Annotated in this window: 98 protein-coding genes and 2 tRNA genes (2 of these 100 only partly in view); 32 read left to right on the forward strand and 68 right to left on the reverse strand. The window is 37.6% G+C overall.

The window, feature by feature from the left end; translation table 11 throughout:
- The 4 genes from ASF92_RS09965 to ASF92_RS09980 all read right to left on the reverse strand — a co-directional run.
- Positions 1-129, reverse strand: partial view of a YCF48-related protein gene (locus tag ASF92_RS09965; RefSeq protein WP_056091784.1) — the 5' portion only. It extends 888 nt beyond the left edge of the window; the window shows 129 of its 1,017 coding nt (coding positions 1-129); it begins with the start codon at positions 127-129; the stop codon falls past the left edge of the window.
- Between the two features lie 7 nt (positions 130-136).
- Positions 137-568, reverse strand: a complete 432-nt coding sequence (locus ASF92_RS09970) for a DUF2147 domain-containing protein (RefSeq protein ID WP_056091787.1) — start codon at positions 566-568, stop codon at positions 137-139.
- An 86-nt stretch (positions 569-654) separates the two neighbouring features.
- Positions 655-1,032 (reverse strand): DoxX family membrane protein, encoded by a 378-nt coding sequence (locus ASF92_RS09975; protein ID WP_056091792.1) that lies wholly within the window; start codon positions 1,030-1,032, stop codon positions 655-657.
- Positions 1,033-1,184: 152 nt separating this feature from the next.
- Complete coding sequence (locus ASF92_RS09980; protein ID WP_056091797.1) at positions 1,185-1,607, reverse strand: VOC family protein; 423 nt, start codon at positions 1,605-1,607, stop codon at positions 1,185-1,187.
- 273 nt (positions 1,608-1,880) lie between these two features.
- Here ASF92_RS09980 and ASF92_RS09985 point away from each other — a divergent pair, with 273 nt between their 5' ends.
- Entirely contained in the window at positions 1,881-2,843 is a 963-nt protein-coding gene (locus ASF92_RS09985; RefSeq protein WP_056091800.1) for a GlxA family transcriptional regulator, read from the forward strand.
- Positions 2,844-3,320: 477 nt separating this feature from the next.
- Here the strand turns inward: ASF92_RS09985 and ASF92_RS09990 are convergent, their stop codons facing one another.
- The 6 genes from ASF92_RS09990 to ASF92_RS10015 all read right to left on the reverse strand — a co-directional run bounded on the left by ASF92_RS09990 (position 3,321) and on the right by ASF92_RS10015 (position 10,934).
- Positions 3,321-4,094, reverse strand: coding sequence for an SDR family oxidoreductase (locus ASF92_RS09990; protein ID WP_056091802.1), 774 nt, complete (start codon positions 4,092-4,094; stop codon positions 3,321-3,323).
- A 248-nt stretch (positions 4,095-4,342) separates the two neighbouring features.
- Entirely contained in the window at positions 4,343-7,396 is a 3,054-nt protein-coding gene (locus ASF92_RS09995; protein WP_056091804.1) for an efflux RND transporter permease subunit, read from the reverse strand.
- An 87-nt stretch (positions 7,397-7,483) separates the two neighbouring features.
- A complete protein-coding gene (locus tag ASF92_RS10000; RefSeq protein WP_056091806.1) occupies positions 7,484-8,530 on the reverse strand; it encodes an efflux RND transporter periplasmic adaptor subunit in 1,047 nt (348 codons plus the stop codon).
- A 5-nt stretch (positions 8,531-8,535) separates the two neighbouring features.
- Complete coding sequence (locus ASF92_RS10005; protein WP_197413274.1) at positions 8,536-9,810, reverse strand: TolC family protein; 1,275 nt, start codon at positions 9,808-9,810, stop codon at positions 8,536-8,538.
- A 141-nt stretch (positions 9,811-9,951) separates the two neighbouring features.
- Entirely contained in the window at positions 9,952-10,560 is a 609-nt protein-coding gene (locus ASF92_RS10010; RefSeq protein ID WP_056091809.1) for a TetR/AcrR family transcriptional regulator, read from the reverse strand.
- Between the two features lie 173 nt (positions 10,561-10,733).
- Positions 10,734-10,934 (reverse strand): hypothetical protein, encoded by a 201-nt coding sequence (locus ASF92_RS10015; RefSeq protein WP_056091813.1) that lies wholly within the window; start codon positions 10,932-10,934, stop codon positions 10,734-10,736.
- Between the two features lie 570 nt (positions 10,935-11,504).
- Here ASF92_RS10015 and ASF92_RS10020 point away from each other — a divergent pair.
- The 5 genes from ASF92_RS10020 (at position 11,505) to ASF92_RS10040 (ending at position 15,382) form a co-directional block, all read left to right on the forward strand.
- Positions 11,505-12,491, forward strand: coding sequence for a DUF6119 family protein (locus tag ASF92_RS10020; protein WP_056091816.1), 987 nt, complete (start codon positions 11,505-11,507; stop codon positions 12,489-12,491).
- Positions 12,482-13,285, forward strand: a complete 804-nt coding sequence (locus tag ASF92_RS10025) for a DUF6119 family protein (protein ID WP_056091820.1) — start codon at positions 12,482-12,484, stop codon at positions 13,283-13,285. Before ASF92_RS10020 ends, ASF92_RS10025 begins: the two co-directional genes overlap by 10 nt.
- A 297-nt stretch (positions 13,286-13,582) precedes the next feature.
- Positions 13,583-14,242: a hypothetical protein gene (locus ASF92_RS10030; RefSeq protein ID WP_056091825.1), complete on the forward strand. Its 660-nt coding sequence runs from the start codon at positions 13,583-13,585 to the stop codon at positions 14,240-14,242.
- A gap of 7 nt (positions 14,243-14,249) precedes the next feature.
- Positions 14,250-14,939 carry a hypothetical protein gene (locus ASF92_RS10035; protein ID WP_157263818.1) on the forward strand — a complete coding sequence of 230 codons (690 nt, stop codon included), beginning with the start codon at positions 14,250-14,252 and terminating at the stop codon, positions 14,937-14,939.
- Positions 14,939-15,382 carry a hypothetical protein gene (locus tag ASF92_RS10040; RefSeq protein ID WP_056091830.1) on the forward strand — a complete coding sequence of 148 codons (444 nt, stop codon included), beginning with the start codon at positions 14,939-14,941 and terminating at the stop codon, positions 15,380-15,382. Before ASF92_RS10035 ends, ASF92_RS10040 begins: the two co-directional genes overlap by 1 nt.
- A 688-nt stretch (positions 15,383-16,070) precedes the next feature.
- Here ASF92_RS10040 and ASF92_RS21005 read toward each other — a convergent pair.
- Both ASF92_RS21005 and ASF92_RS10045 read right to left on the reverse strand, forming a co-directional pair.
- A complete protein-coding gene (locus ASF92_RS21005) occupies positions 16,071-16,289 on the reverse strand; it encodes a hypothetical protein (RefSeq protein WP_157263820.1) in 219 nt (72 codons plus the stop codon).
- A 531-nt stretch (positions 16,290-16,820) separates the two neighbouring features.
- Positions 16,821-16,904 (reverse strand) — tRNA-Leu (locus ASF92_RS10045).
- Between the two features lie 321 nt (positions 16,905-17,225).
- On the opposite strand from ASF92_RS10045, the gene ASF92_RS10050 reads away from it, so the two are divergent.
- Positions 17,226-17,864, forward strand: a complete 639-nt coding sequence (locus ASF92_RS10050) for a DUF6266 family protein (RefSeq protein WP_056091834.1) — start codon at positions 17,226-17,228, stop codon at positions 17,862-17,864.
- A 34-nt stretch (positions 17,865-17,898) separates the two neighbouring features.
- Here the strand turns inward: ASF92_RS10050 and ASF92_RS10055 are convergent, their stop codons facing one another.
- The 4 genes from ASF92_RS10055 to ASF92_RS10075 form a co-directional block, all read right to left on the reverse strand.
- Complete coding sequence (locus tag ASF92_RS10055) at positions 17,899-18,663, reverse strand: MBL fold metallo-hydrolase (RefSeq protein WP_056091837.1); 765 nt, start codon at positions 18,661-18,663, stop codon at positions 17,899-17,901.
- A 31-nt stretch (positions 18,664-18,694) separates the two neighbouring features.
- Complete coding sequence (locus ASF92_RS10060; protein WP_056091840.1) at positions 18,695-18,967, reverse strand: hypothetical protein; 273 nt, start codon at positions 18,965-18,967, stop codon at positions 18,695-18,697.
- A gap of 735 nt (positions 18,968-19,702) precedes the next feature.
- The gene (locus ASF92_RS10065; protein ID WP_056091843.1) at positions 19,703-21,136 is read right to left on the reverse strand and encodes an ATP-dependent RecD-like DNA helicase; all 1,434 of its coding nucleotides are present in this window, start codon (positions 21,134-21,136) and stop codon (positions 19,703-19,705) included.
- A 683-nt stretch (positions 21,137-21,819) separates the two neighbouring features.
- Positions 21,820-22,959, reverse strand: a complete 1,140-nt coding sequence (locus tag ASF92_RS10075) for a putative sensor domain DACNV-containing protein (protein ID WP_056091849.1) — start codon at positions 22,957-22,959, stop codon at positions 21,820-21,822.
- A 254-nt stretch (positions 22,960-23,213) separates the two neighbouring features.
- Here ASF92_RS10075 and ASF92_RS10080 point away from each other — a divergent pair, with 254 nt between their 5' ends.
- The 5 genes from ASF92_RS10080 to ASF92_RS10100 all read left to right on the forward strand — a co-directional run bounded on the left by ASF92_RS10080 (position 23,214) and on the right by ASF92_RS10100 (position 26,715).
- Positions 23,214-24,020, forward strand: coding sequence for a DUF3822 family protein (locus ASF92_RS10080; RefSeq protein WP_056091851.1), 807 nt, complete (start codon positions 23,214-23,216; stop codon positions 24,018-24,020).
- On the forward strand, positions 24,011-24,547 hold the full coding sequence (locus ASF92_RS10085) for an RsmD family RNA methyltransferase (protein WP_056091854.1): 537 nt from the start codon (positions 24,011-24,013) through the stop codon (positions 24,545-24,547). The genes ASF92_RS10080 and ASF92_RS10085 overlap by 10 nt, the downstream gene beginning before the upstream one ends.
- Before the next feature lie 433 nt (positions 24,548-24,980).
- The gene (gene coaD, locus ASF92_RS10090; protein WP_056091857.1) at positions 24,981-25,451 is read left to right on the forward strand and encodes a pantetheine-phosphate adenylyltransferase; all 471 of its coding nucleotides are present in this window, start codon (positions 24,981-24,983) and stop codon (positions 25,449-25,451) included.
- A 162-nt stretch (positions 25,452-25,613) separates the two neighbouring features.
- The gene (locus tag ASF92_RS10095) at positions 25,614-26,117 is read left to right on the forward strand and encodes an RNA polymerase sigma factor (protein WP_056091860.1); all 504 of its coding nucleotides are present in this window, start codon (positions 25,614-25,616) and stop codon (positions 26,115-26,117) included.
- Positions 26,107-26,715 carry a hypothetical protein gene (locus ASF92_RS10100; RefSeq protein ID WP_056091863.1) on the forward strand — a complete coding sequence of 203 codons (609 nt, stop codon included), beginning with the start codon at positions 26,107-26,109 and terminating at the stop codon, positions 26,713-26,715. The genes ASF92_RS10095 and ASF92_RS10100 overlap by 11 nt, the downstream gene beginning before the upstream one ends.
- Before the next feature lie 206 nt (positions 26,716-26,921).
- Here the strand turns inward: ASF92_RS10100 and dprA are convergent, their stop codons facing one another.
- The 6 genes from dprA to ASF92_RS10130 form a co-directional block, all read right to left on the reverse strand.
- Positions 26,922-28,016, reverse strand: a complete 1,095-nt coding sequence (gene dprA, locus ASF92_RS10105) for a DNA-processing protein DprA (RefSeq protein WP_056091866.1) — start codon at positions 28,014-28,016, stop codon at positions 26,922-26,924.
- 55 nt (positions 28,017-28,071) lie between these two features.
- Positions 28,072-28,338, reverse strand: coding sequence for a hypothetical protein (locus tag ASF92_RS10110; protein WP_056091869.1), 267 nt, complete (start codon positions 28,336-28,338; stop codon positions 28,072-28,074).
- Positions 28,339-28,474: 136 nt separating this feature from the next.
- Positions 28,475-29,968, reverse strand: a complete 1,494-nt coding sequence (locus ASF92_RS10115; RefSeq protein WP_056091872.1) for a S41 family peptidase — start codon at positions 29,966-29,968, stop codon at positions 28,475-28,477.
- The gene (locus tag ASF92_RS10120; protein ID WP_056091875.1) at positions 29,961-30,578 is read right to left on the reverse strand and encodes an HAD family hydrolase; all 618 of its coding nucleotides are present in this window, start codon (positions 30,576-30,578) and stop codon (positions 29,961-29,963) included. The genes ASF92_RS10115 and ASF92_RS10120 overlap by 8 nt, the downstream gene beginning before the upstream one ends.
- A gap of 1 nt (position 30,579) precedes the next feature.
- Entirely contained in the window at positions 30,580-31,056 is a 477-nt protein-coding gene (locus tag ASF92_RS10125) for a hypothetical protein (RefSeq protein ID WP_082489527.1), read from the reverse strand.
- Between the two features lie 566 nt (positions 31,057-31,622).
- The gene (locus ASF92_RS10130) at positions 31,623-32,273 is read right to left on the reverse strand and encodes an ABC transporter ATP-binding protein (RefSeq protein ID WP_056091881.1); all 651 of its coding nucleotides are present in this window, start codon (positions 32,271-32,273) and stop codon (positions 31,623-31,625) included.
- Positions 32,274-32,644: 371 nt separating this feature from the next.
- Between ASF92_RS10130 and ASF92_RS10135 the strand changes: the two genes are divergently transcribed.
- Genes ASF92_RS10135 through ASF92_RS10150 form a run of 4 tightly spaced genes read left to right on the forward strand, consistent with a single transcriptional unit; the run spans position 32,645 to position 35,587 of the window.
- Positions 32,645-33,322 (forward strand): hypothetical protein, encoded by a 678-nt coding sequence (locus tag ASF92_RS10135; RefSeq protein ID WP_082489528.1) that lies wholly within the window; start codon positions 32,645-32,647, stop codon positions 33,320-33,322.
- A gap of 1 nt (position 33,323) precedes the next feature.
- Positions 33,324-33,620: a transcriptional regulator gene (locus tag ASF92_RS10140; protein ID WP_056091885.1), complete on the forward strand. Its 297-nt coding sequence runs from the start codon at positions 33,324-33,326 to the stop codon at positions 33,618-33,620.
- A gap of 51 nt (positions 33,621-33,671) precedes the next feature.
- Positions 33,672-35,237: a DUF4173 domain-containing protein gene (locus ASF92_RS10145; RefSeq protein WP_082489529.1), complete on the forward strand. Its 1,566-nt coding sequence runs from the start codon at positions 33,672-33,674 to the stop codon at positions 35,235-35,237.
- 41 nt (positions 35,238-35,278) lie between these two features.
- Entirely contained in the window at positions 35,279-35,587 is a 309-nt protein-coding gene (locus ASF92_RS10150; RefSeq protein WP_056091891.1) for a hypothetical protein, read from the forward strand.
- 72 nt (positions 35,588-35,659) lie between these two features.
- Here the strand turns inward: ASF92_RS10150 and ASF92_RS21010 are convergent, their stop codons facing one another.
- Complete coding sequence (locus ASF92_RS21010) at positions 35,660-35,890, reverse strand: hypothetical protein (protein ID WP_157263822.1); 231 nt, start codon at positions 35,888-35,890, stop codon at positions 35,660-35,662.
- 131 nt (positions 35,891-36,021) lie between these two features.
- Between ASF92_RS21010 and sucC the strand changes: the two genes are divergently transcribed.
- Positions 36,022-37,221, forward strand: coding sequence for an ADP-forming succinate--CoA ligase subunit beta (gene sucC / locus ASF92_RS10160; RefSeq protein WP_056091895.1), 1,200 nt, complete (start codon positions 36,022-36,024; stop codon positions 37,219-37,221).
- Between the two features lie 217 nt (positions 37,222-37,438).
- On the opposite strand, the gene ASF92_RS10165 is transcribed toward sucC, so the two are convergent.
- The 4 genes from ASF92_RS10165 to ASF92_RS21015 are packed head-to-tail and all read right to left on the reverse strand — an operon-like array spanning position 37,439 to position 39,221.
- The gene (locus tag ASF92_RS10165) at positions 37,439-37,660 is read right to left on the reverse strand and encodes a helix-turn-helix transcriptional regulator (RefSeq protein ID WP_056091897.1); all 222 of its coding nucleotides are present in this window, start codon (positions 37,658-37,660) and stop codon (positions 37,439-37,441) included.
- A gap of 19 nt (positions 37,661-37,679) precedes the next feature.
- Positions 37,680-38,486, reverse strand: a complete 807-nt coding sequence (locus ASF92_RS10170; RefSeq protein WP_056091902.1) for a DUF2975 domain-containing protein — start codon at positions 38,484-38,486, stop codon at positions 37,680-37,682.
- Positions 38,487-38,489: 3 nt separating this feature from the next.
- Complete coding sequence (locus ASF92_RS10175; RefSeq protein ID WP_056091904.1) at positions 38,490-38,981, reverse strand: DUF2975 domain-containing protein; 492 nt, start codon at positions 38,979-38,981, stop codon at positions 38,490-38,492.
- Positions 38,982-38,984: 3 nt separating this feature from the next.
- A complete protein-coding gene (locus ASF92_RS21015; protein WP_157263824.1) occupies positions 38,985-39,221 on the reverse strand; it encodes a hypothetical protein in 237 nt (78 codons plus the stop codon).
- 551 nt (positions 39,222-39,772) lie between these two features.
- Here ASF92_RS21015 and ASF92_RS10185 point away from each other — a divergent pair.
- On the forward strand, positions 39,773-40,633 hold the full coding sequence (locus tag ASF92_RS10185) for an RNA polymerase sigma factor RpoD/SigA (RefSeq protein ID WP_010601359.1): 861 nt from the start codon (positions 39,773-39,775) through the stop codon (positions 40,631-40,633).
- A 400-nt stretch (positions 40,634-41,033) separates the two neighbouring features.
- The gene (locus tag ASF92_RS10195; protein WP_056091915.1) at positions 41,034-41,693 is read left to right on the forward strand and encodes an ATP-binding cassette domain-containing protein; all 660 of its coding nucleotides are present in this window, start codon (positions 41,034-41,036) and stop codon (positions 41,691-41,693) included.
- A gap of 104 nt (positions 41,694-41,797) precedes the next feature.
- Here the strand turns inward: ASF92_RS10195 and ASF92_RS10200 are convergent, their stop codons facing one another.
- The 19 genes from ASF92_RS10200 to ASF92_RS10290 form a co-directional block, all read right to left on the reverse strand.
- A complete protein-coding gene (locus ASF92_RS10200) occupies positions 41,798-42,661 on the reverse strand; it encodes an AMP nucleosidase (RefSeq protein WP_056091921.1) in 864 nt (287 codons plus the stop codon).
- A gap of 95 nt (positions 42,662-42,756) precedes the next feature.
- Positions 42,757-43,995 carry an ATP-dependent Clp protease ATP-binding subunit ClpX gene (gene clpX / locus ASF92_RS10205; RefSeq protein ID WP_056091923.1) on the reverse strand — a complete coding sequence of 413 codons (1,239 nt, stop codon included), beginning with the start codon at positions 43,993-43,995 and terminating at the stop codon, positions 42,757-42,759.
- On the reverse strand, positions 43,979-44,686 hold the full coding sequence (clpP, locus tag ASF92_RS10210) for an ATP-dependent Clp endopeptidase proteolytic subunit ClpP (RefSeq protein WP_056091926.1): 708 nt from the start codon (positions 44,684-44,686) through the stop codon (positions 43,979-43,981). Before clpP ends, clpX begins: the two co-directional genes overlap by 17 nt.
- A gap of 151 nt (positions 44,687-44,837) precedes the next feature.
- Positions 44,838-45,194: a four helix bundle protein gene (locus tag ASF92_RS10215; RefSeq protein ID WP_056091928.1), complete on the reverse strand. Its 357-nt coding sequence runs from the start codon at positions 45,192-45,194 to the stop codon at positions 44,838-44,840.
- A 72-nt stretch (positions 45,195-45,266) separates the two neighbouring features.
- Positions 45,267-46,616 (reverse strand): trigger factor, encoded by a 1,350-nt coding sequence (gene tig, locus ASF92_RS10220; protein ID WP_056091929.1) that lies wholly within the window; start codon positions 46,614-46,616, stop codon positions 45,267-45,269.
- 135 nt (positions 46,617-46,751) lie between these two features.
- Positions 46,752-46,833, reverse strand: a tRNA-Leu gene (locus ASF92_RS10225).
- 123 nt (positions 46,834-46,956) lie between these two features.
- Positions 46,957-47,142 carry a hypothetical protein gene (locus ASF92_RS10230; RefSeq protein WP_056091932.1) on the reverse strand — a complete coding sequence of 62 codons (186 nt, stop codon included), beginning with the start codon at positions 47,140-47,142 and terminating at the stop codon, positions 46,957-46,959.
- A 157-nt stretch (positions 47,143-47,299) separates the two neighbouring features.
- Positions 47,300-48,097 carry a helical backbone metal receptor gene (locus ASF92_RS10235; protein WP_056091936.1) on the reverse strand — a complete coding sequence of 266 codons (798 nt, stop codon included), beginning with the start codon at positions 48,095-48,097 and terminating at the stop codon, positions 47,300-47,302.
- A 43-nt stretch (positions 48,098-48,140) separates the two neighbouring features.
- Positions 48,141-49,244 carry a S41 family peptidase gene (locus ASF92_RS10240; protein WP_056091939.1) on the reverse strand — a complete coding sequence of 368 codons (1,104 nt, stop codon included), beginning with the start codon at positions 49,242-49,244 and terminating at the stop codon, positions 48,141-48,143.
- Between the two features lie 67 nt (positions 49,245-49,311).
- Positions 49,312-50,007 (reverse strand): ABC transporter ATP-binding protein, encoded by a 696-nt coding sequence (locus tag ASF92_RS10245; protein ID WP_056091942.1) that lies wholly within the window; start codon positions 50,005-50,007, stop codon positions 49,312-49,314.
- 131 nt (positions 50,008-50,138) lie between these two features.
- The gene (locus ASF92_RS10250; protein ID WP_056091945.1) at positions 50,139-52,565 is read right to left on the reverse strand and encodes an ABC transporter permease; all 2,427 of its coding nucleotides are present in this window, start codon (positions 52,563-52,565) and stop codon (positions 50,139-50,141) included.
- Between the two features lie 146 nt (positions 52,566-52,711).
- Positions 52,712-55,081, reverse strand: a complete 2,370-nt coding sequence (locus tag ASF92_RS10255; RefSeq protein ID WP_056091948.1) for an ABC transporter permease — start codon at positions 55,079-55,081, stop codon at positions 52,712-52,714.
- A 76-nt stretch (positions 55,082-55,157) separates the two neighbouring features.
- A complete protein-coding gene (locus ASF92_RS10260; protein WP_056091951.1) occupies positions 55,158-57,551 on the reverse strand; it encodes an ABC transporter permease in 2,394 nt (797 codons plus the stop codon).
- A gap of 81 nt (positions 57,552-57,632) precedes the next feature.
- On the reverse strand, positions 57,633-60,014 hold the full coding sequence (locus ASF92_RS10265; RefSeq protein WP_056091955.1) for an ABC transporter permease: 2,382 nt from the start codon (positions 60,012-60,014) through the stop codon (positions 57,633-57,635).
- A 73-nt stretch (positions 60,015-60,087) separates the two neighbouring features.
- Positions 60,088-62,466 (reverse strand): ABC transporter permease, encoded by a 2,379-nt coding sequence (locus ASF92_RS10270; RefSeq protein WP_056091956.1) that lies wholly within the window; start codon positions 62,464-62,466, stop codon positions 60,088-60,090.
- A gap of 240 nt (positions 62,467-62,706) precedes the next feature.
- Entirely contained in the window at positions 62,707-65,082 is a 2,376-nt protein-coding gene (locus ASF92_RS10275) for an ABC transporter permease (protein WP_056091960.1), read from the reverse strand.
- Between the two features lie 74 nt (positions 65,083-65,156).
- Positions 65,157-67,526 carry an ABC transporter permease gene (locus ASF92_RS10280; protein ID WP_056091963.1) on the reverse strand — a complete coding sequence of 790 codons (2,370 nt, stop codon included), beginning with the start codon at positions 67,524-67,526 and terminating at the stop codon, positions 65,157-65,159.
- 288 nt (positions 67,527-67,814) lie between these two features.
- Positions 67,815-68,513 (reverse strand): ABC transporter ATP-binding protein, encoded by a 699-nt coding sequence (locus tag ASF92_RS10285; protein ID WP_056091966.1) that lies wholly within the window; start codon positions 68,511-68,513, stop codon positions 67,815-67,817.
- A 161-nt stretch (positions 68,514-68,674) separates the two neighbouring features.
- On the reverse strand, positions 68,675-69,919 hold the full coding sequence (locus ASF92_RS10290; protein ID WP_056093244.1) for an efflux RND transporter periplasmic adaptor subunit: 1,245 nt from the start codon (positions 69,917-69,919) through the stop codon (positions 68,675-68,677).
- A gap of 342 nt (positions 69,920-70,261) precedes the next feature.
- On the opposite strand from ASF92_RS10290, the gene ASF92_RS10295 reads away from it, so the two are divergent.
- From ASF92_RS10295 to ASF92_RS21020, 4 genes are all read left to right on the forward strand, one after another.
- Positions 70,262-71,632 (forward strand): sigma-54 dependent transcriptional regulator, encoded by a 1,371-nt coding sequence (locus tag ASF92_RS10295; protein WP_056091969.1) that lies wholly within the window; start codon positions 70,262-70,264, stop codon positions 71,630-71,632.
- Between the two features lie 186 nt (positions 71,633-71,818).
- Positions 71,819-73,081, forward strand: a complete 1,263-nt coding sequence (locus ASF92_RS10300) for a PAS domain-containing sensor histidine kinase (protein ID WP_231729789.1) — start codon at positions 71,819-71,821, stop codon at positions 73,079-73,081.
- A 202-nt stretch (positions 73,082-73,283) separates the two neighbouring features.
- Positions 73,284-75,473: a bifunctional alpha,alpha-trehalose-phosphate synthase (UDP-forming)/trehalose-phosphatase gene (locus ASF92_RS10305; protein WP_056091975.1), complete on the forward strand. Its 2,190-nt coding sequence runs from the start codon at positions 73,284-73,286 to the stop codon at positions 75,471-75,473.
- A gap of 190 nt (positions 75,474-75,663) precedes the next feature.
- Positions 75,664-75,870 (forward strand): hypothetical protein, encoded by a 207-nt coding sequence (locus tag ASF92_RS21020; protein WP_157263826.1) that lies wholly within the window; start codon positions 75,664-75,666, stop codon positions 75,868-75,870.
- 101 nt (positions 75,871-75,971) lie between these two features.
- Here ASF92_RS21020 and ASF92_RS10310 read toward each other — a convergent pair whose 3' ends face one another.
- From ASF92_RS10310 to ASF92_RS10365, 12 genes are all read right to left on the reverse strand, one after another.
- The gene (locus tag ASF92_RS10310) at positions 75,972-77,756 is read right to left on the reverse strand and encodes a glycoside hydrolase family 15 protein (RefSeq protein WP_056091979.1); all 1,785 of its coding nucleotides are present in this window, start codon (positions 77,754-77,756) and stop codon (positions 75,972-75,974) included.
- A 115-nt stretch (positions 77,757-77,871) separates the two neighbouring features.
- Positions 77,872-79,140 (reverse strand): glucose-1-phosphate adenylyltransferase, encoded by a 1,269-nt coding sequence (locus tag ASF92_RS10315; RefSeq protein ID WP_056091982.1) that lies wholly within the window; start codon positions 79,138-79,140, stop codon positions 77,872-77,874.
- Between the two features lie 8 nt (positions 79,141-79,148).
- The gene (locus tag ASF92_RS10320; protein WP_056091983.1) at positions 79,149-80,561 is read right to left on the reverse strand and encodes a glycogen synthase; all 1,413 of its coding nucleotides are present in this window, start codon (positions 80,559-80,561) and stop codon (positions 79,149-79,151) included.
- Between the two features lie 311 nt (positions 80,562-80,872).
- Complete coding sequence (gene cobA / locus ASF92_RS10325) at positions 80,873-81,667, reverse strand: uroporphyrinogen-III C-methyltransferase (RefSeq protein ID WP_056091987.1); 795 nt, start codon at positions 81,665-81,667, stop codon at positions 80,873-80,875.
- Between the two features lie 458 nt (positions 81,668-82,125).
- Positions 82,126-82,590: a hypothetical protein gene (locus ASF92_RS10330; RefSeq protein ID WP_056091989.1), complete on the reverse strand. Its 465-nt coding sequence runs from the start codon at positions 82,588-82,590 to the stop codon at positions 82,126-82,128.
- Positions 82,591-82,750: 160 nt separating this feature from the next.
- A complete protein-coding gene (locus ASF92_RS10335; protein WP_056091992.1) occupies positions 82,751-84,001 on the reverse strand; it encodes a sulfate adenylyltransferase subunit 1 in 1,251 nt (416 codons plus the stop codon).
- Between the two features lie 198 nt (positions 84,002-84,199).
- A complete protein-coding gene (cysD, locus tag ASF92_RS10340; protein ID WP_056091995.1) occupies positions 84,200-85,105 on the reverse strand; it encodes a sulfate adenylyltransferase subunit CysD in 906 nt (301 codons plus the stop codon).
- 145 nt (positions 85,106-85,250) lie between these two features.
- Entirely contained in the window at positions 85,251-85,955 is a 705-nt protein-coding gene (locus ASF92_RS10345) for a phosphoadenylyl-sulfate reductase (protein WP_056092000.1), read from the reverse strand.
- Between the two features lie 2 nt (positions 85,956-85,957).
- Positions 85,958-87,469 carry a TSUP family transporter gene (locus tag ASF92_RS10350; protein WP_056092002.1) on the reverse strand — a complete coding sequence of 504 codons (1,512 nt, stop codon included), beginning with the start codon at positions 87,467-87,469 and terminating at the stop codon, positions 85,958-85,960.
- The gene (gene cobA, locus ASF92_RS10355) at positions 87,453-88,223 is read right to left on the reverse strand and encodes a uroporphyrinogen-III C-methyltransferase (RefSeq protein ID WP_056093247.1); all 771 of its coding nucleotides are present in this window, start codon (positions 88,221-88,223) and stop codon (positions 87,453-87,455) included. Before cobA (ASF92_RS10355) ends, ASF92_RS10350 begins: the two co-directional genes overlap by 17 nt.
- 102 nt (positions 88,224-88,325) lie before the next feature.
- On the reverse strand, positions 88,326-90,416 hold the full coding sequence (locus tag ASF92_RS10360; protein WP_056092006.1) for a HEPN domain-containing protein: 2,091 nt from the start codon (positions 90,414-90,416) through the stop codon (positions 88,326-88,328).
- A gap of 235 nt (positions 90,417-90,651) precedes the next feature.
- Positions 90,652-91,098 carry an Rrf2 family transcriptional regulator gene (locus tag ASF92_RS10365; protein ID WP_056092009.1) on the reverse strand — a complete coding sequence of 149 codons (447 nt, stop codon included), beginning with the start codon at positions 91,096-91,098 and terminating at the stop codon, positions 90,652-90,654.
- 425 nt (positions 91,099-91,523) lie between these two features.
- Between ASF92_RS10365 and ASF92_RS10370 the strand changes: the two genes are divergently transcribed.
- The 4 genes from ASF92_RS10370 to ASF92_RS10385 all read left to right on the forward strand — a co-directional run bounded on the left by ASF92_RS10370 (position 91,524) and on the right by ASF92_RS10385 (position 94,784).
- A complete protein-coding gene (locus ASF92_RS10370; protein ID WP_056092012.1) occupies positions 91,524-92,750 on the forward strand; it encodes a metallophosphoesterase in 1,227 nt (408 codons plus the stop codon).
- Positions 92,751-92,814: 64 nt separating this feature from the next.
- Positions 92,815-93,441, forward strand: a complete 627-nt coding sequence (locus ASF92_RS10375; RefSeq protein WP_056092013.1) for a M23 family metallopeptidase — start codon at positions 92,815-92,817, stop codon at positions 93,439-93,441.
- 66 nt (positions 93,442-93,507) lie between these two features.
- Positions 93,508-94,497, forward strand: coding sequence for an L-glyceraldehyde 3-phosphate reductase (gene mgrA / locus ASF92_RS10380; protein ID WP_056092017.1), 990 nt, complete (start codon positions 93,508-93,510; stop codon positions 94,495-94,497).
- 98 nt (positions 94,498-94,595) lie between these two features.
- Positions 94,596-94,784: a DUF3606 domain-containing protein gene (locus tag ASF92_RS10385; RefSeq protein ID WP_056092021.1), complete on the forward strand. Its 189-nt coding sequence runs from the start codon at positions 94,596-94,598 to the stop codon at positions 94,782-94,784.
- A 60-nt stretch (positions 94,785-94,844) separates the two neighbouring features.
- Here the strand turns inward: ASF92_RS10385 and ASF92_RS10390 are convergent, their stop codons facing one another.
- Positions 94,845-98,291: a PAS domain-containing hybrid sensor histidine kinase/response regulator gene (locus ASF92_RS10390; RefSeq protein WP_056092024.1), complete on the reverse strand. Its 3,447-nt coding sequence runs from the start codon at positions 98,289-98,291 to the stop codon at positions 94,845-94,847.
- Positions 98,292-98,984: 693 nt separating this feature from the next.
- Between ASF92_RS10390 and ASF92_RS10400 the strand changes: the two genes are divergently transcribed.
- The 5 genes from ASF92_RS10400 to ASF92_RS10420 all read left to right on the forward strand — a co-directional run bounded on the left by ASF92_RS10400 (position 98,985) and on the right by ASF92_RS10420 (position 104,262).
- The gene (locus ASF92_RS10400) at positions 98,985-99,389 is read left to right on the forward strand and encodes a response regulator transcription factor (RefSeq protein WP_056092030.1); all 405 of its coding nucleotides are present in this window, start codon (positions 98,985-98,987) and stop codon (positions 99,387-99,389) included.
- A 4-nt stretch (positions 99,390-99,393) separates the two neighbouring features.
- Positions 99,394-100,593, forward strand: coding sequence for a sugar transferase (locus tag ASF92_RS21390; RefSeq protein WP_056092034.1), 1,200 nt, complete (start codon positions 99,394-99,396; stop codon positions 100,591-100,593).
- A gap of 93 nt (positions 100,594-100,686) precedes the next feature.
- Positions 100,687-103,050: a hybrid sensor histidine kinase/response regulator gene (locus ASF92_RS10410; protein WP_082489530.1), complete on the forward strand. Its 2,364-nt coding sequence runs from the start codon at positions 100,687-100,689 to the stop codon at positions 103,048-103,050.
- Positions 103,051-103,152: 102 nt separating this feature from the next.
- Positions 103,153-103,872, forward strand: a complete 720-nt coding sequence (locus ASF92_RS10415) for a DUF1080 domain-containing protein (RefSeq protein ID WP_056092040.1) — start codon at positions 103,153-103,155, stop codon at positions 103,870-103,872.
- Between the two features lie 159 nt (positions 103,873-104,031).
- On the forward strand, positions 104,032-104,262 hold the full coding sequence (locus ASF92_RS10420; protein WP_056092044.1) for a DUF4287 domain-containing protein: 231 nt from the start codon (positions 104,032-104,034) through the stop codon (positions 104,260-104,262).
- 357 nt (positions 104,263-104,619) lie between these two features.
- Here ASF92_RS10420 and ASF92_RS10425 read toward each other — a convergent pair whose 3' ends face one another.
- From ASF92_RS10425 to ASF92_RS10465, 9 genes are all read right to left on the reverse strand, one after another.
- On the reverse strand, positions 104,620-105,663 hold the full coding sequence (locus ASF92_RS10425; protein ID WP_056092047.1) for an NAD(P)-dependent alcohol dehydrogenase: 1,044 nt from the start codon (positions 105,661-105,663) through the stop codon (positions 104,620-104,622).
- Positions 105,664-105,790: 127 nt separating this feature from the next.
- On the reverse strand, positions 105,791-106,981 hold the full coding sequence (locus tag ASF92_RS10430) for a GAF domain-containing sensor histidine kinase (protein ID WP_056092050.1): 1,191 nt from the start codon (positions 106,979-106,981) through the stop codon (positions 105,791-105,793).
- Positions 106,982-107,128: 147 nt separating this feature from the next.
- A complete protein-coding gene (locus ASF92_RS10435; protein ID WP_056092054.1) occupies positions 107,129-107,521 on the reverse strand; it encodes a PleD family two-component system response regulator in 393 nt (130 codons plus the stop codon).
- A complete protein-coding gene (locus tag ASF92_RS10440; protein ID WP_056092056.1) occupies positions 107,511-109,067 on the reverse strand; it encodes a PAS domain-containing protein in 1,557 nt (518 codons plus the stop codon). The genes ASF92_RS10435 and ASF92_RS10440 overlap by 11 nt, the downstream gene beginning before the upstream one ends.
- Positions 109,068-109,347: 280 nt before the next feature.
- A complete protein-coding gene (locus tag ASF92_RS10445; RefSeq protein WP_056092059.1) occupies positions 109,348-110,154 on the reverse strand; it encodes an inorganic diphosphatase in 807 nt (268 codons plus the stop codon).
- 6 nt (positions 110,155-110,160) lie between these two features.
- Positions 110,161-110,835, reverse strand: coding sequence for a DUF6766 family protein (locus ASF92_RS10450; protein ID WP_231729790.1), 675 nt, complete (start codon positions 110,833-110,835; stop codon positions 110,161-110,163).
- On the reverse strand, positions 110,828-111,334 hold the full coding sequence (locus ASF92_RS10455) for a CinA family protein (protein WP_056092061.1): 507 nt from the start codon (positions 111,332-111,334) through the stop codon (positions 110,828-110,830). Before ASF92_RS10455 ends, ASF92_RS10450 begins: the two co-directional genes overlap by 8 nt.
- A gap of 356 nt (positions 111,335-111,690) precedes the next feature.
- The gene (locus ASF92_RS10460) at positions 111,691-114,894 is read right to left on the reverse strand and encodes an error-prone DNA polymerase (RefSeq protein ID WP_056092064.1); all 3,204 of its coding nucleotides are present in this window, start codon (positions 114,892-114,894) and stop codon (positions 111,691-111,693) included.
- Positions 114,895-114,897: 3 nt separating this feature from the next.
- A protein-coding gene (locus ASF92_RS10465) for a DNA polymerase Y family protein (protein WP_056092065.1) crosses the window boundary here: on the reverse strand, positions 114,898-115,343 show its 3' portion. Its footprint extends 1,051 nt past the window's final position; the window shows 446 of its 1,497 coding nt (coding positions 1,052-1,497); its start codon lies beyond the right edge, outside the window; the stop codon is at positions 114,898-114,900.

Consider the following 115,343-nt stretch of genomic DNA (forward strand, 5'->3'; position numbering starts at 1 on the left):
AATTTTATCGTTAACCACACTTAAACCCCTGATGCTGGTTTTAGTGTTCTCGTTTAAGGATTTAATGGTATAAGTTTGGGCAGCGCAAAAAAAAGGTGCCAAAATGAGGCACCATATTAATTTAGTCATTTCAATTCTATTTAACTCGTTTAAAGGTTTCAGACCGGCCTAACAATGAAATACCTATATAACCCCTGACCGTCATAACGTCATTACCTTTTAAAGATATATTACAGCTATATGTTTTACCACTTTTCGGGTCATAAATTGTACCATCGGTCCATTTGCCATCATCGTAAACAAAATCTTTTAAAATTTCTAAATTCAACAAAGACCGGTTACGTAAGTTTGCTGATGGATTTTTAGCATCTGTTTTAGGCTTTCCATTTAAATTTGGTTCTTTAAGCCAGGCTAATTTACCATAAAATTTATCACCCTTTTTGTAAATTTCTATCTGGCCTTCTCCTGAAGGATTTAACCACTTACCAACGATTGCATCTTTACTTTGTGCCATCGCAGTAAAGCTTATTGCTGCAAATAGCAGCACTAAAACTTGGAACTTTCTCATAATCGATTTCTATTTAGTGTTTTTAAAGATAGTGATTTGCATTTTCTATGCAAACATAATAAATAGAAAATTTTATAATTAATGTATTACTTCGAAAGTATCGGCAAATACTTTTGCCTGTATGCATAAAACAGGAACAAGTTAAATAACAACATAACAGCAACCATTGGTAATTCCTTCGGACCTAAATAAAAGTGGTAAAGGAATATATTTAGCGTAACAGGAAAAATTATAAGCGCAGCCAAGGGGGCTGTTCTGCCAACTAAAAGCATAATCCCGGCAACTAGTTCCGTTACTTTAATCAACGGCATCAAATACACCGAAGCCATAACACCAGCCATGAATGTGCTTTGCGATGCAGTCATTTGGGGTTGTTCGGGCATGTATTTCATAAAATAACTAACAGACGCAAATAAATACATAGCGCCAAGCAGCACCCGAACAATAATCGTTGCAATTTTCATAATGTGTTGGTTTAGATTTTTGGTTAAATAAAAATATTAAAAAATATGGCATCAAAAAACAGTTGATTGAGCTTATTTGTCTCTTGTTAAATTTCAAATTAACCTGTTTAGCTGCCTCATACGCTATTTATACTAAATTATATTCGACGACATTATTTTTTATCGTAATCATAATTAACCATCCATTGGATTCCGAACTTATCAGTCAACATACCAAATAATGCATTCCAGAATGTTTTTTCCATTGACATGGTTACTTTCCCCCCTTCTGAAAGGTTCTTGAATATTGTATAAGCTTCATCTTCGCTTGAGGCATCTACCGAAATTGAAATACCAGTTCCAAATGTCGCGGGAGGCATTGGCTCAGTAATATCTGTACCCATTAAAATATTTCCCCCTATCGGTAACGCGATATGCATTAATTTTTCCTGATCATCAGTTTTCATACCTTCACAACCAGGCATGTCCTTAAATCGCTGAACGGCGAGAAATTGCCCCCCAAAAACAGATTTGTAAAAATTAAACGCTTCTTCGGTGTTTCCATTAAAATTTAAATACGTGTTTACTGTTGCCATTATCTTGTGTTTTTAGTTATTTTACTATTAATCTTATCTGCAAACAATGCTGATTTTCGCACAACCATTTCTCCACATTTTAAACGTTGTAGATTCTTAAATAAGGTAAGACAATACTTTCCCAGGTGGTTATTTCTTGTTTTTTTTGAAAACTAAAATCAGTATTTAAATTTAAAATGTTTTTAGGTAATTTTTGCTTGCTGTTAAAGTCAAGTTTAGGGGTAGTTTAAGACAATAATTTATATCTTTAATTTTGCTAAAACACCTAACCGAATGATTAATATCGCCATTCTGATTCCTGAAAAATATAAGCTTTTAAGTGTTGCTGCCATTTTAGAGGTTTTTGAGACTGCAAATAAATTCCAGTCGATTAACAGTTTTGAAGTTCCTTTCGATATTTCCCTGTTAACCCAGGCCAATTACAGGGATGCTTCTTTTGAATCCTATAAATCAGCAACTATCGATGAACCGGGAAACTTCGAACTTATTCTTATTCCATCTTTTACAACTGATAACATGAAAAGTACGCTAGAATTGAATCAGGATTTCATCCCATGGCTAGTAAATCAATACCACTCCGGTGCCGAAATTGCTACCTTTTGTACAGGCGCTTTTTTGCTTGGCGCCACAGGCTTATTGGACGGAAAAACAGCTACCACCCATGTAGATGCCTGTGCTGCCTTCTCAGCTGCTTTCCCTGCTGTTCAACTGAAAGCGGATAAAACGGTGACCCAGGACGGCAGGTTATTTACAAGTGGTGGTGCCACCTCTACCTTCCATCTTTTGCTGTACTTATTGCAAATCCACTGTGGCAAAGATTTGGCCATTAAAACAGCCAAATTATTTGCAATCGATATGGATAGACATAACCAATCCTACTTTAGCTCCTTCCAACCAAAAAGACACCATAACGACGAGATTGTCGCTTCTGCACAGGAAAAAATTGAAAGCAATTATCAGGATGTTGCCACTATTGAAGAAATGATAAAAGACATTCCCTCCAGCAGAAGAAATATTGTAAGGCGGTTTAAGCAGGTAATTGGCATTACGCCAATTGAGTACCTGCAGCAAACCCGAATTGAGGCGGCGAAAAAGCTCCTGGAGCAAACAACACAACAAATGACTGAAGTGATTTATAATTCTGGGTATAATGATCCAAAGGCTTTTAGAAAAATATTCAGAAAAACTGTGGGCATGACGCCTTCTGAATACAGGGATAAATTTCAAATCAAATAAAATATCCCATTTCCCAAGAATTTAATCGGTTTATTAAAATCGTTACGATAAAATGAAAAATAATAAAGAATAATAAAATAATTGTGGTTAACTTAACGTTATTAAATTTTAACCAAATAATTATATTATGAGCACAATACTTTTAATTGTTGGTTCTTGCTATTTTATTTCACTTATTGCAATGGTTTGCTGCTACTATTCTGCAGAGCCAATGCCAAGCGACTTCGAAAAGTTTTAGAATTTTATAATGTTTTTTGGCATTGCTTGCTAAATAAATCTATTTATTCTTTGGTCTAGTTATCAAGGATATACCTTTATTACGAACTTTTACCAGTAACTTAATAAGCTGTTAAAAAAAGAACGATTTCTAAAACCGTTCTTTAACGGTCTGTTTTGGGCCTGCGATAAATTCCTAAGTTACGTTCCTGAAAAGTTCAGGTGTTCTTATTCCATTGTATTAACAAAGTTTGACGATTATCACCCCTGACTTGCTAAGTTTTTTTTGATCTTCATCATAATCCCATCGGGAACAAAATTTGGAAGCTTGGTATTGAACCAGTTCTGAAAGCCCACAACTTTTTGACCATTCCCTTCTAACAGGTGCTTTACACCCTGGATTGCTACATCTTTTGGATGCATCGGTTTGGTTTTGTGCAAATTGGTCGTCTGCATTTCAGACGTGGTAAATCCGGTATCCACCGTTCCGGGATAAAGGGATAAAACGTTAACCCCCGTCCCTTCCAATTCAGCATCAAGTGTTTCACTAAACGCCTTTACGAAAGCTTTGGTTGCGGAATAGACAGAAAAATATGGCATTGGTAAAAAAGACACTACTGACGCTATGTTCATAATTTTACCAGATTTCCGGTTAACCATATCCTGTGCAAAGAGCTTGCTTAATACAACTAAACTTGAAATATTTAACTGAATCATACTTAGTTCTTCTTCTAATGGTGTTTCAGTAAAACTACCATAGTTGCCTACGCCTGCATTATTTACCAGGTGAGTTACTAACAAGTTTTCATTTTTAACTTTTTTGTACAGCGCCTTAGCAACATTTGCATCAGAAAGGTCTGCAGCGAAATACTGAACAAGATTGCCATATCTTTTTGTTAAATCGGCTTGCATTTGCTTCAATTTACTTTCGGTACGGGCTACCAAAATCAGATTCATTTTTTTTTCAGCTAATTGATATGCCATTTCGTATCCAATTCCGGATGATGCTCCGGTGAGCAAGATATATTCTTCCATTTTATTAATTTAATATGATTAATATTTTATTTCGTTTTATAAAGCATTCAGTTTATCCGCTATTTGAGGAAATCTGCGTCCTGATCTGCTGGATTTGGATGGGTATAAAAACTTCCCCTGTAGGGATGTTAAGCTTGTTTCACCAATGTAGTTGGTTCATCTTTTTCAATTTTTAAGTACGCGGTTAATCAGGCTAATTAGGTAGCGCTTCACATCCAGCAAAAGGTCTTCTTTTCTATTTTGGCCTATCATATCTTTTCGTGCAGTTGAGGTGGTATCAGTTTATACATGACGGGTGTCACGATCCTTGATAATATTGTTGAGCTGATCAGCCCACCAATCAGTACAATGGCAAGTGGCGCTATCTGCGGATTAGGGTTCATGGCAATCGGGATCAGCCCACATATCGCAGTGATAGAGGTCAATACCACAGGCAGAAACCTGGTTTCTCCAGCTATGTTTATCGCCTCATCGATACTCTTTCCCTCTTCTCGCAACTGGTTGGTAAAATCGACTAAGAGCAAGGAGTTTTTTACCTGTATGCCAGAAAGTCCAATAAAACCAATAATGGACACCAAAGACATCGGATTGCCTGTGATTAACAGGAAGATTACCCCACCCAATACACCCAGCGGAATGATCGATAATACAATGATAATCCCCTTGAATGTTTTGAACTGTAACAATAAAACGGCGATGAAAAGAAAAGTACTCAAAATGATTACAGCAAGAAAATTTCCACCCAGCGCATCGCCTTCCGATTCCGCCTCACCAGATAATTTATAATAATAGCCCTTTGGCATTTTCATCCTATTGAGTTCTGGTACAATGTCCTTCAGTATATCGTTTGCCAGCACCCCATCTTTTGTAAGCGAGGTCACCTTGGCAAACCGTGATTTATTGAAATGGTTAATTGCCGTTGGAGAGGTCTCCATGCTGAGGGTCGCAATTTGATCGATTTGGATTGGCGCACCCTGGATATTATTAACATACAGGTTCTTCAATGCATCAAGATTTGAAAACTTATCACGTGGTATTGTGATCACAACATTTCTCGAATCTCCTCTATCATCAATGTAATCACCAACATTCAGCCCGGCAACGGCCATCCTGATTACCTTGTCGATATCGCTGGTCAATACACCCAATGTCCTGGCCTTTTCCTTATCGATTTTGATCTTAACATCCGATTTGTAGGCATTCAGTTCGTTATTGATGAAGAAAGTACCCGGGTGTTTACGCAGCAGTTCTTCGACCTTGAAAGAAAGCGACCTCAGGGTATCCTGGTTCGCTCCAAAAACCCTGACCACGATATTGGCTTCGATCGGTGTACCCTGTTCAAAGTCCTTTACCTCTATTTTTGCATAAGGAAAATCGCTAAACTTCGCTCGGAGCGTTTTGATCAGTCCGGTCTTGTCGATTGGACTGGTTTCATCATCCAATTGCACGAAGATTTGCGCAAAATCAGGTTTGATGTCCTGCTGGTGTACATTGTAATAAATCTGCGGATTGCCTTTCCCCACGTTAGAGGTATAATACACAATTTCATTGTGTTTTTTCAGCTCCATTTCCACCATCCTTGCAACCCTGTCACTTTCTGGAATATTTGCCTGCAGGGGCATTTTAACATTGATCAGGAACATCGGTTTTTCTGAAGTGGGGAAAAGTTTGAACCCTGCTAATGGAAATAATAAAAAGGCTAGAACGCTTAGTGCAACCGATATACCGATGGTTACCTTTGGCCATTTCAGCGCAAGCGGCATTACACCTCGGTACGACCAGGTCAAAAAGCCCTGCAATTTTTTAAGGAAATAATTCCCCTCCCCGTGGCTATGGGTTTTCAGGATTTTGCTACCGATAAAAGGCACGAGCGTTAATGCTACAATCATCGAGGCCAGCACACTGGTAATAATGGCCATAGGCAGGCTCCGAATAAATTCACCGGCCATATCGGGCAAAAATGCCAGGGGCAAAAATGCAATTACCAACGTTGCGGTACAGCCAACAACGGCTGCCCCAATCTGTTTGGTCCCCTTTAAAATGGCATCTTTTCTGGTATGTCCTTCCCTTAGCCACCTTTCGATATTCTCAACAACAACGATGCTGTCGTCGACGAGCAGACCCAGTGCGACCACTAGCCCCACAATGCTGAGCTGGTTGAGCGAGAAGCCCAACAGGTTCATCGCAATAAGGCCAAGGGCCAGCGAAAGTGGAATGGAGATCATTACGATCAGAGATGGTCTGAAGCCCAAAGGAAGCAGTGTAACCACGACCAGTACGATCGCCAATCCAAAATCAAAACCCAGGTGTCCCAACCGTTCGGAAACCATATCAGCCTGGTCAAAATTCTTAACCATTTTGATGTTCTCTGGCAATGTTTCGGAAAACTGCTCCAATACAGGTGTGTATTCTTTCTTAACCTGACTGATATCCACGTTGTTCTTCATTGAAGAAATAACCAATATACAGCGCTGCCCATTTATTCTTGTAATGTGGCTAACCGTGCCATCTTTATAGCCCACTACGGCCACGTCCTTTAGGTATACAATTTTTCCGCCAGCATTGTAGATAACCGTGTTGGCCACATCTTCCACGTTATTAAACTTGCCACTGGTCTTAACGTTAAAAACCTTGTCGTCCATATGGATGCTGCCGCCGGGAATGTCGGCCGCCTCACTCTGCAAACTGCCCATCACCACGTTCAAAGGAATTTTGAGCTGGGCAAGTTTATCCAGTTGCATGTCAATCCGGATTTCCTGCTCTGGCATTCCGGTATATTTCACCTCCCTGAGGTTGGTGATCTTTTCCAGCTGGGTCTTCAATTTGTCTGCATTGTCCCTTAATGTCTTGGACGAAGCTGTATTGGAGATCAGTGCCACCTGAATGATTTTCACATCTGATGAGGCGATTTTTTCGGTTTTGATTAGATAAATATCCTTTGGAAGTTCGCCATTCTTAAGAGCATTGATCTCTGTCGAAATTTCCTGATATTTATTGTCCACATCAACCCCATACTTGAACTTGATCTGTATGGCTGCTACACCATCCTCAACTGTCGTTAATATCTTATCGATGTTCTCAAGACCATAGATCTTGTTTTCAATGGGTTTTACCACCTGTTCTTCCATGTCCTTTGGACTGGTACCAGGGTAGATCACCGTGACGAGGTATTGTGGCGGATGGGTAGTGGGGTCTTCCGATCTGGGCATGGTAAAGAGCGTTAGCAGCCCTACCACCGCGACGAGCAAAAATATGATCAGGGTAAACTGATAGTTCTTTACGGCAAAGTTTGTAATTTTCATTGTATATAATTCCTTTTAATTTGATGAAGCGGTCGTGATTTATCCAGCGGGTAACTGAAAAATCATGACGGTTCCATGCCGTCTTTTTTACTTGATAATTTTTACGATGGACTGTTCATTGAGATAGGCGCTATTCGAGGTTACGATCTGATCGATCTCTTGCAGTTTATCTTTTAGATAAACATTTTTATTGTCAAACTTCAGAATAGTTACCGGCACCTTTCTAACACGATTTGTGCCCTTAGGTGTAAAGATGTAACCTGTCTCTCCATCTGCCTCTACCAGTGCGCTAAAGGGGATCACCGTAGCATTCTGTGAAGTGTTCGTCTGGATTGTTGCTTTTCCAAACATCCCGATTGCTGGCTTCAAATTGCCGAGTTGAAGCTTCAATTCCACTTGAAAGGATCCGATGGCTGCATCTGCTGACTGCATTTTGCGTAGTACTGTTGCCTGGAATTGCTGATCAGGATATCCATCTAGGTTAATAATGGCTAATTGTCCTGCTCTGATCCCTGCCCATTCCTGGTCGGTTACCCCAACTTTTAGCAAGTAACTATCGTTTTTTTGGGTAGAGCTGGTCATTAGTACAGGCATACCTCCGCCGATTACTTCACCTTCGCTGGCCACTTTTTTAGTTACAACACCATCAGAGGCAGCATATATCTTGGCATAGCGCTGGTTAAATGCAGTCGCCTCACTTGTTTTTCTGGCAAGGTCCAATGCCGTCTTGGTGTTCTGCAATTGCTCAAGGGTAAACACACTGTCTTTATAAAGATTTAGCGCCCTGGCATAGTCGCGTCTGGCCTTATCCACACCAAGGTCTGCCTGGGCCAATCCGGCCGCAATCTCTGTGGTGTTCAGGGTAGCAAGTAACTGCCCCTTTTTAAAAAATTGCCCCTCATTAACCTGTATGCTGCTGATTACGCCGCCAATCTTAAAGGAATAATTAGTCTCATTCTCGGTGCTGACCAGACCAGTAGTCTGAATAGAACCGGTAACGCCAAAGGAGGAAACAGGGGCAACTCTCACCGAGATGATGTCGGGCTGGCCCAGGGGATTTATATTTTTAGGTTTTTCTTTGCAGGCGAACAGTAGTGATGTAAGCGCAATAAGTGTGAGTTGTGTCTTGTTCATAATATTTATTGTATGTTGAAACTGGCGTTAGCACGTTCGATTGCAGTAAAGGATATCCAGGTATCGTATAGGGCGATATTGGATTGGAGCTGGGCATCAACCCATTGGTTCTGGGCGTCGAGCAGCTCTATGTAAATGGCCATCCCTTCCTTGTAAAGCTTGGTCATATCTTTATAGTAGGTCAGACTGGTCTTGAGTTGCGACTGTGCCGCCCGGTATTGTACAGCAGCACTTTGCAGGTTTGCCCTTCGTACATTCAGTTCGGTAAGCAGTTGTTGGGTAACATGATTGGTCTGCGCTGATACGGCCTGCTCACTGGCGATGGACTGTTTGATCTTGTAACCGTTTCGTCCCGAGGAGAACAGGTTCCATTCCAAAGAAACGCCCAGCAAATAATACTTACTTTTATCATTGAACTTCCAGTCGAAGGCCTGGGAACCCAAATCGAGCGACGTACCTATTTTTGGTATTAGGTAGGATTTGGCGAGACCAGTCAGGTTTTTATTGATCCCCTTTGCAATTTCGAGCTTTGCCAGTTCCTCACGACCATTTACATCGCCCAGCTGTAGATCATCCTCTGCTGGCAATGATGGAACATCGTAGGTTAAAATTGAATCAGTCAGTTTCTTGTTCAACAGGAAATTAAAATAATAACGTGCAGATGCTTCTGTTTTTTTTGCAGCGGCTAACGATGCATAAATTTTCGACACCTCATTTTGGCTGCGGAGCACCGCAGTACGGTTGATCTTATCGTTCTCAAAGAGTTTACGGTTTACCCTTTCGCCCTCTTCTAACAGTTTCAGAAAGGACTGGTAGATACCGATGGCATTGGTAGCCTTGAGATAATTATAATATGCCGTCTTGATTTCTTTCACAAGCTCGCGTTTATACAGTAGTACCTCCGCCTTCTGCATATCCACCTGTTGGGCCTTGATCCTTTTATTGTACACCAATTCGGCATTCAGGATGGGGAGGCTTGTACGGAACTTTGCATCATAGAAGTTATCTGGATTGAGCAGTATGCTCTGGTTCTGGAGTTGTGGAAACGAGTTGCTTCCTGTAAGCTGGTTCAATGTGGCGTAGGCAGCATTAAAGAGGTCACCGGTTGGGAAATCGATTGTCCTTCCTCCGTCGGCCCTGGTGTAGGTAGTTGAGAAAGTTACGCTTGGCAGAAACATACTTTTTGCCTCCTGTAGCGCATAGATGTTCTTTTTCAGCAGGAAATCCTGCTCTTTAATGCTTTCGTTTGAAACCAGGCCTTGCTGGATGTAGCTGTTCAATTGTTTTTGACTGCTAGCATTTTTCGCAAAGCACAACATAAAGATTAGTAGGATGCAGCGTGTTGGTGTTTTTAAATTTTGAAGTAAAATAATCATTGTATTAAATTTAAACAGTGTTCAATTTTATATTAAAAAAAAGGCTTAGCCTTTTTCAAGCAGGTTGACCAAATAGGCATAACCATTTTCCATAAGCTCCTCCTTTGTCCTGTTCTGAAAAGCAACTGTCCGGTCCTTGCAGAACAGGGCACAGATTCCATGTATGGCAGAAAGGAACATAAAAGAAAAATAATCGGTATCCATCCCCTTGAACCTACCTTGATCCTGGCATTCCTTGATCAGGCCATGCAAATGGCTGATGGCACTTTGGGCAATCTGAAAGCCGCTTGACTCCGTATTCTTCAATGGCTCTTCCACCAAAAACATCAGGTTATAATAATCCTTATTTTCCTTTGCAAATTGAATGAATACACGACCTGAAGCCTTCAGGCGTTCGAAGGGGTCAATAACAGAATCCAGCACACGAAGTTGTTTAAGTAATAGGCTAAAGCCTTCCTTATGGAGTTCCTGAAAAATTTCGCTCTTATCCTTGAAATGGAAATAGATCACTCCCGCACTGTAGCTGATCTCACTTGCGATGTTGCGCATGCTCGTCTGTTCATAGCCGTTCTGAAGAAATACCTTTCGCGCACCATTCAATATGCGCTGGCGCATCTCCTGCTTTTCTTTTTGCTTTCTTTCTGTAATGCCCATGGATAAAATAATTTGTAAAGATATTAATCGGATCAGTAAATCTGTCCAACACCTTTAACAAGTCAAATTAAATGACATCACAAATGTATTGAACACTGTTCAAATAAACAAGTAGTTCTTTTAAATGAAATGCATTTTACTTCAAACTGACAATCGTGTTTAATTTAATCCGCTTACTCAATAGATTTCAACATGATTTCCCCTCCGGTTAAATCATCCGAGCTTACCTTAACTCTAATTTCTCCAGCTTTATTTGTTATTCTCATTACATACTTCGGTAATGGGAAATAGGTTGGGTGGCCAAGTAAATCAATATCGCCACAATATGCACCATGCCAGGGAAACAGCTCCGCAGATGAATCAAAGTTTGCCATTGCAAACCATAGAAACGATGTTGTTTATCATCAAATTGAACCAAATACCATGCTTTGCGGCATTCCATTCGAAAGCAAATCAGCCTACTTCGAAAAAGGCGATATTCCTATCGGGCATTTCCAAAAGAACGGAACCGAATATATGATAATTTACAGTTATGTTGCTGATAGGAAGGGAAGTTTTGAGTGATAAATGGGTAAACTAAATTTAAACCCTTGCGGATTGTGAGGGCTTTTGTATTCGCAAAAAAAAATATAAATGAAGGCTCTAAAATAAACAGTTCATTAATTAGCATAAAAATTTCCTTACGAACCTCAGATTAATGTAGTTAAATTAATTTGGGTAGTATTCCTCTTTGATACGGTTTACCGTAATACCATGATTAAACACTTTTTTATTTTAGCATCTCAAAATCAATTAATTATGAAAACCTAAAGCAGAAATCATCAAAATGATTAAAATCGAAAAATTGAATATTCAGATAATCCATTATCTAAATTAAGAAAACTAGATTTGAAGTTTTAATTCTCTTAAAAGGTTTACTTAGTTTTAAAAAACCCTAACGCTCAATGAATATCATTCCAAATATTTTTAAGATCGATACAAATCATCATCTTTTAAAACCAATAAAAGAAACAGTTTCAATTCTCCGAACAATAATAAAGGATTCGTATTTGAAAGCCGGTTGGAAGCTTAAAGCAGAGGATTTACAATTTACTGAATTCACAAATAATGGAATTACTTATTATTTATACTTGTATCCAATAAAAGATAAACAATCTGAATGGGCGAGTTTCTTACCAGAAGAATTACGGGGCGATGTTGATCGATTTCAGCAAACTAAAATATCATTAATCCTTTTTGTAAAGACTGAACATGAGCTTTTTGCTATAGTTGGTGGCGCAGCATACAGAATAGTTGTGAGCTTCATTGATCATTCTTATGGTTTATCAACTTATGATAGAATAATAAAGCTAACCGAGGATGAAGCAATGTCAACTAAATCTAGAGGAATAACAGGGCAACGAATTGGTATGAGTGAGCAATTTCGTGACCAATATAAGATGATCAACTATTTACAATTTGGCAAAATACCTAAAGAGCTACATATAAAATTGGCTGAGGAAACCGGAGATGAATATTTCGATTATCTATTATCAAAACCGAACGAAAGGCTGAACATCACGGTTGGCAAGGGATTTAGGATAAACAAACAGGTATCCTTTGAAACGCTTCAAAAAATAATATACTCATTAACTATCATTTTGGGAGTTGCGCCACAAGACCTTCTAAGTTCTTATATCGAAGTAAAAGATCATCTAGAGGTTGGTGAATTGCAAAAACAACTAAATCGAAAAATATTCAACCATATTCCATTTCTACTGGGTACCAGCAGAAATCAGTCTGATAATTTTGAATTTGATCTTGCAAGTCCAAATAATCTCGAAGCCTTTTATGAAGCAGAAAGTTATCAGTTAAAAGAAAAAAAAGGTGATAAACATGAAATTTTCGCAACAGTTTTGACAAGGATGAAATTTACAGAAAAGTGGTTTTAAGGGCATACGAACTTCATCCTAATGATGAAGTCGGCATGCTATTTTATTTACGTGGAGTTAGAATACATTGCGTCCAAGGAACTAAACACACCACTAGCTCAGGTTTTCTATATCATTTAAATGCGGAAATTAGTTATGAAGGTGATTCGGCCTTTTATATAGATACCAAATGGTATAAGGTAAAAGATGCTTTTGTTGACAGTCTGATAAACCAAACTGAAAGTATATTTAAAAACTTTAAACTACCAGCAGGTATATTAACTCATCCTTGGCCAATCCAACCTGGCACAACATTGCTAGCTAAAGAGGATGAATATAATTTAAAATATGATGGAACACCTGGATATATTGTTATGGACAAAATTTTGCCCGAGAATATCGAAATATGTGACATTTTCTATATTACTTCCGATGAATTATTCCTAATACACGTTAAGCACAGCTTTACTGCTAGAGTTCGTGAACTTACAAATCAGATATTAATAAGCGCTCGTAGATTGACTGAAGCAATCACAACCAAAAATTTAAACTATTTCAAAAATTCATTTAAACAAATAAACAAACAACACAAGAACACATTAAATTATTCAGAAACGGAGTTCGTTAATATGTTTTTTGAAAGAAAGATTACATATGTTTTCGCCACCGCATCTCAACTTAACACAGATCTTAAAATAGAGGGAAATGTAAAAAAATATAAATCAAACATTGCTAGATTTTCACTCACTACATGTTCTGCTGAAATGAGAACTCAATATTTTGATATGGTAATTTTTCAAATACCTAGAGGATAATTTCCCCTAATAAATAAAAATTATAAAAGATATATAAAGAAGTTTCTGCTTACTCGGTTCCTTGTAGCCAATGAATCCTGCTAAATAGGACAGTTGGTTGGTCGGGATTATTTAAGGTGACTGTCAAAATTTGCGCAAAATTTATTTAGAATGATTTTAAATTGTTATATTTAACATTATATAACAAGTGAAATTCAATTTTTTCCATAAATGGGAATATATTTGTTTATATAATAAAATAAATTAACCTCAAACAAATACTTCTTGCCAGAGTTAAATGGTTAGATAATACTGCTTATGCCACAATATTCAATTCCTACTCGCTATCGTAGCGGATTTAAAATATTATTAGAGCTGGATCGAGAAGCCTTAAGTTTACTTACCTCTAAATTGCGAACATTTCCTCTAGGGGGCGGGCCAAAACAACTAATTGAATTTTTGCATGAGCTTCCTATTCCGAATACTGATGAAGTTGCGCGTACAATATACAGTTTTGGCAATATTCTTATTGACAAAAATAGAGATATTTCTAAGATATCAAGGGAACTCGTTGATTACTTATTACAGGTTGATCCAGAAGGATTAAGCCCTTCAAAATCAGAGTCTTATTTTGAAAATCTTGTTATTATTTTAGAAAGCGCCGGCAACATCAAAACATCTTATAAAGCGCTGGCTTTGTCGTCGGACGTACCAAATGTTTTCAGACAGTCTACAATCCTCTCAGATCTTAGACTAATATTTCCAGATGATTTAGAAGACTTGGATCGGCATGCTATAATGCTTCATCAACTTAGAGTTATATACACATCTAGTGATATAGACAAGTCCTTCCATCTTTCTTTAGACAGAAAAGATTTAGAGACTCTGAGAAATCAAATAGATAGAGCATTAACGAAAGAAAACATCGTGGTTACTGAATATAGTAAACATCTAGATATCATTAAATTAGGAGAATAATATGTCAATGACGCAAAAATTAAATTCGACTATTCGAAGCGTTGAAGATTGTGGCCTTCACCCAAATTATAAGAACGATTTCGACCTTAATAATAACTTCTCAGATCAAACAGTCTATGGAACTCCCATAGATATTGAAGGAAATGAATATCAGAAAAAGGAATCGGTTGATAAGTTTGCTGATATCTACACAAAATTTGACAATCATATCCAAGTCGGCTCCATAAGAGGGCATCTTAAGGGAATAGTTTATAGACCTCATAGTTATAAAATACATGACTTTTGGGAGGATATTTTTGATAGGCAGAATCCTTTAGATCTATTTAATCAAACTATATCTAAATCAAAGTATATTCTAGAATTAGAAAAAGGATGGGATGATGCGGATGCACCTAGGATCGAACCTTTATTGTTTAATACAGCGTGTAAATGTATATCCAATTACATCGAATCTATATATAAAGAAAAGTTTTTCGTGATACAATCTCCAGAAATAGCGCCAGTTGCAGATGGATCCTTGGATTTTAGTTGGCAACTTGATAACGCAAGAATGTTGATTAATTTTAGGTCTTTTAACGAAGAAGTTTTTGCTTATTTCTATGGAGATTTAAAAGATAATAAAATACCGATAAAAGGAAATGTTCCTGCAAAAGAGGTATTTGAACATCTAATGAAATGGATGCAATATCTTAAATAATGGATGTAAAGTTAAATGGCGAATTTTCGGACAATTGCGTTCTCATTCGAAATAGCCATAAGCAATACATTAAAAACGCAAAGCCTCTACCAGCTGCTTTTAGTCCAGATGGCGGAATGTCGACCGATTGGGATAAATATACGACTCCAGAGGAATCATTGGCTAGAATCGGATTAACTACAAAAATTAATGGCGAACTAAAGAATACAGATTTTTTCAACTTATTTGGATTGAAAGTTGGAGATATCAAAATGATAGAGGGTGTAAATTCTATCGATTTCACACCGATCTTTCACAACCCACAGATCTATGGGAAACCAAATAATCCTAGTCACTCTGATGTGCATTATGTTGACGTGGAACTTCGCTTGAAATTTTCTGAAATAGCCTTTCCTATTAATGTAGACCGAAGTGCTGTCTCCTTAATTATATCTCAGAGTTAAAACATTGTTAAACCAAGCCCCCGCCAAAACCGGGGGTTTTTATTTGTGTGAAAGTAATCTTACATTTTCAATTTCAAATTTTGATGCTCTTTTATTAGCTTCAAAGAATATCTAGATTTAGTTAATCTCTTGCACCATGATCTATATAGAGCGCCTTTTGCTACTATTAAATATTCGCAAATCTTGCTGTCATACTTAAAAAATCGCTTTCCCTTTCCTAGCGCATTCTTAGCGGTTAGGGAGCTGCTATAGCTGACTTGTGCTTCCAAAGCTTAATAATCATTTTTAATAAGCACAAAATTAATAGGAAATAAAAAAAAACCGGAGCCAAGATAAAAAACCTGAACTCCGGTGAAGTACCCAAAAGGAGATCCAATAACCACCTGGGCCGCCTTTGACGATATCGCTCAATAAGTTTGGCAACCAGCTCAGTATATTGCTTTAAGTTTTAAATATAAATTACAATTTCATTTTTTTGATATGTAATCGATTGGGACTGTTTGTAATCAAGCTCATTTATAGAGAAAATCAGTCCCCAATCTTCCTTTTAGATGTGAAACTATCCGTAAAAATTTATCCTTATGCAATTGTAATCGCTGTAGCAAACCCAGACAACAACCGATTTAAAAAAGAGCCGTGCCTAGTACGAGCCAACGTACCGTCCGAAAATTCAAAACGATTTGAATCGCTAAGCAGCCTCCGCCTGGATTGCTAAGTCATTAATTTTATCCAGAATTATGGTTGGTATATTGCAATTATCTTCAGGGATAAAAGTCCCGTTCGATTTAATTAAATAGCCCATTTCCATGCCATCGACAAATACCCTGCATCGAATGGTTTCTGAGGGGACTTGTGTGAGGATAACGACTTCTCCATTTAGGAATAAGATTCTGGTTTTGTTTTTCATTAACATAATTTAGGTAGATAGGTTAATCTACCTGAACAACTTGCATACCACAGTTTATCAATAATGTACGCATTTAAAACATTAAAGGAATAATCTAAGTTTAAACAACCTTAGTGTACATTTTACACAATAAAAAATTTGCTTTTTTTTAAGGGCTTTCATTTTCACAGCAACCGGTGTAGGATATAAACTGTAGTGGAATTCATACATTTCCATTGATTTCTGTATTCAGCTTATCCACAGGCTTATTGGAAAGCGGGTAATTTCAGGTTAGTGACTAATAGGAGAAATGCACTAACTTGTTTGGCTAAGTAGATCTTTCGATGTTTGGGATGAGTAACCGCCAAGCATCTTTGTATTGATTTCAATCCGATGAAAATTGCACCTTTTCTAGCGCATTCTTAGCGGTCGGGAGCTGTTGTGGCTGACTTGTGCTTCAAAACTTAATAAATTAATCATTTTAATAACGTGCAAATCAATAGGAAATAAAAAAACCGGAGCCAAGATTAAAAAACCTGAACTCCGGTAAAGTACCCAAGAGGAGATTCGAACTCCCACACCCATACAGGCGCCAGCCCCTCAAGCTGGTGCGTCTACCAATTTCGCCACCTGGGTTTGAAGAATTGCAAATATATAAATTAACCATAGTGCGCTGCAACATTCATAAAATATTTTTAAACCGAAATTCCTGAAAAGCAAATCTTAACATTGTAAACCAGATGCAGTAACACTACTTTATATTGTTAAACTTATTCCTATAGGACAAGCAAAACAGTCCAACTGTTTCGAGGGACCTTCGACGCACTTAAGACGTACTTTCGTCGGACTTATGACAATTGTACCCGAATAAAAGCCGGCGTAAATCAGAACCAAATACAACTTATTCGTTTACCAATCAGCAATTTACTATATTGTATAATCTAAATTAATGCAATCATGGGAAAAATAGAAAACGGAATTAACGGAGGCTTCACCGGAACGGTGGGCGCCGTGAGCGGTTATTACCTGAACGGGAAATGGGTCATCAGGAGCAAACGCAGAAAATCCGCAAAAAACAAAACCGGTAGTGCAGATCAAAAGGCCTGCAGATCGCGTTTTACAACGATGCAGGCCTTCTTAAGCCCTATTATTGGTTTTATCCGGATTGGCTTTAACCTGGAGTCGAAAAAACGCAGGATGACCGCCCATAATGTTGCAAAATCCTATAACATGCTGAATGCCCAGAATGCCGCCGGCGAAATCGACTATGCTGCTGTACGTTTAAGTTTTGGAAACCTCAGCGGTGCAGAAGGTGTTAAACTGGAACACGACGATGCGGGGGTGCATTTCAGCTGGACAGATAACTCCAACGGCGATTACACCAGGCAACAGGACCAGGTGATGTTAATGGTTTATGATGTAGACAACAAAACGGCCATCTGTGAGACAAGTGGCGCCAGGCGATCAAAAGAAAGGGAAAGCCTGGAAATTCCTTCCTTTTATAAAGGATGTACATTTCACACCTGGATGGCTTTCATTGCAGAAGACAGAATAGGGATATCTGCTACTACCTATTGCGGCAGTCTCGTTTTTTGATAACAAGCTAATGAAGCGTTTAAGTTAAATAGCGCTAACAGTCGAAACTAAGCCCGTCGTAAGCCAACCTGATGTTCGATGGTAGATCTCTTTCTACCTCTGCATGTAAACCTAAATTATGGCTGATGTGTGTGAGGTAAGTCATTTCTGCGCCAATCTTTTGCGCAAACTCAATGGCTTCATTTAAGGTAAAATGCGAAATATGCGGTTCGTTTTGTAATGCATTTATCACCAGGATTTTCGATCCTTTAATTTCTTCTAAACTACGATCAGAAATGGTTTTTGCATCCGTAATGTAGGTAAAATCTGCAATTCTATAGCCCGTAATCGGTAAGAGGTGATGCATCACTTCGAAAGGTTTAATGGTATTCTGCCCGATTTTAAAATCTATGCCATTCTCGACAGTATGCAGATTAATCTGCGGTAAACCATGGTATTTGGTTTCGGCAAAGATGTAGTAAAACTCTCTTTTTAAAGCCAGTTGCACCCGCTCAGTTGCATAAACATCAATTACTTTGTGCAACAAATAATTAAAGGGACGGATATCATCCAGACCAGCGATATGGTCTTTATGCTCATGGGTGAATAGCACCGCATCTAAATCTTTCACATGCTCACGCAAAAGCTGGTAACGAAAATCCGGACCGCTGTCTACAACCATCGTTTTACCTTCGCTTTCAATTAAAACCGATGTTCTTAACCGGTTATTCTTTTTATCTGTAGATTGGCACACTTCACAATTACAAGCAATTACGGGTACGCCCTGTGATGTTCCGGTGCCTAAAAAAGTAACTTTCATCGTAAAAACAGGTCCTTTCTGTGTAGTTGTATCAAAATAACTCGGTTTGCTGTAAAGAGTGAAAAAATTGACGTTGCTTTTCATCTAACAAATTTTCGTCGGGATTCGTTTGCTTAATTAAAGTTATCAAAGCTGCAATTTTACCCTCCAGGTTGGAAAATTTGTTTACCACAACGATTTTATTATGCTCCAGCAGGCAAGAACCTGTTTTAAAGTTTCCTTTTTCGTAACGAACCTTAAATCCGATTGCAAGAAGCAATTGTTCTAATTTCTCTAAAGTATGGTTTGTTAGTGGCAACGACATTAAAACAAACTTAGAGAAATCTGCGCAGCATTCATAAAGAGGAATGAAAAAATATGCGTTCTATTTTACCACCTTAGACACCTAAGAACATCTAAGTTTTAACATATTTATTTTCTCAGATGAACTACGGTGTCTTAGGTGGTTGATAAAACCTGAAAACAATTATTGTTTCACCACCTTAGCCACCTAAGAACAGAGAATTGTTTAATTTTTTTAATCGATAAATGAAATGATGTCGTCATTTCGAGCGAAGCCGAGAACCCGAAGGCTCTGCGAAGCAAAATCTTTGTAAGGCACACTTAGATCAAAGATTTCTCCGTTCCGCTGCGCTCTAGTCGAAAGGACGATCGGAGAATTTCTCAGGCGAACTAAGGTGCCTTAGGTGGTGGATAAAAACCAAACAATTGTTGTTTTACCATCTTAAACACCTCAAAAAAACAGAGAATTGTTTAATTTTTTTAATCGATAAATGAAATGATGTCGTCATTTCGAGCGAAGCCGAGAACCCGAAGGCTCTGAGAAGCAAAATCTTTGTAAGGCAGACTTAGATCAAAGATTCTCCGTTCCGCTGCGCTCTAGTCGAAAGGACGATCGGAGAATTTTCTCAGGCTAGCTAAGGTGTCTTAGGTGGTGAATAACCAGAAAGCAATAATTGTTTTACTACCTTAGAGATCTAAGAAACACCCTAGTGATTTGTGAATCGGTGTAATCCTTTAAATCAGTGTAATCACCTTCCTAAAAATAATCTTCCTGAGCGGTCTTTGCGAAAAGCTGGGGTGCGAAATTAACCAGATACAATTCTTTTTTCGCCCGGGTTACCGCCGTGTACAACCACCTCAGAAAATCCAAATCGATCATTTCCTCTGTCAGATAGCCTTGGTCAGCAAAAACAGCATCCCATTGCCCACCTTGTGCTTTATGGCAGGTAACCGCATAGGCAAATTTAATTTGCAAAGCATTGTAAAAGGGATCTGATTTTATGGCCAGCATTCTTTCACGTTTGTTAGCGATATATTCGTAATCTTCATTCAAGCCATCAAAAAGCTTTTTATTCTGCTCATAAGGCAGGTTTGCAGATTCCAGGGTCAGCGTATCCAGCATCACCTTACAATTGATCTGCCCCGCAGCCGGAAAATCCATAAATTCCAGAGTAGCCTCAGCAAAGCGAAAACCATAACGTTCTTCTTCACCACGAACACGAATTACTTTTGCCATATCCCCGTTGGCAATAAATGCAGTTTCTTCATTCTCTGGCAGCCAGAAATAATTATTCCGAACCACCATAACCTGGTCGCCACCCGTAAGTTCCTCTTCCCGGTAAAGCAACCTCGCCCGGATTTGCTGGTTGTACACATTTGCCGATTTATTTGAGCGGCAAACCACCAGTGTGTTCTCCATTCCGAATTTTCGATAGGCATACTCTAAGCCCTCAACCAACCGGGCGCCCGCCATGTTATAAATATCCTTGTAGTTTTTAGTTAAAAATTTAGGTAAAGGATTTTCAGGATTTCTGGAAATCTGGTTTCTCAACATCGTTGCATTCGCCAGAATCCCCGATTTCTTTTCCTGTCGAACCACTTCTTTCAATTCGACAGAGGTTATTGTTAAGGCAAATTTATCTTTCAGATATTGCTCATTTAAGGCAGGGCTATCCAGGCTTCCGACCGGCGGCAACTGTGCCGTATCACCTACGAAAAGCAGGAAACAGTTTTTCGTATTATACACAAATTCCAGCAAATCCCTCAAAATAGAAGAACCCGTTTCATTAAATTCATCCGCAATCATCGAGGCCTCATCGATGATAAAAAGCGTGTTTTCAGATAAATTCGGAGCCAGCTGAAACTGCATTTCCGGCGATGCAGCTGAACGTTTCCTGTAAATTCTTTTGTGTATGGTCAAAGCTTTCCGGTAGGAATACTGACTCATCACTTTTGCAGCCCGTCCGGTTGGTGCCAGCAATTCACTGCGCAGATTAAATTTGGCCAATACCTTTACCAAAGCCGCTACCGATGTGGTTTTTCCAGTTCCAGCATAACCTTTAAGCACAAAACAGCGGTATTCGTCATCCTCCTGCAGAAACCTCGACATCCGCTCGCAAAAAAGCAATTGCTCCTTCGTTGGGTTGTGTCCGTAAGCCTGGGCAATAAGCTGACTTTTATCGATATACATTTATTATTGACGGTTGTATTATTAAATTATTTTGAAAAGCGTTAGTGTGATTTTTGGAAAGCAATTGTTCTGCTAATTGGCTCCCATAGTCCGTCTGTCCGCTATATCCCCGATAAAAAATCGGGGGATGCCGCTGCAATACGGTTTAGGATGCAAAGATATACGCTATTTTTTAAGTTGGCCCCTACAAAATGTATAAATGCCAAACCGGCCACCCAGCTAAGCCTCACCACCCTATCTCCGTTCTACTTAAATCCGGCCTAACAAATTTCGGTATAGCTTGACAAAGCCAAACCAATAACTTAAATAGAAAACGGCGTAGCCTTCATGAATGCCATTAAAAATTAATTCAAATAATGAATAAATTTTCAGCCGGCAATTTATTAATGGTTTTTTATTGTTTTCATTTGTTTTAATGAGCTCGGCAGCGCCTCGGTTTTGTTTTTTCACGGGCTTCTATTTTTTCATTTGTGCTCAAGCTAGCTACGCTGGTCTTTTTGTTGTCAAAAAGAAAAAAGCCTGTCCGGCCAGGACATTTAACAGTCTTAGCGGGACGCTATGACTAATGTGGCTTGTTCCTTCAAAATGCCTAAATATTTTAAATCTCCATCCAACAAATTGATGATTAAGCAATTCAGCAATATTTCGCAATGAAACAATATTAACAATGAAGCAATTTCCTCCTATAGAAGTAACGTTTCGATCCGATGTGCCATGACCATATTCTGCTGTTTGCTCCAGCTAAAAATAGTAAAATGACCATCCTGAGAAGCAACGAGACCAATTGCCTGTGGTTGGTCGTTCACAAACTGTGCAACAGAAAAATGCCTTGTTCCACCCAACTGTCCGGGGTATAAAATCTTATCTTCACCTCCAACAATCGGCTCGGAAAATGCAATCTGTCCCACCGTGGGCTTGCCCTTTGCACGGCCGATTTTAGCGCCAAATGCAATCAAATCAAATTGTTCGTCGATTATTGTAGCACCATCAACAGCCGTTAAACCAGCCAGGTGTTCCACTTCCCTTCGCAAGGCACCCTGCGAAAAAATTTCCGTTTGGTTACCACCTTGTTTAGCCAGATTGGACAAACCGCAAAAAGGCGGCTCAACTAAATACTGTATGGGCTGAATGATGGATTCTTTCCACTTGCTATCCCCTTTCGGAACAATCAGCAAAGCGCCGCCACGCCCATGGCTACGCATGGACACTGAAAATTGTATCAGAATGTTTATTGGATCGTTCCAGCTGGCCAGCACAGTTAAATCAAGCAAGGCTTTCAAAATTGGCGGGCAATCTCGGTTTGAGCAGGAGGTATCATCAACAATTCTAATCTGTTCCCCTTTCAAAACGGCAACGTTAGTATATTTCCCGATGCCGTAAATACGGCGGTGTTTAATTACAATAAGTCCGGGCTCGGAAACATCGATCACAAAGCAAAAGTTGGGGATATTTAAAGTTGTACCCCAGATGTAAAGTTCCCCATCTTCCTCCCAAACCCCTAAATGAATACCGGAACGCTCTATACCAGGCGCAATTTTAGTTAGCGTATTCGCATTTAAAGGTAGCGGTTTAGCAAATTTCAAGGGTTTTGAAGTTTGCGATGGCGGTAAAAATGCGAGTGAAATACGAGGCGAATGCCCTTCTTCTTTTCGTAGGCTACTCCAGAATGCAACATCAATTAACGACTCAATTGTGTGCTTATCTGGCTGTGTAGCCAAGTCTACTTCGCCCTGCGCCGACGCATTTGCATGAAGTTTAATAAAATGTTGTTCAATCTTACCCGCAACTGTGTTTGCCGCTTTGTAAGTAGGCTTGTAACTCATGTTCCGAATTTAAGCCGAATATTTGAAATTCCAGACAAGTGAAAGTTTGATTTTGGTAAAAAGATTTTGCTTCGTTTAACCGCAAAGAACGCAGAGCCTGGCTAAACACTAAGGCGCAAAGAACAGAAAGTTGATTACAGATTTTTACATCATTTGATATAATATAGGGAAATTGAGGCGCCCAACTTTGGGTTCTTTTCGAAAAACTTTGTACCCTTTATGGTAAATCTCTAAAAAAAGCTATTTTTGTTCAAATGAGTAACAACAGTCTTTTATTGGTCGACCCGGATTTTAAAGCTGATGCATCGGTAAACTGCCATTTGTTGTTGAAGATAACAAACGACAGCTTTTCTTATGCCGTAGTGGATAAAGATTCCGGACAGGTTACTATTATTTTCGATAAACAAGGTTGTGATGATGTGGAGCAGGAATTAAAATCGGCTTTCGAAACCGATGTTTATCTGTCTAGAAAATACGTTACCATAAAAGCAGCTGTGCACACTGCGAATTTTATTTTCGTGCCTGATGAATGGTTTGACGAGGACAATCTTTCCGTTTACACCAAATTCTTAGGTTCTGAGGGAAAGATTTATAATCAACAGCATGAAGAATCGGGTTTCAATACCCTTTTTTCTTTAGATGAAAAAGTAGAAGAGCAACTTCCGGAACATACGGTTGTTTATCCACAATCTTCACCCTTACTGGCTTTATCAGGTCATTTATCAGGTGATGCATTGTTAATTGATTTCACCGCTTTATCTTTTAACGTGCTTTTTGTAAAGGACGATAAAGTCCGTTTCCAAAATCATTACGATACAGAAACTGCTGCCGAATTCAATTACTTTTTATTATTAATGATTGAACAACTGGATTTAACGGAATTTATTCCGGTTTACATTCAAGGCATCATTAATGAAGACGACGATTACTACAACACCCTTTTAAAATATTTCAACAACATTCATTTCTTCCTACCTGTTGGAAAACATAACAATACGTTGTTAGAAGATATGCCTAAACATTATTTCAGCGGTTTGCTGGCCTTGGATTTATGCGGATAATTGGAGGCAGGTTAAAAGGAATTCGTTTGCAGCCTCCTGTAAATTTGCCTGTACGCCCCACAACCGACATGGCTAAGGAGGCTCTTTTCAATATTTTAAATAATCGATTTGATTTCGAAACCTGTACTATTTTAGATTTATTCTGTGGAACGGGAAACCTGACTTTTGAGTTTGCCTCACGTGGTGCAGAAAACATTCTTGCGGTAGACATGGATTATGGCTGCGTAAATTGGGTTAAAACAACAGCGAAAAAGCACGAATTTAACCAGATTGATGTCCGTAAGGGCGATGTTTTTAAATTATTAAAGCAGATGACCGGTTCGTATGATGTAATTTTTGCCGACCCACCTTACAACATGCCGAACATTCCGCAAATCCCGGTATTGGTTGCAGCGCAGCAATTGCTTAAACCTAATGGATTATTAGTCGTTGAACATCAAAGTAACATGAAATTGGATAAGCAGCCCGGTTATACAGAAACCCGTAAATACGGAAATTCTTCTTTTAGTTTTTTTGAGTTTGTTTAACCGCAAAGGCCGCTAAGTTTTCCGCGGAGAACGCAAAGCCAGAACACTATAATGTAATCGTCATTTCGACCGCAGTGGAGAAATCTTTTGAGTAAGGATAGCAAAGTTCAAAGATCTCTCAATTGCGCTACCGATATAAAATCGGTAAAAGTTGCGCTCCATCCGATAGCTATCGAATCGAAAAGACGGCCTGTTTATTTTAACCGCAAAGGCCGCTAAGTTTTCCGCGGAGAACGCGAAGCCAGAACACTATAAAAATAATCGTCATTTCGACAAATATCTCCGTCGTCATTTCGAGCGTAGCCGAGAAATCTTTCTAAGTAAGTCTAATCAAAGATTTCTCCATTTCGCTGCACTTCAGTCGAAAAGACTGCCGATTTAGAACAGACTGTTTAGTCTTTCTGCTTTCCGCATAAAAATCTATATTTGAAATATGAAGATAGCGCTATTTCCAGGTTCATTTGATCCAATCACAATTGCCCACGTAAACATATTGCAGCGTGCTACTCCCCTTTTTGATAAAATTGTAATCGGCATTGGTTTAAATAGTTCCAAGCAAAACTTTCTTACTGCCGAACAGCGACTTCAAATTTTAGAAACCGTTTTTGCAGGCTATCAAAATATCGAAATCCAGACCTACGAGGGCTTGACGGTCGATTTTTGCCGTAAAATCAATGCAACTTATATGGTTCGTGGCATTCGTTCAGCATCAGATTTTGAATACGAAAGAGCCATCGCTCAGATTAACCAAACCATGATGCCGGAAGTAGAAACCATTCTTCTGTTAAGCAAACCCGAATATTCAGCAATCAGCTCGACCATCGTTCGTGATATTTTAAGGAACCATGGCGATGTGAGTCCGTTTGTACCTAAAGAGGCGTTGGAGTTTCTATACAAACCTTAGAATTAGATACAAAAATTCTTTCCCATTGATGTAACGTTTTCAAAAATCGATTACCAATTGAGTATATAAACTAAATTATGAAAACTCAAAGGACAAAGATTTTCAAGAAAACAAATTTCATTTCCAAATAGCTCTGTTCATTTAGCCATTCCGAAGACTTAAATGAAAGAGACCGAAGCCACATTTCTCGCCCTGATTAACCATCACAAAGCGATTATACATAAAGTGTCGAAAATGTATATGGACGATGCGGAGCAACAGCGAGACCTGTTTCAGGAAATCGTGTTGCAACTCTGGAAAGCTTATCCAACCTTTAAAGGCAACAGCAAATTCACCACCTGGATGTACCGCGTAGGTTTAAATACAGCTTTGGTTTACTTCAAAAAGGACAAACGAAAAGTAGATAAAATAGCGCTTGATGAAAACATCGATGTAATTGATGTTAACGAAAGTGAATCAAAAGAAGAGAAACTCGCTTATTTGTACAAAGCCGTTCAGGAACTAAACGCAATAGAAAAGGCATTGATATTTCTTTTTCTTGAAAATCAGTCGCATAGAGAAATTGCTGAAAACCTGGGCATAAGTGAAGTAAATGCCAGAGTAAAACTCAAAAGAACTAAAGAAAAATTACAATTCATTATAAAGAAAAATGGTTATGAATTTTGACGATTTAAAAAACGAATGGAAAGCAGATGGCCTTGAAGAAACCAACATTTCGGAAGAGATGCTTAAAATAAAACAAGCGCATACCCCGATTGATATTATTCGTAAGAAAATGAAACGCGAGTTTTACTATCAACTTTTAGCACTTTTATTCATGACGGGTTTACCATACCTGTTAAAGCTATCTGCAGATATGACCATGTTGTATTTCGTTTTTTTCTTCATAACCTGTGGTTTTACGGGATATTATTTTGTAAAATTCTACCGGTTTTACAAAAATTCCTATGACATGAGCGTAGATAGCAGAAAAAATATCCTTTGGTTTTATTATGAAATGAAATTGAACGTGGAGTTGTACAAAGCGTTGACCTACATTATTGTTTTTATCTGGGTGGCATTTTTATCTGTGTTCACATTAATAGAAAAAGCATGGGTAGTAGATAAATTCTTCAATAAACTGCCTCCCTTTTATCTCTTAATAAACTGTTTTGTTACAGTTTTGGTTATCGGCGTAATTACCGAACTCTGGGCATGGCATTATTACGGCAAATATTTAAAAAGAATCAAAAAAATAGTTGATGAACTGAATTATGAGCATTGAAAACACGCTTAGAAAGATTGAAGTAATGTTTCAACTTTTTTAACCTAAAATCCGACATTCACCTGCCCGCTGCAGGCAGGCGGACCCTTAAAGCGCTGCAATAGCATTAGGATTCTCAATAAATTGGGATAAGGACGTGTCAAAACATGATTTGCTTTTTGAACCAGAGTAAGTCTTTTTCATACCGCTCAATTCCATTCAGCAGTTTAAGCAAGTTTATACACCTTCCCTGGTAGAGAAATAATGAGGCCTTGCATTTCCAATGTAAGCATAACAATTGCCAGCTTACTTTGCTGAATACTTAATGTGATGCAGAGTTCATCGATTGAAAGCTGGCCATATTGCAAAACGTCTATCACTTTATGCTCGTTCGCAGTAAGGTTAATCGGCATGGAAATCTGGGGTTGTTTCTTTATCGGCTTTACTTCCTCATCCCAGTTCAAATAGTAGATTAAATCTTTAGCATTATTAATCAAACCTGCGCGGTTTGTTTTTATCAAAAAGTTACATCCTTCAGAAAGCAAATCATTCGTTCGGCCTGGAAAAGCGAAAACATCTTTATTATAGGAGTTTGCTATTTCAGCTGTGATTAAAGCACCTCCTTTTATCGATGCTTCCACAACAAGCGTTGCATCGGAAATGCCAGCAATAATCCGATTCCGCTGAGGGAAATTTTGCCTGTCCGGATTGGTTAAAATTGGAAACTCTGAAAGTAAGCCGCCATTTAACACCATTTGTTGAGACACAGATTTATGTACCTGGGGATACAGCCTGTCGAGCCCATGCCCGAGCACGCCTACCGTTGTAATACGTTGTGAGATGCATTCTTTATGGATGGCAACGTCGATTCCATAAGCCAGTCCGCTTACAATTAAAACATTGTAAGGCGCTAAGATCTCACAAATTTGTTTGCACAAACTTCTCCCATATTCTGTTGCATTCCTGGAGCCGACAACACTTATTATTCTGGGCTGATTTAAATCCGCTTTACCCTTAAAATAAAGTAGAATTGGTGCATCATAACAATTTTTAAGTCTGTTGGGGTAATTTTTATCTGAGAAAAAGAGTACCTCAATACCATGTTTTTCAACAAAATTTATTTCTTCTTCTGCCCGCTTTAATGCTGTGGTATTTAATACTGCTTCGACCGTCTTGCTGCCAATGCCTGGAATTTGCAGCAACTGACTTTTGGTTGCCGAAAAAACGGCTTCCGCACTTCCGCAGTAGGCGAGCAGATTTTTAGCATGTACCGGACCAATTGATTTAATAAAAGTTAAAGCGATTTTGTGAAGCGTACTCATCAATTTTTAATTTAAGGTTAATAAATGCGGGATGATTTATTCCTTAAAATGAAGCTTAAAAATCGATATCTATTAAGCTTTTAATCGGGATGTGGACGTTATTTTTCAATTGTATAAATTTTTCGGTGACCGCCCAAACTGTGGTATCAACACGCTTTGGACCAATTGTGGTATTAAAAGTAATAACAGCTTTAGATTTAAACTCATTACCCAGCCTTTGTGCTTCGTTAAGTTTAGTTTTCAGCTCTAAAGAGTGGTCTTCGTTTGCATTTATTATATTCAGGTAGCTTATATGTTCTTTCTCTACTGTTTCTATCAGCATAATATGTGTCTGTAACGGTTAATATTGAACAAGCTTATCAAAATTTCATAGAAAAAACAACCTTTAATATCATTTTTTCACTCTTAAGATCAAAAAAGCCGGCATTTCTAAGTGCCGGCTAAAATTTATATTTGGTTTATTTATTAAGTTTTAGTTTTCTCGTTTCTACCATTCCTTTAAACGTATGATCTAACTGTTCATTCGCCTGGTCAATTGAAGCTCTGGATGCAGATGTACTGCTTAACACATTGTCTTTAGTTAAAGCCGAAAAGTTTCCGGTTGCAGAATAAAACAACGCCTGAGCAAGCATCTTCTCCGACACATCTCCAAAATCTTTTGTCAAATCATCACTTACATCCTTATCAACTGTCATCCCTGAAAAATAATCACCCTGATTTAATTGGTTTTTAGTTTGAAACTGGGGAATGTACAAGTCGCTTTTATCTATATGTATCGCAAAGAAACCAACTGGTTTACCATAGGTTGTTTTTCCGATTAGCTTAACATCCATTACTGGCTTCAGATTATTGATTAGCAATTCGCTGGCTGAAGCCGTACTACCGGTTACCAAAAAATACACCCTTGTTAAACTACTCAAGCTACCCCTTTTAACAAAAACTTCCTGGTTTCCCGCAGCTGCAGTTGGTTTGTATGAGTAATCGAAATAGGAATACAGGCGCGTAACGCCATCATTTCCTTTAGCATAAAATTTTTGGTTTTGGAGGATGGTTGCTTTCTCTTCCTGCATGGTTTGAGTCCAATAAGTCGTATACATCACTTTCCCATTTTGGGAAGCTGGCGCAATTAAGTTCGTAAAAGCTTCTGATGTTGCAACAGAACCCCCACCATTGTAACGTAAATCAACCACCAGTTCAGTAACACCGTCCGCAGCAAATTTTGTGAAGGCTGCATCAAGTAAGCTCGCAGAATTAGTTGTAAAACTGTTGAATACGATATAACCAATCTTTTTTGCTCCAATAGTATAAGTATTTGTGTATAAAACAGGATTAAGGTTATAAGTTGCACGGTTAATAATCACATCTGCAGAAGTACCGCCTGGCTTTGAAACAGTCATACTAATCGATGGATTTGTCCCAAATAATGAATTATTTATGTTATTAATATCTACCTGACTGGATCTCAAGACTCCTCCACCATTTATCCTGGTAATCAGATAGCCTCTCTTCAATCCCTGTGCATCAGCCGGAGAACCTGGATAAACAAGTTTAACCCTTAATAAATTATCTGCATCGAAATTAGCTGAAAAACCGTAATCTCCACTCACCCCGCTTAATTGCGTGGCTACAGAGCCGTCGTCCATAAACGAGTATTTATCATTCCCTCCGGTACTTGGCAATGCTTTTATAGCGGCGAGTACAGCGTTATCTGAACTGTATTGTCTTGGATTAAATGTGGCAAAGGTTGGCATACCCGCGTTCCAAAGATAAGTTTGTTGCGCATACAGGTAAATTGAATCTTTTGTTAACTCTGCACGTGTTCCAGGCGTTCCAGGTAGGGTTCCAGTTCCTCCATCAGGATTAACAGGTGATTTTTTACAGGATGTTGTTAAACCAATAACAGCAATCAAGGCGCACAATAAGAGTTTTCGTGCATGAATCTTTTTACTCATATTTATTGTAAATTTCTAGTGACACAATATACGGCAAATTAATCAGATTGGATTGTTGCTCATCAGAATTATTTGCACCAACAACTAACGCATTCTCAACCGACAAATTGTTGCTGCTTAATATGTTCAGAAAAATTTCTGATTTAGGCTGACTCATTTCGTCGGCAAAGTACACGGTTAAATATTTTTCGAGCCCATTCCATTCTGTTTGCTTAATTTTATTTAGCTGCTGTTCAGGATCACCTGATGTAACAATAAAAATCTGCTTGCCATCAATTACCAGGTTTTGCATAAAATCAAGCATGTTTTTGTAAAGTAATAACTTTAAAGGCAAACGAGCAGTCTGATGCAGCAAATCGAAGTTATGTTGAAAAGCATTTGACAATTCAAACTTTAGCGCAGTTTTTTCGAAAAGCTTATCTGTTCCCGATTTTTCATATTCCAAACGCATAAAATCTAAAATGGATTGTGCGTTTTTCTGTTCTGTGTATTCTATAAATTGGGCGAACAAATAATAAACTTGCAACAAATAATCTTTCGCCGGAAATAAAACATCATCAAGTTCAAAAATGACAATTTGCTTGTCTCTTGACAGTTGATACGCGTCCATATTAAATTGTAAAGAGTTTATAATTATTGGCATCGTTCAACGTGAAGACGCCGTTGAAAGCCCCAGGAAATTCAGCCTCACTTTGTAAGCTGCTGTTGTAAATGCAGTCTCCCTTTACAAAAACACTGAAATTACCGCTTGAAATTTTTTCTGAATTCAAATAGTCATTTAAACATTCAAGAGGTGGTAAAAGTACGTCGATCCCATACTCACCAAACAAAACTGCAGATTTAGCGATTGGCTCTATTTCGAAGTGATGTAAGGGAATTATACTATCGATAGCTTCAGTAATGCAGAAATTGAGTAGAATATGCGCAATGCTGTCTCTGTTCAACTCGCCTAAAGATGTGAACGCATAATTATCTGTAACCATTCCTGGTACATCACCGTAATCTGCAAATAAAATAAAGTGAGCAGGAAATGCTTTCAACAACTTTAGTGTTTTCGCATTATTTCCGCCTGTGATGAGTATTTTCAATTTTATATATTGCTTTGTTCGTTACTTGATGTATTGTTGAATTGTTATATTGTTTATTGTTGGCATCAGGCATGAATACCCTGATCTTGCAAATCCTTTCATCCTGTAAATCATGCTCTTACACCATACTCCTGCAAATCCTCTAATCCTGTAAATCCTGTTCCTATACGATTAGCCCATCTTCATGTAACTGCTTTGATTTGCTGTGCCCTACGAATCAACACCGTACTCCTGCAAATCCTCTAATCCTGTAAATCCTGTTCCTATACGATTAGCCCATCTTTCATGTAACTGCTTTGATTTGCTGTGCCCTACGCATCAACACCATAATCTTGCAAATCCTCTAATCCTGTAAATCCTGTTCTTATACGATTAGCCCATCTATCATGTAACTGCTTTTATTTGCTGTGCCCTACGCATCAACACCATACTCCTGCAAATCCTCTAATCCTGTAAATCCTGTTCTTATACGATTAGCCCATCTTTCATGTAACTGCTTTTATTTGCTGTGCTCTACGCATCAACACCATAATCTTGCAAATCCTCTAATCCGGTAAATTCTGTTCCTATACGATTAGCCCATCTTTCATCGTAACAACCCGGTCGCTGGTTTTTGCAAGGTGTTCGTTATGCGTTACAATTACAAAAGTTTGCTGGAAGTTATCCCTTAGGTTAACGAAAAGCTGATGAAGTGCAGCAGCATTCTCGGAATCTAAATTCCCCGATGGTTCATCAGCTAGAATTATTGAAGGGTTATTGATAAGTGCCCGGGCAATTGCGACCCTTTGTTGTTCACCACCTGACAATTGATTAGGTTTATGGTTGGCCCTGTCTTTCAATCCAAATAAATCCAGTAATTCAAGTGCCCTAAGCTCTGCCTGTTTTTTATTTGTTTTGGCTATAAATGCCGGAATACAAATGTTTTCGATTGCACTAAATTCGGGTAACAAATGATGAAACTGAAAAACGAAACCAATATTTTGGTTACGGAAAGAACTCAGTAATTCGCCACTTAATTTACTTATTATTGTTCCTTTCAATTCTACAGCGCCATCGTCAGGTTTATCAAGTGTTCCTAAGATATGCAACAGTGTACTCTTTCCTGCTCCTGAAGGACCAATAATACTTACAATCTCCCCCTTTTGCACTTCAAAATTTACGCCTTTTAATATCTGTAGATTCCCGTACGATTTTCTAACTCCAGTGGCTTTTAGCATATTTCAAAATTAAGAAAAAAGATTAAAGCAGAAAGATTAAAGATGAAGGAACAAAGAATAAAGCACGAAGCAGAAAGCTTAAAGGCGAAAGGGTAAGATGAAGGATAAAGGATCAAAGAGCAATGATAAAAGAACTAAAATTAATAAAATCAGTGTAATCCTTAATCTGTGTAATCAACCCGAAGGAAAAGAGCAAGGAAAAACGATAAAGGAACAATGATAATGGAACAAAGAACAATGATAAAAGAACAATGATAAAAAGAACAAGGAACAACGATAAAGGAACAAAGAACTAAAATCTCAAAAATCAGTGCAATCCATAATCTGTGTAATCAACCTGAAGGAAAAAAAATGAATTAAAATTTGCAGGTATGAAATTCTTGTTTAACTTTGAAAAACAAAGCACTTTTAAAATGAGCACTCAAAAAGAACAATTAGATGCGTTGAAAGACATCAGACAAATGATGGATAGATCCTCCAGGTTTATTTCATTGAGTGGGTTATCTGGTGTTTTTGCAGGTGCAATAGCACTGATTGGTGCGTACTTTGCTCACGAAGAAGTAGAAAAGTTTCTGACTGGCAGAGGGTATAGCCTCGGCATACAAGGTGAAATCGACTTAGAATACAACCTTATAAAACTAGCGCTCATTGTTTTATTTGTAGCTTTACTTGGTGGCGTTTTATTCACCTACAGACAAAGCCAACGCAATAACCTGCCAATTTGGGATAAGACCTCAAAATCATTACTTTTAAATCTTTTCATACCAATATGTGCCGGTGGATTATTCATTATCGCTTTATTGTTTAACCATCCGAATACCTACAGCCTAATTGCACCAACTTGTTTAATTTTCTATGGTTTAGGTCTTATAAATGCAAGCAAATACACTTACAGTGATATCCGGTATTTGGGTTATCTGGAGGTTGTGCTGGGATTAATCTGCATGTTTAATGTAGGTTATGGATTAATATTCTGGGCAATTGGCTTTGGAGTTTTGCATATAGTTTACGGTCTTTTAATGTATTTTAAATACGAAAAGGGCAAATAATATGAAAAACCCAATTGCAGATTTAAATAAAATATTCGACAGCCGAATCCGCTTGGGTGTAATGTCGGTACTTGTGGTTAATAACGAAATTGCTTTTAACGATTTAAAGCAAATGCTTGAGTTAACTGACGGTAATTTGGCTTCACACTTAAATACGCTTGAGCAGGCTGAATTCATTAAAGTACACAAAGGTTTTATCGGTAGAAAAACCAGTACAACCTATTCCATTACAGATTTAGGCAAACAAGCTTTTAAAGCGCATTTAGATGCACTGGAAAAAATGATTAAAAAGCTGTAATTTTTTTTTGACTAATAACTTTGAAATACAAAGTACTTTTAATTAATTAAAATGAAAAATAAATCCAACTTCCTACTACTATCAGCACTAATTGGCGGCTTTCTATTTAGTTTGCTTTTCTGGCAGGAGCGGCTAGCGCTCAATCTGCTTATGTATAGCATTTACTTAATTGCGGTTAGTTATCTAAACCCTGAAGTTGTTAAAAGCAAAAAGGTAGTAATTTATGGTTTTGCGCACCTTTTTGCAGCTGTTTTGGTTGTCGTAAATAATTCAGACTTGACGCTGGTTACCTATTACATAAGCCTGATTTTGTTTATAGGATACGGTCATAATCACCAATTGAGAACAGTTTTCGCCGCTTTTCTGGCGACAGTTATGCAAATGTTGACTGCACCTTTTAACGTCATCAGAAATTTAAATCAAGTCAGCATTGGAAAATTCAACTTAAAACCAGTGTTTAAAATTGTTAAATACGTTTTTATTCCGGGTGTTATTGTAATTATTTTTGCCTGTTTATACTCTGCAGCAAGCAGTGTTTTTGCACATTACGCGGAAGCCCTGCTAATTAATATCCACGACTTTTTTAAAAGCACAATCGGTTATCTGTTTAAAGACCTGAGCTTCGGGCGCTTTATGCATTTCTGTTTCGGCTTAATGGTTACCGCCGGCTTGTTAATTGCTTTTTTTGATAAAAGCCTGCAACAAATTGAATTAAAATGTAAAGAAGAATTATTAAGGGTTAGAAAAAATGTACATAACAAAACAATTTGGTTTGAGTTTACAAAGATCTTTAGTGGCAACTTGCTAAATAAAAAATTAGCGCTTAAAACCGAATTCATTACCGGAATAATCTCCTTTGTCGCCTTAAATCTATTATTGCTTTTTTTAAATGCGATCGATATTACAACACTTTGGTTTGGCTATAAGCCTGCAGGTAATTTCTCAGCAGATTTGCACGATGGGACCAACTCGCTGATTTTTAGTATCGCTTTGGCAATGTCTATTATCATCTATTTTTTTAGAGGAAACCTGAATTTCTACAGCAAAAGCAAAGCCTTAAGAACACTGGCGTTCGTTTGGATGCTCCAGAATGTAATACTTATTATTTCTGTGCTTATCAGGGATGGTTATTATATCGAATTTTATGGATTGACACATAAAAGAATTGGTGTTTTAGTATTTGCAATCTTGTGCTCAGTTGGTTTAATGAGCGTTTATATAAAGGTTGCCAGACAAAAAACCTTTTTCTATTTGTTAAAATTTAACGGCAATTTCTGGTTCGGATTGTTGATGCTTTTCAGTATCATAAACTGGGATGTTTTTATTGTAAAATACAACCTTTCCCACTGCGATTCCATCTCTGTTGATGCAGATTATTTGCTATCGCTTTCTGATAAAACCTTGGCTGTTTTAGACGAAAACAGAACGAAATTACAACACACCGAGTCAAAAAGTGCATATGGAATGGAAATAACCAAACCGGCAACTCTAGCGTCAAATCAGAGAAAACTGGAGGAAAGAATCGGCTATTTCAAAGAACGTTACGAGCGCGTAAGCTGGGTATCCTGGAATTTACAAGATTGGGAAACGGCTAAACACTTTAGAATAGAAAAATAAAACAACAAAAATTATTCATTGCATCATTAATTTATAAAATCATGAAAAATCAAATCACTATCAATTCATCTAAACAAAGAGTCGCAATTATTTTCATCATTACTGCTCTTATCTTAAGCATTCCATTAATAGCAATGCAATTTACCAGTGAAGTAAACTGGGATTTTAAAGACTTTATTGCCGCTGGCGTTTTACTGTTAAGTGCAGGTATGGCTATTGAAGTTGTAATCAGAAATGTAAAAACGAACACAGCTAGAACAGTATTATTTTTAATTATTTTGCTGGCTTTGTTTTTAATCTGGGCAGAACTGGCTGTTGGTATCTTCGGAACACCATTTGCGGGAAGTTAAGAACACTATTAACCGTTTTGTTCTAACCGTTTTAAGATAGTTAGCGCAGAGGGAATATATTTTTTGCATTTGTTAGGAACCAACTTTGTTTTTAAGCCTGATTACAGCGGTAAGCCCGGAGCGTAGTGAGGACTTATAGCGGAAAGCAGGGCCGCCAGCCGCCATGAAGAACCTTCCTCTCACTTTCAAATTAAAATCTCTGCGCATAACTGCGAAATCAGCGAGACACCATAAACCAACACACGTTACAGGCACTAATTTCGCAATTAACACAAAACGTTCATTTTCTGAAAAAAACGCCAATTGCTATTTGTTTAAAGGCTTTGAAATTGTAGCTTTGGGCAAATTTTGTAGCAAATGAACCCGATACGATTAAAATAATATTTTTATCGTAATAGGCTCCATCTGACAGATAAAGACAAAAATATAAACAGATGAATATTCACGAATACCAGGGTAAACAAATATTAAAAAGTTTCGGTGTTAACGTTCAAGAAGGAATTGTTGCCGACACGCCAGAGCAAGCTGTTGAGGCTGCAAAGCAATTGAAAACGGATTACAATTCTGACTGGGTTGTAATTAAAGCGCAAATCCATGCTGGTGGCCGCGGTAAAGGTGGTGGTGTAAAGTTAGCCAAAAACCTGGACGAAGTTAAACAACGTGCAACTGATATTATTGGGATGCAATTGGTAACACCTCAAACCGGGCCGGAAGGTAAATTAGTGAGTAAAGTTTTAGTTGCTCAGGATGTTTATTATCCAGGTGCTTCAGAAACTAAAGAATTTTATATCTCTGTATTGTTGGATCGTGCTGCTGGCCGTAATATTATTATGTACAGTACTGAAGGGGGTATGGATATCGAAGAAGTTGCGGAGCACACGCCACACTTAATTTTCAAAGAGGAAATCGATCCGAAGGTTGGCTTACAAGGGTTCCAGGCACGTAAAATTGCTTTCAACTTAGGTGTTAGTGGCAATGCCTTTAAGGAAATGGTTAAATTTGTGACTTCTCTTTATAAGGCGTATGAGGCTACTGATTCGTCCATGTTCGAAATCAATCCGGTACTAAAAACATCTGATGATAAAGTTATTGCTGTTGATGCTAAAGTTAATTTAGACGAAAACGCATTATTCCGTCATGCTGACTACGCTGCCATGCGTGATGTTACGGAAGAAGACCCTATGGAGGTTGAAGCGAGTGCAAGTAACTTAAACTTCGTTAACCTTGATGGTAACGTTGGTTGTATGGTTAACGGTGCTGGTTTAGCAATGGCAACCATGGATATCATTAAATTGGCCGGTGGCGAGCCTGCTAACTTCTTAGACGTAGGTGGAACTGCAAATGCACAAACAGTTAAGGCAGCTTTTAACATCATTTTAAAAGATCCTAATGTTAAAGCGATCTTGATTAACATCTTTGGTGGTATTGTTCGTTGCGATCGTGTTGCTCAGGGTGTTATCGATGCTTACAATGAAATCGGAAACATTCCTGTACCAATTATCTGTCGTTTACAGGGTACAAATGCTGAAGAAGCTAAAAAATTAATCGACGAATCCGGGCTTAAAGTTTACTCGGCAATTGCGTTGAAAGAAGCTGCTGATTTAGTAACTAAAGTTTTAGCTGAGCAAGCGTAAAAAGCTTAAAGCAGAAAGACTAAAGCTTAAATCGTAGTCATCATAAATATAAAACCTTTCAGTTCAACTGGAAGGTTTTTTGTTTTAATACCACCTTAGAAAACCTTAGGCTATATATTTACTCATAGGTATGTCAGGAGTCTTTTTTATTTTAACACCACCTTACACACCTTATAAAACCTTAGTTTATGCGTTTAACTTAGATGTGATTAGGTGTCTAAGGTGGTAAAATGGTCGCTGATCGAAACTCCAGTATATCACCAGGCTGGCAATCCAGAGCCTTACAAATAGCTTCCAACGTTTCTAAACGAATTGCCTTTGCTTTGCCTGTTTTTAATATAGACAAATTTGACATCGTAATACCAACCCGATCACTTAATTCTGTGAGCGACATTTTTCGGCGGGCAAGCATGACATCTAAATTTATAATGATAGGCATGGAATGTTGAGGTGTAAAGTTAAATAGTTAAATCGTTTTCCAGTTTAATTGCAACAGCATCTTTTATAACCTTAGAAAGGATTACAACCATTATACCGATGCCAATATTGCTATAGTTAACAGAATTACCAAAATTTAATCCGATTTGAATGTTACCGGTCATGTAAGCATCCACCATTCCTGACGTTTCAAGGTGAATACCAGGAATTATTCTGGCATTAATAAAAATACAAACGAATTCAAAAACCTCAGTAAAAATCAAAAGTAAACCTACATAGGAAATCAACCTAAAGCTTTTTTTATTCAGGAATTCTCCCTGAAGGTATATATTGATAAGTTTGATAATAAATATGAAAATGAATATCAGCGATAAGGTCTTGATAGTGGATTGAACTGTCCAGAAAATTCTATATGCCTTGTGTTTCGTATCTACATTTACCTGAACTGCGTTATCCAACCGAATAGGATTATATGCTGATATTTTATAACGAGTATCACTTACAACCAATTTCTGAATTATTTTATCTTTCACATCCGAAGAATTGTAAGGAAATAATTGATTATACAGAGATTGATTAAACCGGCTGATACGACCACCCGACGTACCACTTTTAAATGTTATGATGGTATCAGGGATTGATACCTGTAAGCCCATATGCATTGGGTATCCGGGAGTTGTGTCTCCGAACGTCGTATCACCAACTCTTAAATATTTTTTAGCGTTAAAGATCTCGCCGTAAACATTTAAAAGGATGGATAATGAAAGCAATAAGACGCCAAATAACAGGCATGCACGTATAAATCGAGCGAGAATTCTATATTTCATATGTTAAATTGTTAAATCGTTTTCCCGTTGAAGCAAAATACCCTTATTGAATACAAAAGCTATTGTTAAAAGTGTTAAACCAAAAATCAATAACCAGATTTGGAAATCAACGTTTTCAATTATATTTAATGCCAAATCGCTTTTGTAACTGTTCCGGTGAATATAAACCGAAGCCTTGAATAAAAACAATATAAATGGTATCGTTGTACAATACCAGCCCATCCGTTTAAGCCGACTTACATTATCTTCACTAAAAACATGCCCAATCTGTACTGAATCGATAAACCGATATAAATAAACCAAGACCCTTAAAGCTAAGAAAGTAATAACAAACACGACCAGACCTTGTAAAAAACCAATTAATGTTCCGTTACCTTCACCATTATGCCCCTCTTGGAAACCGCGAACGGCATCTTTAAGTGAAAACAAGAATACGACTAAAAGCGTAATAACATAGCCTGCTTTAATCAATTTTATTTGGTTTTGAGTATTCATAATTTAGATTGTTAAATCGTTTTCTTCTTTAAGCTTTTTGTTTGCATTCAAAACGGCCGATGCAAAAAATATCAAAATGGTTATTATAATAAAACTGAGGTTTGGAATAACGACTAATGGTGCGATATCAGACCATAGGAAAGCAGGTGTACTAAAATCAATTCTGGATAATACGTTGTAATTAATGACAACTGAAGAATAGATCAAGTAAACCATCATCAAAAACGGAATCCATTTCATAAAATTTAATGGTTTAACTAATTTATCGGACAGAACAAACGAAGGAGAAACTTTGATAATGTTATCTAAAAAAACAAAAAACACCAGATAATAGACGCAACTTATCGTTGTATAGTAGTCAAGCTGATTATGAAAAGACGCTTTAGCAAGGAAACTGAGCAAGTAGAGAAATGTTAATATTCCAAAAATTCTGATAAAAATCTTTATCAATATCAATACCCCAAAATTAAAGAAGGTATCTTTTAACTTCCAATTTGCGAATCTTATAAAAGTCATAGTTTTCAAATAATTATTAAACAAACATAAATAAATATTTATTATAAATCAAAATATGTTTATTGATAAACAATAAATGTTAATTGATATTCAACTATTACTGCCGCCAGACCACAATTATTTGTTGAAACTAAATTGGAATGATTTTTGTTATAAGTAAAACTGTAAAAAACTTGTGCAAACACTAACATTTTCAGCATTTTATCCTTTCGGATGAGCATACAATTTCGTAACTTTGCACACTTCAATAATTAAAGAGCACACAAAACGTATAAATGAGACAACTCAAGATAACGCAATCCATTACCAACCGTGAAAGTCAGTCGTTAGATAAATACCTACACGAAATTGGTAAAGTAGATTTAATAACAGCAGAGGAAGAGGTAATTCTAGCAAGAAAGATTCGTGAAGGCGATCAGGCTGCATTAGAGCGATTAACTAAAACCAACTTACGTTTTGTTGTTTCTGTAGCAAAACAATATCAAAATCAAGGATTAACATTAGGCGACTTAATTAATGAAGGTAACTTAGGCTTGATTAAAGCAGCAAAACGCTTTGATGAAACTAAAGGTTTCAAATTCATTTCTTATGCTGTTTGGTGGATTCGTCAATCAATTTTGCAGGCAATTGCAGAACAAAGCCGTATTGTACGTTTGCCTTTAAACCAGGTTGGTTCATTAAGTAAAATCAGTAAAGCTTTCTCAAAGTTAGAGCAAGAATACGAACGCGAACCTTCTCCTGAAGAATTGGCAGATATTTTAGAAACTACAGTTGATAAGATTTCTGACACATTGAGCAACTCTGGCCGCCATGTATCAATGGATGCTCCTTTCGTTCAGGGTGAGGAAAATACATTGTTAGACGTATTGGAAAACCATGAGCCAAATACGGACAGTTCATTAATTAATGAATCTTTATCAGAAGAAATTAAACGTTCTTTATCTACTTTAACAGAAAGAGAAAGAGAAATCATCGTTTTATTTTTCGGTTTAGGTTCAAATCATCCGCTTTCTTTAGAGGAAATTGGCGAGAAATTTAACTTGACCCGTGAACGTGTAAGACAGATTAAGGATAAAGCATTACAACGCTTACGCCATACGTCAAGAAGTAAGATTTTAAAATCTTATTTAGGTTAAAATATTGATTTCAAATTACCCAGAATATTCAAAGGCCGGCAAATTTGTCGGTCTTTTTTGTTTGATGCTTTTTGAGTTTTTCCATATATTTAAATATGCCTGCAAGCCTTTTCAAAAACTTAATGATAGTTTACAAACCGGTTTTATTATGGAACGTTTTGGTAAGTTTGCTGATAGGTTTATTTTTCGTTGTGGACGGATACGACAAACCTGGTGGCTACGCCATGACAATTTTCATGAAACCAATCGGGTGGTTCTTTTCAATAATTATTGAGCGGTTCTTCTTACAGAAACATCGATATTTCTATAAAAATATGGGACTGGGTTTCCGCAAAATACTGGGTAATATTATTCTTTATGATATTGCAATTTTACTTTTAATAATAACCACAACATTATTATGCAGGAACTTTTTATTGACAGTGTTACCCAGCAATTTAATCAAAGGGCAATATTAAACGGTGTATTCCTTAATTGTAAAGTAGGCGAAGTTGTTGGGCTGCTAGGCCGGAACGGCAGTGGGAAATCTACTTTACTAAAGATAATCTTTGGAACAGTAAAGCCGGACTTCAAATACTTAAAATTGAATGAAGAGCTAATCTCAAAAGGATACTTATCAGGAAAAATAACTTACCTGCCACAAGATAAATTTATACCTAATAAGTTAACCCTTGGTAAAGCTATTGAAACATTCTGTAAAAATTATAGTCATCAGCTGCTTGAAATTGAATTTGTAGCAAATAATCTAAACAAAAAATTTCGGGATTTTTCCGGCGGCGAGGTCCGGTTATTGGAGGCTTTAATTATTATGTACAGCGACGCCGAATTTGTTCTTTTAGACGAGCCTTTTTCGCAACTCGCTCCATTATTAATTGATGAAATAAAGCGGCACATTAACAAACTTAAGCCTTACAAAGGCTTCATTATAACAGATCATTATTACAAGTCGATATTGGATGTGTCTGATAGGATTGTATTACTCCATAATGGCTGTAATTACAAAATAAACGACCTAGATGATTTAATTCTTCACGGTTATCTACCCGACTTCAAAGATTAAATTTTAGAACATAAAAAAAGATCAGCTTTGACTGATCTGTGATTACCTTACTGATCGCATTAAGCTCATTTCGTTGTCCTTTTCGCAATGAAGACAGCCCGAACTTAAAACAGTAAGTGCTTAACGGTTAAACCATTATTAATTAGTTGTTTCAATGAGTCGATACCAATTCTCAAATGTGTTTCCACATATTTTTCTGTAACAGAACTATCACTTTCAGCAGTTTTAACACCTTCTGGGATCATTGGTTGATCTGACACAAGCAGCAAAGCACCTGCAGGGATTTTATTAGCAAAAGCTGTCGTAAAAATGGTTGCAGTCTCCATATCTACTGCCATAGCTCTTAAAGTTTTTAAATACTTTTTAAACTCTTTGTCGTGTTCCCAAACCCTTCTGTTTGTTGTGTAGCAGGTTCCGGTCCAATAATCCCTACCATGATCGCGGATTGTTGTAGAAATCGCTTTCTGAAGTGCAAAGGCCGGCAGTGCAGGTACTTCTGCCGGAAGATAATCATTTGAGGTTCCTTCTCCCCTGATTGCTGCAATTGGCAAAATTAAATCGCCCAGTTGATTTTTCTTTTTCAGACCTCCACATTTCCCTAAAAACAGAACAGCTTTGGGCTTAATGGCGGTGAGTAGGTCCATCATTGTCGCTGCAAGCGGGCTTCCCATACCAAAATTGATGATTGTAATTCCATTTGCCGTTACACTCTGCATAGGCTTATCCAATCCCATAATCGGCGCATTATCATTCCATTCGGAAAACATGCTTACATATTTACTGAAGTTGGTTAAAAGAATATAATCTCCAAATTGATCTAATGTTCTGCCTGTATATCTTGGTAACCAATTTTTAACGATTTCATCTTTAGATTTCAATCCGGATTTAACCGGACTTTCTACCTCTTTTATTTTTTTTGAATTTTTTACAATTGCCTCGTCTTTTTTTACGTCTTTTTCTTCGTTCATAATAAATAGCTTTGAGCATAGCGCCGGGCGCATAGCGTTAATAAAATATTATATTAAAAAAAATCCTTCCCGATGCTCGGGAAGGATTTGATTTTTTATGCGGCTTGTAACTTTTTAAAGTCGGCCTTTTCAAACTTCTCTATCGCATAATCGAGATTGATGTGTAATTCCTTGACATCCTTTTGCGTTGGCGTATCAAACATGGCATCGAGCATAATGGCTTCACAAATAGAGCGCAAACCACGTGCGCCGAGTTTATATTCCATTGCTTTATCTACTATAAAATCTAAAACATCTTCATCAAACACTAGTTTCACGTCTTCGTAATCGAATAACTTTTCGTATTGCTTGGTTAACGCATTTTTCGGTGCCGTTAAAATATTTCTCAGCGTTTCTTTATCCAATGGATTGAGGTGAGAAAGAACCGGGATACGACCAATTAATTCAGGAATTAAACCAAATGATTTTAAATCCTGAGGCGTAATGTATTTGTAAAGGTTTTTAAGATCTAAAATTGTATCGTCTTTTTTAACCTTATACCCTACTGCCTGCGTACGTAAACGGTTAGCGATCTTTCTTTCGATACCATCAAAAGCGCCGCCACAAATAAACAAGATGTTATTTGTGTTAACCGGAATCATTTTTTGATCAGGATGTTTGCGGCCACCCTGGGGCGGCACATTAACAATTGTACCTTCTAAAATCTTCAGCAAAGCCTGCTGAACACCTTCTCCAGACACATCACGTGTAATCGATGGGTTATCACTTTTACGGGCAACCTTATCAACTTCATCAATGTAAACGATTCCACGCTCTGCCGAAGCAACATCATAATCTGCTGCCTGCAATAAACGCGTTAAAATACTTTCTACATCTTCTCCAACATAGCCGGCCTCTGTTAAAACAGTAGCGTCGCAAATACAGAAAGGGACATGAAGTATTTTAGCAATTGTTTTCGCTAAAAGCGTTTTGCCTGTTCCGGTTTCGCCAACCAACATGATGTTCGACTTTTCAATCTCTATCTCGTCTTTATCAATTTTCTGATTTAAACGTTTATAATGATTGTAGACTGCCACCGATAGAACCTTTTTGGCATCATCCTGACCAATGACATACTGATCCAAATGCTGCTTTATCTCAAGCGGTTTTAATAATGTAAGTGTTGATTGAATGCCTTTACTATTCTTTGTTCCCAGTTCCTGAGCAAGCAGCTGATTAGCCTGTGTAATGCATTTATCGCAGATAAACGCATCCATGCCTTCAATTAACATCAAAGTTTCATGCTTGCCGGAGTGGCAAAATGAGCAACGGGATTCTTTATTTTGTTTCGCCATCTTTTTTCGAGTTTCTCGATAATACTTCGTCTACCATACCAAATCCTTTTGCTTCATCGGCAGTCATCCAGTAATCACGGTCTGAAGCCTTTTCAACCCAGTCGTACGCTTGCCCTGAATGCTCAGAAATAATATCGTATAATTCTTTTTTCAATTTTAACATCTCTCTCAAATTGATTTCCATATCAGATGCAACGCCTTGTGCTCCTCCTGATGGCTGGTGAATCATCACTCTTGAGTGAGGTAAAGCAGCACGTTTGCCCTTTGCACCCGCAACCAATAGAACTGCACCCATTGATGCCGCCATGCCGGTACAAATTGTTGCCACATCCGGCTGTATGTATTGCATGGTATCGTAAATACCCAAACCTGCATATACCGAACCACCTGGCGAGTTGATGTAAATCTGAATGTCTCTATCTGCATCTGTTGATTGCAAAAACAATAACTGAGCCTGAATGATATTTGCATTCTGATCATAAATGGCATCGCCCAAAAAGATAATGCGATCCATCATCAATCTGGAAAAAACATCCATTTGCGCAACGTTCAACTGGCGTTCTTCTATAATATATGGCGTCATCGATTGCGGCGACAAGTTAGCTTGTGCAATAAATTTATCTACGTGTAAACCGCCAATCCCCTGATGTTTAACGGCAAATTTTCTGAATTCTTGTGAATCTATGTTCATTCCATGAGTTTTTTAGCAGAGGGCATAGAGTTGAATATCCTGTCCCCATAGTTTCTTGAATAATAAAAAACCAAAATATAAATAATATTTTAATTATAGATGTTCACTCAAAGAGCATACCATGAAAAAAATACTGACAATATAGCACTTGCTATTTCAAGCTTTTCGAAAAATTTGAAATCATCCTCGCTAAAACATCCAATTCTTCTAATAGATCTGCCAAATCCCTATCTGAGACAAGTGTTCTTAAATTCAAAACCAAAAGAATATTTGCATTTTCAAAAATAGAACGATGAGCGAAATTCAGAAATCTACGAAAATCTGGATTTGAATTTGAGCCTGAGCCTTCTGCAATGTTATTGGATACGCTAAGAGCAGCTCCTCGAAGCTGCTCTGCGAATCTAAACTTTTTTATTTCTTCTAGTTTTTCAGAAATATCAATCAACTTATTACCTACTATTACTGCTCTCTGCCAAATTAGTAAGTCTTGAAATCTAAACTTTGCCATTTAAGCAAATTAAGATTTTAAATTGGATTTTTTTTTAAGGCATTGAAAGCACTCAGCTCTATGCCCTATGCATTATTTTTTATCCAAAGCGACAAACTTATCGTAGTCAATTGTTTGCTCTTCTAAAGTAACAATCGTTTTAATTTGTTCGAAAGTTTTAAGCGCTTTTACTTCTTCAAAAGTACGGTTCGCATTTTCTTTCTCCTGTAAGAATTGAACAGCATATTGCGCCAGCTGATCTTCAGGAAGCGGGCTAGGGCTGTACATTCTGAATTGAGCATCTAATTTAGCTTTAGCAGCAGCAACTACATCTTCATATTTAATTTCGATGTTATTATCTTTAATGATTTTATTTTCGATTAAAGTCCACTTCAGGTTTTTAGCAAAATCATCGTAACCCTCTGCCAATTCCTCGTCTGTTAATTTTTCGTTTGTGGCTTTCAACCAACGACGTAAAAACTCATCAGGCAGCTCGAAATTATGCTTTGTTAAAAGCTGCTCGTAAATATCGTTTGATAACTGGCGTTCAGCATCTTGCTTGAACATACTTTCTACCTCTTCAGTAATTTTTTCCCTGAAACCGGCTTCATCAGTTACCGTACCTTCACCAAATAACTTATCAAAAAATTCCTGGTTCAATTCGGATTCTTCTAAACGGTTGACATTTTTCACTGTTAACTGGAAGTTAGATTTCAGTTCTGCAGCATCCTCTTCGGAAATGTTCAATGCTTTTGCAATAAGTGCAGCATCACCGAAGGCTTTTTGAACATCAATAGTTACAATATCATCCTTTTTTAAACCGATTAAGGATTTAAGAATTTCTTCATCCTTTACCTGATCCAAACGAAGTGTTGCTGAGTTGCTAATGCCACCTTCAAAAACAGAACCGTCATTCCCTAATTGAACCAAATCAGCATATAAAACATCACCTTCTGCAGACGCTTCAGGATTTGACATTTTACCATAACTGCGACGAATATTTTTGATACGTTCTTCTAAAGTTTCCTTATCAGCTTTGATAACATATTGAGTGAATTTATCTTTTGAAGAAATGTTCACCTCAAAAGCAGGAGCCAACCCTAATTCGTAATCAAATTCAAAATCATCCGTGTTATCCCATTTGAATTCTCTTTCATCGTCCATTTTGGGAAGTGGCTGACCTAGAATTTCCAATTTTTGCTCTGCAATGTAGTTTGATAAAGTATCGTTTAACAAATTGTTAACCTCTTCTACCAGGATACTCTTGCCATACATTCTTTTAATGTGAGATGCAGGAACCATTCCTTTACGAAAGCCAGGTAACTGCGCTTTTTTTGCCTGGTCTTTAATTGCTTTATCTACTTTGCCGGTATAATCTGCAGGTGCGATTTTGATTTTTACAACAGCATTTAAGTTGCCGGTTTTTTCCTGTGTAATATTCATTTCAGATATGAGTATTGAGATATGAGGTATGAGACAGATAATACAGGCTCAAACCCACATCGATTTATATTTTTTTATCAAATCAATAAAAAACAAAACCGTTCCGATTTAACATCGAAACGGCTTCATTTATTGTGCGGATGAAGGGACTCGAACCCCCACGCCGTGAAGCGCCAGATCCTAAGTCTGGTGCGGCTACCAATTACGCCACATCCGCAATTAGGATTTATTTTGGATTGCAAAGATAGGAATTACCCTGAAACTTCAAAAAGGATTTACAATATTTTATGTTTTTTTTTCAAAAAAATAGCTAAGTAACTCAGTCTAAGCAAGTATAATTTTAGAACTTTACAAGCGTTACATCGACAAATTCAGGTCCGCCTTCCAATGGATAGCCTGGAACCTTAGTACCTTTGATGGTTACTTTCTTATCAAGGTATAAATCGAGGTTAATTGAGCCACCTTTCAAAGCATAAGTTTTAGTTTCTCCTTTTATTGAATGTGTTCCATATTGGTAAGTTGTCATGCCTATTTTTTGAATTGTTCCGGTTACTGTGACATGCTTTTTAGTGTTTGAATCTTTAAACGAGGTACATCGGATATTACAGCTACAAACAGAGATAAAATGATAATTTTTTTCATGATGAAGATTTAGTTGGCAATTGGCCCGCAATCTAAAAAAATTAGTTTAGTTCTTTTTGAAATTCAAAAAAATACTGGACGGCTTTTACAAGCCTGCTACCATACCAACTAAACATTTCACCATCGACAAGAACTACTTTAGCGTTTGGAACAGCTAATTGTATCTCTTCAATGTGTTTTTCTTTAAAAGGATAAGGTTCTGAAGATAGCAGAATCAGCTCGCAGTTTAAAGTTTTCAGTTTTTCCAGCGTAATTTCCGGATAACGTTCCTGATCAATTACATTAGTCATTCCATTCGTTAAAAGTACATCATCTATAAATGTATTTTTACCAGCAGCCATAAATGGCTTTCTCCAGATAAGATAGGCTACCTTTTTATCGATATTATTTTGCAATGCCAAAGTTTTCAAATCACCAAAACCTGCAGAAATTAGGTGATTAAGATACGATGCCTCAGGCGCCCTGTCGACCAGTCCGCCAATTTCTGTGATGGTTTCCATGGCATCATCCAAAGTAAATATATCACTCATCCAAACCGGGAAAAATTCGGCTAATTCTTCAATATCGCTTTGTGTGTTCTCCTCTTTGTTACCAATAATCAAATCGGGTTTTAAATCTTTAATTAAATCGATGTTGAGTTTTTTTGTTCCTCCAACTTTGGTGCGCCCTGCAAATTTTTCAATCGGATGAATACAAAACTTCGTCAATCCAATAACTTCTTTATCCAGCCCTAAATCAAATAGTAATTCTGTTTGAGATGGAACAACAGACACAATCCGCTTGGGAGGAAAATTTATTGTCACCTCCCGCCCCATCCCATCGGTAAAAGATTTTTGCATAAGGCAAAAATGCAATTTGTTTAAAGACCAGCCTAAACAAAATTTAATTAATTTTTAGCTCGCGTAAAACTAAATTAACTTTATTTGAAATTGAATTTGGTATTGCGATGTCTGGTGTGATTCCGATATTATCTATCGGATGAAGCGGCAATCTTTTTGATCTGGATATTGCGATTACGAGATTAAAAGTTTTGCATGGAAGATTGAAAAACTGCGTATTTGCGTAATCCAAACTGCCAGCAGAATTTTCACCAAAAATAGTTACCTTTTTACTTTGCTTTGCCCTCAGCAAAAAAGATTCTGCCGAACTTTTGCTGTTTCTATCTATTAAAATTCCGATTTTTTTCGGATAGGCATATATTGAATCTAAATTGGTGACAAATTTATCTTTGCCCGAAGGGTTAACAAAATCTCCAATATTGCTTTCCATGAGTTTGATAACATTATTAAGAAATTTCTTCCCATCGGCAGGTAAATCATTGGCTTTTAGATTATCTTTTAAAATATCAATATTCCCTTTAGATGACCAATACTCATCAGGCATAATTACAATTGGATTTGTATATAGGAATGGTAATAAATTACTAAAGGCGTAATCTGTGCCGCCTTCATTCCCTCTAATATCGATTATCCAATAAGGCGTTTCCTTAAATTCTTTTCTAACAATGGTAGTTAAACTGTCTATCTTTTGTGTCTCCGGCCACTCAAAAGAAGGCAGCCTAAATAATACTGTTTCAGCATCGAGTTGAGTAAGGCTGGCTTCATTTGTTAAGCTATCCGGAGCTGCCGGGGGTAGTACCTTTTTGGGAAATTGCCTGTTCAATTCTCTAATTTTTTCGGGAAATTGTTGTCTATACTTCCAGTCGAATTGGACACGAAGATGCTGATCCTGAAAATAATTGGTCCACGTTTTCATCAGAACATAACATGAATCGATGCTTTTCGTTTTTATAGCCCTTGCCGTTAATTTTTTTGTAAAAATTTCAAAAGATGCATTAGTCTTTTTAGTTATTTTGTCGTTATAACCTGCGTAATTGTCTTTTACCTGGTCAACAACAGCATTAAAGTTAATTGAGCAGTTGCAATCTTGGGCAGTTAATTTGAAAGAAAGAAAAGTTAAAATTAATAGTACTGAAAATTTTCGCATAAAGGTCTGACTCTACTTCAGCTGATTACAATTTAAGTGCAACTGAATGCTTTTAATGGATAGTACCCTAAATTTTTACATTATTCGAAACCGCTACATCATCTTTAACAACACCATCGGCAATATGCAAAATCCGGTTGCCATATCCGGCATTTTTTTCTGAGTGTGTTACCTGAATAATTGTGATGCCTTCTTCTTTATTTAGTTTTTGAAAAAGCTGCATAATTTCTTCAGCCTGGGCCGATTGCAAATTTCCAGTAGGCTCATCAGCGAGGATAATGGATGGTTGTGCAGCCAAAGCCCTTGCAATACCAACAAGTTGTTGTTGTCCGCCCGAAAGTTGATTTGGAAATAAATCTTTTTTCGCTACAATATTAAACCTATCTAATAAATCGGCGATTCTGCTTTTGCGCTCAGAACCTCCGATTTTTTTGTAAAGTAAAGGGGCTTCAATGTTTTCGTAAACCGTCATTTCATCAATTAAATGATAAGCCTGAAATACAAAGCCGATGTGATTCCGGTAAAGCTCAATTCGTTTTCGTTCATTTAAACTGGTTACATCTTCACCCATAAATTCGTAAGTTCCATAAGTCGGCTCTTCGAGCATGCCCAGAATGTTAAGTAAAGTAGATTTACCAGCACCAGAAGGGCCCATTATGGAGACGAACTCCCCTTGTTTAATGGTGGTGGTTACATGGCGCAAAACGTAATGTTTTATGCCTTTGCTGGCGTAGTATTTCTCGATGTTTTTTAAGTCTATCATTTTTGTAGTATCAAGTAGTTAGTATCAAGTAGTTAGTATCAAGTATCAAGTATCAAGTATCAAGACATGGGCATTCGCTTTAGTCTTTTACTTTTCTTTTAGCTTTAGTCTTTCAGCTTTAGTCTTTAGCTCTACTCATATTTAAGTGCATTTACCGGGTCGGTCACCGCTGCTTTTCTGGCCTGTATACTTACGGTTAACACGGCAATAATTATGGAGATTAAGGTAGCGGTTAAAAAGGGGGAAATGGGCATATCTATTCGGTAAGCGAAGCCATCAAGCCATTTTTTTATAATGATGTAGGCAACCGGCCAGCTTATCAGGTTAGCAACAATAACCAATACCAGGAATGATCTATTTAAAAGATTAACAATTTGGATATTCGATGCACCAAGTACCTTTCTGACGGCTATTTCTTTCGTCCGCCGCCTCGCGACGAATGTAGATAACGCAAACAAGCCCAGCAATGATAACGAAACAGAAACCAAACTGAAAAGAATTATCATGTTTATGAAGCGGTTATTATCTTCAAGACTTTTTGAAAACGCATCGTCCAATGAGCTGTATACCATCGGAAAATTGGGATAAAGCACCTTCCATTCTTTTTCAATTTTGCCAATAAGTTCCTTATATTTTGAGGTATTAAAACGAACCAGCAAATTATTTGTATTCGATGTTCCGCCAAGGCTAGTCACTTTATAAACTGTTGGCAAAACAGTTTTGTCAAAACCTTCGTTGTGGTAGTTCTTAATCACACCTACAATTTGAAAGCGATTTGTTTTTCCTTCCCAATCTACTTTTCCATAAGTTTGTCCGATTACATTTTTACCAAACAAGCTTGCTGCAGCTTCGTTTAAAACCACTGTATTAACGGTGTCTTGCTTGTATTCCTTAGAAAAGATTCTTCCCTGCACCACTTTAACGCCGAGCGCTGGCAGGGCATCCATAGTTACCGTAACTGTGTTGAGATTTATTGCATTACCTTTATAATTTACCTCTTCCGGTACATTGAAAGCGTTGCCCATTACCTGAGTGGTCGTGGCGACATATTGAATTCCTGGTATCTTTTTCAACCTTTCGACGAAATCATCTTCATAATTGGTATTTATATTTATTAGATTTCCCCTTTCGAAACCTAAATCTTTGTTGCTCATAAACCGCGATTGCAGTTCCATTACACCAATAGAAATTATAAATGTAACGGAAATTATAAATTGAAAAACGACCAAAACATTACGCAAAGCTATGCCGCGTAACCCGTTCTCGTAGTTTCCTTTAAGTACAGAGACCGGATTGTAGTTTGATAAAATCCATGCGGGATAAAAGCCTGCAAGCAATGTTACAAAGACAAACAATCCAACCAATTGACTTATCATAACGGGCAGCTGTGCATTATGCCAAAAACTCAAATCAACTTTGAAGTGGTTGTTAAATGCAGGTAATACAATCTCAATTAAAATGATGCAAAGGAATAAAGAAATAATACTTTGAAGTGCTGCTTCGACTAAAAACTGCCAGGTCAGTTGTGTTTTATATGAACCCAGTACTTTTTTAACACCAACTTCTTTTGCCCTTTGAACAGATTGAGCAGTCGCCAGGTTGATAAAGTTTATAACCGACACTAATAATAAAAAGGCAGAGATGGCCATGACAGGCTTTAACTTCTCAAACCAATTCATATTGTATGGCGGATTAGCATGAACTTCTGAAACTGGAATTACCTTCAGACCGGGCAATTTTCCATCTTTATAAATATCATTGTAATTCTTTTTTTGCCCACTCAGAAGGCTTTTTTTAAAGTCGATATATATTTTTTGCAAAGTTTGATTCAAAACAAGTGTATCGCTTGATTTATTTAATCTTGTGTAAACCTGACAATAATTGTTGTTTGTAGGATTTTCTGGGTCTTTATCTTTGTTCCCAGTGCGGGTAATTGCATTAAAATTTACACTTTGCGGAGTGTTTGGTTCGTAAACAACACCTGTAATCGTTAAGGCGGTACCTTTATCAGTTTCCCATCTCACAACTTTCACTGTTTTTCCGAGCACTTTCGTCGTTCCGAAAAGCTGCATGGCCAGGCTTTCTTTCAGAACAATAGTTTCCTTGTTCTCCAGCGCTTTATCGGCACTACCCTGTAAAAACTGATACGGAAATACATGGAAAAAACTGCTGTCAGAATCTTTAATTTTGTTTATTATAACCGGATCGGCATTATCAACTTTCAAGGAATAACCATTGTCGAAATCAAAGTCATTGTCTACTTTGGTTACCGCAACAACCTGAGGCAATTTTGCTCTTAATAAATTAGCTATTCTGCTGTTAGATATTTCGTTCCAGTGCTCCTTATTATCAGGTGTGAAGAAATCATGTTTTTCACGGATTTGATAAACATTCTTTAAATCCGGAGACCAGCTGTCATAACTTTCTTCATGATTGATGTAGAGAAGCATCAGTACAAAAGCAGTTAATCCGAGCGCTAATCCGCCGATATTAATGGCCGCATAAACTTTATTTTTCCAAAGATTCCGCCAGGCGATTTTTAAGTTGAGTTTGAACATTTTTTAGTATCGAGTAGTTAGTATCGAGTAGCAAGTAGTGAGTAGCAAGTAGTGAGTATCAAGTAGTGAGTATCAAGTATCAGGTAGTGAGTATCAGGTATCAAGACTGGTTTTCGCTTTAGCCTTTCAGCTTTAGTCTTTTAGCTCTATTCATTTTTTAGAGCATCAACCGCATTTGTTTTTGCAGCGCGATAGGTTTGCCATGTAATTGTTAAAATTGAAATTACCATTATAAGCATTGCTGTTGCCATAAACATCCACAAATTTAAGCTTGTTCTGAGTTCGAACTGCATTAACCAGTTATTCATAATATAATAGGCAACTGGCAGCGCAATTACGATTGCAATAAATATTAATTTTAAAAAACTTAAAGAAAGCAAAGTCATCAACTCCGTAATTGAAGCACCTAAGATTTTGCGGATACTTACTTCTTTTATTCTTTGCGCTGTACTAAAAGATGAAAGGCCGAATAAACCTAAACAAGATATGAAAACGGCCAGACATCCAAAAAGATTCGCCAAGGTGCCCAAAATCTTTTCATTTTTCAGTTTAATTTCGTTTAAACCATCAATAAATTTGATTTCGACAGGGAAATCTGGGTTTAATTCTTTTGCCAGCTTATTAATAGTGCCGATGCTTTCACTTAAATTTTTGTCGGGATTTAGGCGCATGGTAATTACATCGCTGATATCTGCATAAGCAATAACCATAGGTGCGGCAACTTTACTCGGGTCACCCCAAACAATATTATCAAAAACACCTACCACATTTCTTTTTTTTCCCTGGTATATAACGCTGGTACCAACCGGGCGTTTCAGGTGCATTACTTCAACCGCTTTTTTGTTCAAAAGTATTGCGGCTGTATCCGAAGCAAATTTCTGATCAAAATCCCTTCCTGCCAACAACCTGATGTTTACTGTTTTAGTAAAATCATAAGTAGTATACATCTGATCAAAATCGATCATTTTATCACTTTCGCTCATCTCATCCCAGCCTAAACCTCTTACACTACTGTTTTTGTTCGAAATACTGCCAGATGATTGTGTTACGCCTACAACAGCGCCACTAGAAAGTAATCTTGTTTTTAACAGGTTGAATTTTTCGTACAACAATCCTTCGTGAGGCATTTCCAGCAGTCCATCTGACCTATAACCTAAAGGCGTATTTTTAATAAACTGGATTTGTTTATAGATGGTTATGGTTGCCGCAATTAATACCACCGAAAAGCCAAATTGTATTACAACCAAAACCTGCCTGAAAGTTAAGGCATATCCTTTTTTAAAATTTAAGGATTTTTTGAGTGATTGTATCACATTAAAACCAGAAAGGTAAAATGAAGGGTAGCTTCCTGATATGAAGCCGGTTATAAGCAAAACACTAAAAATCAATATCCAGTTGGCTGGATTGAGGTAATCAAACACAATGTCAATCTCTAATAGCCGGTTAAACATTGGTAAACTGAATTCGAGTAGAATAATGCTTAATAAAACACCTGTTAGTGTTAAAATGAATGATTCCAACATAAACTGAAAAACCAGATCTGTCTTGGATGCACCCATTGTTTTTTTGACGCCAATTTCTTTTGCTCTGCCTTGTGTATTGGCGGTTGCCAAATTCATAAAATTAATACAGGCAATAAGGAGAATACCTATAGATAAACCAACAAACAGTTGCACCTGCTTAATATTTCCCCCAATACTTTTACCATTTAAAAATGCTCCATGTAGGTGTAATTTTGTTAAAGGATAAATAAATACATCCTCTTTGGCAGCAGCAAAGTGTTTGCCTACAAAACCCTTTAACTTCATATTAAAGGCTTCTATATCTGTATTTTCGTTTACTTTTATTAAAGTGTAATAATCATGACTACCCCAATTTGGTTTCTTTGGCCACTGGTTTAAATTTTCATATAAATTAAAGGTGGTTAACGATTCGAATCCATAGGTAACATTGGTAGGAAGGTCTTTTATTACACCTGTAACTTTCAAATCAACCTGATTTTCAAATCTTACTTTTTGATTAAGCACATCTGTTGTACCAAATATTTTTTTTGCTGCTGTTTCAGTTAAAACAATAGAATTGGGATCATTTAATGCCTTTGTAGAATTTCCGCTTATAAAATGATAATCAAATAATTTTAAAAAATCGGGATCGACATACCTACTATCTAATTTTAAGCTTTCTTGTCCATTGGCCACCAATCTTTTATAAACATCGGTAATTCTGGCACCATATAATACTTCAGGAAATTCTTCTTTAAGTGCAGCCAACATCACATTCTGCGATTGGTTTATTGTTCTGATCACTTCTCCTTTCTGGTCATTTAAATTAATCATCGCCTGATAAATATGCGGTGAGTTTTTAAATTGCCGGTCATAACCCCACTCATAACCGGCATATAATAACAGTAGTAAGCAAGAGGTTAAGCCAATAGCCAAACCGCCAATGTTTATGGCCGCATAAATCTTATTTTTCCAAAGGTTCCGCCAGGCGATTTTTAAGTTGAGTTTAAACATAGTAGTATCAAGTAGTGAGTATCAAGTATCAAGACATGGGCATTCGCTTTAGTCTTTTATCTTTGGTCTTTTAGCTCTATTCATATTTAAGTGCATCAATTGTATTGGTAACTGCCGCTTTATACGAGCGGATGCTTACTGTTATTAAAGTGATTGCCATTGATATTACCATAGCGAAAGCAAACGGCCAGATGCTGATATCAATCCGATAGGCAAAACCCGAAAGCCATTTGGAAACAAACAAATAAGCCAATGGCCATGCCACAAGATTCGCAATGAAAACCATAATCAGGAATGAGCCATTCAGCATTTTAACCAGTTCAAGGGTTGAAGCGCCTAATACTTTTCTGATGGCAACCTCTTTAGTTCTCTGCGTAGCAACGAAAGAAATCAACCCAAATAAACCGATAAAGGAGATGAAGATGATTACACCTGCGAAGACTTTGAAAAGTGTGCCCATAATTTGCTCACTTTCATAATAGTTAATGATGCTTTGATCTACAAAACCAGAATCGAAAATTCCATTAGGAAAATTTGTATTCCAAACAGTTTCAATTTCTTTCATTGAAACTACAAGTTGCGCTGCATCCATTTTTATAGCCACATTCCAATATTGATCATTGCCGGGAAAAATTGCTAATCCGGAAATATGCGCTCTTAAAGACTGGTCGTTAAAGTCTTTTACCACACCAGAAATCGGAACGTTGTTCCCACTCGCACTAATTACTTTTCCAATTGCATCCTGCGGATTCAAAATGTGCATCTTCTTTAAAAAAGTTTCATTTACAACACATGCATTCGCAGTATCGCTCTTGCGAAAGATTTTTCCAGCTATTAATTTTAAGTCAAAAACTTTGAAGAAATTTTCATCGGCCCGCATATTCCTTAATTCAAAATCCTCGTTTTTTATTCCGTTATAAGTAAAATCGCTTGAATTTATGTTACTTGAAAGTGGAGGTGATTGACAGAAACTCATTTCTTTTACACCGGGAATGCTAAGTATTCTTTCTCTGAAAGTGTTGTATTTGATTTTGCTTAAACTATCAGTGGGGATGCCAACCATTGCTACAGCGTTCGGATTAAACCCTAAGGATTTTTCCTGAACATATTGCATTTGCTTAATTATTACTAGAGTTCCGATAATCAATATTACGGTTATTGAAAACTGAACCACAACCAGAATTTTTCGAAGACTTAAACCACCGTTATTTAGTGATATTATGTTTTTGATGGCAAGTGCCGGATTAAACTTTGAAATAATTATTGCCGGATAAAAACCTGCCAGGAAGCTCACAAATATGACAAGAATGGTCATAAAAATGAATATTACAGGGTGAGCGAACAAGCTGAATTCAATTGTGCCTTTAAACAAATTCTGCATCGGCGGAATAGCCAGTTCAGTTATAACGCAGGCAATAAGTAAGGCGACCAGGCTTACTACAAAAGTTTCGATAAGGAACTGACTTACGAGCTGCTTCCTTTTACCGCCCATCACCTTGCGAACGCCAACTTCTTTTGCACGATTAACCGATTGTGCTGTAGTTAAATTAATGAAATTTATGCAAGCAGTGATGATAAGAAACAATCCAATTACAGCAAGACCATAAAGTTCACTTTTATTAATAGATGAATCTGCGAAGTTGTCATATTTCTCGCTAAAATGTATGTCTCTCAACGGCTGAAGCCTGTTTGTTTGATTGCCTGCTATTTTCTGTATCGGATAATATTTATGATTAAACCTGGTTAACGATGCCTGAAGATCTTCTGCAGATAGTCCATCTTTTAACAATACATAACTCGAAGTACTAGAGTTCACAGAGTCCCAGTTCTCATTAAATCTACCAGCATAGGTTTCATAGCTAATTACAATACCAAGGGGGAAACTACTATTTTGTGGCAGGTCTTCAATTATTCCCGCAATCAGCAAATTTGTTTTATCGCCTACAGTAATGGTTCTCCCAATAGCACTTTTAACGCTACCAAAAAACCTAACTGCGTACTTTTCCGTTAAAACAGCGGAATTTGGTTTTGATAATGCCAATTCAGGAGCACTGTAAATCCATTTTATATCACTAAAAACATCAAAAAAATCCGGCTGGGCGTAGTAAACGGCCTCGCGGGATTTAAGTTTCTCTTTACCAGCAGCATCTTTTACACTGATAACACCACCCCTTTTTAAAATGGAACCAACTTTTTCAAATCCTGCAATCTCATTTCTGGCGGCTGCAGAAAAAGGTACAGGTACACCCGCCGAAAAATCATCGTAAGCATTGTATTTCCAGTCGGTAACAACCCTAAAAATCCTATCTTCATTTTTAAATCCTTCATCAAAACTCATTTGATAACGGATAAAAATGAATATCAAAATGCAACTTGCCATCCCAATTGATAAACCGAGAATATTGATAAGCGTATAACCTTTATTTTTCCAAAGGTTCCGCCAAGCGATTGTTAAGTTTAGTTTGAACATTTTTGTAATATTAGTAGCAAGTATCAGGTATCAAGACTCAAAACAGTTTGCTTTAGTCTTTGGTCTTTAGGCTTTCAGCTTTCATTCATATTTAAGTGCATCAACCGCATTCGCTTTCGCTACTTTGAAAGTTTGGAGGCTAACGGTTAAAAGGGCAATAATTATTGATGTGAATAGGGCTAATACAAAAGGCCAGAGATTGATGGTGATTTTATAGTCGTATTTTTCAAGCCATTTGCTTACCAGAATATAAGCGACCGGAATTGCAATAAGATTTGAAATGATAACCAATTTCATAAAATCTTTATTTAGCAGCACCAAAATGTCAGATAAATTTGCGCCCAATACTTTACGAATGCTGATTTCTTTACTCCTTTGTTCTGCCATATAAAGTGCTAATCCTAATAAGCCAAGGCATGAAATAAAGATTGCAAAGCCACCAAAAATATTAGAAAGCACACTTAACAGTTTTTCACTTCGTATTTTATCTGCCATACCCTCACTTACCAATTTAATTTCAGCGGGATAAGCAGGATTTATGCGTTGACTTACCTCTTTAATCTTATCAATTGACGTGGTAAGCGATTGCCTGGTACTCAACTTCAATAGCAAGGATTTGCTATCACGAAGGTTATAATAGTAAACTGTTGGAGATACTTTCGAACCGAGCGATTCGTTGAAAAAATCCTGAACAACACCCACAACCTTAAGTGGTGGATTATCTCCCCAGTGAATTACTGTACCGACTGGGTTTTTCAAACCCATAAGTTTAACTGCTTCTTGATTAAGCAGTAAAGATGTAGCTGTATCTGCGGGGAATTTCGGCGAGAAATCGCGTCCTGCAATCAATTTAACCCCTGCTGTATTCGCAAAATCGAAGCCTGTGCTTCGGTAACTCACTATAGAAACGTCATTTTTAGGCTTACCCGGCCATGATAAATCGCCGGTGATATTTCCACCTCTCGTAAATGTACCCGCATATTCACTTGCTGATTCTATTGCCCCTGCACGTTTAAGTTCATTTTTGAAGACTTCCAGTTTACCCGGTTTTGCCAGCTCACCCTCCAAGTCTATTTGAGCGAGAGCTGCAACATCAAAGCCCAGCGGTTTATCTCTCATATATTGAATCTGCTTGTAGATTACAAGGGCAGAAATAATCATACAGATAGATAGGCTGAATTGCAATACCACCAATACTTTGCGGATAGAAAGTGAGCCCGCTGAACCTTTGAATCCTTTTAAAACCTTTACAGGAATAAATGAAGACAGGTAAAAAGCAGGGTAACTTCCAGCGAATAAACCGGTAATTAAAACCAGGCTGCAAAGTGTGATCCAAAAAGGCACGGCGCTGTAATTAATTAGGATTTTGATATCCAGTAAATTATTGAAATATGGAAGCAATACCTCTAACAAGGTAAATGCAATAAGCATAGCTACAAACGACAGAATTAATGATTCAATTAGGAACTGTCCCATTATCGTATTTCTTGAAGAGCCTAACGCTTTACGAACCCCTACTTCACGGGCACGTTTTTCAGAACGTGCGGTGGATAGATTCATGTAGTTGATGCAAGCAATTAATAACACGCAAAAAGCCAGAAAAATAAATAGTTTAACCTGATCTACCCGGCCGCCCACTGATTTTCCGTTTTGGAAATCCTCATATAAATGCATTTTAGAATAAGGAAAAAGAAAAGGCTCGTAGGTCATTTCCTTTAGTTCCGGCTCTTTATCAACAATAAACGTTCGCAACAACTTATTTGTCGCCTCTAATGATACGTTATCTTTTAACTCGAAATAAGTAAAACAGGTTATGGTGCCCCAGCCATTATTTTTATCATCAGGATTAAGCTCATCGAAGAATGACCAGGGATGCAAAACATCGAATTGCATGCTTTGATTTTTTGGCAAATCTTCGATAACTGCACTAACTTTAAGCGCTTTTTTTCCATCATAAGTAATTCTTTGCCCTATAGGATTTTGATTTCCAAATAGTTTTTTAGCTGTAGTTTTGTTAATAATTAATGCGCTCGGTTCATTTAAAGCCGTATTTGCATCGCCATAAATAAAATTATAATCAAAAATTTTAACAAAATCAGGATCAACATACAATGATGTGAGCTTAAAATTAGCCCGGCCATGACTGTAAAGCTTTACATTATTTTCATTCGAAGCACGGGCACTTCGTTTAAACCCAGGCAATTCTTGCATTGCTGTTTTTGAAAGTTTACTTGGTAAGGCCATAGTTGTAGCCAATTTGCCATTAAACTTCAGATTTAACCCTGTAATATAGATTTTATCTATGTTTTTAAATTGCTTATCGTAACTCCACTCGTAGCTAACATATAGCAGCAACATTAAACAACAAGCCATTCCAATGGCAAGACCACCAATATTTATGAGTGTGAAACCTTTATTCTTCCAAAGATTTCGAATGGCGATTTTAAAGTTTAATTTGAACATATTTTAGTATCGAGTATTTAGTATCAAGTATCAAGACACCAGCAATTCGCTTTAGTCTTTGGTCTTTAAGCTTTTATTCGTATTTCAAAGCATCAACCGGGTTCGATTTTGCGGTTTTATACGCTTGAAAACTCACAGTAATTACAGCCATCGTTAAAGTTCCTATAGCTGCAACAGGAATTATCCACCAGCTTATTTCCGTACGAAATTCAAAGTTGTCCAGCCATTTATTCATTGCAAAATAACTTACCGGCACCGCGATAAAAATGGCAACCACAATCATTTTCATAAACGAAAGGGATAGCAATTGCATTAAATTTGCAACCGATGCGCCAAGTACTTTTCGCACGCCAAATTCTTTTGTCCTTTGCTCCGCACTGTAAGCAACCAGACCGAATAAACCCATGCAAGACACGAAAATTGCGAGTCCGCCGAATAGATTTGAAAGAATGCCTAAGGTTTTTTCTGATTTGTATTTCTCATGGTATAAGGAGTTTACAAAAGTAAGTTCCGTTGGATATGCGGGATTAAAAGTCTTAGTGATCCTGCTGATGGTTTCTATATTACTTTGTAAACTGTTTGCATTATTCAGACGCATCGTAATGGTGCCCGTTTGCTTTGGATTTAAAAATACAACCTGCGGATTGTTTGATTTATAAGGCGAATCCCAAACGTAATCGTCAAAAACACCAATGATATAAGCATTAGTACCATAAAGATTTACCCTTTTACCGATAGGATTTTTATAACCAAATACCTTCACAGCTGAGGCACTAACCAGTAAGGCACTTGTATCCGAAGCGAAGTTTTTCGAGAAATCCCGTCCCTCGAGTAATTTAATACCATTTGTTTTAATAAAATCATACGAGGTAGCCACCTGATTAAACATCACTGTATTTTCGGGCTTCGTCATGCCATCCCACGTAATGTCCATAAAGTTGCGGCCATGATGAGAAAGACTAACCGACGATTGATACACCGATTTTATTGCCCCGGATTTAAGCAATTCAGCTTTAAAAGGCTCGAATTTGGTTTTCAATTCTCCATCCTGAGGAATCTCCACCAAAGCATTCACATCGAAGCCAACCGGCTTGTTTTTGATGTATTGAATCTGGCGATAGATAACCAGAGTTGCAATAATCAGAATAATGGCGAAGCAGAACTGGCCAACAACCAGCACTTGCCTTAAGCTTATGCTTAAAAATCCTTTAGCCGAAATTTTTCTTTTTAGTGTTTGAATTGGATTAAAAGCCGACAAGTAAAATGCCGGATAACTGCCTGCAATTAAACCGGTAGTGATTACAATCCCCAGGATACCAAACCAACTTGCTGTATTGAAGTATGAAATCCCCAGATTTATATTCAGAAGCTGATTAAATGCTGGCAGGCAAAGTTCTATCAATGCTATTGCTACGACAACAGCAACCAAAGTTAATACCATTGATTCGGTCAGAAACTGAAAAATTAATGAGCTTCGATTAGCACCGATGGTTTTCTTGATGCCCACTTCTTTTGCCCGTTTTTCTGACTTAGCCGTAGCCATGTTCATAAAATTGATGCAAGCGATTAGCAATATCCCAAAGGCCAAACCAACAAAAAGCCAGATTTGCTCAATATCGCCACCTACACTTTTACCATTTTCGAATTTACCAAATAAATGCAGTTTGCTGGCCTGGTACAAAAAATGCGGCTGTGATTGTGGGTTTTGTGGTGTATTTGCCTTCACCAACGCCTCAACTTTACGGTTTACCAACTCAATATTGGCATCCGGATTAAGCGAAACCATGGTTACAAAACTATAATTCGTCCAGTTTAAATCCTTTGCACTGTCATCGACAATCTCGTAAAATGACCAGGGCATCAAAAAGTCGAAACGATTAGAACTATTTTCAGGTAAATCTTTAATTATGCCGGTAATGGTTAGATTTTCTTTATCCTGATAACGAACCGATTTATTCAGTACATCAGCGGTTCCAAATAAAATTTTGGCTGTACTTTCTGTTAAAATGACCGAAAGTGGGTTGGTTAATGCGGTTTGCGGATCGCCGGCAATAAACTCGTAATCGTATAGTTTAAGGATGTCAGGTTCGGCAAACTTCGAATTTTTCTTATAACTATTTCGTCCGTTCGCTATTAAACTTTTTTTGCCATAATCCATTCGGACAACATATTTTACTTCCGGCAATTTTTCTTTTAAAAGAGGACCTAATGCCGTTGTAGAACCATTGAAGGTGCCGGCAATCTTGTTTCCCTCGCCAGGAACATTCGTCATGGCTACATAAACATTACGCCAGTTTTTTGCCTGCTTATCGAAATTCCATTCGTACGAAACATATAGCAGCAACATCAAACAGGCTGCAAGGCCGATAGCCAAACCGATTACATTGATGAAAGACGACGTTTTGTTCTTCCAAAGGTTCCGCAAAGCGATTTTTAAGTTTAATTTGAACATGGTAGTATCAAGTATTTAGTATCAAGTATCAAGACCAATTCGCTTTAGTCTTTGGTCTTTAAGCTTTCATCTTTTATTCGTATTTCAACGCATCAACAGGAATTGCTTTAACCATTTAGTATCAGGTATCAAGACCAATTCACTTTAGTCTTTGGTCTTTAAGCTCTTGGCTTTTTTAGTATCAAGTATTAAGTATCAAGTATCAAGGCACAGCAAATTGTGTTAGTCTTAGCCTTGACTTTATTCATATTTAAGTGCATCAACAGGGTTTGCTTTAACCGCTTTCTTCGCCTGAACACTAACCGTTATTACAGTTAATAAAATGGTAATTATTGCACTACTAACGAATGGCATTACAGGTAAATCAATTCGGTATGCGAAGGTGTCCAGCCATTTTTTAGTTAGGATATAAGCTACCGGCCACGAAATTACGTTTGCCGAAAGCACCATAACAAAAAATGAACTATTAATTAATTTAAAGATTTGAACATCGCTTGCACCTAAAATTTTACGTACCGCGATTTCTTTAATTCTGCCATTGGTGATGTACTTTGCAAAGGCAAACAAGCCTAAAATAGCGATGAAGATGGTGAGCAATGCCGCTGCAAAGAACACCGATTGCAACTGTTCCTGCTTTTTGAAGAGTTTGCCATAAAGTTCATCTAAAAACTCATACCTGAAATCTTCTCCATCTTTTGGATTTATCTGAGGCCATTGCGCTTTCAATGCCGCTAAAGCCGAAGAAATTTTGTTTTCCTCAATCTTCAGCATAATTTGAGTTTTATAATTGCCGCAAGGGTTTTTAATCGAGTAAATGGTTGGTTGAACTGCACTTTCAAATCCCTGAGCCTTAAAATCTTTAATTACACCAACAATTTTATAATCAATATTGCAGCCTCTGATTGTTTTACCAACCGGATCTTTCATACCATATTTTGCAACAGTGCTCTCATTTATCACAGCAGAATTTGCAGTGTCCGTACTGAATGACTTTGAGAAAAAACGCCCCTCTTTTAATTTGATATCAAGCGTCTCAAAGTAATCAAAATCTACATCTATAAAATCCAGACTGGATTGCACACCCTCGAAAGTGTAACCATTAGCTCCACCATCTGCACCATCAGGAATATCAGTGGCTACGGTGGCCGATCTTATTCCAGGAATTTTTAAAATTTTATCTCTTACAGGAGCGAATTTTTCAGGTTTATTAAACATACTGATGTTCTTAATATACACGACTTGATTTGCCGTAAAACCTAAATCCTCACTTCGCATGTACTTGAGCTGTGAATTGATAATAAATAAACCGATAATAAAAATTACTGCTACACTGAACTGAAAGACTAATAATCCATTTCGCAACCAAGAACTTTGTTTACTTGTAGAAAAATTACCCTTTAGCACCAACGCTGGCTTGAAACCGGATAATACCAAAGCTGGATAAGTGCCGGCAATTATGGTAATCAGACATAAAATCAAGGGCAATTGCCAAAATAGATTATTTTCGATGGTCCAGATGGATAAGTTAACCTGAAAAAGGTTGTTGAAATATGGCAATACCAGTTCGGCTAAAATTAATCCAATAATTGTAGCTACAAAGCACTGAATAAATATTTCGGCGAGAAATTGCGTCGTAAGCTGAAAACGGTATGCGCCCATTACCTTTTTAATTCCCACTTCCTTTGCTCGTTTCGTTGCCTGAGCAATATTCAGATTTGTAAAATTGACACAAGCAATAACAAGAATTAAAATTCCTAGCGCTGAAAGGGCAATTAATATTTTGTAGGGCGCATCATTACCTGCCTTTGGCCTGAGGTGCAAGTTGGCAAGCGGGTCTAAAAACGTGGAAATACCTTTTATTTCTTCAATTATCTTTTGATCTGTTTCGCCTTTTAATAATTCTTTGCGATATAAGTCAGTGATTTTATGCTCAAGATTTACAACATTTGTTCCTGGTTTTACCTGAATATACGTGGTGTAGTTATTGTATCCGTAGTTCTCGTCCTTCCCTATTTCATTGCCTATTGAAATGCCATCAAAAGTAATATTTGAATGCAAATTGTTAGTGATTGAACCATTGATTTTGCTGGTAATACCTGAATTGCTTGCACCAACACCAACCATTTCCGGTTTGTTATCTTTTTTGTCAGGAAACAGTACTTTCATGTTTTCCTTACTCAGGTACGAAAGCCTTTCGATACCGCCAGCAGGTTTTTCCAACCCACCTACAGGTTTCAAATCGAGAATTTTAGCTGCATTGTAATCAGCCTGCATAAAGTTTTTCGCAAATAATGTATTTTTGCCGTTCTTCATGGTGAATTCGAAAAAACCACGTTTGGTAATTCCTGCTTCTTCTACTTCGGGGAAATTCAGTTTAATGGCTTTGGCCAAAGGCGGCGAAGTGTAGTTTGTTTTAAAATCAGGTTCAATCCGCCCAACGACGTAAATGTTTTTATAATTCGGATTCGATTTATCGAAACTGGTTTCGTAAGTAAAATACAGAACCACTAAAATAAAAGCAGCTAAAGCAATAGCTAAACCACCAATGTTAATTGAAGTAATGCCCCTATTTTTCCAAAGGTTTCGCAACGCGATTTTTAAGTTTAATCTAAACATAGTATCAAGTAGTTAGTATCAAGTATCAAGAACCGGCTTTTCGCTTTAGTCTTTGGTCTTTAAGCTTTCAGCTTTTATTCGTATTTTAAAGCATCAACAGGATTGGCCTTTGCCACCTTCAACGATTGTACGCTAACGGTTAAAACGGCGATCAAAACTGATAATCCGATGGCGATAATAAATGGCAGAGCAGAAATCGAAATGCGGTATTCATAAGCAGAAAGCCATTTATTGATGATGATGTATGCCAAGGGAAAAGCAATTACGTTCGCAATAGCGACCAGCTTGATAAAATCTTTATTTAAAAGAGTAAGAATATTTGCAGTACTCGCACCTAAAACTTTACGGATGCTGATTTCTTTTTTGCGTTGTTCGGCCATGAAAAGCGCTAGTCCTAATAAGCCTAGGCAAGAAATGAAGATCGCAAAGCCACCAAACCAGTTTGAAAGCGTTCCCAAAAGTTTTTCGTTTTGAAATTTTACTTCAAAAGATTCATCCACAAATTTTCGGTTAACAGGATAATCAGGCTCTATTTTTTTAACCAAATCGTCTATTGTTAACAAAGAAGAACTGATATTTTGGTTAGGATTTAAACGAACAATGATAACGGATGAGCCATCTCTATAACTCGGGTAAAATATCATTGGTGCCACTTTTTGATAAGCACTTTCAACAACAAAATCTTTAATCACACCAACGTTTGTAAGCTTAGTATCGCCCCAGGTAATAATGGCACCAACCGGGTTTTTAAGTCCCATCATTTTTACGGCAGCCTCATTTAACATCACACTATTACTATCGCTTTTGGAAGTTGCTAAAAATTCCCTCCCACTTATCAACTCGGTACCAATGGTTTTTATAAAATCGCTTCCTATTCCTCTATTATTAAATAAAACCGATTCCCCCCGGTTTTTACCATCCCAGGATATGTCCGTTGTATTGTTTCCGTTTTCAGTAATGTCTTTACTGAAGAAAGTCACATCTGATGCTGCGCCAGATTTTAACAATTGGGTCTTAAGCAAATCCAGCTTACTATCATCACCCATTTTGCCTTGAACTGCAATTTGAATCAAATTAGATTTATCATAACCAATTGGCTTATTTTTAACATAGTTAAGTTGCTGGTAAATGACGGACGTGCAAACAATTAAGCATGCAGCAAAAACGAACTGAGTAACCACCAAAACTTTCCTGATAGAAACGGATGAATCTGTTTTAATTTTTAAACCTTTTAATACTTTAATAGGTTCGAAAGAAGACAAATACAAGGCTGGGTAGCTTCCCGCAATAAAGCCTGTAAAAATCATTAAACCTAAAAGTGTAGCCCAGAATCCCATGCTGTTATAATCAATTTTCAGTTCGATATTTAGTAAATTATTAAAATATGGCAAACTCACCTCAATAAGAATGAAAGCCAAAACAGTGGAAATAAAAGTTATAAAAACCGATTCAAGTAAGAACTGACCGATTAGAGATTTTCTGGTAGAGCCAATTGCCTTACGAATACCTACTTCTTTAGACCTACGCTCCGAACGTGCTGTAGATAAATTCATAAAGTTTACACATGCGATCAGCAGAATACAAAAGGCAAGCAAAAGGAATATTTTAAGTTGTTCAATTTTTCCTCCAACCGATTTTCCATTTTGAAAATCGTCGTACAAATGCCACTTGGTTAATGGATGTAATAATGCTTCTGCTGTATTATCTTTTTGGTTTCTTTTATAGATGCCTTTCATATCGGCATTTGCCGATGTAAAAAAGCTATTGTTTTTTAATTGAACAATAGTAAGGCACATATTATTTCCCCAGTTCTTTCCTTTCGCCCAGGATTCTCTTTTTTCAAAAAGCGCCCAAGGCATAATGCATTCAAAAACTATGCTATTGTTTGGAGTAACATCTTCAATTATCGCCTCTACTTTCAATACATCCTGATTCTCAAGTTTAACCATTTTGTTAATCGGGTCTTCATTGCCAAATAATTTTTGTGAAAAAGATTTGGTTAGGATGATCGTATTTACGCCTTTTAAAACTTGATTTGGATTACCTTTTATAAATTTATAATCTAATATCTTAACAAATGATGGGTCGGCAAAAACAACTCTACTATTTATTTTCTTTTCGCCTGCGCTAATTAATTTTCCATTTGGATAAGTAGAATGTGATGCGTATTTAACACCGGGAATTTTTGCAGCAACCTCTTCAGCCATTGCATTTGGTGTCCACGCCCAACTGAAAATCTTTCCATTTGCAGGTGCATTCTGATATACCACATAAGTTTTATCACTGTTTGTAAATTGTTTATCATAGCTCCACTCGTAAGCAACATAAAGTAACAAAACCATACAACTGGCTAAACCAATGGCTAATCCGCCGATATTGATCAGGGAGAAGCCCTTGTTTTTCCAAAGGTTTCGTAAAGCGATTTTTAAGTTAAGTCTAAACATGGTGGTATCAGGTATAAGGTATCGAGTATTTAGTGTCAGGTATTTGGTATCAAGTATTAAGTATCAGGTATCAAGACCTTGCAAAACGCCTAAGTCTTCTTGCATTAGTCGTTTCTTTTTAGTCTTTCTGCTTTTTTAAGCGCCCGCCCCGAATCTTCCCATCCAGGAAGATTCGGCTGGACTATCATTAAACTAAAACTATTTTCTTTGAGGTTGAGCGCTTAAGGGTATAGGGTTTAAGGTACTCGCGCTAACCCTACGCCTTATACCCTTCACCTTAAACCTTTCTTATATCAACTCCTCGTTTTTGCTTTTATTTATTTTTTCAGAAATCACGTGACCATCTTTTAGGTTAATGATCCTGTTCGAAAAACTGGCATCGTGACTCGAGTGTGTAACCATTACAATGGTGGTACCCGTTTCGTTCAGCTCGCAAAGCAACTCCATTACTTCGTTACCGTGCGAACTATCGAGGTTACCGGTCGGCTCATCGGCTAAAACCAATTTTGGTTTGGTAACCAAAGCTCTTGCCACGGCAACACGCTGCTGCTGACCACCAGAAAGTTGTTGCGGGAAGTGACCACTACGGTTTACAATATTCATCCTTTCGATAATTTCGTTAACTAGTGTTTTGCGTTCGCCGGCGGGAATTTTATTGTATATCAACGGCAATTCGATGTTTTCAAAAACAGTTAACTCATCAATTAAGTTGAAATTCTGGAAAACGAATCCCATATTTCTTTTACGGAAATTAGAACGCTCCCTGTCGTTTAAAGTTAAAAGTTCGGTATCGATGAACTTATAACTTCCACTTTCTGGTTTATCCAACAAACCCATAACGTTTAACAAGGTAGATTTCCCACAGCCTGACGGCCCCATGATGGACACAAATTCACCCTCTTTGACGTGAAGGTTAATTCCGTTTAATGCTGTGGTTTCCACTTCTTCAGTTTTATAAACTTTTTCCAGATTTTCTATTTTAATCATAGCTTTTTAGTATCAAGTATTTAGGCCCCACCCAACCCTCCCCAATAGGGAGGGCTTTTGGAGTTTTTATATTAAATTATTTTATGCCAACAAGTTAGCTTTTTCTTTATTTAGGTTTTGCACTTTGCTCTCCTCCCCTTTGGGGAGGCCGGGTGGGGCTATTATTTATTAATCTCCACCTCGTCGTATTGGTTAAACTGGTCATAAGAGGATGTGATTACTTCATCGCCTTTTTGCAAACCATCCAATATTTCATAATACAAGTAATTTTTTCTGCCTATTTTAACATTTTTCTTAGTTGCCTTGCCATTGTTCACCACAAATACCCATGAACCGCCCGTACTCTGGAAAAACTGACCCTGAGCTAGCAATAAAGACTTGCTGTTGTCTGATAAGGTTAATTTGGTTTGAAGTGACAAACCACGGCGCAGGCCATTAGGAGCAGCACCTTTAAAAACCATTTCCACCTGGAACTGACCTGCTGTAACCTCTGGAATAACTTTACTAACAGTTAGGTTATAGGTTTTTCCATTGAATTCACAGGTCGATGTTTGCCCCTCTTTTACTCGATTAATATAGTATTCATCCACGCCAGCCTGCAATTTATATCCTTGCAATACATCAATTTTCCCAATCATCTCGTTTGAGTTATAAGATTTACCAATTACCGGATCGTAAGAAGAAAGCTTACCAGAAACCGGTGCTTTGATGGTCATATTTTCGATGTTCTTGCGAATCATTTCCAAACTTTCATTCATCTGTCTCATCGACTGATCGATTTGAGCAAGCTGCATTCTTCTGCTTTGATTCTCTTGTTTTACCGCCTGGCGAACAATTTTAAGTTTACCCTGGTAATATTCGTAATCCTGATTTGATTTATTAAATTCCTGAAGTGTAATCACCTTCTTTGTAAAAAGTGCACTATCCAAACGATATTGTCTTGCAGCTGTTCTTAAGCTATTTTCAACATCTAAAACATCCTGATTTAAAACCCTTTGATTTTGCTCCAAATCTAATCGGGATTTACGCAGCTGATTGATTTGTTCGGTAGCGGCGGTTTGGCTGGAGGTGTAACTTAACATTGCATTAGAATTCGAGATTCTCAATAATGGCGTACCTTTTATTACAGAAGCGCCATTCTCAGTAAATATTTCAGCAACCGTTCCCCCTTCTGATGAACTTACAATAACCGAAGTTAACGGAACAACGCTGGCATTTAAAAGCACCACATCTTCAAAATCGCCGTATTCCACTTTACTTATGGTCAATTTTTCGGCATCGGCACTGTATGTTTTTTTTAATGATAAAGTATAGCCATAAATCACAACCGCTATAAAAGCAATCGCGCCACCTAACATAATTAAGGTTTTGGTACCAAATCTTTTCTTCTCTATCTTTTTATCCATTGTTCGGTTATACTGTTTGATTTCCTTAACAACCAAGCTTGTGCCAAAGCATTTAAACTCATTTAAACACTTAATAATCAATTTTTTATAAATTTTTGTGCTTTTAAACTGTTCATTATCGAACAGTTTATGTGCGAGAGCGGACAGTTTAGTTATTTTTGAGGAAGGAAACTCATCCCTGAATCCAATCTACTTGAAGTGAAGGGTTAGGGAGTAGAAAAAGCAAAGTAGAAAGAAATTTGGTTCCAACTACTTAGCCAAAGTGTTTCTCTTCTCAAAGAGAGAGACAACACAAAGAAAAAATACTTACCTTAATAGGGTGAGCTTTTAAAATATAAATTCATGTTAGACGCCACAGTTTTAATCATCGATGACGATGACGACATTCTTTTAAGCGCCCGCTTATTTTTAAAACAGCAGGTAAAACAAGTGATCACCTGCAAATCGCCTAAAGAAATCAATGTGCTGTTAAGCAAAAACGAAGTTGATATCATTCTGCTCGATATGAACTATCAGAAAGGCGCGAGCGATGGCCGCGAAGGTTTGTATTGGCTGGAACATATTTTATCGATAGATAAAGACTATGTTGTTATTCTGATGACTGCTTTTGGAAATGTAGAACTTGCGGTTAAAGCGATTAAAAAAGGTGCTACCGACTTTATTCTTAAACCTTGGGAAAATGAAAAGCTTTTTGCAACCATTTCTGCGGCATCGAAACTCCGTGAATCGACGAGAAAAGTTAAGAAACTGGAGAAAATCCATACTTCACTACATAAAGATATGACCCGCGGTTTCGAGCATATTGTGGGCGAGGCCGATGGAATAAAACAACTTCAGAATACCTTATTAAAAGTTGCACCCACTGATGCCAACGTTTTAATCCTGGGCGAAAATGGTACAGGCAAGCAGGTTTTCGCCTACGAAATCCATGGAAATTCGCAGCGCAAAAACCAGGTTTTTATGCATGTAGATTTGGGCTCACTAAATGAAAATCTTTTTGAAAGTGAACTTTTTGGCTATGCCAAAGGTGCTTTTACGGATGCGAAGGAAGATAAACCAGGCAGATTCGAACTGGCAGACGGTGGGACAATATTTTTGGACGAGATTGGAAACCTAACTTTGCCACTGCAGGCAAAATTATTGAGTGTTTTACAAAACCGAACGGTTACGCGACTCGGCGAAAGTAAAGAGCGCAAAGTTAATGTTCGGTTGATTACGGCTACCAATATGCCGTTAAACGAGATGGTTGGTAAAAACACCTTCAGGCAAGATTTACTTTTTAGGATTAATACCGTTGAATTGTTACTGCCGCCATTAAGAAAACGTGGTGGAGACATATTGTTGCTGGCCAATCATTTTATGCAGGTTTTTAGTTCGAAATACCACAAAGAAACCCGAAGTTTAAGCCATAAAGCCGAAGATATTTTACTTAATTATAAATGGCCGGGGAATGTCCGTGAATTGCAACACGTTTTAGAAAGGGCCGTTATTATGAGCGATGGAAATGAAATCTCAGAAGAAGACTTACAATTAAGTCCGCAGCGTTTTACACAAAATACCGCCATGCCTGATGAAATGGCACTAGGCGAGATGGAAAAAATGATGGTACAAAAAGCCATAGATAAACACAAAGGGAATATATCAAAAGCAGCGGCAGAACTCGGTCTAACCCGTGCAGCATTATACAGGAGAATAGAGAAATTCGGGATTTGAGCTGAAAGTGAAAAGCTTAAGATTAAAGCTGCACCCCACTTCGATCTCTAAGCTTTGGTCTTTCACCTTTAGTCTTTTAGCTTAAAAAACATGTTTTATAAACGCTTTACTTTTCGTTTGATATCCAGGTTGGTCCTCATCAATCTATTGGGTTACCTCTTATTTTATCTAATTAAAAACACCCAATTGTGGTTTACCATTATTGGCGTGAGTTTGATTTTATTGGGCTCTATAATTTCGCTTTATTATTACATTAACGAAATTCGTTCTGATATTAAGCGATTTATTTTAGCTGTAAAAACCCGCGACCACACACTTAATTTTAAAAATAAAGCCACTAAGGGAAGTTTTCCCGAACTTTATGAATCTTTTGGAGAAATTCTACATGTACACAAACAGATTCGTATGGAACAGGAAGCGATGTTCCAACTGATTAAGACCATTTTAGAGCAGGTTCCGGTCGGCGTAATCGTAGTTAACAATACCAAAACAGCACAGAATAACGAGGAAATTGCATTTTTCAATCAGGCTGCATCGACTTTATTAGGTGTGCCGGCATACAAATACTGGCATCGGCTACAACAACATTTACCAAATTTTGCATATGAGGTAGACCAGATTTCATCAGGTGGAAAGCGCTTTTTGGAACTAAAAATCCAGGAGAAATTGATTCAATTATCAACGGAGGTAATCCCATTGAATCTTTATGGGAAGAATTATACCATCATCAGTTTCCAAAATATAAAAGACGAAATTGAGCAAAAAGAAACAGAAGCCTGGAACAGGTTAATCGGTGTAATCTCACATGAAATATTAAATTCCATCACGCCTATAAGTTCGTTATCCGATACCATTAATAGCATGGTTACGGAAAAAGAAAACCTCGATCAGGATGAAATGGAAGATCTAAAAACAGCTTTACAAACGATTAAGCGGCGTTCTGCCGGTTTATTGGATTTTGTTAAGGACTATCGTTTAATCGCAGAGTTGCCAACGCCGAATTTAGAGTCACACACGATTGGAGAAATCCTGAAACACATTAAAGTGCTGATGCAACCTTTCGCGAAAATTAAAAACGTGGTATTAGATGTAGAAAAAACATCATCGAAGATCACAGTTCAGCTTGACTTAAAATTAATTGAACAAGTTCTTATTAACCTAATAACGAACAGCATTTATTCCGTAGAGGAAAATGAAAATCCCCATATTTCGGTCAATTACCGACTGGAAAACACCAAACTTTACATAGATGTAACTGATAATGGAAAAGGAATTGAATCCCCAGATTTGGAAAAAATCTTCGTTCCGTTTTACACCACCCGTAAAAATGGCTCGGGCATTGGTTTAACCATTAGCCGGAACATTATGAAAATGCACCGTGGTAGTATTGAAGTAATCTCCATACCAAATGAACAAACAACTTTTTCTCTGTTGTTTAATTATATATAGCTTTTGACAAAAAATAACTTTGTTAACCTCCTCTTGACCAGTAAGTCTTGATTGCTATTAATTAAATTTTTATTCCAATTAAGTGTAAACTATTCAATCGACTGATGAAACTTTTTAATCATTTGAATGTTTTTTTAGCCTAAAAATTCAAACAAAAATAAACTTAGCTGCTTTTATTTATGTGGATACATCAAATACAAGCATGAAGACAGTTATAATATCGAACAGATTACCTGTTAAGATCGTCGAAGAAAACAATCAATATACTATTATTCCAAGTGAGGGTGGCCTAGCTACCGGACTTGGAGACGTATACAAAACAGGGAACTCAATCTGGGTGGGATGGCCAGGCATTGAAGTTCCCGAAGAGCGGCAAGAGGAGGTTACGCAAAAATTAGCCGAGCTTAACCTTTCCCCAGTTTTCCTGACTCAGGAAGAAATCAATTTATATTATGAGGGTTTTTCAAACGAAGTATTATGGCCCGTTTTTCATTACCTGGTAACCTACGCACATTACGAGCAAAGCTATTGGGATTGCTACAAATCAGTTAATCATAAATTTGCCAAAAGTGCCCTGCAGGTACTTGACATGAAAGATAAAATATGGATTCAGGATTATCAATTGATGTTGCTCCCCGAAATATTGAGGGAAAAACGCCCAAATTTGACCATTGGATTCTTCCAGCATATCCCCTTTCCTTCTTACGAAATTTTCAGGTTGATACCTTGGCGTGAAGAATTGCTTCAAGGTTTGATTGGCGCAGATCTAATTGGTTTCCATACTTATGATGATGTTCGCCATTTTATAAGCACAGCAACACGCTTACTTCCTGTAAATTCATCATCAAATGTACTGAACAGCAACGATCGGCAAATCGTTATAGAAGCCTTTCCTATGGGTATTGATTTCGAAAAATTTTCAACCTTAACGGATACAGAAATAGTCAGACAAGAAATATCCAATTTTAAAAATGGAAAGGAGGATGTTAAAATTATTCTTTCGATTGACAGGCTGGATTACAGTAAAGGAATTTTAGAACGCCTCAAAGCAATCGAATTATTGCTTCAAATGCACCCTGAATATATTGGTAAAATTGAATTATTCATGATTGTGGTTCCATCGCGGGATACCGTTCCTAAATACAACGAATTGAGGGAACAGATTGACCAGTTCGTGGGCAATTTAAATGCCCGCTATCGTTCCATGGACTGGATTCCGGTCAATTATTTTTACCGTTCTTTTCCTATTGAGTTCTTATCGGCCTTATATTCATCTGCCGATGTTTGCCTGGTTACGCCAATGCGCGATGGCATGAATCTGGTTAGTAAAGAATATATAGCCAGCAGAAATAATGAAGATGGCGTGCTTATTTTAAGCGAGATGGCCGGGGCCTCAAAGGAATTGACAGAGGCATTAATTGTAAACCCGAATAATCTCGGCGATATTATGGAAGCAATTGTTGCCGCCCTAAGAATGCCTTTAAATGATCAAAAGCGTCGCATGAAAGCCATGCGTGCTACAGTTGAAAAATTCAATATTAAACATTGGGTGAACAATTTTATTTTAAAATTAAACGAAGTGAAAGAATCTCAAAAATCATTGCTAACAAAACATGCTGTGAATTCCGTTAACGAAATTATTGCAGTGAAATATGCCGAAACTCATGATAGAGTCTTGTTTTTAGATTACGATGGAACCTTAGTTGGGTTTACAGGAGATATTGATGACGCCTCGCCAGATGAAGAGCTCTATGATTTAATTGAAAATTTGATCCTTGATAATTCGAATACGGTCGTGATTATCAGCGGACGCAGACATGAGACTTTGGAAAGCTGGTTTGGCCATTTAAAGGTTGATTTGATCGCCGAACACGGTGCCTGGCAAAGAAAACAAGGGGAACAATGGACTTGTTTGCCGCTACTTACAGATCAATGGAAAAGTGAAATCAGAACATTATTAGAAACCTATACGGATAGAACGCCAGGTTCCTTCATAGAAGAAAAAAGCTTTTCCCTAGTATGGCATTATCGCAAAGCGGAAGAAGGGTTAGGTGAATTAAGAGCGAATGAAATTGTTAGTCATATGAAAATTTTAGCCGCTGATAAGGGCTTACAGCTCATGCCAGGAAACAAGGTTATAGAGTTTAAAAATATAGAGGTAAACAAAGGAAAGGCTGCATTAAACTGGCTTTACAATAAGCATCCTGACTTTGTGATGGCATTGGGAGATGACCATACCGACGAAGATATTTTTAAAGCTCTACCAGATGGTTCGATAACAGTTAAGGTTGGAAATAATTTATCAGAAGCGAAGTACTACTTGAACGATTTTAAAGAAGTTAGAAAACTGCTCTGGAGTTTGGTAAAGGAAGAATTTGTGGAGCGAGATTAATTTAACTGATGTCGTGAGGCTGAATCAAAAATAAATCCGACGCTAAGGCAAGAATTTTATTTCGTTTGCACTCATTCCCACGCAGGCGGAAACCACGATTACTCAGCGAAGCTAATCTCAAAGCGCTTTACAACAGAGTATTAGCATTCCCAATCAAGTCGGGATGATGAATCGAAATTAACTCATTCTAATGGTTCGTGTGGACACGAACCATGGCATAGGAATTAGTTTAACTTTAACGTCATTCCCACGCAGGCGGGAACCACGATTGCTCAGCGAAGCTAATCTTAAAGCGCTTTACAACAGCATTAGCATTCCCAATCAAGTCGGGAATGGCGAATCGAAAGAACTCATTTTAATGGTTCGTGTGCACACGAACCATGGCATAGGAATTTAGCTTAACTTTAACGTCATTCCCGCGCAGGCGGGAATCTTAAAGCGCTTTGTAACAGCATTAAGATTCTCAATCAAGTCGGGAATGACGAATCGAAAATAATTCTACAAAAATACGGGTCTATCTAATTTAATTGCAATACGATAGGCCGCATTCATTAAACCGACATGGCTATAGGCCTGAGGAAAGTTACCCCATTGGCTGCCTGTTTTTGCATCAACATCCTCGCTGAAAAGTAGCAAATGGTTACAATATTTAATAATGTTTTCAAACTCCTTAATTGCTTCATCCGTTCTTCCTACACAAGCCAAGGCTTCTACATACCAAAATGCACAGATTAAAAAAGTAGTCTTAGGTTTGCCAAAATCATCCGCATGCAGGTAGCGGTAAAATAATCCATCTTCAGTTTTAAGTTCATTTTCTAAAGCAATCAAATGGTCCTTTGCGCGGTCGGATGCCGGGTCCAGGTAACCCATCATAATTAATTGCAAAGTACTCGCATCTAAATGCTGGCTGCCAACGGCATTTGTGTAAACCTTTCTTTCCGGATCGTAACAGGCTTCAATATGTGTTGCAGCTTTATCAATCAAAACCTGTGCTCTATCCTCAAAATCCTGACTACCAATAGTTTTTGCCATTTTTAGAGCAGCATGTGCACCAGCCCATTGGAACAAATTACTGTAACAGTGTACATTTGCTATATTTCTGAACTCCCAAATCCCGGCATCTTTTTCATCAATTGTCCTTTCGATTTTAGACAGTACGCCTTCAATCCATTTAACGGAGTCGCTTCGTTCTGAGAACACAAAACGATGGTCGGTATACAGGGGTAACATTGAAATCAAAACCTGACCATAAATGTCATTCTGAATATGTTCATAAGCCTGGTTCCCAATTCTGATTGGCTGTTCACCTTTGTAACCTTCCAAATGATCGAGTGTATGTTCTGTAATTTCACGCTCGCCCGCAATCCCGTATAATGGCTGATACCGCGTATCTTCTGCACGGGAAATATCTGAAAGATAGCTGAAGTATTTTTCCATTTCCTCGAAATGACCGATATGATTAAGTGAAGTCAGTACATAATGCGAATCGCGCAGCCAGCAATAGCGATAATCCCAGTTTCGGGTACTTCCCGGCGATTCGGGTAAACTGGTTGTACTTGCAGCGATGATTGCACCGGTATCTTCATATTGATGAATTTTTAAAACCAATGCTGATCGGATAACAAATGGCTGGTAAAATCCAGCAATCGACGAATGTTTTATCCATAAACGCCAGTAAGCTACCGTATCACGAAGAAAATTTTCAGCGGTACTCACAATTGGCGCTTCAAGGTTTTGGCCATAGGTCATAACAAGGTATTTTGCCTCATTTAAAACAAATGCTTTTTCATCAAGAATATAAGTTAAAGAAACATTTGTACTCAAACGTATGTTTTCATCACAGCCTAAATAATCAATATGATTACTTCCACGGCTTGGTTTCATCTTACCTTTTCCATAATCGCATACCGGTTCGCATTTGATGGTTATGCGAGGATTACCTTTTATAGGCTCAATTTTACGAATGAACATTAGCGGCTTGAAATACCGGTCGTGAAGGCGAAAACGGGGTGCAAAATCGGTAACTCTATATTGACCATCTTCTGCCGTAATTTCGGTTCTTAAAACATTGGTATTTTCAATATAATATTGTTTTGAGGTATATTCTCCCTGTGGTAGAATCGAAAATTCGCCACCTTTCTTCTTATCCAATAAACTTCCAAAAACGAAAGGGCTATCAAAACGAGGCCAGCATAGCCAAGAGATATCTGTATTTTTATTTACATGTGCTAAAAAAGCACAGTTTCCTATTATTCCAGTTTGATAAAGATGTTTTTCAGCCATAAGCAAATTTATGTTTATCTACTAACAAGCTATTGGCAAAAATGTTGGAGTACGCCAAATAAAAAAGTCAGTCTGATCGCATTCAAACTGACTTAAATTTTTAAATGAATTTACTTTAAATCTCTGTGCCGCTCGGCAGTACAGCGCCTTTTTTCACTACAACGATTCCGTCTTTTACAGCATAAAGTTCGAAATCACCATCCTCTAAATGCGGGCCGCCATTAATCTTTACATCGTTTCCTATGCGACAGTTTTTGTCGATAATCGCATTGTTGATATAGCAACGATCGCCAATACCGATAAGCGAGTTGCCCATATTTGTTTCTGTTTGAATTTCTTCGAGTGTTTGATAACGATCGCTACCCATTACATATGTATTGGTTACAACAGTATCCTTTCCAATACGGGCCCTGATGCCCAAAACGGCATGCTCTATTTTACTAGCTTGTATAATACAACCCTCTGCTATAATTGCTTTTTCTAAGGTTGTACCAGAAATTTTCGACGGTGGCAGCATCCTGGCCCGGGTGAATATCGTATGGCTGCTATCGAACATATTGAATTTCGGAATCTCATCAGTTAAGCCCAGATTAGCTTCAAAAAAAGATGAAATATTACCAATATCTGTCCAATAGCCCTCGTATTGGTAACTCAAAACGCGACTCTCTGTAATGGCTCTTGGCAATATTTCTTTACCAAAATCTTTTTCTTCTTCGTTCTCATTCAAAATATTAATTAGATATTCCCGATTGAAAACATAAATACCCATCGACGCCAAAAAATTACGTCCCTCACCCTGCATTTCTTCACCTGTATCAGAAACCCAATTTTCTAAACCAGTCTTCGGCTTTTCGATAAAAGAAGTAATCATATTTTCTTCATCAGCTTTTAAGATACCAAAATCAGTCGCATCTTTTGCTGTAACTGGAATTGTGGCAATGGTAATTTCAGCTTTAGCCTCGATATGTCGTTCAATCATATCTTTAAAATCCATCTGATACAGTTGATCGCCAGATAAGATTAATATATAATCAAACTCATGAGAAACAATATGGTGCATACATTGACGTACTGCATCAGCCGTTCCCTGAAACCAGCCAGCGTTTTGAACCGTTTGTTCGGCAGCGAGAATATCAACAAAGGCTGTGCTGAAATGGCTAAAATGATAGGTATTTTTAATGTGTTTGTTCAGGGATGCAGAGTTAAACTGCGTTAAAACAAACATACGGTGAATGCCTGAGTTTAAACAATTTGAAATCGGGATGTCTACCAACCGGTACTTACCTGCTATAGGTACTGCGGGTTTAGAGCGTGTTTGTGTTAGCGGCGATAATCTAGAGCCCTGGCCACCGCCAAGGATAACGCCTAAAACTTTGTCAGTCATGTTTAAGCTTATTTTAATATTTGGTATAATTCTATGTAATTCGTCGCCGCTTTATCCCAGGAATGATCAATCTTCATCATGGTTTTCCGCACCGCTTTAAAAGCATTTTTATTATGATATAAATCAACAGCACGATTTACAGCATGTGTAACGTCCCAAACGCTGGTTTGATCGTGGCACAAACCAAAACCTCCATCACCAACATCAATTACGGTATCTTTTAAACCACCTACTCTACGTACAATCGGCACCGTTCCGTAACGCAATGCGTAAAGTTGGTTGAGGCCACAGGGTTCTACCCTCGAAGGCATCAAGAGGAAATCTGCTCCTGCATACATTTCGTGCGACACTTGTTCATTGTAACCAATGTATGCATTGTATCTTCCTCCAAAAATATCTTTCAATTGATTTAGCCTTCCTTCAACCCAACTTTCGCCAGAACCTAAAACCAACACATTGATGTTATCGCCATGTTGTTGTAAGGCATTGTAAAAAATATCAGGAAGTAAATCAGCACCCTTTTCGTCAACCAACCTACCTATGAAGGTAAAAAGCGGTTTCGATGCATCTAACTGAAAAACATCGCACAGTGCCTTTTTGTTTGCGGCTTTCCCGTTTTCAACTGTTTTTAAATTGTAACCTTTTAAAAGCATAGAATCCGTTTGAGGATTCCAAACTTCGGTGTCAATTCCATTTAAAATCCCGGCGCATTTCCATCGCTCTTGCCTTAATAAACTCTCCAAACCCCGGGCGCTGCTCATCATTTCTTCAAGGTAGCTAGGGGAAACCGTCGTTACCCTCCATGCGCATTTTATTGCAGATGCAAGTGGATTAATTGCGTCTTCCCAGCCTAATAATCCACCCTTCCATAAATCGAAAGCAGGCAGATAGTATAATTTATCCCAGCCAAATTGCCCTTGATATTGCGCGTTGTGAATGGTTAAAATAGTTGGAACCTTACTGATATTCTGGTATTTCAAACAATTCGAAACCATAAAAGGAATCAAACCTGTGTGGTGATCATGACAATGAATTACATCCGGACGGTGCTCCCATTGGGCCATCCAGTCTAAAGTGGCAATTTGAAAAGCAACAAAACGTTCCGTGTCATCGGCGTAACCGTAAACATTTGGTCTATCAGTTAAGCCCTGAATATGAACAATGTACAAATCAAAACCTAGTTTGTTGGTTTTTTCTTTTAAAATCCGGTATGAAAAATGGTGGTTTCCATAGTTAGACCATGCATCGTAAGCAACTTCAAATTCACTTTCCCTGATAAACTTGGTTTCATAGGCTGGAACAACAACTTTGGCAATATGTCCAACTTTATTCTGGTATTTCGGTAAGGCCCCTACTACGTCGGCTAAACCACCAACTTTCGCAACAGGGTAACATTCGGCGCTTATATGTATAATTTCCATCAAATATTTGGTGTAGATAACTGTGTTAAGTTAGTAATTGTTTTCCGATTTGAAAATAATTCAAATTAATTTTTGAAGATGAATTTCCAGTAGATTTAGAAGATTATCTCAAATTAAAACAACCAATATAAATAATTGAGTGTTCCTTTTTTCGAAAGAAAATTAAGCAACTGTTCATAAACCCATTGGATAGCTAAACATAACCATCTGCGAAAATCAGCGTAATCTGCGGGAGATATACTAACGCAAAAAACCGCTAACTTTCGCCGGCGGTTTTTAACAACAAAACAAATATATAGTTCTTTTAACTTTTAATATTCTTCAGCAATAATTTCATAGAAATCTCTGATGGGCTGGAATTGAGGGTGTAAGGAAACCACATCTCCAAAAACCAACAATGCAGGCGCTGTAATTTTTTTATCCTCCACAACTTCAGCAATGGTATCTACAATGCCAACCACAATCTTTTCCTGTGGCGTAGAACCATTTTGAATCACAGCTACTGGTAATAAACCTTTACTTTCCCCCTGAAAAATAGCAGCGATTTCTTTTACTTTTTCTATCCCGTTTAAAACGACAATAGTGGCCTTAGTTTTAGCAGCTATATATAAATCTTCAGATATTCCTCCTTTAGAATTTGTACCGGTTACTGCCCAAAAACTTTCGCTTAAGTCTTTATAAATCATTGGGATTTTCTGCAAACTCGGTGCTCCTGTTGCACTCGAAATGCCTGGAATAATTTCTGTAGGAATGCTATAAGACTCTGCAGCATCAATTTCCTCGTAACCTTTCGCAAAGAAAAAAGGGTCGCCGCTTTTTAATCGAACTACATGACCATAGTTTAAAGCATAATCTACAATCAGCTTATTAACCGCATCCTGCGAGAAATCTTCATCGTCGGTACGTTTACCAACATAAACTTTTGGAATACCTTCTGGTGCATAACACAGTAAAGCTTCGTTCACATTTGCATCGTATAAAACAACATCAGCTGTTTTTAATGCTTTAACACCTTTTAAACTAAATAAGTCCGGGTCGCCAGGACCAGCACCTATCAATGTAATTTTTGGTTCAATGTTCGCTTTTTCTACTTTGGTTAAAATCATGTCAGAAAATATTAGCTCGTGATAATTCTTATTAATTACACAAATATATAAAGTCTATAGAAATTGTAGTAATTTATTTTAAAATAATTTTTATAATAGAGTACCATCGTTGCGAGGCACGAAGCAATCTTTATGCGATTGTTATTATTTCAACTGTAATGATCTCAGATTGCTTGTTGTTTCGCCGCGAAACTGTTCTTGACTTTGTTATTCTGAGTGCAACGAAGAATCTGCAACTCATTATCATTGCTTCATTTATGTTCACAATGTAACGGGAAAGACAATTTCTATAAGTTAAATGACTGATTTTAATAAAAAGATTTCTCGGCTGCGCTCAAAATGACGACGGTGGTTGAAATTGGAGATTAAAAAAGTCTTAGCGAGACGCTAAGACTAGTATAAGTGAGATTGCCTCATGCCTAGCAATCACGATCATGAGATTTTACTAATATTATAATTTACTTACAAGGCACTTCAGCAAAAGTAAACTTACCTGCTTCATAATTAATTGGTTTGCCTTTCACAAAATAGGAACGCCCCAAAGTAGTTTCAATTTGCGCGACACCCATAATCAGTTTTCCATCCTTCTTTAAAAATGCAAGTGGGTTGGTAAATGCTCTTGTTGTATCACCGCCGGTGTTAAAACGATAATCAACTAAAAGTGTATCGCCATTGAATTTACCATCTATTTGTCCGTTATTCTGCGGTTTTTCTCCGTATTTGATAAGCAAGGAACCGGTGACTTTCCCAGATGCCAGCGTTTTCACTACCATTGCAGCACTATCCTTTTCAAAAGAGGAGGCATAACAGGTTTGATTCATAACAGAATCTGTTTTGGTCACGTCAGCCTTTTTAACTGACGAATTACAAGCATAAACAAATGGAAAAGCTGCAAGAGCAAGGTAAATAATTCTATTTTTCATCTTTTGATGTTTTAATTTAAACAGTTATGAAAGTATGAAAATACGATGAAAAGTTCTTTCCATTTCCATAAAGAAAAATTTTTTAAAATGAAAAACGAAGCTACTATCTCTGGTGCCTATTAAATCGCTTACCCTAAATTATTAAAGGGCGTGTTTGGATTTATTCAACTGCTGCTCTAAACATTAAAGCGCCTACAGTTAAATTCGTTCTGCTATCCACTAAAATAGCTGAGCCATTTGCCCGGTTATCATCATATAAATCGAAAGCCAGAGCGTCAGCTGTTTTCACAATTACTTTACCGATGTCATTTAATTTGAATTCATCAGCAGGATGTTTTTCCAGCGTATTGATATCAACCTTATGCAAAATTTCGCTGATTTTGCACTTCGTTACTTTACTGTTATGCTGAATCAAATACGTTATTGAAGTATCCAGAGCACGTCCGTCCATCCAGCATAAATCGGCTTCAATCAATTTCGATTCTTGTGGCAAAGCTGATGCATTCACAATGGTATCGCCGCGACTGATGTCTACATCATCTTTTAAGTGAATGGTAACCGACTGTCCAGCATGCGCAGCGTCCGGAATTTGGTCAAAGAACTCAATTTTTTCGATGGTAGAGCTTGCGCCTGATGGTAAAACCGTCACTTTATCATTCAAGTTAAAAGTTCCGCTCAAAACACGACCCGCATAACCACGATAATCGTGTAATTCTTCCGTTTGAGGGCGAATAACCCACTGAACAGGCATTCGGGCCAACTGAGATTTATCCAGGTTATCGGTATCAACTTTCTCTAAGAAGTGCAACAAACTTTCGCCTTCGTACCAATCCATACGTTCAGAATTTTGAACGATGTTATCCCCTTTCAGCGCACTAACCGGAATATAATTAACATCAACCAACTTCAGTTGCTGTGCTAATACTTTGTATTTCTCTATAATTGAACTATAAACATCCTGACTATAATCAACCATATCCATTTTATTGATACAAACAACAATGTGCTTAATACCCAATAATGAAACCAGGTACGAATGGCGGATGGTTTGCTCGACCACACCATTGCGGGCATCAATTAAAATAATGGCAAGATTCGCTGTAGATGCACCTGTAACCATATTTCTGGTGTACTGAATATGGCCAGGCGTATCAGCAATGATAAACTTGCGCTTATCGGTTTGAAAATATTTGTAAGCCACATCGATGGTAATTCCCTGTTCCCGTTCTGCCCTTAAACCGTCGGTTAAAATAGCCAAATCTATTGTTCCATCATCGTTTTTACGGTTAGAGTTCTGTAAGGCCTCCAACTGGTCTGCTAAGATGGAATCAGTATCGTATAACAAACGGCCGATTAAGGTGCTTTTACCATCGTCTACACTGCCTGCTGTAAAAAATTTTAATATGTTCATGCTTATAGTATTAAGATATTAGTATCAAGTATCAAGACGAATTTCAGTCTATCAATTCCATACCTAGTATCAAGATTTTGGTATCAAGTATCGAGACAAATCACATAATACCATTTCTCTAGTCATAATGAATTGTCAAAAGTTTAGTTTTTAGTTGGCATCCAGTCTTGATACTTGATACTAACTATTAAGTACTCCCTAAAAATACCCGCCTTTTTTCCTGTCTTCCATTGCTGCTTCCGAAACTTTATCGTCCATCCGGGCCCCACGCTCAGAAATTTTTGAAGAACTGATTTCAGTGATAATATCATCGATTAAAATTGCTTCGGACTCTACCGCAGCGGTACAAGACATATCGCCAACCGTACGAAAACGTACCTGCTTGCGAAACACAACATCTTCATTATCCATATTTAAAAACGGAGAAGCCGCCATTAATTGCCCGTTTCTGGTGATCACTTCACGCTCATGAGAGAAATAAATGCTTGGCAATTCGATGTTTTCTCTTCGAATGTAGTTCCAAACATCAAGTTCGGTCCAGTTACTGATAGGGAATACACGCACATTTTCGCCCTTATGGATTTTACCATTGTAAATATTCCATAGTTCAGGGCGTTGGCGTTTTGGGTCCCACTGACCGAACTCATCGCGAACAGAGAAAATGCGCTCTTTTGCCCTGGCTTTCTCCTCATCTCTTCTGGCACCACCAATACACGCATCGAATTCATATTTCGCGATTGTATCCAATAATGTAACCGTTTGTAAAGCATTTCTACTGGCATTTTTCCCTTTTTGCTCTACCACTTTACCTTGGTCAATCGATTCCTGAACCGAACCAATGATTAATTTTTCGCCGATTCTTTCAATCATTTTATCACGATAATCGATCGTTTCCTGAAAGTTATGACCGGTATCAATGTGTACCAAAGGAAAAGGAAATTTCCCTGGACGAAAAGCTTTTTCGGCCAAACGAACTAATGTGATTGAATCTTTCCCGCCAGAAAATAATAAGGCAGGTTTTTCAAATTGTCCTGCAACTTCACGCAAAATGTGAATGGCCTCCGCCTCCAGTTCATCTAAATAATCAAAGTTATATGTACTCATTTAAAATTGTTGTAATGTTTGATTGTTGAATGTTCAACTTATTTGTTGTTGTAGTAGTGGCAATTAATTCCTCCCCCTGCCCCCTCCAAAGGGGGAAACCCCTCAAAGTTCGCCGTCTATTCGACTAAGCTTTTAGCTTTAGTCTTTAAGCTTTTTCAGTTGCATGCAAACCACACTCTTTTTTACTTTGATCTTCCCACCACCATCTTCCCGCTCTAAAATCTTCTCCGGGTTGTACTGCTCTTGTACAAGGCGCACAACCAATGCTTGGAAAACCTTTATCATGTAAAGTGTTGTAAACGATATTATTTTCTTTAATAAAAGTTTTAACGTCTTCCAAAGTCCAGTCAAAAATGGGGTGGAATTTTATTAGTTTATTGCCCTCATCCCATTCTAAATCGTGCATATCTTCACGGTTAGCGCTCTGCTCAGCCCTAATTCCGGTAACCCAAATCTCGTTTCCTGTTAATGCTCTTTTCAACGGTTCGATTTTACGGATGTAACAGCATTCTTTTCTATTTTCTACTGACTCGTAAAAACTGTTTGGACCCTTTGTATTCACCATATCCTGCAACAGCTCATTTTTGGGATAATAGGCATGAATCGGTTTGTTGTAAACTTCTAAAGTGCGGTTCCAAACATAATAGGTTTCGGGAAACAAGCGACCTGTTTCAAGCGTGAACACTTTAATTGGAATATCATTGGCAAATATTAAGTGCGTAATGGCTTGGTCTTCCCAACCAAAACTGGTTGAAAAAATGATTTTATCTGCAAATCCATCAGCCAGATACCGTAATTTATCTATCGTGCTTAAGCCTGTAAGTTCTGCCTTTAAATCTTCTACTCCCATCACTAAATTAATTTTAAAATAAACAAGATCACACTACGCAAACTCACTATCATAACGATGATACCAACCGCTACCATAATCGTTTTAGCAGAAATTCTGTTTGAGACTCTTGCCGCAATTGGTGATGCGATGGCACTGCCGATAATGAGGCCTAAAACAGCCTCCCAGTGTTTGCCCCCTAACATCGTAAAAAACGTTAATGAACTCAATGTGGCGATAAAAAATCTGCTGATTTTAACAGTTCCTAATGAAAATAAGGGATGACGACCACCGGCAATTAAGCTGGAAAGTACAATTGAACCCCAACCGCCACCAAATGCAGCATCAATAAAACCACCCACAAATCCCAAAAGTCCTATCTTCTTTATTTTTTGATCGTTTTTTTTTCTTTTAATATTAAATGCTTTCATCAAAATTATGCCGCCTAAAAACAAAGTGTAAACGGCGACAACAGGCTTCACATAAGCACTATAATGTTCTAATGATGATAGAATGTAAGCGCCTAAAACTGCTCCAATTATAGCGGGAATAATCAAAATTTTAAATAATTTCCAGTTTACATTTCCCATCCGGTAATGCATCCAACCTGCAATTCCATTACTTAAAACTTCAGAAATGTGGATGGCCATACTGGCAGAGGCCGGCGGCAAACCCATTGCCAGAGAAAAAGAGGCCGTGGTAACGCCATACGACATACCAATCGCGCCATCAACCAGCGCAAATAAAAAGCCAGCACCTAAAAACCAATAAAATAATGGATCGATATTGATTAGGAAATCCTGAAATTCGGGTTCGGTATTCCATAACGAAAAACCAATTGCCCCAATAAGCAGAATTGCAGCCGACCAGATGAGCCACTTAATGTTTCGCTCTGCAAAGCTTTTTCGTGGATTGATTAAACTCTGTGTAACCTTATTCAGCTTCTTTACTTTCGACGAAAAATCGCCGTTAAGTGTTTGCCGCAAAGCACTCATATTTTGTAAAGTTTCATCCAGTTCTGCTGGAATTCCTTCATTCAAAATCTGCTTTAACCGTTTTGCAATCGTTGGTGATTTGCCGTTTGTAGAAATCGCAATCTTTAAATCGCCTTTCTGAACGATTGAACCCAGATAAAAATCACACAAATCTGGCTTATCGGCTACATTAATAAGCAAACCTTTTTCGTGTGTTACTACCCTAATTTCTTCGTTTAAAATATTGTTGTTTGTTGCCGCGAAAACGATATCGATATTTTCCAAATCAGAAACATCAAAGTTTTTTTGTTTCACTTTGATTTGTGGATAATCTGCGATAAGCGCATAAACCTCTGGAGAAACCATCTCGGCTACAATGGTAATTTTAGCCTGGCGACTGTTATTTACAATTGCTGTCAATTTCTCGAGCCCAATATTGCCCGCACCAATTAATAATGTACGTAGCTTATTCAGTTTAATAAAAACTGGAAAAAGCTGATTACCTTTTTCCTCATCAGAAAAAGGCAATGCATTATCAGGTTGGCTAGGCAATACTTGCATATTGTTTTACTAAGTTTTTAAATGAAGGATGTAAAGAAACTACCTCACCAAAAATTAAAAGTGCAGGCGCCTTAATATTTTCCTGCTGCACTAAACTTTCTATGGTCTCTACTCTTCCAATAACTAATTTTTCATCTTCTGATGAGCCATTTTGAACCACCGCTGCTGGCAAGTGGTGCCTGCCTGCTGCTTTAAAGATTTCAACAATTTTAGCTAATTTTTTTAAGCCCATCAAAACCAAAACGGTAGCATTTGATTCTGCAGCCTGGTAAATGTCTTTAGAAACGTCTCCGGATGTAGTTGTGCCTGTAATTACCCAAAAACTTTCGCTCAATCCGCGGTGTGTTACCGGAATTTGTTGCAAACCCGGAACCCCAATCGAACTCGATATTCCAGGAATAACATCAACTGGAATGCTGTAAGATGCTGCATAATCCAGTTCCTCGTAACCTCTACCGAAAACAAAGGGATCTCCGCCTTTTAACCGAACCACATGACCGTAATTTAAGGCATAATCAATCATCAGTTTATTGATGGTTTCCTGCGGATATGAATGTTCGCCAGAACGTTTACCAACGTAAACTTTAATCGCATCAGCTGGTGCATGCTCTAATAAGGCTTCATTAGTTAAAGCATCGTATAAAACAACATCTGCAGCCTGTAAAGCTTTAACTCCCTTTAAGGTTAACAAATCCGGGTCGCCGGGACCAGCGCCTAAAAGTGTAATTTTTGATTCTTTATTTTGATTAACCATAGTTTTAATTTTGAATGAATGAGTTTTGAATGAGTTAATGTTTTTACTAGCGATTTTGCACCTTGCATATTCAATCATTTTATCATTCTCTAATTCTTTCATTTATTTCATTGCTACTGCTCTTTTTTCCTTAATCTGGTTTAAAAAAGCATCAGCTTCGTTAAAATATTTCAAAGCAAACTCAGCGGTTGGTTCGTTTTTATTAATTTGGAGAACCAAATCTGAAAAGTTGGTCGATAATTTAAATTCGCCGGTTTCCACATAGTGATTATCGAATTCTCTGATTACGCCAACCTGGGTGCTGCTGTTTACGCCTTTATCTAAAAGCAATGATTTTGCAGCGCTAACAAAAGTGCTGTAGGTATGATAAATCGCATCAGCGTAAGCAGCTTTATCTAAATTTTGCTTCGCCCAACCGAATTTTTCATCAGCCTCTAAAAGTAAAGTTGCGACCAAATCAATTACAACACCAGCACATTCTCCAACACCAATCGCGGTAACAAATTGCTCTACATGGCCCCAATCAACAAATTCTTCTTGCTGAAGATTGGTTAAATCTGCCAATGGTTTTAAAAGTTGATAGAAGTGGTCTTTTCCTTTTCTATCATAATATTGGTGAAAATTTTCATTCTCTTCATTATTTGCCTTAAAATCATTTAAAATGAAATGCAATACGCTGGTTGCCCGTTTAGAAGGTACTTTAATCACCCGTTCTGCCACACGCCCAATACCATTCCCCACTGTTCCGCCGCCAAGCATTACCTGAACCGCTGGAACAACTTTCCCCTCTGCTTTTACCGAACTCCCATGGAAACCAATTTCTGCTAAACCATGCTGACCGCAAGAATTCATACAACCACTGATTTTTATCTTGATATTTTTCTCATAGATGAATTCCGGGAAATCCGTGTAGATTACATCTTCCAAAACTTCTGCTAATGTCATTGAGTTTGAAATACCCAAATTGCAGGTATCTGTCCCCGGGCAGGTCGTAATATCAGCTAAACTATCGAAACCAGCCGTTGTAAAACCGATTTTATTTAAAGCTGAATATAATGATGGCAACGCTTCCTCCCGAACAAACTTCAACAGCAAGCCTTGATTTTGCGTAATCCTGATTTCATCCGCAACATATGGCTTAATGGCATCAACAAAAGCACGGGCTTTATCAGTCTTGATATCGCCAACTTGCACTTTAACATAAACGGCGTAAAAACCTTCTTGCTTTTGAGGCACAACGTTAGTTGCCGACCAATGGTTATAATGCGTTTCATTAAGAATTTCAACAGCCGTATACTCTTGTTCCTGTGGTAAGGCTGGCTGTTGAACAACATTTCGATCAATGATAAAAGTTTTAACTTTGTTGGCTATACGTTCTTCGGCAACCAATCGCAAAACTTCTTCTAAACCCAACTTCTGAACTAAATATTTTAAACGAGCTTTATTTCTATTTGTTCGTTCCCCGTAACGATCAAAGACACGCAAAACCGATTCTGTAAAAGGAATGAGCTGGTCTTCATGCAAAAATTCATGAATTGGGCTCGCCAAGAATGGTTGTGCACCCAGCCCACCGGCAAACAGCACTTTAAAGCCACGTTCTCCATTTTCGTTTACTTTAGGAATGAAGCCTAAATCATGGATGTAACTAAATGCTGTATCCTTATCACTCGAAGAGAAAGAAATTTTAATCTTCCGCCCCATTTCCTGGCAAATCGGGTTACGCAAAAAGTATTTAAAAACGGCATGGGCATAAGGTGAAACATCAAAAGGTTCGTCTTTATCAATTCCAGCATTTGGCGATGCCGTTACATTCCGAACCGTATTTCCGCAAGCCTCACGAAGCGTAATATCATCTTGCTCCAGCTTTGCCCAAAGTTCTGGCGTTCTATCCAAACTCACATAATGTAATTGAATATCCTGACGGGTGGTTAAGTGTAAATTGCCACTTCCATATTCGTCGGCGATATCTGCTATACGCAACAATTGCTTAAAAGTTACCTTTCCAAATGGGAGTTTAATTCGTATCATTTGCACACCAGGCTGTCTTTGTCCGTAAACACCACGGGCCAAACGTAAACTTCTAAATTTCTCATCGTGAATGGTTCCATCCCGAAAAGCTTTAATCTTGTTCTCTAAATCGATAATGTCCTGCTCGACAATTGGATTTTCGAGTTCTGTTCTGAAACTTTGCATATGTGTTGTTAGCTTTATTCAAAAAATGCCTCTCTTATTACTGAGAAGCATCAAATATTTTATACCTATAAATTATCCAATACTTTCCCCTATTGCGTTTTACAACAATAGTGCATTGTTATTTTAAAAATTTGGATAGATATAAAATTGAAGTTCATCAATCAAATATATAAAGTATATAGGAATAGTAGTAATTTTTATTAAAAAAGATTGTACTGAATATTAGAAGATTATTTTATAGACTATCGATACTTAATTTCAAAGTATCTTCTCTTCCAATTACATCAGCAATGCTGGTTTCACTTAATACTTTAAGTGTTGCATCTCTGACATCGATGAATGCGCTTCTGATGCCGCAGGTTTTTTCATCTACACATTCATCACATTTGTGGTAAAAGTTTAAGCTTGCGCAAGGAACCATCGCAATTGGTCCATCCGTTACACGCATTACCTGAACCAGTAGAATGTCTTCAGGCTTCTTATTGAGGCTATAACCCCCTCCGGCGCCTTTTTTGCTGTAGAGAAAGCCGGCATTACGTAAATCCAATAGAATCTGTTCCAGGAATTTCTTCGGGATATGCTCTTCCTCTGCAATCTTTGAGATTTGCATAGGCGGTTTTTCTACATTTTTACCAAGCGCAACAAGTGCTTTAATGGCATATTTTGTTTTTTTGGATAGCATATTTGCACAAAGCTAATAAATTAAGTACAATTATGAAATATGCAAATACGAGTTCCGTTAGCATAACTCGTTACCACATTAAACGCATTTTAAATATAATTTTGATCAATATGTATACGCCAAGTATGTATCGGGTTTTTTCATCTATAGATAACTAAAAACATGATGAAAATAATATTCTTCCACCAGTAATTATAACTGAATTGCTAATGCTTTGCAAAAGATTTTTAAAAATTTTTAACTGCTGGCAAGAAACATTTCTTATCAGGCCTTTCACATTAGATCATCTCCTTCCAGTATGATCAAATGGACCAAAATTGAAGAACACAATTAATCAAAGCACCGTAAAAATAATTGCAGCTTGAAAATTAAGTAGCTAAGCCCACGTTTAAAATTTACTTTTGCCTCTTTACTGCATTTTTCTTATGAAACGAAAGATTAATTTCTTACCCATACTTGCCATAGTTATTCTGTTTTTTGCACTTAATTCTTATGTGCTTTCAGGTTTCGGAACGCTTAACCGCTCTTCGCTACTGGCTCCATTTTTTTGGGTATTGATAATTGGATTAACAGTTGCCCTTTTTTTTGCGATTACACAAATGCGGACAAATGGAATGGGTAAATTTTTCCAGATTATTACGCATACATTTTTAATCGTATTGACCGCCGAAATCGTTTTTGCTTTTTTTCTGCTCGTTGGAGATTTATTTCGGTTAGTTCTTTCGATATACTCAAACTTTCAGCCAAACGGATTTCAGGTTTTGGGGAGAAGTATCTATTGGGTCGATTTCGCCTTTGTGATGTTCTGCCTTACCGTTTTATTGTTCATATTTGGTATAACGAGAGGCAAATACGCCTACAGGGTGATTAAACATACCCTTTATTTCAATGATTTACCAGATAGCTTTGATGGATTCACCATTACGCAAATCTCCGACGTTCACGCTGGAAGTTTTACTAAACCAAAGCAAGTACAAAAGGGCATCGACTTGATTAATGCTCAGAAAAGTGATCTGTTTGTTTTCACCGGCGATTTGGTAAATAATGCTGCTTCGGAGATCGTACCCTATATTGGCCATTTCTCGCAAATAAAAGCACCATTCGGCCAATTTTCTGTATTGGGCAATCATGATTATGGCGACTATATCAAATGGCCATCAGAAGCGGATAAGATTAAAAATTTACAGCAGTTAAAAAGCTACCATGCTAAACTTGGATTTAAACTACTATTGGATGAACATGTAGAATTAACCAAAAATGGGGAAAAAATTATTCTTGCGGGTATCGAAAACTGGGGACTTGGATTTGGGGAACGTGGCGATTTAGCTAAAGCTTTAGCTGGCACAAATGTAAACGACTTTAAGGTATTGCTATCTCACGATCCATCGCATTGGGAGGCACAGGTAAAAAATAATCCGTCAAAAATTCAGCTTGCATTAGCTGGCCATACTCACGGAATGCAATTCGGTATTGAAGCGTTTGGCATCAAATGGAGCCCGGTTAAATATCGTTATAAACATTGGGGAGGCATAAAATTTGAAAACGGAAGATATTTAAATGTGAACAGGGGTTTTGGCTTCTTGGGTTTTTCGGGCAGAATTGGAATCTGGCCAGAGATTACCGTTATTGAGCTTAAAAAGACCTCATTATAGCTATAAATAACAATAATAAGGTATCTTAATAATTAATATTATCTTGTCTTAAATTAAAAATCTGATGAAGTTTATACTTTTTTTCCTATTTACTTTTTCAATATTCGAAACGCCAACTATTGAAAAAGACAGGGATAGATGGAAGCCCTATTACTCCGATGTAAAACCTCAAAAAAATGCAGAAAACTGGTTTCTGCCATTTGATGTAAGTGATCGCAAAAAAATCAGCAATATTAAAATCATTAGCATTTTTGGCGATCATCGCGATAGTTATTACAAAGGCCATATCCATACTGCTATAGATGTTAATCCTGCAAAATCTAAAACGAAGTTAATTCCTGTTTATGCGATGGCCAATGGTGTTGTTTGCTCCGTTCATTTAGGCGAAAACCAAAAGACGGTTGTGGTAAGACATACTTTGAAAGATGGAAAAACGATGTTTACAAGCTATAAACATTTAAAAGAGGTTTATGTAAGCAATGGGCAACAAGTGGATGAAAAGACCAAATTAGCCCGACTATTTACAAAAGACGAAAGCAAAAAGTATGGTGGAGATTACCATCACCTTCATTTAGAAATACGCAAGAAGTTTGATGATTACGGCTGCGCAAGCTGGCTGACTATGAATAGAACCCAACTCAACGAACGCTATTATAATCCACAAATATTCATCAGAGAAAATGTAAAGTAGCCCAGTTACCATTTATATTTTGCTTTAATTTGAAGCGACGAAACTAAGCTAATCAGGACCATTAAAATGAACAATATAGATTTAACAAACCGTTACAAGTCGATGATTTATCGCCAATGCGGTGAAAGCGGATTGAAACTACCCGCAATATCACTTGGCCTATGGCACAACTTCGGCCATGTAAATGTTTATGAAAACAGCAGGAGGCTGATTGCCACCGCCTTTAGTAAGGGAATTACCCATTTTGATCTGGCCAATAATTATGGGCCGCCACCGGGTTCAGCTGAAGAAACTTTTGGCAAAATATTGGAAGAAAATTTTAAGAGTTACCGGGATGAAATCATCGTTTCTACCAAGGCAGGTTATACGATGTGGGACGGTCCATATGGAGACTGGGGTTCAAAAAAATATTTGGTGTCCAGTTTAGACCAGAGTTTAAAAAGAATGAAACTGGATTATGTGGATATTTTTTATCACCATCGTCCGGATCCGGAAACACCTCTTGAAGAAACGATGGCTGCATTGAGTTTAATGGTACAACAAGGCAAAGCCTTATACGTTGGCATCTCCAACTATCAGGCGACTGATGCAGAAAAAGCCATTAAAATGCTTAGAGAAATGGGAACACCATGTTTAATTCATCAACCTAAATATTCCATGTTTGAACGCTGGGTCGAAAATGGATTAATCGATATACTTAAAGAAAATGGTGTTGGCTGCATACCTTTTTCACCTTTAGCACAAGGATTATTAACTGATAAATACCTCCATGGTGTTCCCGCAGATTCAAGAATTGCGACAAGTGGCATATTTCTAAATGAAAGCAGTTTAACAGCTGAAACGCTTTCAAAAATTGCTAAGCTAAATGAGGTTGCAAAATCCAGAAACCAAAAACTGGCGCAGATGGCAATCTCCTGGTTGCTTAAAGATGAACGGGTAACCTCAGTTTTAATTGGTGCCAGTAAAGCGGAACAGATTTTAGATGCCGTTCAGGCCTTGAATAATATTTCGTTTACCAGTCAGGAACTTGGCAGAATCGACGAAATATTGTCGTGATCTGATGCAGTCAATCTATTATGATGTTACAGAAAAAATTAAATAACCTCAAACCAAACAAATACAACGGATGTTTATCATATATATAAAATTAAAATATGATGAACCAACAATTTACAGTGAATTCAAACGACGAATTTATTGTAGTAGCCGATGAACAGGAGAGAAAATACTGGGCAGCAAGATTAGGCGTTAGTACTGAAACTCTAAAATCTGCGATCAGGGCCAGCAGAAGTACCGCGCTAAATAGCGTAAAAAATTACCTGATAAATAAGAAAGTAATTTAATTTGATAAGATTTACATGAATAGTTGGTAAACTATTCATGTAAAATTATATGATTATCTATTACTCTTCATTAGGAAATTCCTCCCTCAGTTTTTCGATTACCTTTGAAATAATTATTTGTGTCTGATTCAGCTGAGCAGGCAAAGCAGCATCATTATACCGCTCACTACCAGCTGTTTCTATATCTCTTATGGTTTTCTGTAATGAAAAAATACTAAGATTATCCACATTCGATTTTAATTTATGTGCTATCGCGCCCATTTGCATTAAATCATTGGAATGGTAGGCATCTATCATTTCCTTCACACTTAGTGGTGTTTGTTCACAAAATATGTCGACCATTTTCCTTACAAATGCTTCCCTGCCTTTACTAATCGTCCTTAAGCCAGACAAGTCATAAAGTGATTCATTGTTTTCTATTGTTTTTTCCACTTCCCGGGTATCAAATTTTATATCAGCATTGTTGTCACTTACAATCCACCTATCTATCGTTTTTAAAAATTCTTCTTCATTAATCGGCTTGGTTATGTAGTCATTCATACCGGCATCTATACATTTTTCACGTTCTCCTTTAATTGCTGATGCGGTTAGTGCAATAATGGGAATGGAATCTCCCAAACTTCTTATTTTCCTGGTTGCTTCAAAACCATTCATAACCGGCATCTGGATGTCCATAAGCACAACATCGAATGTTTCTTTTGCAATCATTTCCAGTGCAATTTCACCGTTTTCTGCAACCATTACGGTTGCTCCATAATCTAATAACAAGATTGAGGCCACCAACCGATTCAAATCATTGTCATCCGTAACCAAAATCTTCCTGCCAACAAGGAAATTTTCATTAAATGAAGTTTCTTCCCTTTCCGGCATATCTGCTGATGCGCCTTTTTGCAATTCTAAAACAAATGAGATTGTGGTACCTAAACCTTTCTTACTATCAACAAAAATTTCTCCCCCCATTTGTTCAATAAGTTCCTTACAAATACTCATGCCCAAGCCTGTACCGCCGTATTTCCTGCTTACCGATTCACTTTCCTGACTAAATTTATCAAATAAATGTTTCACAAAACCTGGCTCCATTCCTATTCCAGTATCGACAACAGAAATATGAATAACCTGTGAGGTTGGTTTGTCGGCTATTACACGACAATTTAAATCTACCGAGCCCCTTTCGGTAAACTTGACCGCATTTGTCATTAAATTAAGTAATACCTGGTTAAGCCGGTATGGATCGCCTATTAAAACTTGTGCTATATTTCCGTCAAAATAGAAGTTGTTTAAATCCAGCCCCTTCTCCTCTCCCTTATGTGTAATTACCTGCATTGCATTTTGTAATACATCTATAAGGTTAAATCCTATATTTTCTAAACTCAGTTTACCAGCATCAATTTTTGATAAATCGAGTACATCATTAATGATAACCAATAAACTTTTTGAAGCAGTATGAATCGTTTCCAGATAAAATTCTTGCTGAGGTTCCAGCTTTGTTTTAGCCAGTTGATTTGCCATGCTCATAATTGCATTCATTGGCGTTCTTATTTCGTGGCTCATATTTGCCAGGAAAATTTCTTTTGAATGGGCAGATTGTTCTGCTTCAATTCTTGCTACAACCAGTTCAGTTTCCTGACTTTTCTGTTCTGTAATATCTAAGTGGATACCAATCGATCCAACCAATTCAGCTTTGTCGTTATATCTTGGACCTTCACTAATTAACCACCATTTTATATTTCCCGCTTTATCCCTGGTTTCGACTTCATATGCATCTGCAAGTCCGCTTTCATGATTCCTTTTTTTGTTGGTATCTTTGCCGGCTTTTGCATCAAAATGAAATAAATCTTTGGCTCTCTCTCCAATTAATTCCGGCATTGAATAGCCGCTCATGTGACAAAAGCTATTGTTAGCATAAGTTATTATACCGTCGTTATCTACCTCAAGTAATCCAAGCTTCATATTCGCTAAAATACTTCGGTACTTCTCTTCATTTATTCTTAATGATTCTTCAATGCTCTTTCGCTCGGTAATATCGGCCATAAAACCAGAAAAAACTTTCGAATTGTTCTGATCCGTATAAGAATAAGAAGAATGGACAGCATACCACCTGGTACTTAATCCCGGGATGGTAATTTCAGTTTCATCGTAAAACGGTTCCAGTGTCTCCCTACTATGCATTTGTTTCAGGTTAATTCGTTCCTGATCTTTTGGTGCAATGTATTTCTGGTTCCAGAACTCATCGGCGGTTATTCCGAAAACCCGTTCTATTGCCGGACTGATGTACCTCAAGCCATCCGTACCGTCGGCTCTGTACTCATATTCGTAAATAACGCCTGGAATATTTTCGGATAAAGACTTAAATATTTTAAGGCGTTGTTCTAACTCCTGTTCTGTCCGTTTAATCGGTGTTATATCCGTATGTGTACCAATAACACGTAGCGGTCTGCCCCTTTCGTCTTTTTCGATGACTACACCGCGATCTAAAACCCACTTTACATCGTTATTCTTATGTATAATGCGATATTCTTCATTATGAGTATCAATGCTTCCCCGCTTATACTTTTTAAAACTGGAAACTAATAAATTTAAGTCTTCCTTATGCACACTATCCCACCAGTTGGAATCACTTTGGCTGAGCTCGTGTTCTTCATATCCCCAGAATTCATTATTTGTTTTTGAGAAAAAAGTTTTACCCGTAACGAAATCGTGCTCCCAAACATTCCCTATTTTCTCCAACGCTATCCTGAAACGATTTTCAGACTCTTCGCGACGTTCCCGAACTTCTTTTTCATTTGTAATGTCTTCGATAAGTGCAAAAAACCCCGTCAGTTCGCCTTTTTGATTATGAATGGCCTGACCTTTAACCCTTCCCCAATACGGTTTTCCAGATTTTGAATAATTATAAATATCTGCATTAAATGATTTACCGTTAGAAACGCACTCATTTAAATAATTTAAAGTTTCCTGGCTTGTATCTGGTCCATGCAAAAGGTGTTCAGGTTTTTGGCCAACGGCTTCATCAAAACTGTAACCCGTCATTTTTGTAAAACTTTGATTAACCCAGGTGATGCGATCTGAATTATCAGTAATTATAACCGTATTGGTATTAACTTCAGCAATTTGCGATAGAATTAGAAGCTGATCAGTCTGTTTTTGTAAGATTTGTTCCGTAGTATTGATCTCCTCAAGATCCTTATGGGTGATACCAGCGAATATAAAAATTGATGTAGCGTCCAAAAATTCGAAATCTCCATTAAATGAGAGGTTTGGATTCTCAACCGATTTTAAATCCAGTAATTGACCATTGAAAGATTTAACTGAACTGAAATCTTTTAATTCACTTTCAGAACCCTTAATTGTAAAACATTCGAAAAATGATTTGCTGGTTAAATCTAGATTTAGTTTTTCGAAATTACTTCCATAAGATTCTATCACCAAATCCTTATTGATAATTAAGTAAAATGGAAAGAGGCGGTTTAATTGATTATGATTAAATGAAAATAAGGATATACTCATATTTTTCAATGATATTAATTCAAGGCTTCAGCCTAGAAGAGCGTTTAACTTTTACTAAAAAAATTTGCTCCATCTTTTAGATGCTATTATATAAAAGACCGAAGTAAAAGAGATTAAAGATATGCGTTTAAAATTGAAAAAAATATATTATAATTTATTTTTAATAATTTGTTAGAAATGGATGTCGTTTCGTCAAAAAAAAATGCACCATATCCGATTTTACTGATTTTAGAAGCATGTTAAACTTCTATTTGTCAAAAAAAAAATCTCCTCCTCCTATTTTTAAATCTCCCTCATTTGGATTTAAAATGCTTTTTTATATTATTGTACTAATATCACCTGTTTTCTTCATAGGTTTGTATACTACAATTGGTATTATAATAATGTGAACCGCAAGCATGCAGTTACAATTTTAAAGAAGTATATGACTATTAACGCCCGACAAAAAAATGGATTTTATTTGTACCACGATTTTCAATAAAAAATTCAAACCAGATTTAATAATTTAATGGATTTTACCTTTTCAAAATTATTTCCAAAATATAATTATGGATTAAAATTTGTTAACAAACAAAATATTGGATTTGGATATCAGCTAATCAACTTAAATTTGGCACATTTAAAAGGCTTTTCAAAACCTAATACCTTTTTTTTACGTTATATTATGCTATCATTTAAAATACTTTCCGGAAAATGAATTTATCCGCTATACGAAAAATCAAAGTTTTAATCGTCGAAGATGATGTTTTTATGCAGGCTATCCTCGAAGAGATTTTGAGTTCTACATATGATATTGACATAAGATCCAATGGAATGGATGCCTTATCCTTTTTACAGAACGGAAACATCCCTGATTTAATTATCGCAGATTTAAATACGCCTAAGCTTAATGGCCTACAATTGGTTGAACAGGTTAAAGTAAGTGATTTTTTTAATTCAGTTCCTATAATAATCCTTTCCGGTGAAGAAAGCTCCGACAAAAGAATTCAATGTTTAGATGCAGGAGCAGACGATTTTATTGTAAAACCTTTTAACCCTGCAGAACTAGAAGCCAGGATTAGAGTTGTTTTACGGAGAATGGGAAAATTGAGTATTTAACATTATGAGTGAAAAAATAAACGCTCTTTCCGATATGCCAATAGTAGCTCTGGTCGGCTTTGAAGATGCTCTTGCAGAAGTGTTCGACAACTGCAATTTGGGAGAAAACCAAATTCTTCATTTTGAAAACGGTATGAAAATGGCGCATGCCTGGTCCGAGCAAAATTTAAACATAGTTGCCATCATCTCCTACAGCGAAATCATGGCTCCTTCAGGGCTTGCTTTAGTTGAAGCATTAAAAAAGAAGGAACTCCCGGTAGTACCTTTTTTCTTAGTTGTAAATTATTTTAATCCGAATTTAAGGAAACTTGCTCTTTCTGCAGGCATATCCGATGTGTTCCGTTTTCCTCTAAAAACTAAACGGATTGAAAAAAGAATTAATTTTTTAATAACTAACTGGTCACTGCTAAAGGATAACATAAAATCGGAAGTGCCTCAGATAAAAAATATTGGTTTTGCAAAGCGTGTATTTGACATTTTTTTTGCTGGGATGGCTTTATTTTTCCTTTCCCCTTTATTTTTAATCATTTATATCCTTATAAAAATAGAATCCAAAGGGCCTGTGTTTTATTATTCCTTACGAGCGGGAACAGGCTTTAAAGTATTTAAATTTTATAAATTCCGTTCCATGTTTGTTAATGCCGACCAGCGCATTAAGGATTTAAAACATCTGAATCAATATGATATTGATTCCGGCAAAAAAGATCCTGAAGTTGGAACGAAAGAAATTTTTTGTAATCAATGTGCTGCTGAAGGTAAATGTCAATACCCGCTGTATGCCGACAATATTCAATGGTGCGAGAAGGACTTTAAATATTCTAAACTGGCAAGTTCAGGTTCAGCCTTTTTCAAAATTAAAAACGATCCCAGAATTACTAAAGTTGGTAACTTCATAAGAAATACCAGTATTGATGAACTTCCTCAATTATGGAATGTGATTATCGGCGACATGAGTATTGTTGGAAACAGGCCTCTTCCTTTATATGAGGCGGAAAAGTTGACAACTGATAAATATGTACTCCGTTTTGCGGCTCCTGCTGGAATAACGGGGTTGTGGCAGGTTGAAAAACGAGGAAAAGGCGAAATGAGTGAAGAGGAGAGATTAATGTTAGACAATACTTATGCTAAAAACCAAAGCTTTGTCAACGATATCAAGCTTATCCTTAAAACAATACCTGCCCTGTTGCAAAAGGAAAACGTATAAATACTATATTTCCTTATAAAATCCAAGATCTAGAACTATTAATAGCTTCTTTGCGTAAATAGCAAAATCCATTCATTATTACATCTTCGCCTATTGAAAATAGTACTACGCTCCGCAGCATTAGTATTGTGCTTTTTATGCTTCCAAGTACAAGCTCAATATGTTTTTAAGGAAGGTAAGCTTCCTGACAAAATTTCTATTCTAAATTATTCTTCGCTTGCAGATGTTGGACATAGAAATCTATCCCTTCAACGAGTTATTTCAGATTCAGCCAAACTGAATTTTAAGCAACAAAAAGGTAAACTTGCCAACCTTGGTTTTACCAGTAATAATTATTGGCTTAAATTCGCAGTTAAAAACAGTCTTAAGGTTCCGGTACTATATTATCTGGAGACGTCAGAACCCATAACTGATAACACAAATTTATACCTTATTGATGAAAAAGGATTAGTGCAGAAAGAATTGAATGGGGATAATTTAGACTTTGACCGAAAAAGCGTTGCTTCAAGAAAAACACTTTTTAAAATAGAGTTGGCCGCCGGGCAAACTAAAAAGGCGTATCTTGAAATTAAAAATGATGGAGAAAAAAATACGCTTCCATTATATTTAATAAGCCAGCAAACCTTGCTTAAAGAAACTTATTTCTATCAACTCGTAATGGGTATTTTTTATGGGATACTTTTAATCATCGCCATAACCTATTTCTTCTTCTATATCGCACTTAAAGAAAATTCTTTCCTTTACTATTCGTTATATGTGTTTTTTGTCGGGCTTTGCCAGTTCACATTAGATGGTTTTTATCACCAATACATCGGCACAGGCTATTCTTGGCTAAACCTTCATATGGTAATTATTTCAGCTATATTTAGCTGCTACTTCTTCGGAAAATATAGTGAAGTCGTATTAGATCTGAAAGAACAAAACCATACTACATTTCGGTTATTGCAGGTATTATACATCGTGTTAGGTATTGTTTTCGTACTTATTATTATTGTGCCGGGCTTTTTAAAATACTCTTACCCTGCAATCAATCTGCTAACCTTTATCGGCATGTTACTCATCTTTATGGCGATATTCTTTATTGTTAAAAGAAAACAAACATTAGATGTATTCTACGCAGCGGGTATTGCAATCCTATTTATATGCATATTGTTTGCTATATTAATGAATTTCGGGGTTTTTCCAGAGAATTTTTCTACTGATAACATTACAAAACCAGGTATCGGATTAGAAATTGTAGCACTTTCATTATCAATGGCTAACAGGATTCGATTGCTCAACTCTAAAAAAGAAGAACTTCAATCCATTGCGCTTCAAAAATCTGAAGAAATGAATGATGTGAAGTCGTATTTTCTATCAAACATGAGCCATGAATTAAGAACCCCGCTTAACGCAATTCTGGGCCTAGCCGCGATAATGGAGAATAACAGTACGGACCCAGAAGTTAAGGCAAATTGCGAAGTCATCAGGTATGCATCGCATGGCTTAATATCGTCAGTTAACGATATTCTTGATTTTTCAAAAGTTGAAAAGGGTGAGCTAGAATTGGAAAAAACAGAGTTCAAACCCTATGAGATTTTAAATAGGCTGGCAAGCATTTCTAAAAAACAAATTGAAGATAAAGGTCTAACTTTCCACTTTCATACTTCACTAGCTGCTGATACTTTGGTCATTGGCGACCCGGTTCGCTTAGAACAGATTATTTATAACCTTATAAATAACGCGGCCAAATTTACCTCTCATGGTTCCGTTATATTCGAAAGTAAATCATCCTTAAACAATGGAAACTTAAAGCTTACCGTATTAATTTCTGATACAGGTGTTGGCATTCCTTCTGAAAAACTGGATTCCATTTTTGGCTTGTTTTCTCAAACTACATTAGATAACAAGCGCAGATTTGGCGGTTTCGGCATTGGGCTGAGCATCGTTAAAGCTCTTGTAGATTTACATGATGGTAAAATTAACATCAATAGCAGGCCGGATGAAGGCACGACATGTGAAATCGAAATTAATTATCCTGTAGTCATCAAAAAAGAAATTCCGATAAGTACGTATCCTAAGGATGATGACCATTTATCTGGAAAGAGAATATTAATTGTTGAGGATAATCCGATGAATCAAATGATTATTCAGATGATGCTGGAGGATTGGAATAATACAGTAATTAGCCTGGCAAATAATGGCGCTGAATGCCTGGAGATGATGAAAACAGAGCATTTTGACATGATATTAATGGATTTGCAAATGCCGGTAATGGATGGATACGAAGCGATAACTGCTATCAGGAAAGGTGAAACCGGTAGAGACAAAATGAATATACCGATCATAGTTATTACTGCCGATATAACGAAAGAAAGCAAAAAAAGGGTATTCAGCGTTGGTGCAAACGACTATATGAATAAACCTATTGATGATAAAATAATGTATCAAAAGATAAGCTCAATTTTGATCGCATAAAGTACGTTACTAAATCGTTTTGTAACAGTTTAAACGCATTTTATCAGAAATAATTATATTCGAAAAACAATTGTTAATTTCGAAATAAAAATCAAAACTCTGATGAAAAAAGCACTATTCATTTTTTTCCTTTTTACAATCTTTTATAATGTATCTATTGCCCAGAAGCCTAATACATTAACCAAAAAAGAAGTAAAAAAAGGCTGGAAATTATTATTTGATGGCAAGACAACAAACGGTTGGCATACTTATTTACGGGATACAGTGGGTTCCAAATGGACTGTTCAGGATGGTGCAATCGTTTTCGATCCAAGTAAACCGAGAAACGGCGGCGGCGATATCGTAACAAATGAGGAATACGAAAACTATGAGCTAAACCTCGAATGGAAAATATCTAAAGGTGGTAACAGTGGCATCATTTTCGACATTCAGGAACAACCAAAATACCGCGCGACATACTTAACCGGTCCTGAAATGCAGGTATTGGATAATATTGATGCAGACGACAACAAAAAAGAAAATCATTTAGCGGGTTGTTTATATGATATGTCTGGCGATGCAACAGTTTCTAAGCCAAAACCTGTTGGCGAATGGAACCAAGTAAGGTTAATTCAAAATAAAGGACATCTTACATTTTACCTTAATGGAATAAAAACGTTCGATGGTCAAATTGGAAGTGAAGCATGGAACAAACTGGTCGAAAACAGCAAATTTAAAGATAGAGCTTTCGCAAATTTTGCTAAAGTTGCAAAAGGAAAAATTGCTCTACAAGAACATCCAGGCTCGAGCCAATGGAGAAATATTAAAATAAAGACCTTATAATAAGGTCATGAATTTTATTCAAAAGCTGTTTGCAAACAATGTAAACAGCTTTTTTTTAATTATGTCTTAAACAGCACCATTATTTGTCCAGTAAAGGACATGAAATTTAATCGATTCTGAATTAGTTTTGCTTAGAAAGCTAACATTAAAAAATTAACTATGTCATTCCAGGGATATTTAAAAACAATTAAAGAAAAAACAGGCCTAGGCCCTGCTGAGTTAAGGTCAAAAGCAGAAGAGAAAGGTTTTACAGCGCATGGCCAGCTGAAACCCAACGTTAAAGCCGGAGAAATTGTTTCCTGGTTAAAGCAGGAATTTGATTTGGGCCACGGGCATTCAATGGCGATTTATGCCCTATTGAAAGGAATAAAAAACGAGGATAGCGAATAAGAAAAAGGTGCCTGTATCAAAAGTAAAATGTTGCTTTAAGGCGAGAATTTTATTTCTTTTCCCGTCATTCCCGCGCAGGCGGGAACCACGATTGCTCAGCGAAACTAATTTAAAGCGCTCTGCAGTAGCATTAGGATCCCCAATTAACCCGATATGCCGGGTTGGCAATGACGACGTATCAAAATATAATTGTTCAGTGAGCCAGTGTAAATCTTTTTGATACAGTATCTTTAAATTAAGAGAAATTTCTTATCATTTAATATCTTCATCATCAGGCAAAAATTGGCTAGTAGATAAAAACCCTCAAAACAAATGTTTAGAGGGTTTAGATTGTGATTTATTAAATGGCAAATGTATTTACAATGTTGCCATATCAATTACAAAACGGTAACGAACATCACCCTTTTCCATTCTTTCGTAAGCATTATGGATGTCCTTCATATCTATCATTTCAATATCTGAAACAATATTATTTTCAGCACAGAAGTCGAGCATTTCCTGAGTTTCTTTAATTCCCCCGATACCAGAACCGGCAAGGCTTTTTCTGCCGCCCAACAAGCTGAAGGCTGCAATTTCTGCTGGCTTTGGTGGTACACCAACACAAATATGGGTTCCATTAGTTCTTAATAAGGAAAGATACATATTGAAATCGTGTTCGGCAGATACGGTATCAAGGATAAAATCGAAGGTTCCTCTTGCAGCTTTAACTTGTTCCGGGTCTGTTGTAACCACAAAATGATGTGCACCTAATTTCTTTGCATCTTCTTCCTTTTTAGGTGATGTACTCAAAACGGTTACTTCCGCACCAAAAGCCACACCGAATTTAACGGCCATATGGCCAAGTCCGCCTAAACCAAGAACCGCCAGTTTATGGCCTTTTCCAACCTTCCAATGACGTAGTGGCGAGTATGTTGTAATGCCAGCGCACAAAAGTGGCGCAACAGCAGCCAAATCCAATTTATCAGAAATTTTGAGCACAAATTCCTCTCTTACGACAATGCTATCGGAATAACCGCCGTATGTAGGGGTTTTCCCATCGCGTTCAAGCCCATTGTATGTCTGGGTATTTCCTTCCAAACAATATTGTTCTAAATCCTGCTTACAGTTTTCACATACCTGGCAGGAATCGACCATGCAACCAGTACCTGCAAGATCGCCGACTTTGAATTTAGTAACATGATCACCAACATTCACTACACGCCCTACAATTTCATGTCCCGGAACCATTGGAAAAATACCAGGAAACCAGTCATTTTTTATTTGATGAAGATCTGAATGGCATACCCCACAAAAAAGTATTTCGAATTGCACATCGTGCGGACCTACTGCTCTTCTTTCAAAATTCCAGGGCGCAAGTTCTGTTTCAGCACTCTGTGCCGCATATCCTTTAACTGCTATCATAAATTGTTTTATTATTTAATTTATCCAACAAATATAAAAGACAATTGTTAGCCTATAAACAGAGATTTTAAAGATTTGACTGTGCTATTATAGAATAACTGATTTTATAAAATCAGTTTTGACGGTGTTATTTCTCAACCGGTAACTTTACAGTAAAACAAGTTGCCTGATTTGAAGAATTTACAATAATTTCGCCACCATGTGCCTTCGTAATTTCGCTGGCGATATAAAGTCCGAGGCCAAGCCCTTCCTGTCCGTGCTTAACTTTACCCCTGGAAAAAGGTTTGAAAAGATGCGCCTTCGTAGCCTCATCAATAGGTTTACCCTGATTGGTTATACAAAGTTCCAAACCGTGCTCATTCGATTTCGCCGACACTGAAACTTGTTTTCCACTTTCCCCGTGGGAAATAGCATTACCCAATAAGTTTGAAAATAGTTGCGCGATCCTTTTATGATCTGCCTTAATGGGTTTCTGCAAATCAAGTTCAAGTTTTATTTCCGTTTCAGGCACTGTAATCGTGAATTCGGTGACAACCTCTTTCAACGTAGTTTCCAGGTCATGGGCATTATCAAAATCGAGATTAATGCCACCGCCAAGCCTTCCCCTGGCAAAATCAAGAATATTGTCGATTAGGCCCCTGGTTCGCATTGTTGCATCCTGTATAATTTTCGCCAGTTTAAGATTCCTTTCATCCATATTGCTCCTCAACTGAAGCTGAACAGCATTGGATATTGCATTTACTGGATTGCGGAGGTCGTGCCCCAACATGGCAATAAACTGTTCACGCAATTCACCTTCTTTCTGCTGCTTCTGGTTTTCATTATTGGCATCAGAAAGATCATTTAATACACTTAAGTGAAAAGAAATTAAATCGGCAAAAAGATGGAATGTATCCAGTGTATGCTTATTATTTACCTTTGCGGGGTTAGGGTCTATTGCACATAATGTACCAAAGAATTGCCCGTTTTTCAATAGGATAGGAACTGATATATAACTCTGTAAGCCATACATTCTGGGTGTATGATGCTCCTTCCATTCTTCTTCTTCGCTAACATTGTCAATGGCAACGCTTTTATGATGCTCGCGAATTTCGTTACAAATCGTTGTATCCAGTTTCAATTCCCCACCGGCCGTAAGTCCAAAGCCAATCTTATCATTTACTGCACAAGCTATCCAATAATCTTCTGTAACCCTGGCAATGGCAGAAAAGCCCATACCCGTGGTTTTACAAACGACATCAAGAATATTGGATATGATAGGAATTTTAGCAATCGCTTCTATATCGCGTTGAATATCCTCTTTGCTTAAGGGTTTCATCAATTTTAGTAATGGACGTTATTAAAGATTTCAAATATAACTAATAATCGCCAATTTATTTTAAACAGACGTTCTTATTGGTCAAAATTTCCCAATAATATTAGTAAAATATTTAATACTCAAAGACGCCTTTAACTAATTACAACCTTAAATTGTATTACTCATATGCGTAATATCCCCACTCAAACACGCATCCACAGAATCAATAAGCTCCTGATAATCAAATGGTTTAGCAATATATGCTGATGCACCCGCTTGCTGGGCTATTTTACGTCCATCCCTGCTGGCTGAAATTACAATTACAGGCAAATCATGCATATCGGAATTTGCGCGGATACTTTTAAGCAATTGATCGCCGGATATTACAGGCATCCATAAGTCTAATAAAATTAAATCAGGTGATTGTGTTTCTATAATGGATAACACATTCATGCTGTTATTTTCCAGTAATATTTCATGTCCGGTTTCTTCCAGAATTAAAGCAAGCATATCCAATATACCCTCATCATCGTCACAAACCAGTATTTTTTTAATTTCCATTTGCCTGCCCTTCTCCTATTGGTAAAGTGAAACTGAAAGTAGAACCCTCCCCTTTTTTACTGTCAACCCATAACGTTCCCTTATGATTTTTAATTATCTGATCACAAATGTATAAGCCGATACCCATGCCAGGAAAGCGTTCTTGTACATCGCCGACCCTAAAAAACCGTTCGAAAACTTTCTTTTGATCTTCAATACTAATACCTAAGCCATGGTCTGTAACAGACACTTTCACATACTCGCTTACCCTTGATAAATGAATAAAAATTTCTTTCGATTCCGGCGAATATTTAACGGCATTAGAAAGCAAATTATTAACAACCTGTATCAAATGCGATTCATCTCCTTCAATGAGCGAATTGGTACTGCCTTTGAGTATAAAATGATGCGACGGTGTGGAAGTTTGCATAGCTTCAATTGTTTCGCCTATCATCGCATCAAAGTTAAAGGGCGTCTTATGAAGCTCTATTTTTCCACTTTGTATGCGCGATACGTCGAGCAGTTCTGCTATCAGATTATTTAAACGGTCTACATAAACCGCTACTTTATCCAGTGTAGTCTTGAAGCGCTCGCCTGCTTCGGAACTTACCATGCGCTGTAATGCCTGGATGTAACCTTTAATGGTTGTTAAAGGAGTTTTTAATTCGTGACTGGCGATAGATAAAAAATCATCTTTTCTACGCTCAATCTCCCGCCTGTCTGTGATGTCTTCAATAGCCAGTAATATCTGATCTTTGTACTGCCCCTCAAGTTCGACACGATAAGCATTCAGCAACATGAGTTTTCGCCCTATATGCGGAAAATCATGCTCCACTTCAAAATCGACTACAGGGTTATTTGTCGGAAGAATTTTTACCAGCAATTCTTTCAGCTGAGGAATGTCCCATTGATGATTGCCGAGTTCATAAAGGTGCTTGTTAACCGTTTCTTCAGAACTTACTTTGAATGTCTTCAAGAAATGTCCGTTTGCACTAATTACATTAAATTGTGGGTCCAGAACCAGAAGACTTTCCCTTACGGTTTGAATAATACTGCTTAAAAACGCCTCACTATCACGAAGTTCTGCTGTGCGCTCTTCTATCTTTTTCTCCATCAAATCTTTCTGCTGACGAAGGTCTTGCTCTGCTTTTTTTCTGTCAGTAACGTCGTTCTGTACCCCTATAAAGTGTGTTATATGGCCTGATTTATCTTTAACTGGCGACATGTAAAGTTCATTCCAGAATAAATCTCCATTCTTTCTATAATTTCTGATTTCTACCAGACAATCACTCCCAATTTTAATACAATCCGATAGCTTTTGCCTTGCGGGCTGCGCACGATCATCTTTTTGGAGGAAGCGACAATTATGTCCAATAATCTCAGAACGCTGATAGCCACTAATTTTTTCGAAAGCCTTATTGCAATAAACAATTGGATTATCAGGCTGGTTATTATCTGTTATGATAATCCCTGAAATGGAAGCATCTAAAGCCTTAACCAATAATTCAAAATTATCTGTTAGGGATTCTCCCGAAAGGTTAAATTTACCGTTCCTAAATGTGTTCAAACCAGTATCTGTATGTTAAATTTAAAATATTTTAAGCTAAAACAGGTAGTTTGTTGATTTGTTTTAAAACTAATACACCTGCAGGCGCTAAATTAATTGAATTTTTAAAGATGTAAAAAAAATTGTATTTCTATGTTGTGATATTAAATCAAAATAAAAACACAGTCTGTTGAACGGGGATTTTCAGAATGATAACTATTCTTATTTTTTGGAACTCTTATATCCAACTTCATACAAAAAGAATGATTTCTGGCGGGTATAAAAAACAAACGGTATTTTTTTAATTATCCTTTAGCATAACTGCCTGCATCCAGCGAATAAGTATTTCTTTTTCTTCCATGTCCGTTTCGAGTTCTGATTTAAGCTTTTTCCAGAATGCGTCCTCAAAATTTCCTGCCATAATTTCGATTACGATGAGTTCATTCTTTTCGTGGCGACCAGTTTCCTTCCAGAAACCATCGACCGGACTTTGTGCATAAATGCTTATACCTCCGAATTTATCGGTCAGCATTTTTCTGTACTTATCCAGTAAGCTGGAAAATTTCTGATCGGATTTTATTGGTAAAAAAAGCTGTATAAGTATGTCTTGTCGGTTATTTTTTCTGATGCCCGTATCAATCCGTTTTTGTGCAGCAACAGGGCCTAACGTACCGGTTATGTTAAATACTTTTCCGGCCTGCTCATTATAGGAAATGAAAAAATGTTTAAGCTGTTCCAATAGTTCCTTATCCAGTTCATTAATGTCTTGAATGTGTTTATAAAGCTTGCTTATAGCCGGGATACCAATGAACCGATCATTTTCTGTTGTATTTCCATCCTGCTCGCGTTGCGTCGCTGTTATTACCCCAATAATCCTGCAATCCACTGCGCATCCCGTAAACGTACCCGATTCTGAAAACACCATAACATCCAGGGGATCTCCATCCGCTCCAAGTGTACCTGGAATAAATCCAAAATCAAACGGAAAGACCGTCCCTGAGGGCATTATTTTATTGAGCACAAAAACATTTTGTTCTGGCTCGAAATCAAATTTCTGACTGCTTCCTTTCGGAGTTTCTACAATTATCCTGGTCAGTTTCTCCTTCATGTACGGCTATTTTCCGGTTTCCAGGTTTGGTGCATCAACAGGTTTCGATTCTGGAGACCCCTTTTGTCTTAAAAATATTGTTAGAATGACGATGGAAGCGACAGATAAAAATTCGCTCTGCCAGTTCTGAAATGTTTCAAACCAGAAGTTTGCCTCACTAAGGTATGTAAATACAGAAACTGCTGCCTTTCCTTTTAAAATTTGTTCGTTATTGTGATCCGTCCAGCTTCCATAGAAGTGAAGTCCCCAGCTTACGAAAAACAATATTCCGAATGCAATAGAAAGGGAATGCGAATACAGTTTTAAAATCAAGCCGCCTTTTCTTACCGGCCAGGGGGCTTCAGGCGATGGCACCGGCTCACGGTCTACCTCTTCATGTTCATCAATTTTTTTGGATTCGGCAGAGCCGATTTGCCGTAACGAGATGGTTAATAAGACGTACAGTGCCATTTGTAGAAACTCACTTTCAAAATTTTCGAATGTTGCAGAAATGAAGTGCCCTGAAGCAAGGTAATTACCTAGGGAAAGACCCTGTGCACCAAGTTCATCAAGCTCCTCGTTATGGGTTTTCCATCCGGTAAATGCCTGCGCTAAAAGTGTAATGATAAATATACTGATAAAGAAAACGGAAAGTCCATTCCGGAAAAGCCAGCTTTTCACTGGTTTGTTTGTATTACTCATATTCATCTGGTTTTGGTATCGACAATAAGTATTCATGCAAAAGCTCCGCACAACTTTCTACAGTTCCTGAAACGATCTCTTTTCTATCTCCGGAAAAATTAAGACGGCGGGAAAAAATAAGTTCTTTATCCTTGCACCCATAAATAAACATCGTACCAACAGGTTTTTCAGGTGTCTCACTCCCCCCCGGGCAAGCCAATCCTGTAACACCAATATGAATATCGGCTGGAATGAGCGCTGGGAGTCCGAGCGTAATTGCCTTCGTTACCTCCATAGATTCGGGGGTAAACTGGTTTATCAACTTTTCATCAACCCCTAATAAACTTTTTTTAAGCTCCGCATCGTAACAGGCTATTCCACCCTTTAAGAATTTTCCGGCATTATCAATTAAAGAGAATTCCGAACAGAGCCAACCTGCTGTAGCACTTTCTGCAAAAGCTATTGTTAAACCATGCTCAATTAACAGTTTACCCAGAACCTGCATAATTCCGTTTTTCATATTTGGTAATTTATTAATATCTGCTTACTAAACATTTGATGCGTGTGCTAGGTTTTCTATTATTTAATATTTCGCGCAAGTCTGCATAAGGATGGTCACATTGCCTTATTAATTGGTTCCATTAAGCAAACGTACAAAATATGGTCGCTGGCTTAATCTTCTTCCATTCGCAAGCTTTTTTCGAATAGGATTCATACTGTAATTTAATTTGAGTTAAGACCATCCGAGAAACATTTTTTCGTGAAACTTTTTTTGTTTCGGGAAAAAACGTTTCAATTCAGCTAACCCAAACCGGTAACGTCAGCCTGCCCTCATCCTCCATTCCTGAATCAGGCATGAAATAGTTAAGATTTGCTTTAGTGAAAATTTCGTCCCTTATGAAAGGCACTTTCAGCACCAGTATCCCCTGGAATAGAATGTCCTTCGTGATTGGCCGGCTTTGCCGAATCTTGTACCTGAATCGATTGCTGTGATAGATTTGTTTCGGTTAAACTGCGTAACAAGGGGCTCAAATTAAAGCATTGCCAAACGACGAGGTGCGTTACCCCATAAGCCATCTGTAATTTTCCTTTCACCATCAGCAATTTTGACTGAACAATTTCCTTACGGTATTTATCAAACAAGGACTGCCATACAACAAGATTTGCTGAACCTGTTTCATCTTCGAGGGTAATGAATAAAACACCTTTAGCGGTACCAGGGCGCTGCCTGACTGTTACTAATCCTGCAATGCTCACTAACTCCCCATCTTTCATCCCCAACATATCAATTATCCGAACATTGCCCAGCTGCCGCAATTGCATTCTAACCAGGCCAACAGGGTGGTCTTTAAGAGACAATCCGGTCGAAATGTAATCCTGCACCACATGTTCACCCTGAGTCATCAGTGATAGTGGTATTTCCGGTTCCAGAACGGTTTCTGATAACTGACCATCAAACAAGCCTATTGGCCTGTCGGCCAATGCGGAAACTTCCCAAAGTGCCATACGCCGGTCAGCACCCAGTGAACGGAAGGCATCTGCATCGGCCAGTTTCTCCAACGCTGCCTCAGGAACACCTGATGCCCTTAATTGATCGATGTGCTGGTAACCCTGATTGCGCATGATGACCAACTGCAGCATATCATCTTCTTTCAAACCTTTTATCTGGCGGAATCCCAATCGCACGGTATGGTATTTCCCATCTTTAGTTTCCAATACATTATCCCATTCCGAATAGTTAATATCCACAGGCAATACCATAACCTGGTGGTTCCTGGCATCCTGAACAATTTGAGCAGGCTGATAAAAACCCATTGGTTGACTATTTAATAATGCTGCGCAGAATACATCAGGATAGTGGCATTTGATCCAGGATGAGATGTAAACCAGTAAGGCAAAAGAGGCTGCATGGCTTTCGGGAAAACCATAACCCTCAAAACCTTGTAACTGCTTAAATATCCGGCGTGCAAAACCTTCTTCATAACCACGTGCAGTCATGCCATCAACCAGCTTCTTTTCATAAATATGGAGCTTGCCATTGGCTTTAAAGGAAGCCATGCTCCGCCTTAACTGATCCGCTTCAGCAGGTGTAAAACCTGCCGCAACAATGGCTATTTCCATGGCTTGTTCCTGAAAAAGCGGTACCCCCAATGTACGCTTAAGTATTTCTTCCAGTTCTGGCTTAGGGTATTCAGGAAATTCTTCTTCATTCCTTCTACGCAAGTATGGGTGCACCATATCGCCCTGAATCGGGCCGGGCCTTACAATGGCAACTTCTATAACCAGGTCATAGAATTCACGCGGTTTCAGCCTCGGCAACATAGACATTTGTGCACGGCTCTCGATCTGGAAAACACCAACAGTATCTGCCTTGCAGATCATATCATAAACAGCCGGGTCATCCTGCGGTACATTGGCCAGGTTAAATTTTCGGCCGTAATGCTTTAATATTAAATCGAAAGCTTTACGAATCATGGTTAACATACCCAGACCTAAAACGTCTACTTTTAGAATCTGCAGGTCTTCCAGGTCGTCTTTATTCCATTCTACCTGGGTACGGTTTTCCATACGGGCATTCAATACCGGGCAGAGATCGGATAATTTACCTTCAGTAATTACAAATCCACCGGTGTGCTGCCCTAGTTGCCTTGGAAAGCCGATTAGCTGGCATGTGAGTTCGAGCACTTTCAGGATGAGCGGGTCTTTTGGGTTTAACCCGTTATCCCGCAGTCGTTTTTCGTCAAATCCTTCTTCATAAAAATCCCATATTGTGGCGCCAATACGCTTGATGGTATCTTCTGATAAGCCCATTGCTTTACCAACATCCCGTATGGCACCTTTGTGCCTTTCCTGGGTAACTGTTGCAACAATAGCCGCCCGGTCTCTTCCGTAATCATTATAAATAAACTGAATGATTTCTTCCCGGCGCTCATGCTCAAAATCAACATCGATATCAGGCCATTCGTCGCGGGCATCAGACATAAACCTGGAGAATAATAAACGGGATTTAGAGGGGTTTACCGCTGTAATGCCCAGGCAATAGCAAACCGTAGAGTTTGCTGCCGATCCACGACCCTGATGCAGGATACCTAAATCTTCTGCCTTTTGTGTGTAACGGAAAACGCGCAGGAAATACCAGGCCAGCTTTCGCTTTTGAATAAAGTTTAATTCAAATTCAATTTGCTTTATATGCTTCTCTTCTATCGGATCCCCAAAACGCTCCTTCGCTCCATCCCAGGTAAGCTTGGTAAGTTGCTGCTGTGAGGTCATGCCATTTACTATCTTATCCTCGGGTTCGAGGTATTTAAGTTCATCAAGCGAAAAATTGCAGGCATCAGCAATAAAAAGTGCATTCGACAGTGCTTCAGGATAGGCTTTAAACAAGCGATAAACTTCTGTTGCAGGCTTAAGGTATCGTTCTGCATTTGGATGGAGCTTAAAACCGGCATCATGAATCGTACATTTTTCACGGATACAGGTTAATACATCCTGTAGTTCACGGCGCTCGGCACAATGATAGTGTACATCGCCTGTGGCAACCAATGGCACCCCTGTTTCTTTCAACCGGAATAACCTTTTGGCATCCTGGCCCTGGTAATTAAAAGATGCTGAAAGATAAAGCGAGTTGCCGAATTGTTCCCGGTATTCGGCCAGGTTGCGGAGAAAGCTGGGATCCAGTTCGAACTGTTGATTCAGTTGTTCTGGCGGAACTGCAATAAAAAGAATACTTTCTTTGTGCGCATAAACGTCTCTTTTGTACAATTCACAGTTACCCTTATCAGTCCGTAAATTACCTTCAGTTAGTAAAGCGGATAAGCGGGCATAAGCATTGTGGTTTATTGGATAAGCCAGTAAACTGGGTCCGTCAACCAAATCCAGCCGGCAGGCTGGAATAAACCGAATATTTTTCCCCCTGGCTTCCATGTGCGCCCGCACAATTCCGGCCAATGAATTCCGATCGGTGATGGCAATCGCTGTGTAACCCAAAGCAACCGCCTGTTCTACAAGTTCGTGCGGATGTGAACCACCCCGCAAGAAGCTGAAGTTTGAAGTGACCTGTAATTCTGCGTATGCTGTCATTTGTTAAGAAAAGTATCCATGTAAATACCAGGCTGGGCTATCACCATTATAAGGACCGGACCGAAACACCCAGTAACGCTGTCCATCGCTATCCTCCACAGCATAATAATCCCGGTGTTCGCCGTTATCCCGCCACCATTCCCGTCCGATACGCTCTGGGCCATCGGCTTTAATAATGGTATGCCGCTTTTTTTTATATATAAACATTTTTGGTGGATTGTCTGGAACCAATGCCATTACCTGAATGCGTTCGGGTATGGCAAGCAACCGGATTGGCCGCATTTGTACAGGCCATTTGGTTCCCGGTTCCTCCTTTAGTGAAGTGGCTAATTTAACGGACTGCTCGGGCCAGTAATGTTCCGCAGGTAAATAACGCCCGATTGCAGCTGCACCAATTTTACCTGCCACCCGGTCGAGCAATTCTGCCAGTGCAGCATCTTCCAGACCCT

The sequence above is a fragment of the Pedobacter sp. Leaf176 genome, assembly GCF_001424305.1.
Classification (GTDB): Bacteria; Bacteroidota; Bacteroidia; order Sphingobacteriales; family Sphingobacteriaceae; genus Pedobacter.

Bases quoted from the DNA above. Each gene is read 5' to 3' on its own strand.
- ASF92_RS10305 (WP_056091975.1), top strand. From the start codon at position 73,284: ATGAAGACAGTTATAATATCGAACAGATTACCTGTTAAGATCGTCGAA.
- ASF92_RS10100 (WP_056091863.1), top strand. From the start codon at position 26,107: ATGAATTTTGACGATTTAAAAAACGAATGGAAAGCAGATGGCCTTGAA.
- ASF92_RS10335 (WP_056091992.1), bottom strand. From the start codon at position 84,001: ATGAACATATTAAAATTTTTTACAGCAGGCAGTGTAGACGATGGTAAA.
- coaD (WP_056091857.1), top strand. From the start codon at position 24,981: ATGAAGATAGCGCTATTTCCAGGTTCATTTGATCCAATCACAATTGCC.
- ASF92_RS10450 (WP_231729790.1), bottom strand. From the start codon at position 110,835: ATGAGTAATACAAACAAACCAGTGAAAAGCTGGCTTTTCCGGAATGGA.
- ASF92_RS09990 (WP_056091802.1), bottom strand. From the start codon at position 4,094: ATGGAAGAATATATCTTGCTCACCGGAGCATCATCCGGAATTGGATAC.
- ASF92_RS10150 (WP_056091891.1), top strand. From the start codon at position 35,279: ATGAAAAATCAAATCACTATCAATTCATCTAAACAAAGAGTCGCAATT.
- ASF92_RS21390 (WP_056092034.1), top strand. From the start codon at position 99,394: ATGAGTGAAAAAATAAACGCTCTTTCCGATATGCCAATAGTAGCTCTG.
- ASF92_RS10275 (WP_056091960.1), bottom strand. From the start codon at position 65,082: ATGTTTAGATTAAACTTAAAAATCGCGTTGCGAAACCTTTGGAAAAAT.
- cobA (WP_056093247.1), bottom strand. From the start codon at position 88,223: ATGGTTAATCAAAATAAAGAATCAAAAATTACACTTTTAGGCGCTGGT.
- ASF92_RS10260 (WP_056091951.1), bottom strand. From the start codon at position 57,551: ATGTTCAAACTAAACTTAACAATCGCTTGGCGGAACCTTTGGAAAAAT.
- ASF92_RS21020 (WP_157263826.1), top strand. From the start codon at position 75,664: ATGGTTCGTGTGGACACGAACCATGGCATAGGAATTAGTTTAACTTTA.
- clpP (WP_056091926.1), bottom strand. From the start codon at position 44,686: ATGAACATAGATTCACAAGAATTCAGAAAATTTGCCGTTAAACATCAG.
- ASF92_RS10075 (WP_056091849.1), bottom strand. From the start codon at position 22,959: ATGAGTTACAAGCCTACTTACAAAGCGGCAAACACAGTTGCGGGTAAG.
- ASF92_RS10185 (WP_010601359.1), top strand. From the start codon at position 39,773: ATGAGACAACTCAAGATAACGCAATCCATTACCAACCGTGAAAGTCAG.
- ASF92_RS10375 (WP_056092013.1), top strand. From the start codon at position 92,815: ATGAAGTTTATACTTTTTTTCCTATTTACTTTTTCAATATTCGAAACG.
- ASF92_RS10110 (WP_056091869.1), bottom strand. From the start codon at position 28,338: ATGCTGATAGAAACAGTAGAGAAAGAACATATAAGCTACCTGAATATA.
- ASF92_RS10290 (WP_056093244.1), bottom strand. From the start codon at position 69,919: ATGGATAAAAAGATAGAGAAGAAAAGATTTGGTACCAAAACCTTAATT.
- ASF92_RS10230 (WP_056091932.1), bottom strand. From the start codon at position 47,142: ATGACAACTTACCAATATGGAACACATTCAATAAAAGGAGAAACTAAA.
- ASF92_RS10250 (WP_056091945.1), bottom strand. From the start codon at position 52,565: ATGTTCAAACTCAACTTAAAAATCGCCTGGCGGAATCTTTGGAAAAAT.
- ASF92_RS09970 (WP_056091787.1), bottom strand. From the start codon at position 568: ATGAGAAAGTTCCAAGTTTTAGTGCTGCTATTTGCAGCAATAAGCTTT.
- ASF92_RS10310 (WP_056091979.1), bottom strand. From the start codon at position 77,756: ATGGCTGAAAAACATCTTTATCAAACTGGAATAATAGGAAACTGTGCT.
- ASF92_RS10130 (WP_056091881.1), bottom strand. From the start codon at position 32,273: ATGCTAAAAGCCACTGGAGTTAGAAAATCGTACGGGAATCTACAGATA.
- ASF92_RS09995 (WP_056091804.1), bottom strand. From the start codon at position 7,396: ATGAAAATTACAAACTTTGCCGTAAAGAACTATCAGTTTACCCTGATC.
- ASF92_RS21005 (WP_157263820.1), bottom strand. From the start codon at position 16,289: ATGAAAAACAAAACCAGAATCTTATTCCTAAATGGAGAAGTCGTTATC.
- ASF92_RS10255 (WP_056091948.1), bottom strand. From the start codon at position 55,081: ATGTTTAAACTCAACTTAAAAATCGCCTGGCGGAACCTTTGGAAAAAT.
- ASF92_RS10060 (WP_056091840.1), bottom strand. From the start codon at position 18,967: ATGTCGTTGCCACTAACAAACCATACTTTAGAGAAATTAGAACAATTG.
- ASF92_RS10010 (WP_056091809.1), bottom strand. From the start codon at position 10,560: ATGGGCATTACAGAAAGAAAGCAAAAAGAAAAGCAGGAGATGCGCCAG.
- ASF92_RS10320 (WP_056091983.1), bottom strand. From the start codon at position 80,561: ATGGAAATTATACATATAAGCGCCGAATGTTACCCTGTTGCGAAAGTT.
- ASF92_RS10055 (WP_056091837.1), bottom strand. From the start codon at position 18,663: ATGAAAGTTACTTTTTTAGGCACCGGAACATCACAGGGCGTACCCGTA.
- ASF92_RS10385 (WP_056092021.1), top strand. From the start codon at position 94,596: ATGATGAACCAACAATTTACAGTGAATTCAAACGACGAATTTATTGTA.
- ASF92_RS10120 (WP_056091875.1), bottom strand. From the start codon at position 30,578: ATGGACGCGTATCAACTGTCAAGAGACAAGCAAATTGTCATTTTTGAA.
- ASF92_RS09980 (WP_056091797.1), bottom strand. From the start codon at position 1,607: ATGGCAACAGTAAACACGTATTTAAATTTTAATGGAAACACCGAAGAA.
- ASF92_RS10235 (WP_056091936.1), bottom strand. From the start codon at position 48,097: ATGCAAAAATCTTTTACCGATGGGATGGGGCGGGAGGTGACAATAAAT.
- ASF92_RS10065 (WP_056091843.1), bottom strand. From the start codon at position 21,136: ATGTATATCGATAAAAGTCAGCTTATTGCCCAGGCTTACGGACACAAC.
- ASF92_RS10245 (WP_056091942.1), bottom strand. From the start codon at position 50,007: ATGATAGACTTAAAAAACATCGAGAAATACTACGCCAGCAAAGGCATA.
- ASF92_RS10115 (WP_056091872.1), bottom strand. From the start codon at position 29,968: ATGAGTAAAAAGATTCATGCACGAAAACTCTTATTGTGCGCCTTGATT.
- tig (WP_056091929.1), bottom strand. From the start codon at position 46,616: ATGAATATTACACAGGAAAAAACCGGCAACTTAAATGCTGTTGTAAAA.
- ASF92_RS10285 (WP_056091966.1), bottom strand. From the start codon at position 68,513: ATGATTAAAATAGAAAATCTGGAAAAAGTTTATAAAACTGAAGAAGTG.
- ASF92_RS10030 (WP_056091825.1), top strand. From the start codon at position 13,583: ATGCCACAATATTCAATTCCTACTCGCTATCGTAGCGGATTTAAAATA.
- ASF92_RS10415 (WP_056092040.1), top strand. From the start codon at position 103,153: ATGAAAAAAGCACTATTCATTTTTTTCCTTTTTACAATCTTTTATAAT.
- ASF92_RS10430 (WP_056092050.1), bottom strand. From the start codon at position 106,981: ATGAAACCCTTAAGCAAAGAGGATATTCAACGCGATATAGAAGCGATT.
- ASF92_RS10400 (WP_056092030.1), top strand. From the start codon at position 98,985: ATGAATTTATCCGCTATACGAAAAATCAAAGTTTTAATCGTCGAAGAT.
- ASF92_RS10370 (WP_056092012.1), top strand. From the start codon at position 91,524: ATGAAACGAAAGATTAATTTCTTACCCATACTTGCCATAGTTATTCTG.
- ASF92_RS10455 (WP_056092061.1), bottom strand. From the start codon at position 111,334: ATGAAAAACGGAATTATGCAGGTTCTGGGTAAACTGTTAATTGAGCAT.
- ASF92_RS10240 (WP_056091939.1), bottom strand. From the start codon at position 49,244: ATGCGAAAATTTTCAGTACTATTAATTTTAACTTTTCTTTCTTTCAAA.
- ASF92_RS10000 (WP_056091806.1), bottom strand. From the start codon at position 8,530: ATGAACAAGACACAACTCACACTTATTGCGCTTACATCACTACTGTTC.
- ASF92_RS10445 (WP_056092059.1), bottom strand. From the start codon at position 110,154: ATGAAGGAGAAACTGACCAGGATAATTGTAGAAACTCCGAAAGGAAGC.
- ASF92_RS10085 (WP_056091854.1), top strand. From the start codon at position 24,011: ATGCGGATAATTGGAGGCAGGTTAAAAGGAATTCGTTTGCAGCCTCCT.
- ASF92_RS10435 (WP_056092054.1), bottom strand. From the start codon at position 107,521: ATGGAAATTAAAAAAATACTGGTTTGTGACGATGATGAGGGTATATTG.
- ASF92_RS10270 (WP_056091956.1), bottom strand. From the start codon at position 62,466: ATGTTCAAATTAAACTTAAAAATCGCTTTGCGGAACCTTTGGAAGAAC.
- ASF92_RS10460 (WP_056092064.1), bottom strand. From the start codon at position 114,894: ATGACAGCATACGCAGAATTACAGGTCACTTCAAACTTCAGCTTCTTG.
- ASF92_RS10345 (WP_056092000.1), bottom strand. From the start codon at position 85,955: ATGGGAGTAGAAGATTTAAAGGCAGAACTTACAGGCTTAAGCACGATA.
- ASF92_RS10295 (WP_056091969.1), top strand. From the start codon at position 70,262: ATGTTAGACGCCACAGTTTTAATCATCGATGACGATGACGACATTCTT.
- ASF92_RS10165 (WP_056091897.1), bottom strand. From the start codon at position 37,660: ATGCCTATCATTATAAATTTAGATGTCATGCTTGCCCGCCGAAAAATG.
- ASF92_RS10360 (WP_056092006.1), bottom strand. From the start codon at position 90,416: ATGCAAAGTTTCAGAACAGAACTCGAAAATCCAATTGTCGAGCAGGAC.
- ASF92_RS10080 (WP_056091851.1), top strand. From the start codon at position 23,214: ATGAGTAACAACAGTCTTTTATTGGTCGACCCGGATTTTAAAGCTGAT.
- ASF92_RS10350 (WP_056092002.1), bottom strand. From the start codon at position 87,469: ATGCAAGTATTGCCTAGCCAACCTGATAATGCATTGCCTTTTTCTGAT.
- cysD (WP_056091995.1), bottom strand. From the start codon at position 85,105: ATGAGTACATATAACTTTGATTATTTAGATGAACTGGAGGCGGAGGCC.
- ASF92_RS10280 (WP_056091963.1), bottom strand. From the start codon at position 67,526: ATGTTTAGACTTAACTTAAAAATCGCTTTACGAAACCTTTGGAAAAAC.
- ASF92_RS10040 (WP_056091830.1), top strand. From the start codon at position 14,939: ATGGATGTAAAGTTAAATGGCGAATTTTCGGACAATTGCGTTCTCATT.
- ASF92_RS10425 (WP_056092047.1), bottom strand. From the start codon at position 105,663: ATGATAGCAGTTAAAGGATATGCGGCACAGAGTGCTGAAACAGAACTT.
- cobA (WP_056091987.1), bottom strand. From the start codon at position 81,667: ATGATTTTAACCAAAGTAGAAAAAGCGAACATTGAACCAAAAATTACA.
- ASF92_RS10200 (WP_056091921.1), bottom strand. From the start codon at position 42,661: ATGAACGAAGAAAAAGACGTAAAAAAAGACGAGGCAATTGTAAAAAAT.
- mgrA (WP_056092017.1), top strand. From the start codon at position 93,508: ATGAACAATATAGATTTAACAAACCGTTACAAGTCGATGATTTATCGC.
- ASF92_RS10145 (WP_082489529.1), top strand. From the start codon at position 33,672: ATGAAAAATAAATCCAACTTCCTACTACTATCAGCACTAATTGGCGGC.
- ASF92_RS10215 (WP_056091928.1), bottom strand. From the start codon at position 45,194: ATGGCAAAGTTTAGATTTCAAGACTTACTAATTTGGCAGAGAGCAGTA.
- ASF92_RS10140 (WP_056091885.1), top strand. From the start codon at position 33,324: ATGAAAAACCCAATTGCAGATTTAAATAAAATATTCGACAGCCGAATC.
- ASF92_RS10020 (WP_056091816.1), top strand. From the start codon at position 11,505: ATGAATATCATTCCAAATATTTTTAAGATCGATACAAATCATCATCTT.
- ASF92_RS10195 (WP_056091915.1), top strand. From the start codon at position 41,034: ATGCAGGAACTTTTTATTGACAGTGTTACCCAGCAATTTAATCAAAGG.
- ASF92_RS10420 (WP_056092044.1), top strand. From the start codon at position 104,032: ATGTCATTCCAGGGATATTTAAAAACAATTAAAGAAAAAACAGGCCTA.
- ASF92_RS21015 (WP_157263824.1), bottom strand. From the start codon at position 39,221: ATGAAATGGATTCCGTTTTTGATGATGGTTTACTTGATCTATTCTTCA.
- ASF92_RS10390 (WP_056092024.1), bottom strand. From the start codon at position 98,291: ATGAGTATATCCTTATTTTCATTTAATCATAATCAATTAAACCGCCTC.
- ASF92_RS09985 (WP_056091800.1), top strand. From the start codon at position 1,881: ATGATTAATATCGCCATTCTGATTCCTGAAAAATATAAGCTTTTAAGT.
- ASF92_RS10175 (WP_056091904.1), bottom strand. From the start codon at position 38,981: ATGAATACTCAAAACCAAATAAAATTGATTAAAGCAGGCTATGTTATT.
- ASF92_RS10315 (WP_056091982.1), bottom strand. From the start codon at position 79,140: ATGACTGACAAAGTTTTAGGCGTTATCCTTGGCGGTGGCCAGGGCTCT.
- ASF92_RS10050 (WP_056091834.1), top strand. From the start codon at position 17,226: ATGGGAAAAATAGAAAACGGAATTAACGGAGGCTTCACCGGAACGGTG.
- clpX (WP_056091923.1), bottom strand. From the start codon at position 43,995: ATGGCGAAACAAAATAAAGAATCCCGTTGCTCATTTTGCCACTCCGGC.
- ASF92_RS10015 (WP_056091813.1), bottom strand. From the start codon at position 10,934: ATGGCAAACTTTGATTCATCTGCGGAGCTGTTTCCCTGGCATGGTGCA.
- ASF92_RS10170 (WP_056091902.1), bottom strand. From the start codon at position 38,486: ATGAAATATAGAATTCTCGCTCGATTTATACGTGCATGCCTGTTATTT.
- ASF92_RS10330 (WP_056091989.1), bottom strand. From the start codon at position 82,590: ATGAAAAATAGAATTATTTACCTTGCTCTTGCAGCTTTTCCATTTGTT.
- ASF92_RS10095 (WP_056091860.1), top strand. From the start codon at position 25,614: ATGAAAGAGACCGAAGCCACATTTCTCGCCCTGATTAACCATCACAAA.
- sucC (WP_056091895.1), top strand. From the start codon at position 36,022: ATGAATATTCACGAATACCAGGGTAAACAAATATTAAAAAGTTTCGGT.
- ASF92_RS10035 (WP_157263818.1), top strand. From the start codon at position 14,250: ATGACGCAAAAATTAAATTCGACTATTCGAAGCGTTGAAGATTGTGGC.
- ASF92_RS10365 (WP_056092009.1), bottom strand. From the start codon at position 91,098: ATGCTATCCAAAAAAACAAAATATGCCATTAAAGCACTTGTTGCGCTT.
- ASF92_RS09975 (WP_056091792.1), bottom strand. From the start codon at position 1,032: ATGAAAATTGCAACGATTATTGTTCGGGTGCTGCTTGGCGCTATGTAT.
- ASF92_RS10135 (WP_082489528.1), top strand. From the start codon at position 32,645: ATGAAATTCTTGTTTAACTTTGAAAAACAAAGCACTTTTAAAATGAGC.
- ASF92_RS10265 (WP_056091955.1), bottom strand. From the start codon at position 60,014: ATGTTCAAATTAAACTTTAAAATCGCCATTCGAAATCTTTGGAAGAAT.
- dprA (WP_056091866.1), bottom strand. From the start codon at position 28,016: ATGAGTACGCTTCACAAAATCGCTTTAACTTTTATTAAATCAATTGGT.